The following is a 114,498-nucleotide window of genomic DNA, read 5'->3' as shown; positions in this document are numbered from 1 at the left end:
CCTGTTCGAGCCGGGCGGCTCGGTACACACCTTCTACACCCCCAAGGAAAACACCGAGGACACCATCACCATCGCCTGGATCGAAGGCGCGCAGGTCAGCTTCAACTACGACGGCACCTTCCACTCGATGAATGACGCGGCTTCGATCCAGTACGCGATCGAGACTATCGCTGCAGCGCACGGCCTCGGACCAGTGCCTTACATCCGTGGCAACAGCGCCGACATAGCCGGTTCCTGACCGCAAAGAGGAGCACGGACCGAATGAATAACAACTCAAGCCAGGGTGGGCCGCTCGCCGGCCTGCGCATTATCGACATCACCGAAGTCGTCATGGGACCTTCAGCCACGCAGATGCTGGCTGACCTTGGCGCCGACGTGATCAAGGTGGAGCCGCCCGGTGGCGACATGCTGCGCGCCACCGGGCCCGGTGGCCGAGCTGGCGCCGGTCCGCTGTTCCTCAACCTGAACCGCAACAAGCGCAGTATCGTGCTGGACCTCAAGAATCCTGTCGGCAAGGAGGCGCTGTTGAAACTGGCGCAGACGGCCGACGCGCTGATCTACAACGTGCGGCCGCAGGCCATGCAGCGGCTCGGGCTGGATTACGAAGCGGTACGGCAGGTGAACCCGCGCATTATCTATGTCGGCACCTTCGGTTTCAGCCAGCGTGGCCGCTATGCGGCCTCGCGCGCCTTCGACGATCTGATCCAGGCCGCCGTCGCGATCCCCGAGGCCAGCGTGCGGGCGGGGTCCGAAATACCGCGCTATGCGCCGCTCAACCTCTCGGACCGGGCGACGGGCCTGTACGCGTTCGGTGTGATCTGCGCGGCGCTGTTGGCGCGCGAACGCACGGGACGCGGCCAGTCGGTCGATGTGCCGATGTTCGAGACGACCGCGCAGATGATGCTGGGCGATCACCTCTACGGCCACACGTTCATCCCGCCGCGCGGTGACTTCGGCTATCCGCGGCTGCTCAACCCGCATCGGCGGCCATACGCCACGCAGGACGGTCTTGTCTGCCTGGTCGTCTACACCGACGAGCAATGGAAGGCCTTCATGCGCGTGGTCGGCGAGGCCGAGCGGTTCGAGAACGACCCGCGTTTTGCCGATGGCGAATCACGCACGCAGCATGTCGAGGTGCTGTACGAAATTCTCTCCGACAAGCTGAAAACCAAGACCACGAAAGAATGGGAAGAGCTGCTGGGGCCGCTCGGCATTCCGGTGCTCCCGGCGCATACCTTCGAGACCCTGCTGGAGGATCCGCACCTGAAGGACATCGGCTTCTTCCAACAATTCGAGCACCCCACCGAGGGTGTGTTGCGGACCATGGCGGTGCCGAGCGAATGGCCGCAATCGCCGCTGCCGCCGTTGCGCCCGCCGCCGCTGTTGGGTGAGCACAGCGAGGAAGTGCTCGCGGAGGCTGGCTACTCGCCCGAGCAGATCCGCGAAATGGTACTGGCCAGCGTGACCCAAGTGACGACGGTACCCAAGGAAACGGAGATCAAGACATGACGACGGTCCTTCAAGAAAACCGGCAGGACGGTCGGCTGATTCTCACCATCGACCGCCCGGAGCGCCGCAATGCGCTCAACGCGGACGTCATCGCGGCGCTGCAGCAAGCCCTGCAGCGCGCCCGGGTGGACGACTCGATCCGCGCTGTCGTGCTCACCGGCGCGGGCGACGAGGCGTTCTGCGCCGGTGCCGACCTGGGCGCGGACGCCTTCGCGTTCGATTACGCCACACCGACCATCGCCTATGCCGATCTGCTGCGCACCGCCCGCATGCTCGACGTGCCGCTCATCGCGCGGGTCAACGGTGCCTGCATGGCCGGCGGCATGGGCCTGCTCGCGATGTGTGACCTCGCCATCGCTGCCCCCCACGCGATCTTCGGCCTGCCAGAGGCGAAGGTCGGCGTGTTCCCGATGCAGGTGCTCGCCGTGCTGCAGGCCCAGGTGCCGCAGCGCAACCTGGTGCAACTGTGCCTGACAGGCGACCCGATCGATGCCGCGAGAGCGCGCGAGATTGGCCTCATTAATGATGTGGCCGATGACCTCGACGGTGCGCTCGAGCGCCTGCTGTCGCGTCTGCTCGGCAACTCGCCCACTGCGCTACGCCGTGGCCTGTATGCGATGAAGGCGATGCGCTCGATGTCGTTCGAAGAGGCGATCGCGTTCGGCGAAGGCCAGATTGGCCTGCTGGCCATGACGCCGGATGCGCGCGAGGGCATCGCTGCATTCAAGGACAAAAGGAAACCGCAATGGACCAACAAATGAATTCGCAAGCCGCGCACAAGCTCGTGCGCATCGGCGGCGCCTCGGGCTTTTGGGGCGACAGTAGCCTCGGACCGATTCAACTGGTACGCCAGGGCGAGATCGACTACCTGGTGTTCGACTATCTCGCTGAGCTGACGATGTCGATCCTTGCCGGCGCACGCATGAAGCGTGCCGAGGAAGGCTACGCCATCGACTTCGTCACCGTGGCACTGCGCTCGGTGCTGAAGCAGGCCGTCGAGAAGGGCATTCGCATCGTCAGCAACGCGGGCGGCGTGAACCCGAAAGGCTGCGCCGCGGCGGTGCAGGCTCTGGCCGACGAACTGGGCGTGGTGGTGCGCATCGCGATCGTCGAAGGCGATGACGTGCTGCCACTCGCGGCCGCCATGCGGGCGGCCGGCACGGTCGGAATGTCCAACGGCGAACCGATGCCGGAACGGTTGGTGACGGCCAATGCTTACCTTGGCGCGCTGCCGGTCGCACAGGCGCTGGACGCGGGCGCCGACATCGTCATCACCGGCCGCTGCGTCGACAGTGCGGTCACGCTCGGCGTGCTGATGCACGAATTCGGCTGGGCGCCTGACGACTTCGACCGGCTTGCCGCGGGCAGCCTCGCCGGCCACATCATCGAATGCGGATGTCAGGCCACCGGCGGCTTGCACACCGACTGGGCCGCGGTGCCCGACTGGGCCAACATCGGTTACCCAATCGTGGAGTGCCGCGACGACGGCAGCTTCGTCGTCACCAAACCCGTGGACACCGGCGGGCTCGTCTCGACCGGGACGGTCGGCGAGCAACTCTTGTACGAGATCGGCGACCCGGCCCGCTATCTGCTACCGGATGTGATCTGCGACTTCCGCCAGGTGCGCCTGGAGCAAGTCGGGCCGCATTGCGTGCGGGTGACCGGTGCGCGCGGCCTGCCGCCGACCACTACCTACAAGGTCAGCGCCACTGCGCCGGCGGGCTTCAAGGTGTCCGGGCAGCTCACCATCGTCGGGATCGATGCCGCCGCTAAAGCCAAGCGCACCGGCGAAGCGCTGCTCGAGCGTGGCCACCGGTTGCTGGGCGAGAACGGTTTCGCGGACTTCCTGGCGACGCGTATCGAGCTGCTCGGCACCGAGTCGGCCTACGGCCCGCACGCCCGGCCGTTGCCGACGCGCGAAGTCGTGCTGCGCCTGACTGTGACGCATGCCGACAGGCGTGCGCTGGAGACGTACAGCCGCGAGTTCGCCGCCCCCGGCACGTCATGGTCACCGGGCACAACCGGTTCAGGTGGGCGTCCCTCCGTGTCGCCGGTCTTGCGGCAGTTCGCCTGGCTCATTGCGAAGGCGCAGGTGACGCCGACGGTCACGTTCGGCGAGACGACGTTCACCGTGACGCTGCCGCCATCAACACCGGAGGTGTTGCCGGAACGGCTGGTGCCCATCGAGGGTGCGGTGCCCGCCGGTCCACGCCAGACCGTGCCGCTGGTGAGAATCGCGCTCGGGCGAAGCGGCGACAAGGGCGACACGTCCAATATCGGCCTAATCGCCCGCCATCCCGCGCTGTTGCCGGTGCTGATCGAGCAGGTGACACCCGAACGCGTGAAGAATTACCTCGGCCACCTGGTGCAGGGGCCGGTGCACCGCTACGAACTGCCCGGCATTCACGCCATCAACCTCCTGTGCGAGCAAGCACTGGGCGGCGGCGGCATGGCGTCGCTGCGCAATGACCCACTCGGCAAAGGTATGGGGCAGCTGCTGCTCGACATGCCGGTCGAGGTGCCCGAAAGCCTGCTGCAGGAACTGTCCGCATGAATTTCGATTTATCGGACGACCAGCTCGCGATCCGCGACGCCATCGAGGCGATCTGCGCCGACTTCGGTGCCGATTACTGGCTTGAGCGCGAGCGAGACGGGCGCTGGCCGAGTGAGTTCTGCGACACCGTCGCCCGCGGCGGCTGGTTTGGCGTGACCATGCCCAAAGAGTATGGCGGCGCCGGCCTGGGCATCTCGGAAGCCGCAATGGTGATGCACACCATCGGCAAGCTCGGCTCGGCGGCGGTGTCGTCGGTGCACTTGAACCTGTTCGGCCCGCAGCCCGTGGTCGTATTCGGCAGCGAGGCGCAGAAGCGGCGTTTTCTGCCGCCATTGATCGAAGGCACGGATCGCGCCTGCTTCGGCGTGACCGAGCCGAACATCGGCTCTGATACCACCCGCATCAGAACCTTCGCGCGCCGCGCGGGCGACCGCTACATCGTCAACGGCCAGAAGGTCTGGACCTCGACCGCGCAGCACGCCAACAAGATCCTGCTGGTGGCCCGGACGACGCCGATCGAGAAATGCGCGAGGCCGATGGACGGCGTCACGCTGTTTTATACGAACCTGGACCGCGAGCATGTGCACATCTGCGAGATCGAGAAGATGGCGCGCAAGGCCGTGGACTCGAACGAACTGTTCATCGACGGGCTGGAAATCCCGGTCGAGGATCGCATCGGCGAGGAAGGCCAGGGGTTCAGGTACCTGCTGCACGGCCTGAACCCGGAGCGCATCCTCGTCGCGGCTTCTGCGCTCGGTGCCGCGCAGACGGCGCTGACGAGTGCGACGGACTATGCCAGGGAACGCGTCGTGTTCGGGCGGCCGATCGGCATGAACCAGGCGATCCAGCATCCGCTGGCCGAATGCTGGATGCGCCTGCAAGCGGCCGAGCTGCTGATGTGGAAGGCAGCGGCGCTCTACGACGCCGGCAAGCCCTGCGGCGTCGAAGCCACGGCGGCGAAGTACCTGGCGGCCGAGGCCAGCTTCGAGACGTCATTGCGTGCGGTGCGCACCCACGGCGGATTCGGCTATGCCACGGAGTACCACGTCGAGCGCGGCTTGCGCGAAAGCGTGCTGTCACTGCTCGCGCCGGTGACGCAGGAGCTCGCGCTGTGCTACGTCGCCGAGCAGGCGCTCGGCCTGCCGAAGTCGTATTGACCTGCGCAACGAGCCAACACGCGTTGCTCATTGGCATTCAACCTGATCGGGCTCAGGGCAGCTAGAGCTGCGAGACTTGCGTGATCGACTCAGAGCGCTGTTACGTCATGCTCGGGGCTGCAAATTGGCGCACTTCATCGAGTGGATAAACCTGTGCTGCGCGGGTGGACTGGCTACTTCAAACTGAGCCAGAGCAAGCGGCCGCTGGAGAGCGAGATGGCGGGGTGCGTCACTTCGCTTGTCGTATCGCGTCAATGGAAATGGCCCTCAACGAGGGCACGCAACTTGATACGTCATCGATTTCCGGCATCCAGATCGCGTTCCGACGACTTTTTGGTCGTCCTCATACGCAGAGAGACCGACGGATCCCTCGGTATCAACTACAACGGCGCCAAGTTTTGTCATCCTTGGCCACGGTGCCGAGCCGGGCCTTGAGGCTGGCGAACTGTTCAAACAGTCGCAGCACGCGCCCTCAGCGTTTGTATCGGCCGGTCTCTGTCGTTACTGACGCTGATCCTTTTGAAGAGGAAGAGATACTGGACGCAGCAGAGGGCGAGCGGACAGATGCTGAGATCGAGGAGGATCTGCTCGCTGAGGCTGCCTATCTAGAAGAAGCGGGTGCGCCCGACGACGAGGAGGCCGCCGATGGTGCCAAAAAGAAGAAAAAGGATAAACGAAAAGAGGTCTATCCATCGCTTGGCGAAGACGTGAGGTTGTCGAGCAACACGGTCAATATGAAGGGTTTGGAAGACGACTACGTGAGGGTTTTTCACGGGGTGAAGACTTTGGAATACGACTTGGTCCTGCTTGAGGCTAACCGTGGGCCGATGCTGACCGCCTTGGCCGCCCCTCACCCACGAATCTCAAAAGCGCTGCGTAAGATCGTTGACGAGGCACCAGACAACACCGCGAAAGCCAAAGCGCTGTTTTGCGGGATGTTCGAGCGCAAGGATAGTAGTAGTAATGTGCAAAAGGGCCGTTTCAGTCAGGCACTCGCCGAGCAGATTGCTAAAACGCCAGATTGCAAAGTGCCTGAGTATCTCCAGCAAACGATCCGGCATGTTTGCCAAGGAGCGGCCAAACCATGAGGCTCTCCGATGAGCAGAAGGACGTAATCAATGCGCCTTTGGGGGCTATCGCTGTGACGGCTTGCGCCGGTAGCGGCAAGACGGCTACCTGCGTGCAATCAACAAAAACAATAAACAAGAGGTGGAAAATGCAGCTGAATAACCGTGCGATCCCGTGTCTCTCCGCTCAGCGTAAGTGCGCTGTCTGGATTAAATTCACCAGTGCCACGGCACTCCTCAGCGCCTCTACAATGGCAGGCGCCAATGGTATTGCCCTTAACGAACAAAGTGCCAGCAGTGCGGGGACTGCGTATGCGGGAAGGTCGTCATCCGCGCTGGACGCCAGCACCATCTTTGGAAATCCTGCAGGCTTGACCAAGTTGAAACGTAGTGAGATTTCTGGCGGCGCCGGGATCATCTCCGTGAGCGACGATATCAGTGATGCGCAGAGCAGTGCCCCAGGAACGAATGAAGGGGACTCGGTCCCTTTGGGGGTTGTGCCCTTCGCCTATATGTCGACGCCCCTTGACGATCGTTTTTCGATTGGTCTGGGCCTCTATGCGCCGAGTGGTCTGATCAATGATTACGAGAGCACTTTTCAGGGGCGCTACCATGGCTCCTATAGCACGACCAAGGAAGTAACCCTTCAGCCCACCATTGCCTATCGGATCAATGATTACGTGTCCATTGGTGGCGGACCGACCATAAACCGTTTCGATGCCAAGCTTCAGAATTACCTGGCCACCGGCGCCCTGAACAACGGCCAGGACACACTGGTCACCATCAAAGGCGATGACACGGCACTTGGCTACAACGTCGGCATCCTGGTTGACTTTACTGACGCAACCAGTTGGGGGATTAACTATCACTCGAAGGTGAGCTATCACCTCAAAGGGCATACTGAAATGTCCGGCTCCCCGAGCGTTGTCCCGCTGGACGGAAATTATGACAACAAGATAGACGTCACCATGCCCGAATCCGTGGACACGTCCATCACCCATCATTTCAATAGTCGCTGGACGGGATACCTGGGGACCACCTGGAAACGTTGGAGCCGGATCCAAAAGGTCGAGGCAGTCAACAGCGGTCTTTCCCCCGTGGGCCAGGCCGCTGGCCTGGGAAGTGTGACCGAACAAATGAACTGGCACGACACTTGGAGCACCGCGGTTGGCGCCTCCTATCAAGTGAACCAACAATGGCTGCTGCGCGCAGGCTACGCCTATGATCCCTCGCCCATCAGGAATGCCGATCGCAGCGTGCGCGTTCCGGTTGGCAATCGCCAAGCCGTGACCTTGGGCGGTGCTTATTCGCCGAATGCCGATCTGACAATAGACTTTGCTTATGGCTATCTCTGGGACTCCAAAGTCTCGGTAAAACAGTCGAACGACTCCGGTCTGCAACCGGAATACAGTGCCAACTACGAAAATAGTGCGAATGGAGTTTCAGTACAGGCAACTTATCGGTACTAATCGACAGGACTTCATTTTTAATGGAGTCCACTTTCGCAAGCCTTCCTGCGCACCAACTGCCGCGAACACTTTCAAGGTAGGGATCTACAAAATCGTGGAAAGCATCATTCCATCAACACAGATCGTTGAGAAAACAGTATCTGGAACCAGTGGTTTCGGACTTTCAAGCGGTAATTCAGCCGGCTGCCGGAGGCGCAAAACCGGCTCTTTGCAACTGAAACACTGGCGAAACATTCGGGCCGTATGATCCGCATCACTGAAACCGAAGGTGTTAGAGATGAATCGGCCATCACGAAGCATGCGCAAGTTGCTCGACTCAGTCGCCACCAACAACGAGGCCGCGGCGCTGGATGTAATGCGCGCAGCTGAGCAGCTCGAGGACGAGTAGTTGCGCTAGCGGTTGCTCAACCTGATTCACCGGCTCAATCAGGACGCCAATGACTTGCGATTGGCGCGCGACGACATCCAGGGCGGCGCCATCAAATTCGCGTGGACCGGCCGCCGGCGGGCCCAACGCAGCCGATCCCGAAAATAGCCGATTGCTGCACTTTGTCGTCATAGAGCCCGATTACGATTCGACTCAAAAAAAATTCAGTCCTACATCACTGCCATGACATCCACCCCATGGAACTCAGAACCATGTCATTGCAATGTCCTCTGTGTAACTCCCCCAAGATCGCATCGTTACAAACAGCCATGAAGATTGGCGCAGCTGTTGGAACCGTCGGCGGAGCCGCTCGTGGTGCGAGCGCCGCTCTGGCAGCAGGCCAGATGGGGGCTGCTGTCGGCGCTATTGCCGGCCCGCTTAGCATCACCCTAGGCACAGTCTCTGGTGCCATCCTCGGCGGACTTGCTGGAGGCGTGGGAGGCTGCGCCCTCGGTGCTCAGCTCGGAGAAAAACTCGATCGTCATGTGTTCGCCAACAACCTCTGCCTCGCCTGCAATCATCGCTTCAACCTACCAGCCTAATTCTCTTACAAAATTCTTCGGCCAGTGCTGCGCGAGCGCAGCATTTATGCCGGCACGCACCCAAAGGAATCACATCCATGGCTCATCTCGTCGAACAAATGGCATACGTTGGCGCTACCCCTTGGCATGGTTTGGGTACCAGATCGACCCGACCAAGGTACATGCCAAGGCCACAGCGCAGCAGATCGTCGTCACCAACCTGGATGAGCTGCAGCCGTGGCTGTATCACTGAGCAAAGGTAAACACATGGCCACACACCCCCAGCTCTACACCCTGCATATCCAGTTGGAGCCGCTGCAACTCGATCCGCCGATCTGGCGGCGCATCCGCGTCAGCGGCGACTGCACCCTGCGTAAACTGCACCACTTCATCCAGGCGGCCATGGGCTGGCACAGCAGTCATCTGCATGAGTTCAGCGATGGGCTCAACCGGTACATGCCACTGGATGCGGAGTTTATGGATGAAGACGAAGCACTGGATGATCGCAAGTTCAAGCTACGCCGCTTGCTGAAAGAGGGCGACCGATTGCGCTACCTGTACGACTTCGGCGATAGCTGGCAGCACGTGATCGCCGTAGAGGTCGTTGAACCCTGCGACGTCACTGGAAGCTGGTGTGAAGTGCTAGACGGCGCCCAAGCCTGCCCACCGGAGGATGTCGGCGGCGTGCCGGGGTACCTGCATTTTCTGGAGAGCCTGAAGCACCCTGCCAGTGAGGACGGCCAGAGTGCGCTGGCCTGGGCCGGCGGTTGCTTCGATCCAGAGCGCTTCGATCGTCGAGCCGCCAATGCGGCCGTGCAGCGAATCTGCAACAACCTGTGGGGCTGAGTCAGCGGGATACCAGCAGCAGCCCATGCCTTTGGCGGCGCCCCAACGAATCCAGCAAACGCAGCCCGCCAGACTGACCAAGATGAAGCCCTGTGACTAGTAGGGTCGATACTGTGACCGGCGCTGAGCTTCGAACGCTCACTGGACTGCACCGCCATAGGCCAGCCTGGCCAGTCCGAGCAAGGCCGCGCCCTGACAGACAAGGATCAGGACATCATGAGGCGAGATCAGCAAAGTGAACATGGCGAACCTCCGGGTAGGTGATGGCTCGACCATAGCGAGGCATCCTTGCCATTGCGACCTGTCCACTTTTCGCATGTAAACAAAGCGGACAGATCCCCCTCCAAACGATGGATGCGGCACTTAGGCATGCTATCCATGTCCATGTCATGCTCGACTATCGACGCATTCCCATCCGTACGCTTCGAGCCCCCTCGGGTCTCAACCGGAGCTGTTGAGCGTCCTTGACCAGGTAACGCATCGCCTTATGAACACTGGACCGGATCGCTCGATCGTTCCGCTGAATGATGCCGATACCACACTCGTCTTCGTACTTCTCCTTTTCGTGATTACAGCTATTGAAGTGGCCCTGTCCCCGAGTGATGCGTTCCCACAGCTCACCAATCTGTTGGGCCTTGTAGACGTCTCCACGCACCTCGTTGCCATTGAAGAAGTAGGCCGCATGGATGTGGTAGCCCCGATCCTCACCCTGCTCAACCACGCAGATGTAACCAGTGAGGCGGTCGAAGATCGGGTTGCGCTTATGTTCGGCAATCAGCTGATCCAAGTCATCGAACACGTGCTCGACACGTAACCTGACCTGAGCTTCAGAACGATAGTAGAGATCGATCCTGATAATGTTGGTGCGCGAGTAGCGTTCAACCACAGCATCGGAATAATCACAAACACGGTCCTCCTGCTGCCTAGCCTGACGACGACGGTCACCCTTCTTACGGCGATACCATAGTTCACGCGTCAACTGACGGATCCGTGCTACCAGCACGTTCATGCTGTGCTGATGGTCTAGCCAGGCCGTACCCTCTTCATTCAAGCAGACAGGACCGGTAGGACGACGTTCCAATCCGATGTCCTGACAGGCCTCCCTAAACGCTTGCAGGTGCTCGCTGTAGCGGTATTCAACCCGGTCATCGAACAAGTCCATCATCTGCCGGATGTGAGTGAAATACCTGGAGAGCCTGGTCTCCTCAACTCGTTCATAACCTGCACGGGTTTGCCTGAACCGAAAGGCTGGGCTGTCATGCTGCTCGATGGCCTGGACTAGCCGTTCGATTTGGATGGCGATGTCTGACTGGGAAAGGTAGGTGTAGGTATTGCGCTTGGTCATGGTGGTGTACCTGATTGGTTGTTCGCATATCAGGTACGGGCTGTGTACTTTTTAACCGATGACGTATCGCTAGCCTGAGCTGTAGATGATGTGTAGCTGAGTTAGATAACCTATTGAAGAATTATTGATTGATAGTCAATAGCTATATAACTAGAAGCACCTCAGCCCACGGTGGACGATCCCGGTCAGGCAGGGCAATGGGGAGCAACATTGCCAAGCCTACCGAGAGATTGACCCATTTGGATCCTGGGGGAGTTAGCTGAGAATGCAGCCCCCCAAGCGGCATAAACGCCATGACCAGCTACCAACCGGTCATGGCGCAAATGGTGGTTTCTAGCGGGCCATACTCAGGCGGCCAGGTCGGGCTGAAGCGCTCTCAGCCAGATCTCGCTCCTCGATCCTTGCCAGGATCCGTTCATGCACCTCGCTTTCAACCCAACCAACGCAGCGGTCACCTAATGAGAACGGCTTCGGGAAGGTCTCCTCCCCGATCCAGTTGAGCAAGGGCATCGTGTGTCCTTTGTAATTTACGAGCAAGGCGAAGCAGGGACCACATGATACATGGGACCGGCGTTTAGGCTGAGGCTGAAGATTAAGGTGTTTAGGGCTAACGAGGCATCAGTACCCTTTTTCATTTTGGTGCCGAAATACCGCCAAGATTAATCAGTTTTGGCAAATCTCAGCACGATGAGCTGGCATACAGAGGGTTCCCAGCTTTTCGTTAACGGTGACCCAACGGTGACCAAAACGATCGAATCTCAGAAACAACAAAGCCCGGACCTTTCGGAACCGGGCTAAGTCATTGAAAAATATGGTCGGGACGGAGTGATTCGAACACTCGACCCCTAGCACCCCATGCTAGTGCGCTACCGGACTGCGCTACGCCCCGACTAGGCGTGTTACTTGTTCCTCATCTCGAGGAACGCTCAAGAATATAGCGCAAGCTTTTGAAAACTGGAAGTATTTAAAAGCGAGAATTTATTTCTTGAGGACAACCAGTACATCTTCGAGCTCGGCAATCATCTGTCGAATCATCTGTTTGTACTGGGTGGTGTCATCTTTGGCTTCATCCCCGGACAGACGCAGGCGTGCGCCGCCGATGGTGAACCCCTGATCGTACAGCAGCGCGCGGATCTGCCGGATCATCAGCACGTCCTGGCGCTGATAATACCGGCGGTTTCCGCGGCGTTTGACGGGGTTGAGTTGAGGAAACTCCTGCTCCCAGTAGCGCAGCACGTGTGGTTTTACCGCACACAGCTCGCTGACTTCACCAATGGTGAAGTAGCGTTTGCCCGGGATGACGGGGAGCTCGTCGTTATGACTTGGTTCCAGCATAAGCCTCAACTCGGGCCTTCAACTTCTGCCCTGGACGAAAGGTGACCACACGGCGAGCCGTGATCGGGATTTCTTCCCCCGTTTTCGGGTTGCGGCCAGGCCGCTGGCGTTTGTCCCGAAGGTCGAAATTGCCGAAACCAGACAATTTGACCTGCTCGTTATCTTCAAGAGCGTGCCTGATTTCTTCGAAAAACAGTTCGACCAATTCCTTGGCTTCCCGCTTGTTCAGGCCCAGCTCTTCATACAGACGTTCCGCCATCTCAGCTTTCGTCAAAGCCCCCATACGTCACTTCCTTAACGTGGCGTCCAACCTTTGTTCGAGCGAGGTGAGGATGTTTTGCGTCGTGGAATTCACCTCATCGTCATTAAGAGTGCGCGATGGATGCTGCCAGGTCAAGCCAACTGCAAGGCTTTTTCTATCAGGATCAATGCCTTTACCCTGATACACGTCAAATAGCCTGAGGTCTGTCAGCCATTCGCCTGCATTTTCACGGATTACGTCCAGTACGGCCGCGGCGGCAACGTCTTTGTGCGCAATCAGTGCAAGGTCACGACGCACTTCAGGAAAACGCGACAACTCGTGGAATTTAGGCATTTTGCCCGATGCCACTTCCGCCAGGACCAGCTCGAAAACGAAGACTGGACGATCAAGACCCAGAGTTTTCGACAACTCAGGGTGGATGGCGCCAACGAAACCGACCAGACGACCTTCTCGCTCGATGCGCGCGGTTTGACCCGGGTGCAACGCGGGGTGTTTGCCCGGCACAAAAGTGAACGCGTCCAGCGCACCGGCAAAGCCCAACACCGCTTCCACGTCAGCCTTGACGTCGAAGAAGTCGACCGTATCGCGACCCTGCGCCCAGCCTTCCGGCAGGCGGCTGCCGCACACGACACCGGCCAGCATCGGCTCTTGCTTCAGGCCTTCGAGCTGGCCGACGAAACGCAGGCCGCTTTCGAACAGACGAACGCGATCCTGCTGACGGTTCAGGTTGTGCGAAAGCGCCTTGACCAGGCCTGGCCACAAGGACGAGCGCATGGCAGCCATGTCGTTCGAGATCGGGTTGGCCAGCAACAACGGCTCGACACCTGGATTGAACAGCTCGAACTGTTTCGGATCGATGAAACTGTAGGTGATCGCTTCCTGGTAACCACGGGCGACCAGCAGTCGACGCAGCTCAGGCAGGTCGCTACGGGCTTCAGCCTTGGCTTGCGGCGCCAGACGCGCTTGCGGGTAACGAACCGGCAGGCGGTTGTAGCCATACAGGCGAGCCAGCTCTTCGATCAGGTCGACTTCCAGGCTGATATCGAAGCGATGGCTTGGCACTTCTACGCGCCACTGCCCTGCCCCATCGGCAGAAACGGTCAGGCCCAAAGCGTTGAGCAGACGCTCGACTTCGGCCGAATCCATTTCCATGCCCAGCATCTGGGTGATGCGTTGGGCACGCAGGGTGACCGGTGCAATCTTCGGCAGGTGCTGTTCGCTGACGGTCTCGATGATCGGGCCGGCTTCGCCACCGGTGATTTCCAGCAGCAGGCCAGTGGCGCGCTCCATGGCTTCACGGGCCAGTTGCCAGTCCACACCGCGCTCGTAGCGGTGCGATGCGTCGGTGTGCAGGCCATAGGAACGGGCCTTGCCAGCGACAGCGATCTGATCGAAGAACGCGCTTTCCAGGAAGATATCGCGAGTGGTCGCGGTGTTGACGCCGCTGTGCTCGCCGCCCATGACGCCAGCGATTGCCAGGGCACGGGTGTGGTCGGCGATCACCAGCGTATCGCTACGCAGGCTGACTTCCTGACCGTCGAGCAGTACCAGCTTCTCGCCTTCTTCGGCCATGCGCACGCGGATGCCGCCATTGATTTCGGCGAGATCGAAGGCGTGCAGCGGCTGACCCAGCTCCAGCATCACGTAGTTGGTGATGTCGACGGCGGCGTCGATGCTGCGCACGTCGGCACGACGCAGGCGCTCGACCATCCACAGCGGCGTTGCCTTGGACAGGTCGACGTTACGGATCACGCGACCCAGGTAACGCGGGCAGGCGGCAGGGGCCAGCACTTCAACCGAACGCACTTCATCGTGCACGGCTGGAACGGTAGCAACGACCGGGCGGGTGACTTCGGTGGCATACAGCGCACCGACTTCACGGGCCAGGCCGGCCAGGGACAGGCAGTCACCGCGGTTCGGCGTCAGGTCGACTTCGATGCTGGCATCGTCCAGGCTCAGGTATTCACGAATGTCCAGACCTACCGGCGCATCAGCCGGCAATTCCATCAGGCCATCGTTGCCTTCGCCCACTTGCAGCTCGGCTTGCGAGCACAGCATGCCGTTGGACTCGACGCCACGCAGCTTGGCTTTCTTGATCTTGAAGTCGCCCGGCAGCTCGGCACCGAGGGTGGCGAACGGGATCTTCAGGCCCGGGCGCACGTTTGGCGCGCCGCAGACAACCTGGAAAGTCTCCGAGCCATTGCTGACCTGGCAAACGCGTAGCTTGTCGGCGTCCGGGTGCTGCTCGGTGCTCAACACCTCGCCGACGATCACGCCGGTGAATTCGCCGGCGGCCGGCGTAACGCTATCGACCTCAAGACCGGCCATCGACAGACGGGCAACCAGCTCGTCGCGACTTACCTGCGGGCTTACCCAGCCACGCAGCCATTGTTCACTGAATTTCATCCTGCTCTCCTAAGAATTCGTTACGACTAGCGAAATTGCGCGAGGAACCGCAAGTCGTTGTCGAAGAACAGACGCAAGTCGTTCACGCCGTAACGCAGCATGGCCAGGCGCTCGACGCCCATGCCGAAGGCGAAGCCCGAAAACTCTTCCGGGTCGATCCCGGACATGCGCAGCACGTTCGGGTGAACCATGCCGCAGCCCATCACTTCCAGCCAGCCGGTCTGCTTGCAGACGCGGCAGCCTTTACCGCTGCACATCACGCATTCCATGTCGACTTCGGCCGATGGCTCGGTGAACGGGAAGTAGGAAGGACGGAAACGCACGGCCAGTTCTTTTTCGAAGAACACCCGCAGGAACTCTTCGATGGTGCCCTTGAGGTCGGCGAAATTGATGTCGCGATCGACCAGCAGGCCTTCGACCTGGTGGAACATCGGCGAGTGAGTGATATCCGAGTCGCTACGGTACACACGGCCTGGGCAGACGATGCGGATCGGCGGCTGTTTTGACTCCATGGTGCGAACCTGTACCGGCGAGGTATGGGTGCGCAGCAACATGTTGGCATTGAAATAGAAGGTGTCATGCATCGACCGGGCCGGGTGATGGCCTGGGATGTTGAGCGCTTCGAAGTTGTGGTAGTCGTCTTCGACCTCAGGGCCCTCGGCAATGCCGTAGCCGATATGGGTGAAGAACTGTTCGATACGTTCCAGAGTGCGAGTAACCGGATGCAGACCACCCGAGGTCTGGCCGCGGCCAGGCAGGGTCACGTCAATGGACTCGGCAGACAGTTTGGCGGCCAGGTCGGCCTCTTCAAACAGTGCCTTGCGGGCATTGAGAACCTCTGTGACACGCTCCTTGGCAACGTTGATCAGGGCGCCGACTTGCGGACGCTCTTCTGCCGGCAAATTCCCCAGGGTCTTCATCACCTGAGTCAATTCGCCCTTCTTGCCAAGGTAGTGAACCCGGATTTGCTCCAGGGCATTGATATCTTCAGCGCTTTGCACAGCCTCTAGTGCTTGAGAGACGAGCGCATCCAGGTTTTCCATGTACAGACTCCAGATACAAAATAGGGGAAGAGCTTGAAGGCTCTTCCCCTATTTATGACGTTTAACACCTGGCCCCACAGAGGTGAGGCCGGGTGACTGTCGGGGGTACTTAAGCCAAGGTGGCTTTAGCTTTCTCGACAATCGCAGCAAACGCCGCTTTTTCGTTCACTGCCAGATCAGCCAGAACCTTACGGTCGATCTCGATGGACGCTTTTTTCAGGCCGGCGATGAAACGGCTGTAGGACAGACCGTTGATACGAGCACCAGCGTTGATACGAGCGATCCACAGAGCGCGGAACTGACGTTTTTTCTGACGACGGTCACGGTAGGCGTATTGGCCTGCCTTGATTACCGCTTGCTTGGCAACACGGAATACGCGCGAGCGAGCGCCGTAGTAGCCTTTAGCAAGTTTCAGAATTTTTTTGTGACGTTTACGGGCAATGACGCCACGCTTTACACGAGCCATGAGTTACTTCCTCTATTCTTGACTAAAATTAACGAAGGCGCAGCATGCGCTCGACTTTTGCCACGTCAGACGGATGCAGCAAGCTGCTACCGCGCAGTTGACGCTTACGCTTGGTCGACATTTTAGTCAGGATGTGGCTCTTGAAAGCGTGCTTGTGCTTGATACCGTTAGCAGTTTTCAGAAACCGCTTAGCAGCACCACTTTTGGTCTTCATTTTTGGCATGTTCGGATACTCCGCATTCAGTTGATAAACATAATCAGAAGGCCTGCCGTGCCCTGTTGATTACTTCTTCTTTTTCGGGGCGATGACCATGATCAGCTGGCGTCCTTCCATCTTAGGATGCTGTTCGACCGAACCGTACTCGAGCAAGTCACCTTCAACTCGCTTGAGGAGTTCCATCCCCAGCTCCTGGTGGGCCATCTCACGGCCGCGGAATCGCAAGGATACCTTGGCCCTGTCCCCATCACTCAGGAAACGTACCAGGTTGCGCAGTTTTACCTGGTAATCCCCTTCCTCCGTCCCTGGACGAAACTTGATTTCTTTAACCTGAATCTGCTTCTGGTTTTTCTTGGCCGCGGCAACCTGCTTCTTCTTCTCGAAGATCGATTTGCCGTAGTCCATCAGTTTGCAAACAGGGGGTACTGCATCGGCGGAAATCTCCACCAGATCCAGCTTGGCCTCTTCAGCCTTAAGAAGCGCGTCTTCAATTGACACAATCCCAAGCTGTTCACCTTCAGCCCCAATTAACCGAACCTCGCGTGCCGAGATATTCTCGTTGATCGGGGCTTTCGGTGCAGCTCGTTTATCTTGTCTCATTTCACGCTTAATAGTAATTACTCCGAATCTGGGCGACCACGCCGGGAAACCGCTTGCGCGAGAAACTCAGCGAACTGGGCGACGGGCATCGAGCCCAGGTCAGCACCTTCACGAGTACGCACAGCGACAGTCTGCATCTCGACTTCCCGATCTCCGATAACCAAGAGATAAGGAACCTTGAGCAACGTATGCTCGCGGATTTTAAAGCCGATCTTTTCATTTCTCAAGTCAGACTTGGCACGAAACCCGCTTTCGTTGAGAGTTTTTTCCACTTCGGCGGCAAAATCTGCCTGCTTGTCAGTGATATTCATGATCACTGCCTGGGTCGGGGCCAGCCACGCAGGGAATGCACCCTCGTAGTGCTCGATCAGGATTCCGACGAAACGTTCGAAGGAGCCCAGGATCGCCCGGTGCAACATCACCGGATGCTTGCGGCTGTTGTCTTCGGAGACGAATTCGGCACCCAGACGGACAGGCAGGTTAAAATCGAGCTGCAGGGTACCACACTGCCAGACACGGCCAAGGCAATCTTTCAGCGAGAATTCGATCTTCGGACCGTAGAACGCTCCCTCACCCGGTTGCAGATCGTACGGCAGGCCAGCACTATCAAGGGCTGCAGCCAAGGCGGCTTCGGCGCGATCCCACAGCTCGTCGGAACCCACGCGTTTTTCCGGACGAGTGGACAGCTTCATTTCGACGTCTTTAAAGCCGAAATCGGCGTAGACGTCCATGGTCAGCTTGATGAATGCCGCGGACTCGGCCTGCATCTGCTCTTCGGTGCAGAAGATGTGGGCGTCGTCCTGAGTGAACGCGCGCACGCGCATGATGCCGTGCAGTGCACCCGACGGCTCGTTACGGTGGCAGGCACCGAATTCGGCCAGGCGCATCGGCAGTTCGCGGTAGCTTTTCAGGCCCTGGTTGAACACCTGCACGTGGCAAGGGCAGTTCATCGGCTTGATGGCGTAGTCGCGGTTTTCCGACTGGGTGGTGAACATATTGTCGGCGTAGTTGGCCCAGTGCCCGGATTTCTCCCACAGGCTGCGGTCAACGACCTGAGGCGTCTTGATCTCCAGGTAACCATTGTCGCGCTGAACCTTGCGCATGTACTGTTCGAGCACCTGGTACAGGGTCCAGCCGTTCGGGTGCCAGAACACCATGCCCGGCGACTCTTCCTGGGTGTGGAACAGGCCCAGGCGCTTGCCGATCTTGCGGTGATCGCGCTTTTCGGCTTCTTCGATGCGCTGGATGTAGGCCGCCAGCTGTTTCTTGTCGGCCCATGCGGTGCCGTAGACGCGCTGCAATTGCTCGTTCTTGGCATCGCCACGCCAGTAGGCGCCGGACAACTTGGTCAGCTTGAAGGATTTTAGGAAACGCGTGTTCGGCACGTGCGGACCGCGGCACATGTCGACGTATTCTTCGTGATAGTACAGGCCCATGGCCTGCTCGTTCGGCATGTCCTCGACCAGGCGCAACTTGTAGTCTTCGCCGCGAGCCTTGAACACTTCGATCACTTCGGCGCGCGGAGTGACTTTCTTGATCACGTCGTAATCTTTTTCGATCAGCTGCTGCATGCGCTGTTCGATGGCGGCCAGGTCGTCCGGGGTGAAAGGACGCTCGAAGGCGATGTCGTAATAGAAGCCTTCGTCAATGACCGGACCGATGACCATCTTGGCCGTCGGGTACAGTTGCTTGACCGCGTGACCGACCAGGTGGGCGCAAGAGTGGCGAATGATCTCCAGCCCCTCTTCATCCTTTGGCGTGATGATTTGCAGCGTGGCGTCGCTGCTGATGGTGTCGCTGGCGTCGACCAGCTTGCCATCGACCTTGCCCGCTACAGTGGCCTTGGCCAGGCCGGCACCAATGGATGCGGCGACCTCGGCTACGGAAACCGGGTGATCGAATGAACGTTGACTGCCGTCGGGAAGAGTAATAGTTGGCATGGCGCCTCCTCTCCTAGTGGTGACCCCTACCAAAGGTCACGTGGGTTGGGATGAGCCAGTACAAGATCCGATCCAAGCCATTCAATGACGAACGCCTGCCTTACAGCGGCAGGAGCCTTGCGGCCAACCGGAAAATCGAACCAGAGTGACTGGGATTCAAATCAGGGTTATTCGGGCATCTGCCGCGGCCGGGACTGAAGGTCGACCGGCGCCCGCGAACGCCCGAGCCAGGCATGCTAGCACAGATGAACGGTCGTGGCGGCGTGGAGACTTTCTGCCGGGGCGAATCTGGCGTTTTTGTGCCAGAGTGCTGAACTTGAACCGCGTTTTACCCCTCAGATAACAAGACATTCCCCATAAGGAGCATCCCGGCATGCGTCTGAATCGTTTATTCGCTGTAGTCGCACCCATCGTCCTGCTGATTCCGCTGGCCGCCCACGCCGATTGGCCGAAGGGTGAACGCGAGAAGTACATGGCGCAGTGCACCCAGGCCGCCACGCCACAGATCGGCGCCAACGCGGCAAAATCCCACTGCGCGTGCGGGGCCGACGCGATCAAATCGTACCCGGCCAAGGATCTGCAGGCGCTGATGGACAACCAGGCCAGCGATGCCCTGAAACAACAGGCACTGGGCCAGATAGCCAAGTGCAAGGCCCCTCCGGCAAAAAAATAAGCCGGTAAACGCGCTGCAAAAGCGTTTTCGGCCGGTGAAAAACCTCTGAAAAACGCTTTTTCCTACAAATTACGCAGGTTTTACAGGTTTTTTTCTCACCTTTACTTTGGACTGAAAGCCTTTGAAACCGGGGCTTTCAGCCCCACCAGCCAACAAAGAATGTGCGACTGTAGGGCAAACAACCGCTGTGGGGGGCTCCCAAAGCGAACATTTCGACTATGATACTCGGGTGTGCCCAGTTGGCCTGAGCAACACAGTACTACTGAAAATATATGTTTCTTGGAGATACACCATGTCTAATCGCCAAACCGGCACCGTTAAATGGTTCAACGATGAAAAAGGCTTCGGCTTCATCACTCCTCAAGGTGGCGGTGACGACCTGTTCGTACACTTCAAAGCTATCGAAAGCGACGGTTTCAAAAGCCTGAAAGAAGGCCAGACTGTTTCCTTCGTGGCTGAGAAAGGCCAAAAGGGTATGCAAGCTGCTCAAGTTCGCCCAGAGTAATTTCCAGGCGCACTAAAAAAACCCCGTCCATGTGACGGGGTTTTTTATGGCCGATACAAAAGCCTGATTGATCAGCCGCAGTTGACGCGGGTGACGACCCGATTGGCATCGGTATTGAGATTCAGGCGGTCCGAGCGGTACTCCAGCGTCACCATGTCGTTAGGCTGCAGGAACCGTGCGTTTTGTGCGCCTGCACGCGTGCGAGCCTGCTCCAGCAGTTGCGGCGACGCCTGCTTGCCGATGGTAAATTCGGCCGCTTTGGCCTCGCAACGGCTATGACCTGACTCAGTGGTAGTGGCTGGGTCAGTCGGCTCGGTGGTGGCCGTGCTGCAACCGGCCAGCATGGCAGCAGCCAGCACAGTACCCAATGACGCGAGCTTCCAAGGCATGACGCCTCCTTATTTCGATGATTTAGCTGAATTCTTGCGACCGCCAATCCGGCGCTTGGTTTCACAGGGGACCCAGGCACCCTCGCCCTTCACGACGGACAAACGGCAAGTTTGCCTGAGCAGCGCCCTGCCCTTCATCTTTCAATCGTGACTGAATATGAACGGCACTCAGTAGACGTCGATGTAGTCAAAAGCCGGTCTTGGCCAGTTCTGCTTCAACGCATTGTAGATCTGCATGACCCAGACTTCGTCACTGGCCGCCACCCGCCCGACATAACCGGAGCCCTTGGCCCAGGTTTCCAGGCGAAACAGCAAGCCGTCGATATCGGTGCCACCCACGACCCCCGATGAAATATAGGCGATGCCGCCCTTGGTCACCCGCAATTGCGTGTGTTCATCGTCGCTGGCTGCAGCCAACAACTGACGCACCGCTTCAAGGGTCAAGCCGTCGGGAGTATTCAAATCGATCTGCACAGCGCGGTCCTTGAAATAGCCATCAAAGACCAAGTGTCGCATAGCCCTGCGCTCATGCCTAAGTCGCAGTGCCAAAAGCGCTGTAAAGTGATTAACTCGACACTCACAATTTTCCCTGACTCCCGAGCCCTGACATGACCACCGTGAGCATCGACGCCGACATCAAGATCAAGTGGCCAGATGGCCATATTTCTTACAGCCCCGGCAGCCCGGAAGAGCTGGCCATCATCGGCATTGACCTGCTGGTCAAGGATCTGGGTACAGAAGCGGCACGCTCTTTCATCGACCAGATTTTCGAAAAGCACTCGCGAGCCGGGCATTCGCAGTGAGAGATTCTATGGCTGGGTGGAAAAGCCTCAGGGCGTGAAGGCAGCCTGGTTTCGCGGATGTACTCGCTTCCCTGTAGGAGCGAGCATGCTCGCGATGAATGTCCAGACAACGTGTTCATCCAGACAGGGCGCGTTATCGTTGACGTCCATCGCGAGCATGCTCGCTCCTACAGACGCGCCAGGCGCTCGGTCAACAGATCGAAGAATCCCTGGGCGTCACCGCTATCAATCCAAAAGACATTCTTCGGTGCCTTGAGACAGTCATACCAGTCGACGATGGTCTGGCCAAACGTCGGACCTTCGCGGCTGTCGACCATCACATTGACCGAGCGGCCACTGAACAGCGTCGGCTTGAGCAGGTAGGCGATGACCGTGGCGTCATGCACCGGGCCACCGGGAATGCCGTACCGCTGCATATCACCGCCGATGCACTCTTGCAGGATATCGACCACCAGCTTGCCGGCATTGTTATTCAACGCCGCAATCCGCTCGAGGCGCGCGTCACTGGTGAGGATCTTGTGGGTCACGTCCAGCGGCAGGTAGACCAGGTCCGCGCCACTCTTGAGCACCACTTCGGCAGCGTGCGGATCGGCGAACAGGTTGAATTCCGCCACCGGCGTAATGTTGCCGCCATTGAAGTGCGCACCGCCCATGATCACCACCTCCTTGATGCCCCGAACGATTTCCGGCTCGCGCATCAGCGCCAGGGCAAGGTTGGTCTGCGGCCCCAGCATGGCGATGGTCACGCTATGGGGCCTGGCGGCCAGCAACGTGTCGATCAGGAAGTCGATCGCACTGCCCTCGACCAGGCCTTTCTTCGGCTCATGCACCGCGACACCCGGCAAACCTTCCTCGCCGTGGACGTGCTCGGCATAGATGGGCGTGCGCATCAGCGGCTTCGGCGCCCCGGCGTACACCGGCACCTCCTCGCACCCGGCCCACTCAAGGGCAAGACGTGCATTGCGCGAGGTTTTGTCCAGGCGCACGTTGCCGGCGACGGTGGTCAATGCGCGCACGTTCAACTCTTGCGGCGACGCCAGGGCAAACAGCAAGGCAATCACGTCGTCGGCACCAGGATCGGTATCGATGATCAAGTCGATCGGTTGTGGCGATTGGGCGCCCATCAGAACGTTACCCCGGCCACCAGCACGATATTGCAATAAGGCTGACATTCGCCGGTTCGCACGATCGCCCGGGCCTGTCGACTGAGGAGCTTGAACTGCTCATGGCTGAGCAGTTCGCGCCGCCCCAGGGCACTCTCGGCATCCAACGCGTCCAGCGCCGCCAATGCCGGTGGCCGCTTATCCAGGATCTCCTGCGCCAACACATGGCTTTCGACCTGCATTTCGCTGAGCACGACTTTCAGGGTACTGACGAAATCCGGAATGCCCTGGGTCAGGGCCAGGTCGATCAATTCGACACCTGGCGGCACCGGAAGCCCCGCATCGCCGATCACTACTTTGTCGCCATGGCCCAGGGAGGCAATCAGCCGCGACAGCGCGACATTGAGCAAAGGGGTCTTTTTCATGGTGATTTAAACGCCTGCACATCGGCCAAGGTGGGAATCGAGGGTTGCGCGCCAGCCCGGGTGACCGACAACGCCGCGGCGACCTGGCCGAAACGTATCGCTTGCGCTTCGCTCTCACCGCCCCCTAGCGCTGCGGCGAAGCCGCCAACGAAGGTATCGCCGGCCGCCGTGGTGTCGAGCGCCTTCACGCTCGGCGCCGGGAAATGTTCAAAACCTTTGCCATCGGCAAACAACGATCCCTGGGCGCCGAGGGTGATGATCACCTTGCCAGCCCCCATCCCGATCAGTCGAGTGGCCGCGATCTGCGCCGTTTGCAGAGAGTCCACCGGCAAACCGCTGAGCGTCGCCGCTTCACTTTCGTTGGGGATCAGGTAGTCGATGGACGCATACCAGTCCGCCGGCAACGGTCGACTGGCCGGCGCGGGGTTGAGGATCACGATCTTGCCCAGTTCACGAGCGCGCTTGAGCGCATGGCCGACCGTGGCATCCGGCATTTCCAGCTGACAGATGATCACATCCGCCTCCTGCAGCACCGCATCGAAACAGCCGAGCACCGCCGGCGTCAATGCGCCGTTGGCCCCGGCGACAATCACGATGGCGTTCTGGCTGTTATCGTCGACCACGATCAACGCCACGCCACTGGTACCCTCCACGGCGCTGACCGCCCGACAATCGATGCCCTCGTCCAGCAACGCCTGGCGCAACACCTGGCCGTAGGCATCGCTGCCCACGCAGCCCACCATCGACACCTGCGCGCCGAGGCGCGCGGCCGCCACGGCCTGGTTCGCGCCCTTGCCGCCACAGACTGTCGCAAACGACTGGCCGATCAGGGTTTCTCCACCACGTGGCAAACGCGGCGCCCGGGTCACCAGGTCCATGTTCAAGCTGCCGACTACCACTACTTTTGCTGACATTACATGGCTACTCATCAAGACGGTTTCTGCGGTGCTTTTGGTTTAGCGATGCTTTTGGTTTAGCGATACTTTTGGTTTAACGATACTGGGCAAACACCCCGGTCAACGGCGCGGTCGATTCGCGCATGACGATGCTGGGGGTGACGATCCGTTGTTCGGTCGCCAGGTCCGGCGTGGCAATCCGGCGCAGCAGCACCTCGGCCGCCATTTCGCCCAGCTGCAGGATTGACTGGCCCACGGTGGTCAATGCCGGATAGACATAGCGGCTCATCTGGATGTCGTCGAAGCCGATCACCGACAGGTCCGTCGGCACGCGGATATTGCGCTCGGCGGCGGCACGCAGCACGCCGATGCCGATCATGTCGTTGGCGGCAAAAATCGCGCTGGGCGGATTCTTTTCCAGCAGCTTGGCGGCGGCGCTGTAGCCGCCGGTGCTGGTGAAATCGCTTTCCAGCATGCGCCCGCGCGCAACACTGGTGCCCGCCTCTTCAAGGGCCCGGCAAAACCCGGCCAGACGCATCTGCGCCACGCTGGTGGTCGCCGGGCCGCTGATGGTGGCGATATCCCGATGCCCCAACTCCAGCAGATGCCGGGTCGCCAGGTAGGCGCCATATTCGTGATCGATGCGCACCAGGTCCACATCGACGCCTTCGAGCCCGCGGTCGACGATCACCATCGGCGTGCGCACGCCCGCCAGGCCCTGGGCCAGCCCGCTGTCTCCACCGGCCGAGGCGACGATCAGCCCGTCGATGCGTTTCTCCAGCAGTACCCGCAGGTAGCTGCGCTGCTTGTCCGGGTTGTCATCGGAATTGCACAGGATCACGCAGTAGCCATTGCGCTCACAGTAATCCTCGATGCCCCGCGCCAGCTCGGCGAAGTACGGGTTGAGGCTGTTGGGCACCAGCAGGCCGATGGTTGCCGTGGTCTTGGCCTTGAGGGACCGGGCCACGGCACTGGGCACGTAGTCGAGGGTCTTGATCGCCGCCTCGACCTTGACCCGCACTTCTTCACTGACCGGCCGGGTCTTGTTGACCACGTGGGAAACCGTGGTGTAGGAAATTCCCGCCAGTGCTGCTACATCCTTGATCGTTGCCATGACTCAGGTCCGCCGGCTTGCGCGCTGACTGCGATAAGTATCAAGCACCACCGCCACCACGATCACGGCGCCAGTGATGATGCGTTTGGTCGGCTCGGTGGCGCCAATCTGCGCCAGACCGGCCGCCAATACGGAAATGATCAGCACGCCGAAGAAGGTGCTGATGACCGAGCCGCGCCCTCCCATCAGACTGGTGCCGCCAATCACCACGGCAGCGATCACTTGCAGCTCCAGCCCGGAGCCGGCATTGGGGTCCGCCGCTTCCAGGCGGGAAATCTGGAACAGTGCGGCAATACCGGCCAGCAACCCCATAAGGCTGAACACCAGGATCTTGTAGGGCTTGGGGTTGATCCCCGCCAGGCGCACCGCTTCCTCGTTGGTGCCGATGCCGATCAGGTAGCGACCGAACACGGTACGGGTCAACACGGCCTGGGCGATGAAAATGATCAGCAAGGCAATGATGAACGATGGCGAAATCCCGAAGGCGATCGGGTTGGACAACCAGGCAAAGGCATCACCGATGTAGGCCGTGCGCGAACCGGTCATCTGGTACGCCACGCCGCGGGCCATTTCCAGCACGCCCAGGGACACGATGAACGATGGAATCCGCCAGGCCACGGTGATCGAGCCAGTGACGGTTCCCGCGAGCGCGGCAGCCGCCATGCCGAGCAATGCCGCGGGCAGTACGCTCCAGCCCCAGCCGAGAATCGCCACGCTGACCGTCGACGCGGCCAGCGCCAGCACCGAACCCACCGACAGATCGATGCCGCCGATGATCAGCACGAAGGTCATCCCGACCGCCAGCACCATCAAGTCCGGAATCTGGTTGGCCAGGGTGCTGAAGGTGTTGTAGGAGAGGAAATGACTGCTCAACACCGAGAACAGCACGACCATGGCCAGCAAGGCACCGGCCAGCCCCAGGTAAGTGCCCAGCCCGTAGAAATTGCCGCTGCGTTGGCCGGCCGAAGATGCGGTTTTCATTGAAGATTCCTAGGCGCCGCTTCATTGAGCAGCGCATCACGTTTTTGGTAGCCGGCGAACGCGGCGGCAAGCAAATCATCCTGGGTCCAGCTGTCGCGCTCGAAGGTGTCGATCAGACGCCCCGCCGAGAGCACGCCGATGCGGTCGCAGATCAACATCAATTCGCGCAGGTCGCTGGACACCACCACCAACGCCTTGCCCTGGCGAGTCAGATCACCGAGCAGCGCGTAAATGTCGAACTTGGCGCCGACATCGATGCCCCGGGTCGGCTCGTCGAACAGCAGCACCGAGCAATCACGCTCCAGCCAGCGACCGATGACCACCTTCTGCTGGTTGCCACCGGACAACTCGGACACCAGCTGCGCCGGTCCGGAACTGCGGATGCGCATGGCATCGATCTGCCGCTGGGCCAATCCCGCCTCGTCGCCAGGGTTGACCAGGCCGCCGCTGGAAATACCGGGCATGTTACCCAGCGCAATGTTCGCACTGATCGATTGCGTCAACAGCAGGCCCTCGCCCTTGCGGTCTTCGGTGATCAGGGCGATACCATGCCCGACCGCGTCCACCGGCGAACGGATACTCACGACCTGCGCCGGTGATCCCAGCGCCACCGTGCCGCTGTCCGCGGTGTCGGCGCCGAAGATCAACCGCAGCAATTCGGTGCGCCCTGCCCCGATCAATCCGGAAATGCCGAAGATCTCGCCAGCCCGCACTTCGAAGGACACGTCACGCACCTTGTCGGCGCGGCTCAGCCCCTTGACCGTCAATGCCGCCGCGCCGATGTCGCGCGACCCCATGTCAATGTGTTCGCCCAGTTCGCGGCCGACCATCAGCGTAACCAGTTGCTCACTGTTGTAGTTGGCCATCGGCTCGACGCACACCAGGTTGCCGTCACGCAGTACCGCAATGCGCTGGGCTACCCGTGCCAGTTCTTCGAGGCGGTGGGAAATATAGATGATCGACACGCCACGGGCCTGCAGGCGCGTGATCTGCTCAAAGAGCATTTCGACTTCACGGGCGGTCAGCATCGCGGTCGGCTCATCGAGGATCAGCACGTGGCAATCACCGATCAGGTTGCGCGCGATCTCGACCATTTGCTGATGGCCGATGCCCAGTTCGCCCACCAGCGTGTCCGGGTCGATCGCGTCGAGCCCGACCTGAGCCATGGCCTCGATCGCAGCCAGGCGCAGTTGCTTGCGGTTGATCCAGCCAGCGGTGCTGGGCAGCTTGTGCAGAAACAGGTTTTCCGCCACCGACAGGGTCGGCAACAGATTGAGCTCCTGCATGACCATGCGGATTCCCAGGTCTTCGGCATGGGTGCGGCTGCCGGGGCGGTAATCCTGCCCCTGAAACTGCATCTGGCCGGTGGTCGGCGTGACCAGCCCGCCGATGATCTTCGACAGCGTGCTTTTGCCGGCGCCATTCTCGCCGGTCAGTGCCAGCACCTCACCGCGCATGAGCGTGAGGTTGATGCCGGCCAGGACCGGCTGGGCGTAAGTCTTGCCAATGCCGCTGACCGAGAGGACAGCGTGCGGGGCGCTAACAGACATAAAACTCTCCATGCGCTCGCCGGGACGGGCGAGCGTCATTGTGTCGCCGGAAAATTACTGTGTAACCAGCTCTACCGGAGTTTCGATCACGCCGTTGGTGCCGCTGTCGACTTTCTCGCCCTTGATGATCTTCAACGCGGTCTCGATGCCGAATACCGCCTGCTTGGCGGCAAACTGATCGGCGGTGGCCAGGACTCGGCCATCCTTGAGCATCGGCTTGATGGCATTGATGTTGTCGTAACCGACCACCTGGACCTGACCGGCCTTGCCCGCGGCACGCACGGCAGACACCGCGCCAACCGCCATGCTGTCGTTGCCGGCCAGAAGGGCCTTGATGTTCGGGTATTCGCTGAGCATCGAGGAGGCCACCTGGTTGCCCTTGTTGATTTCCCAGTCGCCCGATTGCACGGACACGACCTTGATCTGCGCAGCCTCCATCGCATCCTTGAAGCCTGCGGTGCGGGCCTGGGCGTTGGTGGTGGTGGAGACCCCTTCGATGATGCCGACTTCATCACCGGCCTTGAGCTGCTTGGCCAGGTACTCACCCACCAGGCGCGCGCCCTTGCGGTTATCCGGGCCTACGAACGGCACGCTGATGTTCTTGCTCTTGACCACGGCCGGGTCGAGCTGATTGTCGATGTTGATCACGGTGATGCCGGCGTCGACGGCTTTTTTGATCACCGGCACCATGGCCTTGGAATCAGCCGGCGCGATCACCAGCGCATTGACCTTGGAAACGATCATTTGCTCGACGATGCGGATCTGGTTGGCGGTGTCGGTCTCGTCCTTGATGCCGTTGGAGATAAGCTCGAACTCGCCGGAGTGGTCTTTTTGGTAGGCCTTGGCGCCGTCTTCCATGGTCAGGAAGAATTCGTTGGCCAGGGATTTCATCACCAGCGCGACTCTAGGCTTTTCAGGCGTCTGGGCGAACGCCGAAGAAACAGGCAGCGCGGCAGTTGCGCCAGCCAGTATTGCGACAGCAAGAAGACGTCCAGCGAATGGCAGCTTCATGGGTTCACTCCGATCTTATGATTATTGTGAGCAACGTCGCAGCGGCAACAAGAGGCCTCGCAAACGTTTGCGAACCTTGACTATGCGAATCTTGCCGGAATTTGTCAACGACCGTAATACCCCGTTCGCAGGTTGCGCGCAAACCCATCAACAACCCGGTCACGCCGTGGTGCTGACAATACTGCCGGAACCGGACAACTCTTTCGCCAGGCTGGCGGCCACCTGCATCAATGCCGCTGACGTATCGGCAATCTGTGCCTGGATCGACATCACGGCCGTGGCCTTGGCCTCGTCAGACTGAAAAGACGCGGCCTGGGTAGCGGCCAATTGTTGCTGTTGCTCACGCAGCTGTTCCTGCAGTTCCTGCATGCGCTTGAGCAACATTTGCACCGCAACGCTTTGCTGGCTACCCGCGCCTTCGGCTTTTTCACCCGCCTGCGCGCCCTGCCCCAGGCTCACGGGCTTTTCACCCTGCACTGGCGCATCCGGCCCTTGCGCCGAGGTTGCGGATGTCGCGTCGCTCAAGGCACCGACTGCAGCCGCTGGCTTCCCGCCGATATTGATAACCGCTGAATTTGGCAAACCGACCGTTATCGACATATGAACTCCCTGAACATGATTCTGCCTGGAAACATCGACCTGCCGGCGGGTTTCTTTAACGCCGGTATTTAACTTGGGGTCGTAATCCTTTTCGGAAAGCCGAATGAAACATCCATGGATAGTCGGAAAGCCGGACAAGACCCGGAGACCGCTGCTCAACACTACGTTTAAATAGCTAAACAAATCAGTTGGTTAAGCGTTTTTTCTGATTCAAGGTGTAACTGGTACGGGTCGTGCTCTTTCTCCAGTACCCCAAAGGTTCAGATCCGTTTGGGGCGCATCTAGATGAACCTGCATCGGCACCGTCACTACTAGAGAGAAAAATAATGACATCTGCTTTGAAAAACCTTCTCCCGGGCACCTTGGCCCTCCTGCTGCTCCTGCCCGCTGCCCTTCAGGCAAAAGAAGTCGAAACCCAACAGAAGCTGGCGAATGTCGTGGTCTTGGCTACCGGCGGCACCATCGCCGGTGCTGGCGCCAGCGCAGCCAACAGCGCCACTTATCAAGCGGCGAAAGTCGGCATCGAACAATTGATCGCCGCGGTTCCGCAGCTCAGCCAATTGGCCAATGTTCGCGGCGAACAGGTCATGCAGATCGCCTCCGAAAGCATCACCAACGACAACCTGTTGCAGCTGGGCCGTCGCGTCGCCGAACTGGCGGACAGCAAGGACGTCGATGGCATCGTGATCACCCACGGCACCGACACCCTGGAAGAAACTGCCTATTTCCTCAACCTGGTGGAAAAAACCGACAAACCCATCATAGTCGTGGGCTCTATGCGCCCGGGCACCGCAATGTCGGCCGACGGCATGTTGAACCTGTACAACGCCGTCGCCGTCGCCAGCAGCCAAGACGCGCGTGGCAAAGGCGTGCTGGTGACCATGAACGATGAAATCCAGTCGGGTCGCGATGTCAGCAAAATGATCAACATCAAGACCGAGGCGTTTAAAAGCGCCTGGGGCCCCCTCGGGATGGTGGTTGAAGGAAAATCCTACTGGTTCCGCCTGCCGGCCAAGCGCCACACCATGGACTCGGAGTTCGACATCAAGACCATCGAGAGCCTGCCTGACGTCGAAATCGCCTACTCCTACGGCAACGTCAGCGACACCGCCTACAAGGCACTGGCTCAGTCCGGCGCCAAGGCCATCATCCATGCCGGTACCGGCAATGGCTCGGTCTCTTCCCGGGTCGTGCCTGCCTTGCAAGCCCTGCGCAAGGATGGGGTGCAGATCATCCGCTCTTCCCACGTCAATGCCGGTGGTTTTGTCCTGCGTAACGCCGAACAGCCTGACGACAAATACGACTGGGTGGTGGCGAACGACCTGAACCCGCAGAAAGCCCGGATCCTGGCGATGGTCGCGCTGACCAGGACCAATGACAGCAAAGAGCTGCAACGGATGTTCTGGGAATATTGATTCGCCCCTCGCCCGACCGACTCCGGTCGGGCACCGCTTCGGCCACTCACCCTCCCGGGTGAGCGGCTCGCAGACTTGCCTGACAAAAAAACTCTCACCCCCTACACCAATCGGCAAAAAACACTGTCAGAGGATTCTCTTGAATTTTAAGCAGTTGCGAAATTGCCTACAGTTAAATACTGTATGCACGTACAGCTTAATAAGGATAATCCCGTGGACACCACCTCTGCCTCACCAGACACCTATGTACGCATGGGCCTGCGCGTTCAGAAAATCATCAACGGCCCTACCGCTCAAAAAGCCAGGGCCGCCTTGATCTTCCGCCTTCCAGACGAGCCCGTGGACGAGTGGGAACGCCTGCTCGAAGAAATCGACGAGAACGACAACGTCACCCTCGCCTACCGCGACGATGGCGGTGTGCAGATTTTCTGGGTAGTGCCGAAGGAAGACTGAGTCGATGAGTGTCCGTTGTTTTGCTTTGCTGTTCCTGTTGTTTGCCATGGGTGCCCAGGCGGATGCGCCACGCACTTTCAACGAAGCCAAGAAAGTTGCCTGGAAGCTGTATGCACCGCAATCCACCGAGTTTTATTGCGGCTGCAAATACACCGGTAACAAGGTGAACCTCGCGGCGTGCGGTTATGTGCCGCGCAAAAACGCCAAGCGCGCCGAGCGCATCGAGTGGGAACACATTGTTCCGGCCTGGCAAATCGGGCATCTGCGTCAGTGTTGGCAGGAGGGCGGGCGTAAAAACTGTACGCGATACGACCCGACCTACCAGAAGGCCGAAGCCGATCTGCACAACCTGGTGCCCAGCATCGGCGAGGTCAATGGTGACCGCAGCAATTTCAGTTTCGGCTGGCTGCCGGAGCAATCGGGCCAATACGGTTCGTGCCTGACCCAGGTCGACTTCAAGGCGAAAAAAGTCATGCCCCGCCCTTCCATTCGCGGCATGATCGCCCGGACCTATTTCTACATGAGCAAGCAATATGGCTTGCGACTGTCGAAACAGGACCAGCAGCTATACCAGGCCTGGGACAAGACCTACCCGGTGCAAGCCTGGGAACGCCAACGCAACCAGAGCGTGGCGTGTGTCATGGGGCGCGGCAACGAGTTCGTCGGCCCGGTCGACATGAATGCCTGCGGCTAATGCCCGCTGAACGAATAAAGGCCTGGGGCTGTACACCCCAGGCCTTCTTTTTTTCAGCCACCCGCTTCAGCCTTTACTGAACCGTCGGGCGCTCCAGCACCAGCACTTCAATGTTCTGCTTCTTCGCCTTGATGAGCGCGGCATTCACCTGCGCCTGCTTGGCCTCGGCTTCTGCCTTGGAACTGTATGGCCCCATCAGGATGCGGGTCTTGCCATTTTCCCTGACCACGTTGGACATGAAGCTGTGCTCGATCAGCCAGCCGGTGAGATCGCTGACGGCCTGAGGTGTTTCACCCCGCACTTCGAGATCCCACTGTGGCCCCGCTACCTGCGCCGACGTTGCCACCGCTGCAGGCTGCGGCTTTGGTGCCTCCTCGCGCTTGCCCTCACCACATCCCGCCAGCGCCAATACCGCGATTGCCAAGACCAATTTGCGCACAGCGTTTCCCTCTGAATGCTTAAAGCGGGGGATTTTAGCATTCATGAATACATCGCGAGTGCCGCAAAATGGGCGCAAAACAACGAGAATGATAGTGGCGGCCTCTGTATAGTTACGCCTTGGGAATTAATGCTGTAGCTGCGCGTCAGAAAGAGGCACCCAAACCGTGAGACTTCGCACTAATCTATACATACCACCGACCTCTGCACTGTCCGAATCAGGTGCCCCACAAAGCAATCAAGGAGAAGACCATGCTGATACTCACCCGCAAAGTCGGTGAAAGCATAAATATTGGTGATGACATTACGATCACCATCCTGGGCGTAAGCGGCCAGCAAGTCCGGATTGGCATCAACGCCCCCAAAGACGTCGCAGTGCATCGCGAAGAAATCTATCAGCGCATTCAGGCCGGCCTGACCGCCCCGGAAAAGCCACAAACCTGAATCCTGTCGCAGTCAGTAGCCAGCCCGTTCGCCCCGCAACGACGGCTGGCTAAAGATTCCAGCACTATATTGCCTGCGCTTTCCCCGAACACCCCCAATCAGCCGAACGTGATACCCCGCGCCATCCCGCTGGCCGCCACCATCATCAGCAACACCAGCACGGCCTCGATATGACTGATTCGTGCAAACAGCGTCGCGCGCCAGGTATCGATAGCCGCGCCACGCGACCGTGCAACCCGCCATTTGATCAACGTCACCATCGGCGCAATTTCCAGTAGCAGGATGAGGACGAACAACGTCATCTTGAGATGGAACAACGGCTGGTGCAGGTAATAATCCGTGCCTTTTTCGAAACCGCCAAAGGCCCGCATGCCGCCGGTAACCAGCAGGACAACTGCAGAAATGCCCCATATGTTGTCTGCCAGCAATACATCGCGAGCCTCCCCTGCGCCGACAGCCAGGCGCCGAAAAGCCGTGCCACGCACCAGGACAGCCCAGAATCCAAGCGCAAACGCCAAAAGATGAATCGCTGCAAGCAACCAGTGAGTCAGCATCGGAAAACTCCTGTAAGGATGAAGTCGGATCAGCCTGTCAGTAGTAGTCCATGAACCAATGGTTTGCACCTGCCAGATGATTTGCTTTTGCCCGCAAACTGCTCGGTCGTCCACCTCTAGAGGCCGCGTAAAACATAACGTTACAGGCCTACTAGACTCCACCACTCCAGTGCCGAAGCTCTTCAGGCACTATCCCCATCAGCAGTCATTCCTCCTAATTGACCTGAGTACACAACATCATGTGTGAATCACGTGATTCAAACTCCACAGCAACTACCAATGAGCGTCGTCGTTTCCTTCGCCTTGTCGGATTGGGAGCAGGTGCCCTGCTATTGGCCGGCGCCCTGCCGAGTCGAATAGTTCAGGCAGCCGAGAAAACCTCCGCCCCTCCAAAACCAAAAAACGTCATCAGCCCGGATGAAGCCCTGAAAAGGTTGATGGCGGGCAACGAACGGTATGTCAGCGGTAACTCAGAAACGCACGACTTCAAGGATGAACGAGAAGCATTGGTTTCCGGGCAAAATCCTTTCGTGGCAGTGCTCAGTTGCTCTGACTCGCGCATCGCACCGGAATACGCTTTCGATACCGCACGGGGCGATCTTTTCGCCGTGCGCCTCGCCGGTAACTTCGTCACGGACGAAGGTCTTGCAAGCCTTGAATACGGCGTGGCCGTGCTCGGTGCTCCGCTCATTCTGGTATTGGGCCATGAGCGCTGCGGTGCCATCGAGGCTGGCGTGAAAGCCGTCAAGGATCACACGGTATTCCCCGGGAAGATCCCTACACTGACGGATGCACTCAAATCCGCTATCGAGCAGGTAAGCAGTCATCCAGGCGACCTGGTGGAAAACGCGACCGTGCAAAACATCAAGAACTCGATCGACAACCTCAAGAAAGCCACTCCCTTGCTGACTGACGCGCTCAGCAAGGGTCAGTTGAAAATAGTCGGGGGCATTTATCGCCTGGCGACAGGTAAAGTCGAGCTGATTGCCTGAATCGTTCAGCTACGATTGCCACGCCACCGATGTGAAGAGCCCAGCGCGAAGGCTGGGCTCTGGTTATTTCCTGCTTTCCATCATTTTGTCCGCGAGCGCCTTGGCCCTTTCAATCAACAGATTCTGCCGGTCTTCATGCGTGGCCCCGCCTACGACGGGTGCCGTCAGATTGCTTTCGGCAATCAACGCGGCGCAGAAATATTGATCCCACACAGCCTTGTGATCGGATGCCTGACTGTTCATTTGGTCGGAGATCATATGCGACTCCTTCAGATGAGATAACACTGCCTATTTTACGCCTGAATTGCCGTATCGAAGCACCGGGCCCGCGCAGCTACAGAATCCAGCGCAGCAGCACATGGCTGGCAATCCAGGGAGACGCCTCGACCATCGTCCACTCAAGCAAAAGGCAAATGGACAGGTAAGCCGCAAGGAACTTGATCATCGCCCGCCTCCCCATCATCACACTCCCGCCTCAATGCACCCACGTAACGCCCGGTTGCCTGTCCTGCTTTGATGCAATTGGCTGCTTGCAGTTCAACGAGAGGCGAAGTGATTTTCATTCGGCCAAAATTAGCCCAGGTGAGCCGGAAGTGTTGTTTGGTGAACGCTCTACAAAAATCCAAGACAACAAAAAAGGGCCCACCTTTCGGTGGGCCCTTCCAGACCGCCCAGCAGAGCGGATTTTGTTTGGTAGGCGCGATTGGACTCGAACCAACGACCCCCACCATGTCAAGGTCTGCTTGAGCAAGCTGCAAGCCCTTGGTGCTGATAGTTTCCACAGAACGCCCATTCACAACATGAGGCGTCAACAATGGCCAATTTCCGCTTACTTCCGTCCGGCAACTGGAACGTCCAGGTACGGTTTAAAGGTAAATCTCCCCAGTCGAAAACCTTCCCTACGAAAGCCGAAGCAGAGTCATGGGCGAATCAGATCGAAGCCGTGACGAAGGATCGCAAGCACCACACTGTATATACGCTGGGCATGATCTACTGCGAAACCATGCTCAAGGGAAAAGGCAGCTACGACCACGCACTGAAAATCGTGGAGCATCTGGGCAGGCATTTCACTCAGCCGATTCACGAAATCACGCCGAAGATGATCAACGACTTCAAGATTATGCGACTGAAGACTGTGAAGCCGTCCACATGCAGAACGCAGCTCGCGTTTATGTCGCGGTTCTACAGATTCGCCAAACGCGGCCTGCTGATCGACATTCATAACCCGGTCAGTGACATCGCCCTGCCCAAGCCCGATAAGTCTTCAGACAAAGTAATTCGCGCGAACGAGCTTGAGCGACTGCTGGCGAAGCTGTCTCCGACAATGAGACTGATAGTCGAACTGGCCTACGAGACTGCGATGCGGCGATCTGAAATCCTGAAGCTGACAAAAGACTGCCTACACCTCAAGGATCGCATTGCCGACGTGATCGACGGGAAAAACGGGACAAGGTCCGTCCCCCTCACCCACCGCGCAGTGGAAATACTTCAGCTTGCTCAACTCTGGGCCACTGTGGCGGGACATGCAAACGGCCAAGTATTCACCGTCACGCCACATGCAGTATCACAGGCTGTGCGATTGGCGCGAGTGAAGGCGGGCTTAGACAGCAGTGTTCGATTGCACCAGCTCAGGCACACAAGAATAACGAATGTCGCCAAGAAGGGATTCAACAACGCCCAGATCATGATCGTGTCAGGACACCGGGATACACGCTCCGTCGCGCGGTACTCACATCTGAATGTCAGGGACGTTCTTCACCTCATTGACTGATTGAGTTGCCTAGACTGCCTAGCCAGAATGCATCAGGTTTGGTTGGGCAGTTCATTAGCAACTCAGCTACTCGACGTTGCATCGTGAATATGTTTCTTCAGTTTCTTCCAGTACGGGCGAATGTGGTAGATCGCTGGCATGAATTGGCGGTTGAGGCCCCAGCCCCGAAGTCGACACCGGTAGCTGTTTCCACGCAGACGCCTCGACTTTCTCAGCCAGTGCTTACCCTGGCCCTTGTTACTGAGGTGGCCAAGCCGATCACTCAGGGCGAAGACCTGGACATGAGCAGCCTGGAGATATGCTCGGGGATCTGGGTGGTAAAGTAGACAGCAGTTTTGCTGCCTTATACAAAGCTGCGAATGGCTAGCAGAGCCCGTGCTTCAACTTTCCACGCCGGGAAGTAGACATCCTGCTTACGGGCTACAGCACGCAATGCGTACCGCAGTCGTTGATCGGTGGCGTGAGTTGGAAGTTAAAGTGGCGAAGCCTCAGTTCCAAGTACCACCCACGCTCCAAGGCACCCAGTGCCACTTGGCCAAGGAAGTAAAGAAGTAACCGACGATAAAGTTTAATAGCCGATGAAAGACACCTGCTACTCAAGCCCCTACAAGCCCCCTATAAGCCCACTAGAGGCTGAGAATGACTAAACCAACCCCATATGCACGGAGTAACAACAAGAACGCCATAGCAAGCCCCACACGCTATTCTGAGAGCGCGATGAGTTAAGTTTAAATTTCGCCGATAGTTAGCCCATAACTATTTTCTTGACGCACCATTACCACCATGTATCATCCGCATACCCAGCCACAGAGGTTGGCACCCGCAATACCTCTCCCTATCTGATCACTACTCGCCATGTTCAAGCCAATAGGCCGCTGAGCAGAGCGGGCTTCGTGCTGTCTGCAATATGGGTTTATGCGTTCCCAACTTACAATAGCCGGAACACACCGAGGGTTTGCCTATGAAATGAACTATTAGGAATAACTATATGAAGACGAGCACTACCACAGCGGCAACCATCGATTGCCCCATTCAGAAACTGCGCGAAACGATGGCAACAGCACGCACCGCAACCATCGGGGACGCTATCTACGATAAAGTCACTAAAGAGTATTATGGCGACTATATAAGGACGCCATACTTACCAGAGCCCGCCACGAAAAAGCCTGTAGAGGCTAACCCCGTTAAGGACTACTGGTACGTCGATGAAGATGGCAGCCCCCTGCTCGTGGAATGCAAAAAAACGCCATCCAAGCATCTCGCTCCAGTTGTTGAACTGATCCCGAAGCAAGCTATTGAGCAGACCGAGGCAAAGTCTAAGGCAGGAAGAAAAGCTCCGGTCATTAACAATCTGCTGGCCACCGCATTAAACGCACTCAAGTTCGAAGGACATTCTATGGCTTGGCTGGACGACTTTGCTTTCGGGGCAATCTGCACCGGACCTGGTGTAATAAATGGTAAACACAGCGTTGCTCTCGCAGATGTGAAACGGTTGCTGCGCCTGCCCGAACTTTCAGTGGCAACAGCAGCAGAGCACCTTCTCAACCATGACAGCCAGCCGATGGGTCCGCGACAGCTACAAAGAGTGGTTGAAGCGGCAAGAACCGCTCTGCGTGGCATTGCACTGCACCTGGAACGCAACCCACAAATTCTTCGAACCGTTGATGTGGATATCGACTTCGACAAGTTCTGGACATCCAACGTCGACCAGACTAAGCCAGCCGCCACCGCTCAGCACCCTAAGAAGCAGCAGGCGCAGGAGATGATAAAGGCGGGGGTTCCAACCAAGACCATCGAAAGGGAACTGGGTATATCCAAGAATACGGTCAAGAAGTGGGATCGCGAGGCACAAGCAGCGGGGGTAGTGGCAAGGGGGGGGGGTCAATGATCGTTGATTAGCGACAGATATATAGACAGATATATAGAGTGAAACTCGCCATGCACTGCATGGTGAGTGAACGAATCGCCAAAGCGTAGCTTTGAGATTAACTACCTCTCTAGTATATTTACCTTGTTACGGTAACATCACCGATTATAACCTGTGCCCTGAGGCACACCAGTTAAAACTCTATTCAGCCAAGGGGAAGAGGGCAGAAAGCCCTCCCTGCTTTTGGCTCTTGATCTTGATGTTAACTGTGCAAATCAGTGTAAAAGTTATCGTACCGTGGCGTATACGCCACAACACATTCATGCACAATTAAGATCAAAAGCTTTGTGGGGCTTTGCCCTGCCCCACTTCTATATGGTATAGCCGCAAGGCAAGATAACAATCCTTTATAGAGCCAACTGGTGACGCTCCGTCACAGCACATTAGCCTTTGCCGTAAGGCAAGTTATTAACTCTATCCAGTGGGTGGATAGGGGCTCAGCCACCACCCTGCTTCTAGCTGCTGATCTTGATCTGGACCATGCCGTGAGGCATAAGAGAAACAACCTCTTGACGTTACCGTCACGGAATGCAGATATAGAGTTGAAGTCAAAGGCTTGCGGGGCTTTGCCCTGCCCCACTTCATTACCAACTCGCCGGTAGGCAGTATTACTATTTATAGGCATGCATCATGCCGATAGGCATTGGATAACAACTCTAACAAACTGGATAGAAATGATTTCTTTGGCGCTGATCTTCTAGGGTGCGGAATTGACGCAGTCAAGCAAGTAAGCCCCACTCACAAAGTTAAGAGAAATGCAACTATTTATCCATGAATGTATTGACAGAAAGCACTATCAATGATACTATTTACAAGTAAATCGAGATATCCATCAAGCCCCCCTCGCAATACTACAAGCATCCCCGACTGCTACGACTTTGTTAGGACCCTTCCTTTCCCGACTTAGTTGTTTTGCTCTGTTTCCGATCCAGACGCAGATGATCGGAAGTTGCATTGGAACAGCTGTACCGGATAGTCGGCTTCGATTGGTTTAGCCAACTTCAAGGTAATCCCTGGCCAGGGGTGCAGCGTAAACTGGCCACTAATCCACAGATTTGCTTCGCAATGGAGCAATGCCGCACTGGCCCCATAACAGTGCAACTAGGCAGTACCACTACCCCGCAATCTCATCCCGAGCACAGGGTTTATTTTCCCGCATTAAACTTTATCAAAATTACCAGAGGTAACTAACATGGCACAACGCCGACCACTTCGTCTGCGGACTTGCGAGTCTTGCAGTCGTAACTTCTACAGCCGTTCCACCCTTAGTCGTTTCTGCTCAGTGCAGTGTCAGGTCCGTACCTGGAGAGCTAACAACAAAATCACTCAACAGGAGCTTGAGCAGCAGTTCATCGCCCAGGAACTTGAGAAAACCAGCCCCCCAGAGCAAGGAGCCGCCTGATGGATAACAAGACTTTGTGGCTTGAGGTCGACAAGACCAACCAAGCAATTCTCTCGTACTACCTGGAACAACCAACTACGCCGACCGACAAGGCATATTATGTCCAAGTGACCAAGGACGAATTGACGTACTTGTCAGCCTTGGAAGATGCCGTGTTCGCTCCTGGCATGGTGGCAACTCTGAGTGATCTACAAGAGCATAGAGCCCGTGTAGTTGCGGCCAAGAAGGCCAAGGCAACACAACCTACCAAACCCGCTTCCAAGGCCCCGCAGCAGCAATCTAAGATCGATAGCAAGCCTAGCAGCACCAACCCAAAAACAGAAACCGAAAATGCCAAGGCAAGCCTAATAAGTGCCCTACGCAAGCACCGCTCACGCAAGTAATCCAAGGAAACCCGATATGACTATTACACAGCAATATAACTATGGCACCGACGTTGTCGAGTTCTTCAAGCACGATGACAAAGCTTTACAAAACCTAATCGCACAGCGAGAAGTGGATTACTTTCGCCGCAGCGAATCCTTGCTCCACCCACAGACTGGGGTCCACGTAAGTTGGTCTAGTGATCAGCCAATGGGGGTGGCTCTTAAGGACCTAACAGAGTTATTGTTGAAAGGCTATAAAGTAGTAACAGCCTTCTCCAAGCCTCTTGACTTCAACGTGCAACTTCGAAAACCAGATTCTGTAGTTGATTCTGACCTGATCAACATTGCAGAGCGGGCCAGAGCTGACTACACCGAAGAGCGGTACGCCCGGAACGTGGAAGAAACAAAGCGTCAGATTGCTTTTACTGTGGCCCGTGAGATGCGGGAAGCAGAGGCAGCAGCAGCCAAAGCCGCAGCAGATCGGTTGGCTTCTATCCAGGATGCCGCATTGGCTGACCTGCTACAGGCGTACGCGAAACCAACCGAGCGTCTGACAAAGAAGACCGATGAGGCAGTAGCGTGAGCCAAGAGACACCAACAAGATTGCTGGGAGTGAACTTCACGGACGATGAGTTTCACCTACTTAACTGCCACGCTCGCAAGCACAAGATGCCGCTTCGTGCCTTCGTAGAATACATGATCCGCTTCTACATCAACTCAATGCAAAAGCAACAACCGATCAAGGCGAAGTAATCGAGTATCTATTCCTCCTAGTTGGCCCAGCAACATCTAATGGCACTTTGTGGCACGTCAAAGCCCCTGTTTTCGGGCGCTCAGCCATGACAGGATCAAGCAACGCCCCTTCGACACACAGTTTTCCCGCAGTCTTGGCAGATTTCCCCACACCAGCCTGAGTACAGCATCACGAATTACCAGACCTCCACTACACCGGGGGCTGCATCGCCGGATCGGCCTGAACCACACCCACCGGCCTACACGCCACACAAGGTCAGCCCAGGCATCTCAGCGGTCTTTGCACACGCCTGCATCGGCTCTTACGGCCACAGTGGGCGGTAGCGGCTGGAACAAGGCACCAGCTATGAACCGGGGGAGTCGCCAGGCACCAGAGCGGCAGTAAACGAACCTGCTCGCTTGTTCGGATGCAGCAGCAAGGGCATAAGGAACGGCCTCTAATTAACAGAATGCAATTGTGTAAATAAGCCGACCAGTGAAAACGCTGGACTCCTTCCGAAGCAGTGTGCTCTAATTAACATATCATCTTAATTCAACATGGAACGTAAACTAGAATGAACACCGTCGAAGCAGTCAAGACCGAAGGCGAAGCGGAAATCATCAGCCGCAAACTGGTCCTCAATGCCAAGGGCAACACCCTGTACGCGGATATCTGGAGGTTCGGGGTCAACACTGCCCTTCGCATCAGCGACTTGCTCACCCTGACCTTCGAGGATGTTCAAGGCGACAAGCTGGTGATCAAGGAAGGTAAGACCGGCAAGACCCGCGACATTGACCTGAACAGCTCAGCCAAGGCCATCATCGGGCGCCGTAGGGCTGCTCACCCCACGCACACGTACCTGTTCGAGGTGGACAGCAACCGGGCCAAGGGCAAGGCGGTAAGCCGCATCGCCGTAGCGAACGCCTTCAAGGCCGTAGGTGATGAGATGGGCTTGCAACTGGGCACCCACTCGATGCGGAAGACTCGCGGCTGGATGCTGTACAACGGTGGGGAGTCCATCGAACAGATTTGCAAGGTGCTCAATCACTCAAGTCCCGCTGTGACCATGGCGTACATCGGCATCACTCGGGCTGAAACGGCATCCACCTACCACAAGTACGTTTTCTAGCCCTGCAAGCTCGTAGGAAGCGATTACAGCCGCGTTCTACGGGTGGCCCGTGTCACCCCGACGATATTCGGTACGGAGCTTTTTATGGCTGTACCGGCGGGCTTACACGGGCTTGATGCTGCCCCCCATTTGGCCGCAACTGACCGATTAGCCGGGGGGTGCCCCCACGATATTATTTGCCAGCCGAACACGCCGATATTGCCCAAGGGCAAGTGTAAAAATTGAAAATTTTCGGTATCAGAGGATTCCAAAAAGTAGCTTACGACCGGCAGAGAACGGCCGATTCTGTTGAAAAAGTCGGTTTGCCCAAACTGCTCGAATATTGATGGGTGAAATCCCCTTTTTTGCACGCTGCTACGTGAAATCGACTCAGGGCAGCCTCTGCTGAAGGTAAGGATTTCAATCTCAGACGCGTACTTTTCTGCGATAGAAACCGAAACCGACTTTTTCAACAGAATCGGCCAAATGCGGACATCGGGACAGGCAAAGAGGTCATTAAAATAGGTAAAAACTCAATAATGAATCAGCTTGAGGCTTTGGAAAGACGCTCACAATGTTTCTAGCTGGATCTGAGCTTGAGGACCGTCGGCGGCAGGGAATATGTACTTTTCAGCGGTTTTTTCTTCCTCGGAAAATTTTTCCATCAGTAAATGACTACACGTCAGTTACGAAAAAAATGCAGGATTACTACCCAAAAAAATAACTCTATAAAAACCGCAGCTCAAATATCAAAGTAAGCAATTTAAATAAATTTGGCTTGGCAGGGTAATATTAAACGTCGCATCAAGTGTGTTTCACCGTTGGTCGCCAGTAGCTGCGCCTTAAGTCCAATTGAATTCATGGCGTACATAAGAGGGGTGTGGTGAGAGAATAATTAATTTACATATAAATTATTCAAAATAATGAGTCTTATCAGTCAGTTATTATTAGATGTAATGAATGCCATACAAAATTGTCTAAAATTTCAACATTGATTTAATTTTTCATTTAAGCTTAAGCTTTGGTAGATATTGCCAAAAGAATGGACGCATTCACGTCTACCTGAGGTAGCGCATGAGCAATTTACCGCCAGCAGGTTCGCAGGATCCAGAAGCCCATGTGCTAGTGAGTGCCACGCCTAATTTCCTGCGTTGGAGTAAATCAATTCCCAGTAGGTGGGCGCGCTATGGTCTGGTCGTCGTATTGCTGACGATCAGCGGCTTTGCGGTATGGTCGTCCATAGTCACTGGCCGCCTGGGGCAGGAGGCGATCGCCTCAAGCATTCTGTCTGACCACTATTCAGCAGCGGCATTTGCCGTGATAGCCGCCGAGTCTTTGGAGCATAAGTATCGGCTGGACCCCAGCCCTAAAATACTTCGTGATTTCAAAAGCGCCGTAGCGCAACTGAGCACGGCGCTCGAGCGTATTCACCACTCCGGATCGCGTGCCGATCGTTTGCTTGTCGAGGATGTTCGTACTTCACTGGTTTCTTATCTGGAGAGCATCTACAAGATCTTCGACGCCGTAGAGCGTAGAGATTCCACGCTGGCGCGCCGAATTGATGAAGAGGAGGCCGATCCGCTATTCGAAAAGATTGAAAATGCCGTCCTGCAAACAGCGGCCGCTCACCATCAGGAGTCGATCGCGGCGCTGGAAAAGCTGCGCACACGGGAGTCGTTTAACTCCAATACCACTCCCATCGTTTTTTTGGCCGGGCTGCTTCTCGCCGGCTTGTTCGCCCAGGTGCTACGGGGCACGCGTATCGAACTCGACAGTCAGCGCAAGGATGCCCTGCACGCGTCGTTGCATGACAAACTTACCGGGCTGGCCAATCGAACACTGCTGGCCGACCGTTTCGAACAGGCGCTACGCCTAGGCCGTCGCCTGGGAACTACAACAGGCCTGTTGCTGATTGACCTTGATCGGTTCAAGGAAGTCAACGATACCCTGGGGCATCACTACGGGGACCGCATGCTTGTCCAGATGGGCAAGCGCCTGCTCAGTGAAGCACGGGAAATTGACACAGTCGCCCGGCTGGGAGGTGATGAATTTGCGATTCTGCTCCCCTCCGTTGAAGGCCTGGATGGGGCCTTGAAAGCAGCGCGGCGGTTGCGTGCGGCGATTACCGCATCATTCGAAATCGATGGGGTCGAATTGGATGTCGAGGCCAGCTTTGGGGTAGTGGTTTCCGGGCTGCACGGTGACGATCCTTCAACGCTCATGCTGCGCGCCGACATCGCCATGTATGCAGCCAAGAAGCAGGGCAAGGGCATACTCGCCTACGATCCGGGAGCGGATCGGCGCTCTCCGGCACGACTGGCAATGCTCGGCGAACTGCGGCGAGGTCTGGAGCGCGGCGAATTGTTCCTGGAGTATCAGCCTAAGGTCAGCCTGAGCACAGGAAACGTCACCGGAGTCGAAGCGTTGGTGCGCTGGCAGCATCCCGTACGAGGCTTGGTGAGTCCAGATGAGTTCATTCCGTTTGCCGAACTGACGGGAATCATCGGCTCCTTGACGCGATACGTGCTGAACCTCGCGCTGTCTCAAGTGCGAGACTGGGCTGACATCGGGATATGCATACCGGTTGCCGTGAACATTTCTGCACGCAACCTGCTGGACGACAAGTTGGTGTTTCAGATCGTCGACCTACTTGAACACTATAATTTGACCCCGAACATGCTCATGCTCGAAGTCACTGAGTCCGCGATCATGCTCGATTCCTATGCAGCTCGAACCATCTTGAGGCAGTTACATTCCATGGGTATCCATATCGCCATCGATGATTTCGGCGTCGGCTATACGAGTCTGGCTCAGTTGAAGGATTTGCCCATCAGCGAGCTCAAGATCGACAAATCCTTTGTACTGGCCATGCAGAGCGACCAGGCGAACGAACTCATAGTACGAAGCATCGTCGATCTGGGTCATAACCTTTGCATGGAGGTCATCGCCGAAGGTGTAGAAACAGCCGACGTGTTCAATGCGCTGGGTGACTACAACTGCGATATGGCTCAGGGCTTTCACGTCTGCCGACCGGTAAGCGCGGAAGCGTTCATACAATGGTATGAACAGCGAGAGTGCAATTAGTTGATCAACCTTTACCGGATGGGTAGGTTGGAAGAGCTACATTCACTGGTTGCATTTGGCCGATTTCTGCCTGTCGCGATGGGCTCAAAACGACCCATAGCTGCCGGCGGCAAAAGGCAGAAAACGGCCAGAAGGTGCATGTCATCAGGCGGTCGCGCAAGAAGTGACCGGTTAAGCCCTTAATACGGCTGGCGTCATTGTGGCCCAATGCAGTGTCATTTCTGATGCGATTCAGCGCAGCTAAGGCCATTTCAGCGGAGCTTTTGACTGAAATCAATCCCGACCATTATCGAATAGTATAGAAAAACAGACGTTGTGTTTTTTCCAGCGGCTACACTTGTAAATCAAGTAATTAAATGAATTTTGATATCTAGATGTTATTTCCCTTGAAAACAGCGTCCTCCCTTTGATCCTGCTAGCGGACTCTACATGAAGATTGAAATTCTTAAGCAAGCGGTTATGGACTCACGAGACGGCATTACCATCTCCGACAATTGCATCGACGACAATCCGTTGATTTTTGTAAATCCTGCTTTTGAGCGCATGACTGGCTACTCATTCGAAGAAATTACTAACATCAACTGTCGATACCTACAAGGAAGCGATCGAAAACAGCCTGAGCTGGAAGTTGTTCACAATGCGGTTAAAAAAGGTGAGTACTGCCTCGTAATCTTGCGGAACTACCGCAAGGATGGAACTATGTTTTGGAACGAGTTAAGCATATCGCCAATTTATGATGAGAATGGAACTGTAACCAACTTTATTGGAATCCAAAAGGATGTAACACCTAGAATGATAATACAGCAACAACTTCGCGACGAGCATCAGTCTCTCGAGGAAATGAAAACACACTTCGAGCAACTATCCATAAAAGATGGACTCACAGGCATTTACAATCGTCGCTTTTTTGATACGCAATTAGAAATTCAATGTAAAATTGCATGCCGCAATGGCGATTCATTGACCCTTGCCATGATTGATGTCGATCACTTCAAATCATATAATGATATTTATGGACATCAAGCTGGCGATGAAGCGTTAATACGTGTCGCAGATAGTTTGAATAAGTCCTTCCAGCGAGGCTCTGATTTTGCAGCCAGGTATGGCGGCGAAGAATTTGTAATTCTGTCCAACGGCATGGCGAAAGACCAGGCAGCTTTGTATGTCAAGTCGCTATGCCAACGCGTGCGAGATTTGAGAATACCGCACTCCGCTTCCAGCACAGGCTACTTGACCATTAGCATCGGTTTTTCAGTTCACACATTTGGTCCCCTGCACCCGTCTAACTTACTGCTGGTGCAAGCGGATAAAGCTCTCTATTTAGCTAAAGAACGGGGAAGAGATCAATCTTTTAGTCTTTAGGTTCTGTATGAAAATCTGGAGAAAATGGCGTTTGTATCACCATCATGTCGCCCCCTAATGGCCAATTGTCGCCTGTCGCGACGGGCAGCAATGGATTGCGCCCTGCCGGTCATGAGCGCGAACTGTGCTGGTCAAATCCAGTCCAAATGACTGGTAAGGTCGCACGCAAACAATTGGGCAAACCTAAGCAATTACCCAGCCAGCGGCAAGATGAACTAGGATTCCCGCATCACCACTCAAGGACGGTAACCATGCCAGGTAGCTCAGAAGCTAACATCGCCACAGCGGACGCTCTCACATTGCTTCTGCATAACCAGCACGCCCTAGGTGCTGCCATAGAAGAGGTGACCAAGTGGCTCTCTGAGAATGGATTCGGGAGTGTTGCCGCTAACGCAACAGGAGCTATGGAAACCTTGGACACGAATGCTCAAGCGATCACAGATGCAATCATGCGACTACGGCAGTCATAGGAATGAACAAACACTCCTCGCTCTACTTCATGAGTGAGTCCCAATTTAATGCGGGAAAAATGGGATTCGATAGAGAGTTGGAAATTGCATCCCACTCGGATACCGGATGGCATTGCCACTGACCAGCCAATTGCATCCGTACTGACACCCGCTGCATTCGATCTAACTAACCGCCCCGGCGCCGTAGTGAGACCGACAGAGAACGGCCAAAAGCAGAAGCTGGCAACAGGCGTCCAGCCTTCCTTGTACCGTCCTTTTCAAGAGCCCAATGACGGACTACAGTCTGAGCAAGCGTGCCGGGGCGCGTCTCGACCTTCACGGATTCGTAAAGCGCCGAAGATTTCGAGTAAGTCTGATGGGGCGAGGAACAATGAAGAAACGAGCAATCGCCGGTTTACTGGGGTTCTTCGGGGCGTGGACTGTGACGCAACCTATGGCCGACGAGAACATTTTCTTCGCATGCGTCCCTCTACGCGTCGATAACTACATCGCTCTGGTCAAGGACGAGAAGATTGATTGCAGAAAGAATGAGAAACACGAGGACTGCAAGCCCTTCAGGGTAGATATGTCCGACCTCAAGGCATCAGGAGGGTCGTACGACTATACAGACCGCTCCAAAGACGAGGACAGCGACGTCACCACGACAATGCTGACCATATCTCGCGTTGACGGTTCCTACAGTGAAATGACCGAGATGACTGACATGTTGTTCACAAAGACCGGGAAATGCTCACTGGAGAAAGAGACACTTAAGTACTAGTCATCGCCGGCAGTCGGCCTCAACCCGGCATTCAAAGTTGCACTGCTCTTGCGTCACGGGGCATGGATTCTGCGGAAAGCGGTCCTTTTCGCCTAGAAGTGCTCACACCAACCTAGGAACGCTTCGGCGTCTCGAAGGAAGATGAAGGGCTTTCTGGGGGTGTCATGATACTCCATGATTGTCAGGGCATAGATGGCTGAACCAGCGCCTGCACCTTGGTCTTTCCGCATAGTCGTCACCACCTTGAAACTGTTTTCAGCTGATCCTTGATCGATGACAACCGGATCAGTGAAGAATGAGTTCTTCAGGGCGCCCGCCATCAACCCGCCCTGCCTTTCAACAGTGAATTGCTTCCCGATGTACATTCGGTTGTACTTCGAGTGGGAATCGGATTCCACTGCGGACACTGCCCGCTCAATTGTGCATTTGTAGTCTTCAGACGCCCATGCGTTCGCCGCAACCATTGCAATCACCCCAATCCATGCCTTCATGTCGAATTCCTTCTGAGTGAGCGGGCATGTTACCGGGTGCATTATCTTGAGGGAATGGAGCATGGGACTCTATGGAGAGTGACCTCCACCCCTATCAGGATATGGACATGACCGCACCCTACACATGGAAGCAAGGCTGGGCTGACGCCTACGCGACCAGCAATGGTTCAGACATAGAGGAATACTTGACGTGGGTGGTCAAACCCTCCCTTTCAGCGTTGGAGATACGGCGGCAAGAGTTGGAACGTGCCGCTGAAGATGAGGTGGTATTTCGCTTTGTCCTGGCTGATCACGAACGGCTGATCAAGCGTACGCACATGACATTCGCCCTCGCCATTCAGTCGATGTGGGAGCAACAGCTCCGCTCCTACATGACTACGTGTGCCAGAGGCTGCACCATCGAGGGAGTTACCCTCAAGGATCTGGAGAAAGCTGCGTGGGGTGATTGGTTAAACCGAGTGTTCTACAAGGTCCGAGGCATCGAGCTGGACGGATTTGATTCTTACGCCACGCTCACACAGTTGCAGATGCTGGGGAATGCTTGCCGTCACGGTGAGGGTGACTCGGCAAGGAACCTGCACAGGTGTCACCCCGAGTTGTGGCCCGCCCCGCTACAGTTCCCTTGGTACGGGGGCGAGAAGATTGCACCACCGCCCGCTGTTCAAGAACTGCAAATCACGCTGGATCTGCTGACTCGATACGTGGCTGCTATCTTTTTGTTTTGGTTGGATATGAAGCGTTATAGCTTGGAGAGCCTCGTGGAGAGGCAGCCCGCTTTACATGTTCAAATTGCGGAGCTTCTGGAGCAGCGAATCCCGCTGCTTGCAGTCGTCACACCTTCGCCCAAGAGCTAAACCTTAGGCTTTCCCGTGTGATCGCCATAGGAGTACCCCATCCGTGACGATTCACGCTCACGCTCCCTGCTGTACATCTCACTAAGCGTCCACGTCAGGCGTTCATGTTCAACCTTCAGCGTTGCCAGCTCGGTCGAGCTATCTCTGTGCATGACGATCAGCTTGGCGATGTCCCGGTGGGCCTTCCGCAAGTCGAGGCGTGTCGTCTCCAGCTCAGCACACAGCAAATCACACTGATGCTTCAGCATCTCTTCTCGGGTGGGCATCCCTAGTTCAAACCCGCCGTCATCGATCAAATCGTCTTCCATTGCACCGCACACCAAATACTGTATATACAAACAGTATAGTTTGAAGGACGGGCGCTCAAGAGCGAGAAGACGGATGGTGAAAAGGACTGAGATGTAGAGGAAGGATTCCATCCCAGGAACGGACGCTTACGGCGTTCACATTGCCCAGTGTGAACGAACCCGTTATTTTGTGAACGTTCTGCATGAAATTTGAAGCACAAAAAAGGGCCCACCTTTCGGTGAGCCCTTCCAGACCGCCCAGCAGAGCGGATTTTGTTTGGTAGGCGCGATTGGACTCGAACCAACGACCCCCACCATGTCAAGGTGGTGCTCTAACCAACTGAGCTACGTGCCTGCTGTGAGGCGGCATTCTACGGAATTCCGGGAGGGTGTCAACACCTTTTTTCGAGCTAACCCTATGAATATGCAAAATATTTAATTTTGCTGCTGGGAAGAAGATTTTCCGGTGGCTGGCGGCGGTTTTTCAACTCAGGTAGGATCGACGCACTCGTTAAATTTATTAAACAGAGGCTGCAGGATGGCGAACACCCCTTACCCAGAGTCCTATTACGCCGCATCGGCCAATGCGGTGCCGCCGCGTCCGTCTTTGCAAGGTGAGGTCGAGACTGATGTCTGCGTGATCGGTGCCGGTTATACCGGGCTGTCCTCGGCCCTGTTCTTGCTGGAGCACGGTTTTCGGGTGACGGTGCTGGAAGCGGCCAGGGTAGGTTTCGGTGCGTCGGGACGCAATGGTGGGCAGATCGTCAACAGCTACAGCCGCGATATCGATGTGATCGAGCGCAGTGTCGGTCCACGGCAGGCTCAGTTACTGGGGCAGATGGCGTTCGAGGGCGGGCAGATCATTCGTGATCGGGTGGCCAGGTACAACATTCAATGCGACTTGAAGGACGGCGGTGTGTTTGCTGCCGTCACCACCAAACAGATGGGCCATCTGGAATCCCAGAAGCGTTTGTGGGAGCGTTTCGGGCATACGCAGCTGGAGTTGATGGATCAGCGCCGCATCCGCGAGGTCGTGGCTTGCGATCAATATGTCGGTGGCATGCTCGATATGAGTGGCGGGCATATTCATCCGCTCAACCTGGCGCTGGGCGAAGCGGCGGCCGTGGAGTCGTTGGGTGGCACCATTCATGAGCAGTCGCCGGCGGTGCGCATCGAGCGGGGCGCCAGCCCGGTCGTCCACACGCCACAGGGCAAGGTCAGGGCCAAGTTCATTATCGTGGCGGGCAACGCCTACCTGGGCAATCTGGTGCCGGAGCTGGCGGCCAAATCGATGCCTTGCGGCACGCAGGTGATCACCACCGAGCCCTTGGGCGATGAGTTGGCGAAAAGCCTGCTGCCCCAGGACTACTGCGTCGAAGACTGCAACTACCTGCTCGACTACTACCGTCTGAGCGGCGACAAGCGCCTGATTTTTGGCGGCGGCGTGGTGTATGGCGCACGGGACCCGGCGAACATCGAAGCGATCATACGTCCGAAGCTGCTCAAGGCTTTCCCGCAGCTCAAGGATGTGAAAATCGACTACGCCTGGACCGGCAATTTCCTGCTGACCCTGTCGCGTCTTCCTCAGGTCGGGCGACTGGGCGACAACATTTATTACTCTCAGGGCTGCAGTGGCCACGGCGTCACCTACACGCACTTGGCAGGCAAGGTCCTGGCCGAGGCATTGCGCGGTCAGGCCGAACGTTTCGACGCCTTTGCCGACCTGCCCCACTACCCGTTCCCGGGTGGACAACTGCTGCGCACCCCCTTTGCTGCGCTGGGTGCGTGGTACTACGGATTGCGCGACAAACTCGGGTTCTGATGCGCCAAAAAAAATGCCCGTATCTGGCGATACGGGCATTTTTTTATCTGCTCACAAAGCCGTCACCCGGCGATGGCGCGGTCCGCCGACAGCTTGCCGGCCCCTTCGATCAGCACCGCGATGCTGCCACCGAGCAACGCCAGGGCGAATTCATAGCCGTTGTTGGCCATGAACAGGCCATTGCTGATATGAACGGTAAAAATCGCCACCAGTGACAGGAAGGTCAGGCCCAGCGCCGCTGGACGTACCAGCAAGCCGATGATCAATGCCAGGCCGCCAAAGAACTCGGTGCCGCCTGCCAACGTCGCCATCAGGTAGCCGGGTGCCAGACCAATGCTTTCCATGTACTGCGCGGTGCCCGCCAGGCCATAGCCGCCGAATGCCCCGAAGAGTTTTTGCGCACCGTGGGCAGCGAAGATGATGCCGACGAAAATCCGCAAAACAGTCAGGCCGTAGCCAGCGCGAGTAAACAATACCTTGTTGATCATTGAGCTCATGCTGTGTCATCCCTTGAGAGTGTGTGTTGGTTGGCCGCTATATTAATCAGTAAATCTCATGTTAGAAGCGCAAAAACCCCGCCATAACAATCAGTTTATTCGATCATTTACGAAGGGCAACTTTTTGTCCCTGGGGCTCCAACGACTCCCGCTCCCGATCGAACGCCAAGTAATACTTGTTCACGCTATTAACATAGCTGACAGGTCCCATTCCCACCTGCTCCATGGCGATGCGCTCAACCTGGAAAAACCACTGGTTGGGGTTCAACCCGCGTCGCCTGGCTTCCGCGCGCATCCCCTGGACACGCTCCGGGCCGATGTTGTAGGCCGCCAGCACAAAGGCCATGCGCTCGCGCTCATTGAGCTTGGGGCTGGCAAAGAATTTGCGGCGAATCATCGCCAGGTACTTGGCCCCGGCCTGCACATTGGCATCCAGCTCATGAATGTTACTCACGCCCACACGCTGAGCCGCTGAAGGCGTGATCTGCATCAGGCCGGTCGGCGCACCGCCACTGCGCGCCGCGGGTCGCAGGCCGGACTCCTTGAACGCCAGCGCCGCCAGGTTCAGCCAGTCCATGTCTTGGGCGGTCGCATGTTTTTGCAGCACCGGCCGCAGCTTTTCCAAGCGCTGCCGGTCAGCCTTGGCCAGGGGATAGTGCACCTGGTACTGGCGTCGATAGATCCGCAGAAACGCGGCATCCTGGTCCGAAGGTTTTTTATAGCCCGCCAGGAAACGATCGATGCTGGCCCGCAGCATCGCCGCGTCGCGGCGCACGAACCAGAACTCTTCGCCTGGCTCGCTGATGATCACCTGGCGATCGACTCGCAATTTCGGCAGGATCTTGCCCCAGCGTTCGGCAATCGATTGTTCGACGATGGTCAGATGAAAGATCCCGCCCTGGACCATCTCCAGCACGTCCTCGACCGCCAGGCTCGGGTCGACCCACTCGATCTTGACTGGGGGCAGTTTATGCAGCGCCAGCTTTTGATTGATCTGGCTGATGGCGTCACCGGCGGCGCTGCCGTTGGGCAACGCCAGGGTTTTACCCGACAGTTGTTCGAGACGGGTGTACCGACGTTCGCCCTTGATCCCCACCAGCACCAACGGGATGTTAGTGGCAACCGGTTCACTGCTGCTGACGGCGAAGCCCGGCTGCAGGTCCAGCAGCTCGCCGGGGGCCACCAGGTCGCCCTCCCCGCGCTGCAACGCACTGAGCAGTTGATCCTTGGCTTTGGGAATGATCTTGAGGGTGATTTCCTGGCCGTCGCGGGCGTGGCCGTTGAGGTATTGCTCGAAAGCGCGCAAGCGATGGTATTCAACGCCGATAGCCTGGCCCTGGACTTCGCCGGAGCTGTTGCGGCTCTGGTTGACCAGCACGCGCAGCACGCGCGTGCTGCGGATATCCGTCAGGTCACGAACCTTGGTCGCCGGTACGGCTTGCAGCGGCCCGGGCAGACGCGCAACCGCCGACATCGGCAGCAGCAGCGAACAACACAGCAGTAGCAAAACCGAGGGACGAATCATCCACTCTCCGCAAAGAATTCAGGTCAACCACATGAATGACTTCATGCAATCAAGCGACAGAAACAGAGCGCCGGAAGCGCTGGCAACGCGCGAAAGACTGGCACAATGATGGCATTGTCACCACCCAGACTTGTTCGCGACATTAAGAGACAGCGATAACCCGTTGTAGTTCTTGGCTTTTCTTATAAATCCAGAGCTCTGATATGCTTTGCGGCCCTGGGCCCGAGGTAGCACCATGCAACTCATCGATATTGGCGTCAACCTGACCAACCCCAGTTTTGCCGACAAGCACCAGGCTGTACTGGACCGCGCCTATGCCGCCGGGGTCTGCCAATTGGTGCTCACCGGCACCAATGTCGAGGGCAGCGAACAGGCGCTGGAGTTGTGCCAGCAACTGGACGCAACAGCGCAACGGCTGTTCGCCACCGCCGGTGTTCATCCCCACGCGGCCAGCGACTGGAATGCCGACAGCGCGCGTCGCTTGCGCAGTCTGCTGAAGGAACCGAATATCGTGGCGGTCGGTGAATGCGGCCTGGATTTCAACCGCGATTTTTCACCGCGTGCGCAACAAGAGAAAGTCCTCGAGGAACACCTGGCGCTGGCGGTCGAACTGCAAATGCCGGTGTTTCTGCACGAACGCGATGCCAGCCAGCGCCTGCTGGAAATCCTCCGCGACTACCGCGATCAATTGCCGGCCGCCGTGGTGCACTGCTTCACCGGCGAAAGGAAAGCCCTGTTCAGCTACCTGGACCTGGATTTGCACATCGGCATTACCGGCTGGATTTGCGATGAGCGCCGGGGCACGCATTTGCACCCCTTGGTCAAGGAGATCAAGCGCGGGCGGTTGATGCTGGAGAGTGATGCGCCGTATCTGCTTCCGCGCAGCCTTCGCCCCAAACCGAAAAACGGTCGCAACGAGCCGGCGTATCTGACGGAAGTGTTACGTGAGGTGGCCTTGCACCGCGGGGAAAGCCAGGAAGACCTGGCCGCCCACAGTACGGCTTGCGCGCGGGCGTTCTACGGGCTGCCCACGGTGGATTGAACGCGGGCCCGGATCGGGCCCGCGATACAGCTGTCACCCTAGTGACTGCTGCGCAACATTTCTTTAGGCACGTACTTGCCGATCTCGAACTTGCCGATTGCCGCGCGGTGCACTTCATCCGGGCCGTCAGCCAGGCGCAGGGTGCGTTGCATGGCATACATGTAGGCCAGCGGGAAATCGTTGGACACCCCTGCCCCGCCATGGATCTGGATCGCCCGGTCGATCACGCGCAAGGCCACGTTTGGCGCCACTACCTTGATCTGCGCAATTTCACTCTTCGCGACTTTGTTGCCGACGGTGTCCATCATGTACGCCGCCTTGAGTGTCAGCAGGCGGGCCATGTCGATTTCCATCCGCGAATCGGCGATCTTGTCGATGTTGCCGCCCAAGCGTGCCAAGGGCTTGCCGAACGCGGTGCGGTTCACCGAGCGTTTGCACATCAGTTCCAGCGCACGCTCAGCCATGCCGATCGAACGCATGCAGTGGTGAATCCGCCCCGGGCCAAGACGACCTTGAGCAATTTCGAAGCCGCGTCCTTCACCCAACAGGACGTTTTCGTACGGCACCCGAACATTTTCAAACAGCACTTCGGCGTGACCGTGGGGCGCGTCGTCATAGCCGAACACTGGCAACGGACGCAGGATTTTCACGCCAGGGGTGTCCACCGGAACCAGAATCATCGAGTGCTGCGCATGGCGCGGTGCGTCGGGATTGCTCAGGCCCATGAAGATCAGGATCTTGCAGCGCGGATCGCACGCACCGGAGGTCCACCATTTCTTGCCGTTGATCACCCACTCGTCACCGTCGCGCACGGCACGGGCGGCCATGTTGGTGGCGTCGGAGGACGCAACGTCCGGTTCAGTCATGGCGAACGCCGAGCGAATCTCGCCGCGCAGCAAGGGTTCGAGCCAGCGTTGTTTCTGTTCTTCGTTGGCGTAGCGCACCAGTACTTCCATGTTGCCAGTGTCCGGCGCCGAGCAGTTGAACGGTTCAGGCCCCAGCAATGAACGCCCCATGATTTCCGCCAGCGGCGCGTATTCAAGATTGGTCAGGCCGGCGCCGAGCTCGGACTCAGGGAGAAACAAATTCCACAGGCCTTCAGCCTTGGCCTTGAGCTTGAGTTCTTCCATGATCGCGGTCGGCTGCCAGCGGTCGCCCTCGGCGACCTGGCGCTCGAATACCGCTTCGGCGGGATAGACGTAGGTGTCCATGAACGCGGTCACGCGCTCACGCAGTTCTTGCACCTTGGGCGAATAAGCGAAATCCATGGGCAGCTACCTTCTTGGGGGAGGTTGTTTAGGTCATGTATCGATGCTAGAACAGCGTTGATAATTTACCTAGCCTATTCTCGGCGTGTATAAACATTCATCACCGATATATGATCGACTGATCGAGCCCACCTAAAACAAGAGAGACGCGTAATGAATCTGAGCAAGGTCGACCTCAACCTTTTCATCGTCTTCGACGCGATCTACACCGAGGCCAACCTGACCCGCGCCGGGCAGATTGTCGGTATTACCCAACCTGCGGTGTCCAACGCACTGGCCCGACTGCGCGAGACCTTCAACGACCCGCTGTTCGTGCGCACCGCCCAGGGCATGGTGCCAACGCCCATGGCGCAGAACATTATCGGCCCGGTGCGCAACGCGCTTTCGTTGCTGCGCGTTTCGGTGCAGGAAAGCCGCATCTTCAATCCACTGCAGGCGGTCAAGACCTACCGCATCAGCATGACCGACCTCACTGAAGCTGTGATCCTGCCGCCGCTGTTCCAGCGCCTGCGCCGCCTTGCGCCGACAGTGATCATCGAAAGCTTTTTGTCCAAGCGCCGCGAGACCACCAAGGAACTGGCCGCCGGCCGACTCGACTTCGCCGTGGACGCACCGCTCAACACCGATCCGCAGGTGCGCCACGTCAAGTTGATGGAAGACCGTTACGTGTGCGCCATGCGCAAGGGGCACCCGCTGGCGGGCAAGGAAAAATTCACCCTCGATGATTACCTGGGCCTGACCCACATCCACATTTCGAGCCGTCGCAGCGGCCTGGGCCATGTCGACCTGGCCTTGGGCAAAATGGGCATCCAGCGCAAGATCGCCCTGCGCTCCCAGCATTACCTGATGGCCTCGCAAGTGTTGCAGCAGACCGACATGGTCATGACCGTGCCGGAACGCTTCGCGCGTCGAAACGATTTGCACGCCTTTTATCTGCCGGTCAACGATGTGCCGCCGGTGGAGACCCACCTTTACTGGCACGAAAGCACTGACCAAGACCCGGCGAACCGCTGGATGCGCGAGCAGATGATCGAGTTGTGCCAGCAGGTGACGGCGCAGGAGAAGAAGCTGGAGAAGGTGTAAGCAGGCTCTACACCGCGTCATCGTTCATCGCGAGCAAGCTTTGCTCCTACAGATTTGGTGCTGAACCTGTAGGAGCAATGCTTGCTCGCGATGGGGCCAGTGATAATGCTGAAAAAACCCGCCCCTTGACGTAAACGTCAACCTGCCATTAGCTTAGCGCCATGACCTTTTGCGAGCGCGCCCATGAGCAGCCAGACCTACAGCATTTCCGATCTCGCCCGCGAGCTCGACATCACCACCCGGGCCATTCGCTTCTATGAAGAACAAGGCCTGCTCAGCCCCGAGCGGCGTGGCCAGGAACGCGTCTACTCACCCCGCGACAAGGTCAGCCTGAAGCTGATCCTGCGGGGCAAGCGCATCGGCTTTTCCCTGGCCGAATGTCGCGAGCTGATCGAGCTCTACGATCCCTCCAGCGGTAACACCAAGCAGCTGCACAGCATGCTGGCGAAAATCAGCGAGCGCCGGGAACAGCTGGAACAGCAGCTGCTGGACATCGAACAGATGAAACTGGAGCTCGATACCGCTGAAGAGCGCTGTGTTCAGGCGCTGGAACAAACGCTCAAGAGTCAGGAATCGGTTACACCATGATCGTTCCCACGCTCCGCGTGGGAATGCAGCCCGTGACGCTCTGCGTCACCAATCAAGAGCGGACGCAGAGCGTCCAGTGAGGCATTCCCACGCAGAGCATGGGAACGATCTCCTCAAGACAGGTAAATCTCCCATGTCTCTTCCAACTCACGTACGCATTGTCGAAGTCGGCCCCCGCGACGGTCTGCAAAACGAAGTCCAACCCATCAGCGTTGCCGACAAGGTGCAACTGGTCGATGCGCTGACGGCTGCGGGCCTCGGTTATATAGAAGTCGGCAGTTTCGTCTCGCCCAAGTGGGTGCCGCAGATGGCGGGTTCCGCCGAGGTGTTCGCGCAGATCCAGCGCAAGCCGGGCGTGACCTACGGCGCTCTCGCCCCCAACCTGCGCGGCTTTGAAGATGCCATTGCCTGCGGGGTCAAGGAAGTCGCAGTGTTCGCCGCGGCGTCGGAAGCGTTTTCCCAGCGCAACATCAATTGCTCGATCAGCGAAAGCCTGGAGCGGTTCGTTCCCATCATGGATGCCGCCAAACAGCATGGCGTCAGCGTGCGCGGTTACGTGTCCTGTGTGCTGGGCTGTCCCTATGAAGGTAACGTCGCACCCGAGCAAGTTGCCCGGGTCGCACGGGAGCTTTATGCCATGGGCTGCTACGAGGTGTCGCTGGGCGACACCATCGGCACCGGCACCGCTGGCGCCACGCGCAAGATGTTCGACGTGGTGTCTGCCGATGTGCCGCGGGACAAACTGGCCGGGCACTTCCACGACACCTACGGCCAGGCCATGGCCAACATCTACGCCAGCCTGCTGGAAGGCATCTCGGTGTTCGACAGCTCCATCGCCGGTCTCGGTGGCTGCCCTTATGCCAAGGGCGCCAGCGGTAACGTCGCCACCGAGGACGTGGTTTACCTGCTCAACGGCCTCGGGATCGAAACCGGAATCGACCTGGATGCGCTGATCCTGGCCGGCCAGCAAATTTGTACCGTGCTGGGGCGCCCCACCGGCTCCCGTGTGGCGAAGGCGCGTAGCGCACAGTGAGTGCGCGGGTGTGTCGGGGTGTTACCGCAGCCGCGGAAACGTGGGCGTAAGCGAGTAACACGGAAACAGAATCCAGGGTTTTCCGTGAAGCCGAAAACCCTACAAAAACATAAGTGACTGTTTTTAAAAGGTTTTTAGAAGTTGGCACGGCTTCTGCTATATCTATCGCACAACAAGAATGAAAAAATTGCGGCAAACCCCAATAAGAATAAGACGTAACGACTCTGACATAACAAAAACAACACGGCAGAGACGCAGCTAACAGATTTTTTTGGAGAGGATGTGCTTTTCAGGGTGCTTTTCGGAGTTACCCGCAACCGGGCTGAGAACAATAAAACTACCTTCAGGTAGCTCCCGAACTGGTTGGATCGCTAAGCGAAAAAGTAGATCAGCGCTCAAAAAAATACGTTTGCTCTTGATCCCGGATGGGGATCGACAAAAAAACAGCGGTAAAGGGCCACGGTCGCCAAAAACAACAACAGACCGCCCCTTAATAATAAAAAAAGAGCACGCGCAACGAAAATTAAAGGGGAGCTTCGGCTCCCCTTTGTGCTGTCTGGCATTCACGTTTTCACCGCCCCTCGTAGGAGCGAGCATGCTCGCGAAGAACTCAAGGGCACCGCATGAATCCAGAATGCACGCGTTATCGTTGACGTCCTTCGCGAGCATGCTCGCTCCTACAGTTATTGGTCAGCCCTGCTTGCCACGCAACTCCTCGATGCTGGTCTCGCGCATCCTGAATTTCTGGATCTTGCCGGTCACGGTCATCGGAAACTCCTCGACGAACTTGAAGTAACGCGGTGTCTTGAAGTGCGCGATGCGCTCCTTGCACCAGGCTTGCAGCTCCTGCTCGGTGGCACTATGGCCGGGGTGGAACTTGATCCAGGCAACAATCTCTTCGCCATAACGCGAGCAAGGAATACCGATCACCTGCACATCGGCCACCGCCGGGTGGGTGAAGAAGAATTCTTCCAGTTCGCGCGGATAAATGTTCTCGCCGCCGCGGATGATCATGTCCTTGTTACGCCCGGCAATACACACATACCCTTCGTCATTCATGCTCGCCAGGTCACCGGTGTGCATCCAGCCGGCCTGGTCGATGGCTTCCGCCGTGCCTTGCGGGTTATTCCAGTAACCGAGCATCACGCTGTAACCGCGAGTACACAGCTCACCGATGGTGCCACGGGGCACCGGATTGCCCGCTTCGTCGATGATCTTGCTTTCCAGCTGTGGCTGGGTACGGCCGACGGTGGTCACGCGCAACTCCAGGTCGTCCGACGGACCCGTCTGCAACGACACCGGACTGGTTTCCGTCATGCCGTAGGCAATCTGCACTTCGCTCATGTGCATTTCGCTGATCACCCGGCGCATCACCTCGATAGGGCAAGTCGCTCCGGCCATGATTCCGGTGCGCAGACTCGACAGGTCGAACTCGGCGCGTTGCGGCTGATCGAGCATGGCGATGAACATGGTCGGCACACCGTAGAGCGCGGTGGCTTTTTCTTCGGCGACGGTGCTCAGGGTCAGCAGCGGATCGAACGCGTCGCTTGGGTAAATCATGGTGCTGCCGTGGGTGATGCAACCGAGGTTGCCCATGACCATGCCGAAGCAGTGGTACAACGGCACCGGGATCACCAGCCGGTCGACGGCGGTCAGGCCCAGGCTTTCGCCGACCATGTAGCCATTATTGAGAATGTTGTAATGGCTGAGGGTCGCGCCCTTGGGGAAGCCGGTCGTGCCGGAGGTGTACTGGATGTTCACCGCCTGATCGAAGTGCAGGCTGTTTTGGCGCTCATGCAATTGCTCGACCGATACACTGCCCGCCAGCTCGGTCAGTTGCGACCATGGCAGGAAACCCGTCGGCGGCTGCGTGTCGAGGCTGATGACTCCACGCAAATCCGGCAGGCGCTCGCTGTGCAATTTGCCAATGGATTGCTCCGCCAGTTCCGGCACCAGGCCCTGCAGCATGGCGTGATAGTTGGAGGTCTTGAAAGCTCCGGCGCTGACCAGCCATTGGCAGCCGGATTGCTTCAACACGAATTCGAGTTCGGAACTGCGATAGGCCGGGTTGATGTTGACCAGGATCACGCCGATTTTCGCCGTGGCAATCTGCGTAATGCACCACTGGGCGCAGTTCGGAGCCCAGATGCCGAGACGGTCGCCGGCCTGCAGGCCCAGCGCCAGCAGCGCCCTGGCATGCAGGTCTGCCGCATCCGCCAGTTGCCGCCAGGTGTAGCGCAGCTGTTGATGGCGCACCACCAGCGCCTCCCCGGCCGGGTACTGCGCGACCGTAGTGTCGAACGCCTGGCCGATGGTCATCGCCAGCAAGGCTTTGTCCTGGGATCCACGGATGTAACTGCGTTGCGGGCTTGCACTGGGCTGATCCATGACGACCCCTATTGTCTTTATTAATGGGCGCGGTCACCTGTTGGAGCGACTGTGGCGAGGGGATTTATCCCCGTTCGACTGCGGAGCAGTCGCAAATCCGGCGAATGCGGTTTATCTGATGCACCGTAATCACAGGCTTAGGGCCGCTTCGCGACCCAACGGGGCGGTGCGACGTTTCGCTAAATCCCCTCACCACAGTCCGCTCCCACAAAGTGGTTCCGCGTTCTATCTTGAACTGTCTCTACTCTCGCCCAAGTTGACGTTAACGTAAAGGGCGATTGACAGCCATTCGTCACAGGTTTACGTTAACGTAAAGGTGAGAGCCGATTGACAGTCTCACCAACCGACAAAAAAGCCAAAAGGTGACCCATGAGCTACCCATCCCTGAATTTTGCCCTCGGTGAAACCATCGACATGCTGCGCGATCAGGTTCAGTCTTTCGTCGCCAAAGAGATCGCCCCGCGCGCCGCTCAGATCGACATCGACAACCTGTTCCCCGCCGACCTGTGGCGCAAATTCGGCGACATGGGCCTGCTGGGCATTACCGTGCCGGAAGAGTACGGCGGTGCCGGCCTGGGTTACCTGGCGCACGTGGTCGCGATGGAAGAAATCAGTCGTGGCTCGGCCTCTGTGGCCCTGTCCTATGGCGCGCACTCCAATCTCTGCGTCAACCAGATCAACCGCAATGGCAACCACGAACAGAAATCCAAATACCTGCCGAAGCTGATCAGCGGCGAGCACATTGGCGCCCTGGCCATGAGTGAGCCGAACGCCGGCTCCGACGTGGTCTCGATGAAGCTACGTGCCGACAAGCGCGGCGATCACTACGTGCTCAACGGCAGCAAAACCTGGATCACCAACGGTCCGGACGCCAACACCTACGTGATCTACGCCAAGACCGACCTGGAAAAAGGCCCCCACGGCATCACCGCCTTCATCGTCGAGCGCGACTGGAAAGGCTTCAGCCGCAGCAACAAATTCGACAAGCTCGGCATGCGCGGTTCGAACACCTGCGAGCTGTTCTTCGATGACGTCGAAGTCCCGGAAGAAAACATTCTCGGCGTGCTCAACGGCGGCGTGAAGGTGCTGATGAGCGGCCTCGACTACGAACGTGTTGTGCTTTCAGGCGGCCCGACCGGGATCATGCAGGCCTGCATGGACCTGATCGTGCCGTACATCCACGACCGCAAGCAGTTCGGCCAGAGCATCGGCGAGTTCCAGCTGATCCAGGGCAAAGTCGCCGACATGTACACCCAGCTCAACGCCAGCCGCGCTTACCTGTACGCGGTGGCCCAGGCCTGCGAGCGCGGCGAAACCACCCGCAAGGATGCCGCCGGCGTGATCCTCTACAGCGCCGAGCGCGCCACGCAAATGGCCCTCGACGCGATCCAGATTCTCGGCGGCAACGGCTACATCAACGAATTTCCGGCCGGTCGTCTGCTGCGTGACGCCAAGCTGTACGAAATCGGCGCGGGCACCAGTGAGATCCGTCGCATGCTGATCGGGCGTGAACTGTTCAACGAAACCCGCTAAACGGAGCTGTCCATGGCTATCCTGCATACCCAGCTCAACCCCCGTTCGGCGGAGTTCGCGACCAACAGCGCGGCGATGCTCAAACAGGTCGACGCCCTGCACACCCTGCTTGCCCAAGTGGCGCAAGGTGGCGGCCCGAAAGCGCAAGAACGCCACACCTCCCGGGGCAAACTGCTGCCCCGCGAGCGCATCAACCGCCTGCTCGACCCGGGTTCGCCGTTTCTGGAAATCAGCCAACTGGCGGCCTACGAGGTGTACGGCGAAGACGTTCCCGCCGCTGGCGTGATTGCCGGGATCGGCCGGGTGGAAGGCGTCGAATGCATGATCGTTGCCAACGATGCCACGGTGAAAGGTGGTTCGTACTACCCGCTGACGGTGAAAAAGCACCTGCGCGCCCAGACCATTGCCCAGCAGAACCGCCTGCCGTGCATCTATCTGGTGGATTCCGGCGGCGCCAACCTGCCGCGCCAGGATGAAGTGTTTCCGGACCGTGAACACTTCGGCCGGATCTTCTTCAACCAGGCCAACATGAGCGCACAGGGCATCCCGCAGATTGCCGTGGTCATGGGCTCCTGCACCGCGGGCGGCGCCTACGTGCCGGCCATGGCGGATGAGGCAATCATGGTGCGCGAGCAAGCGACGATCTTCCTCGCCGGCCCACCGCTGGTGAAAGCCGCGACGGGCGAAGTGGTCAGCGCCGAAGATCTGGGTGGGGCCGATGTGCACTGCAAGATTTCCGGTGTGGCCGACCATTACGCCGAAAGCGATGAACACGCCCTCGCCCTGGCGCGTCGCAGCGTCGCCAATCTCAACTGGCGCAAGCTGGGTGAAGTGCAGCAACGCACACCGATCGCCCCGCTCTATGGCAGCGACGAGTTGTACGGTGTCGTGCCGGCCGATGCCAAGCAACCGTTCGACGTGCGCGAAGTCATCGCGCGGCTGGTGGACGGTTCGGTGTTCGACGAGTTCAAAGCCTTGTTCGGGACCACATTGGTGTGCGGATTTGCCTACCTGCACGGCTATCCGATCGCCATCCTCGCCAACAACGGCATCCTGTTCGCCGAAGCGGCACAGAAAGGTGCGCACTTCATCGAGCTGGCGTGTCAGCGCGGCATCCCGTTGCTGTTCCTGCAAAACATCACGGGTTTCATGGTCGGCCAGAAATACGAAGCCGGCGGCATCGCCAAGCACGGCGCGAAACTGGTGACCGCAGTGGCCTGCGCCAAGGTGCCGAAGTTCACCGTGATCATCGGCGGCAGTTTCGGTGCCGGTAACTACGGCATGTGCGGCCGGGCCTACGATCCGCGCTTTTTATGGATGTGGCCGAATGCGCGCATCGGCGTGATGGGTGCCGAACAGGCGGCCGGCGTACTGGTGCAGGTCAAGCGCGAGCAGGCCGAGCGCGCCGGCCAGGGCTTCAGCGCCGAACAGGAAGCCGAGATCAAGCAGCCGATCCTCGACCAGTATGAAGAACAGGGCCACCCCTACTACTCCAGCGCGCGCTTGTGGGATGACGGCGTCATCGACCCGGCCCAGACCCGCGACGTACTGGCACTGGCCTTGTCCGCGTCGTTGAACGCGCCAATCGAACCGAGCCGCTTCGGCGTGTTCCGGATGTGATTTTCTGTGGGAACGGGATTTTGTGGCGAGGGGATTTATCCCCGTCGATTGCGCAGCAATCGTCAGCAAGCCAATTCCCGCAAGGACCGTGGAGACGGATGAATATGAGCGACTTCAACACCCTCGAACTGCTGACCGACCCTCGAGGCTTTGCCACGCTGTGGCTCAGCCGTGAAGAAAAGAACAACGCTTTCAACGCCCAGATGATCCGCGAACTGATCCTCGCCCTGGACAAGGTATCCAGCGATACCAACCTGCGTTTCCTGCTGGTGCGTGGCCGCGGCAAACACTTCAGCGCGGGTGCCGATCTGGCCTGGATGCAGCAATCGGCCGAGCTCGATTACGCAACCAACCTCGACGACGCCCGAGAGCTGGCGGAGCTGATGTACAACCTCGCCAAGCTGAAAATCCCGACCCTGGCCGTGGTGCAAGGCGCGGCGTTTGGTGGCGCCCTGGGCTTGATCAGTTGCTGTGACATGGCCATCGGCACCGATGACGCGCAGTTCTGCCTGTCGGAAGTGCGTATCGGCCTGGCACCGGCAGTGATCAGTCCGTTCGTGGTGCAAGCCATCGGCGAGCGCGCCGCGCGACGCTATGCCTTGACGGCCGAGCGTTTCGGCGGGCAACGGGCACGGGAGATCGGCCTGTTGTCGGAGAGTTACCCGGCAGCCGAGTTGGAACAGAAAATCGAACAGTGGATCGACAACCTGCTGCTCAACAGCCCGGCCGCCATGCGCGCCAGCAAGGACTTGCTGCGTGAAGTCGGCGACGGCACGCTGACCCCGTCCCTGCGTCGCTACACCGAGAACGCCATCGCCCGCATCCGCGTCAGTCCCGAAGGCCAGGAAGGCCTGCGCGCCTTTCTGCAAAAACGTCCGCCGAGCTGGCAAGCCGCAACCACCACCAAGGAGCCGCGTTGATGAGCGCACCTGTCCTCACTACCCTGCTGGTGGCCAACCGCGGCGAAATCGCCTGCCGGGTGATGCGCACCGCCAAGGCCCTGGGCCTGACCACCGTGGCCATACACAGCGCCACCGACCGCGATGCCCGGCACAGCCGTGAAGCCGATATCCGTGTCGACCTCGGCGGTAGCAAGGCCGCCGACAGTTACCTGCAAATCGACAAGCTGATCGCTGCCGCCAAGGCCAGCGGTGCCCAGGCGATCCATCCCGGTTACGGTTTCCTGTCCGAGAATGCCGGTTTCGCCCGCGCCATCGAAGCCGCAGGCCTGATCTTCCTCGGTCCGCCCGCCTCGGCCATCGACGCCATGGGCAGCAAATCCGCAGCCAAGGCCTTGATGGAAACCGCCGGCGTGCCGTTGGTACCGGGCTATCACGGTGAAGCCCAGGACCTCGAGACCTTCCGCGATGCCTGCGAACGCATCGGCTACCCCGTACTGCTCAAGGCCACCGCGGGTGGCGGCGGCAAGGGCATGAAAGTCGTCGAGGACGTCAGCCAGCTGGCCGAAGCCCTGGCCTCGGCGCAGCGTGAGGCACAATCGTCGTTCGGCGATTCGCGGATGCTGGTGGAGAAGTACCTGCTCAAACCCCGTCACGTGGAGATCCAGGTGTTCGCCGATCAACACGGCAACTGCCTGTACCTCAACGAACGCGACTGCTCGATTCAGCGTCGGCACCAGAAAGTCGTCGAAGAAGCGCCGGCGCCTGGCCTGAGCCCTGAACTGCGCCGCGCCATGGGCGAAGCGGCCGTGCGCTCAGCGCAGGCCATCGGTTACGTCGGTGCGGGCACCGTGGAATTCCTGCTGGATGCGCGCGGCGAGTTCTTCTTCATGGAGATGAACACGCGTCTGCAGGTCGAACACCCGGTGACCGAAGCCATCACCGGCCTCGACCTGGTGGCTTGGCAGATCCGTGTGGCCCGCGGCGAAGCCTTGCCAATGACCCAGGATCAGGTGCCGCTGATCGGGCACGCGATTGAAGTCCGCTTGTATGCCGAAGATCCGGGCAACGACTTCTTGCCCGCTACCGGCCGCCTGGAACTGTATCGCGAATCCGCGCCGGGCGCGGGTCGCCGGGTGGACAGCGGCGTTGAAGAAGGCGATGAAATTTCACCGTTCTACGACCCGATGCTCGGCAAGCTGATTGCCTGGGGCGAGGACCGTGAACAGGCGCGCTTGCGCCTGCTGAGCATGCTCGATGAATTCGCCATTGGCGGGCTCAAGACCAACATCAATTTCCTGCGGCGAATCATCGGCCACCCGGCGTTTGCCCAGGCCGAACTCGATACCGGGTTCATTGCGCGTTACCAGGAACAGCTGCTGCCACAGCCTGCGGCACTCAGCGACGAGTTCTGGCAAGCCGCCGCCCAGGCATTTGCGCAGAGCCTGCACAGCCCGTCGCGTAGCGATGACCCGAGCTCGCCATGGGCTATCGGCAACGGCCTGCGCGCCGGCTTGCCCGCGCAAATCACCCTGCACCTGAGTTGCGAGGGCCAGGACCGCGCGTTGACGCTGGGCAACCCCCAGCCCCACAGCGCACGACTCACAGGCGAGCACTTGTTGACCGAGCACGAAGGCGTGCGCCGCCAGCACCGGGCGATCCGCCGTGGCGACTTTGTCTACCTGCAATGGGAAGGCGAACTGCGCCGCATCGAGACCTACGACCCGATCACCGCCGTCGAAGCCAGTCACGCCCATCACGGCGGACTCACCGCCCCCATGAACGGCAGCATCGTGCGCGTGCTGGTGGAGGCCGGGCAAACGGTCGAGGCCGGGGCGCAACTGGTGGTGCTGGAGGCCATGAAGATGGAGCACAGCATCCGCGCACCCCACGCCGGTGTGATCAAGGCGCTGTATTGCCAGGAAGGCGAGATGGTCAGCGAAGGCAGTGCGCTGGTCGAACTGGAAGAAGCCTGACTAGAACTTCACGGTCGCCTGGACCACTACGCCGATGATTCGGCATTCTTCGGTGAAAAGGCTTTTCGGATAGGTCGGATTGAGCGGGACCAGGTAACGCTGCCCGCCCTCTTCGCTCAACTTGCGGAAAATCGCCTCGCTGCTGTTGGGCCATTGCGCGATCACCAGCTTGCCTGGCACCGCGTCCACGTCCGGGTCCACCAGGATCAACATGCCCTCGGCCACACTGGGGCCGCTGGGTGCGGTCATGGCATCGCCAACCACCGTCAGCCAGAACGCCGCGCCTCGGGCATGGTAGTCGGACAATTCGAAACGGTACGGCGCCCGCTCTCCATCGCGCACCTGCGCGGTGTCCCGCCAGTCACTGACCGGGTAGCGAAAGTACGGGTTGTACTTTTGCGTCAGGCAAACCTCGTCGTCCTGTTCGTGCGCAGGCTCGCGAATCACCAGCGCCACTTCGAGAAAATCCAGGCCCAGCGCCTGCAGGACACGATTCATGTCGTCGATGCCGGGCTGACGGCGTTTCGTCAACCAATGCCCGATGCCACCCTGGGACATCCCGAGGCGGTCGGCGAGTATTTCCTGAGTGATCTTGAGCTCACTCATCTTGGCCTTGACCAATTCTATCCATTTATCCATGTGCGGCACGATACGTGGCGGACCCCGCCCAACAAAACACAAAATGTAGTATTAACACTATTGTCACAAATACGTAACGTATTAGGATGGATTCACGGATCTGAATTTATCACGGAGCTCGCCTTGACCATGAATCCACCCAGCAACGACTTGCCCGACATGCAAATCGATACGTCCCTCAAAACACCCGAAGGTTCTGCCGCCGCACAGCGAGCGCTGGATTACTACTTGAAACCAGCTGTTGCAGAAGAAGTGGTGCCGGAGCATCTCTTTGACGTAAACCGTAACGTCAGCATCGAAGACGCCCTGGTGCATGCTTCGGGGCTGCTGCGTTGCGCCGCCGCCACCGCCTACGAGTCAGCCAGCCACCTGCACGGTTCGCATCGGGACCTGGCGCTCTCCACCGTGCATATGATCGACATGGCAAAGGCAATGGTGAACCGCTCCCTGGAGGGCGGCAAGAAAGGCTAAGTGGAAGGTGCTGGACAGAAGGACAAGAAAGAATTTTCCTGACGCGCGGACAAAATCGTTTGACTTGCAAACGAGAATGATTATTATTGCATCAGCTGGTCGCGAGATCAGTCGATGGGCCAGGTGACCTTAGGTCGGTCTCCTGGACTATCTCCTCATCAGGCTAATCACGGTTTTTGACCCGGCTTTTTGCCGGGTCTTTTTTTTGCCAGTTTTCTGGCTTATGGCTTCAGGCTAATGAAGTCTTGATGTGTCGCAAATTCGATGGCGCGGATCATATCAAAACAATGTTAGTTGGCAAGAGAAGCCTTATGTCATTGGGGCAATCTAATGGTAAATAGCACTTGAGAGTCAATCGCACAATCTCTAAGCTGCGACGGCGTCAAGGAGGACGCCCCCCCCGCCCCCACAGTTATCACCACGCCGGAAACCGAAACCGAGATGCTTCGTCGAACAGCATCGCCTTGAGTTTCATGGCAACCGGTGAAACGTTTTATCTGACTGCCAGCCCTCTACGCTTGCGTGTAAAGTAGCCGCCATAAAAATCTTAATCAGGAACCCTGACCGTGGCTAAAACTCTCGACATCAGTGCCAACTTCGACAGCGGCAACATCCAGGTCATCGATGTCAGCGACCCGCTCAAACCCCTGCTGGCCATCCGCCCTGATACCAAAAGCAACCATTTCCAATGGTTCCACTTCAAGGCCAGCGGCCTGCATGTCGGCCAGGACCATTGGTTTCGCCTGAACAATGCCAGCCAGTCCTCCTACAACAAGGCCTGGACCGGTTATCAAGCGGTGGCGTCTTACGACCACGTCAACTGGTTCCGTGTGCCGACCATTTTCGAGGGCGACTGCCTGCGTTTCAGCCTCGAAGCTGAACAGACCCACGCCTGGTTCGCCTACTTCGAACCCTACAGCCGAGGCCGCCACGACTGGCTGATAGAGCAAGCGCTGAGCAAGGCCGGCACCGAACTGCTGGCCACCGGCAAGAGTGTCGAAGGTCGCGACATCCAGCTGCTGCGCAAAGGTACCGGCGCCGAAGGCCAGCGCAAGGTGTGGATCATTGCCCAGCAACATCCCGGCGAACACATGGCAGAGTGGTTCATGGAGGGTGTGATCGAGCGCCTGGAAAAACACGACGACCCGGTGTTGAACAAATTGCTGGCCAGCGCCGATCTGTACCTGGTGCCGAACATGAACCCGGACGGTGCCTTCCACGGCCACCTGCGCACCAATGCAATGGGCCAGGACCTGAACCGCGCCTGGCAGAGCGCCAGCCCGGAGATCAGCCCGGAAGTCTTTTTCGTCCAGGAGCAGATGGAAAAGTACGGCGTCGACCTGTTCCTCGACGTCCATGGTGACGAGGAAATCCCTCACGTGTTCACCGCCGGCTGCGAAGGCAATCCAGGCTACACGCCGCGAATCGAAAAACTCGAAGAACACTTCCGCAGCCATCTGAAACACACCACCAAGGACTTCCAGACCAAGCACGGTTACACCCGTGATGAACCGGGCCAGGCGAACATGACCCTGGCGTGCAACAGTGTTGGTCAGAAGTACGACTGCCTGTCGCTGACCCTGGAAATGCCGTTCAAGGATCATGATGATCATCCGAACCCTTTGACCGGCTGGTCGGGCAAGCGGTCGAAGCAGTTGGGCAAGGATGTGTTGACCACGGTGGCTGATATGGTCGGCTCGTTGCGCTGATTTATCCCGGATGGCTGCATGCCTGGTGTGCAGCCATCCGCCATAGTTTCAGCGGACACCACACAACATGTGGGAGCGAGCTTGCTCGCGATGACGGCGTGACATTCACCATCACCACTGACTGATACACCGCTATCGCGAGCAAGCTCGCTCCCACAGGTTTTGCGTTCTAATGGCGCACCACGATCGATGTGCCACACACCCCCGGTCACCCGCGGTCTTTACCCCGCAACATACTGTCCAGCACGTCATCGCGCCGCACCCATCCATGAAACAACGCCGCGGCCAGATGCAACAGCACGGTCAGGAACAGCAAATACGCCAGATACCCATGCGCCTTACGCAGAAACGCAAACACTTGCGCGTTCGCCGGCACGATCGAGGGCAATTGCAACGAGCTGCTAAGCATCACCGGTTCGCCCGACGCCGAAATCATCGTCCAGCCCAGCAACGGCAGAATCAGCATCAAGGCGTACAACAACACATGCGAAGCCTTGGCGGCCAGCGCTTGCCAACCGGGCAAGTCGGCCGGCAGTGGTGGCTGCCGAGTCGAAAAGCGCACAACAATGCGCACTATCACTAATAGCAGAATCGCAACACCCAAGGGCTTGTGCAGGTGAATCAGCCATTCATGACGCTCGGACACCGAGGCGACCATGCCCGCGCCGATAAACAGCATGGCGATGATCATCAGCGCCATCAGCCAGTGCAGCAGGCGTGCCAGGGGAGCGAAGTGGTTGGGTTGAGTGCTCATTGTTGGGCCTCCTTCGTGGTGGCGGGCAACTGGCTGACTTCGCTGGTGCGACGCAGGTAGGAATTAGCGTAACCGGCTGAGCGAGCGGCGAGCAACGGGTCGTCGGAACCTTCGATGCCGGCGGGCAATACCAGCGGGTCGTAGTTGATATCCCGGCACTCGCCATTGAGTTGCGGCTGAGTGCTTTCAAGGACCAAGGTGCCAGCGTTCAACACTTTGCGCCCCTCTGGCCAGGCCTTGCTGGCGTCGTTGACCGGGTCGTCGGGGTTGGCCAGGATGATGTTCAACTGCCAACGTAATGGCCCAGCAGCAATGCGCTGCACCAGGTCTTTTTCCAAAAAGTCGCCGCCCTCCGGTGCCGTGGCGCCCGGCGCGTCCTGAGCCACCGGCACCATGCTCCAGCGCACCGCTTGCCGTTGTCCTGCGGCGTTCACCAGGTAAAACGCGTTGACGCTGTTGTAGGTTTCAGTGACGTAGCTGGCAGAGGGTTTGGCCGTCTTGATCCAGGCCAGGAACGGTGCAGCTTCCGGATGCGAACCGAAGAACGCGGGCACGGCTGCGGGGTCGGGTTTACCGGTCGCCGGAACCGGCGACTGGGCTTGCTGCAATTGATAGAACGCCTCGGGCGTACCCACCGGGAACACTGGCATGCTGTTCATCCCGGTGCGCCATTGCTGGCCGTTGGCCTGGGTGAAACGCAGTGCCATGCTGCGGATCGGCACCGCGCTGTCCGGTGCATAAGGATTGCCCGCGGGCAAGGCAAAACGACCGACCACTGGCGTGCGTGCCTCATTGAACACCTGCGCGGTGGAATAGCTGCGCGCATCAAAGCTGCTCTCGAAATGGCCGATCACACACACGCCTTTGGAGTGATTGCGGCGAAATCCCGGATGCACGCCGTTGTTGGTTTCCAGCACATTGATCAGCTTTTTCGGGGTCAGGCGCTGTGGGTCAAAGGTGCCGTTGACGTAGGCAAACGCCCCAGCCACTGCGGCGACGACCACGGCAATGCCAGTCAGGCGCAGCATCAGGCTTGCGCCACTCAACGGTGGCCGGGTTGGCGGTGATGATCGATCTACCATGAAAGACTCCAGGGCCATCGGCCACAAGTGAGAAGAATCAAGCAGACGAACCGCACACCGGTTTATTCCCGGGTGCGGTGTTTATTTTTTCAAGCGTGGAATAACCTGCAATGCCGGGCGTCTTCCTAGTCCACAGCGTAGTGACTAGTCAGAACTTCATGAACGATATCGACGAACAGCTCAGAGAAATCATTCCCAGGTTGCGGCGATTTGCCGTGTCGTTGACGCGCAATCCCAGCAGCGCCGACGACCTGGTGCAGTCCTGCCTTGAGCGTGCGCTGTCGAGTTGGGGCGACAAGCGCGTCGATGGCGACTTGCGCGCCTGGTTGTTCTCGATTCTGTATCGACAGTTTCTCGATGCTCACCGCCGTACCCGACGCTATGCGCGAATGCTCGAATTCTTTACCGGGCGCGATGATGCGCAGCCTTCCGTGGAGCGTACCGTGATCGCTCAATCGACCCTCAACGCCTTCGATCAACTGCCCACCGAACAGCGCGCGCTGCTGCTGTGGGTGTCGGTGGAAGGCCTGAGTTACAAAGAGGTCGCCGAGATTCTCGACGTGCCCACCGGCACCGTGATGTCTCGCCTGTCCCGGGCCCGCCAGGCCCTGCGCCAACTCAGCGATGGCGAAATCAACCGCCCTTCCCTGCGGAGACTCAAATGATCAGCATGCCCCCCAGCGAGCGCGACCTGCACGCTTACGTCGACCATCAGCTCGGCGAGGACGACCGACGTCTGGTGGAGACCTTTCTGGCGAGCAACACACAGGTGGCCTCGCAGGTTCGCGGTTGGCAGCAGGACGCCCAGCACCTGCGCGCGGCCCTCGGCGCCGCCTTGCAGCAGCCGGCCAACCCCGACCTTGATCCGGTAGTCATTCGCCAACGCCTCAAGCGCCAGTCCCGTCGCCACCTGGCTAGCGCCGCGGTGTTGCTGATCGCGGTCAGCGTCGGCGGGTTCAGCGGCTGGCAGGCTCGGGAAATGACCCTCGCCAGCGCCCCGCTGCCGATGACCGACGCCTTGCAGGCCTATCGCCTGATTGCCCAGCAAGGCATCCTGCCGGCCGACTACAGGGACGGCGACGACGGTGACATGCAGGGCTGGCTCGACCGTTATTTCACCCAGGCCAATCGCCTGCCTGACTTGTCGGGCGCAGGATTCAAACCGGCCAGCGGGCGCTTGCTCAGCACTGAGCAAGGACCGGCGGCGATGGTGGTCTACGAAGATCAGGGCGGGCACAAGATCAGCTTCTATGTGCGACCGCCGGGGCCGAAAAACTTCCTGCTACCGAGGGGCAGCCGCAGTGATGGAGGCTTGCAGGCCGAGTACTGGTCGGGGGGCGGCTACAACTATGCGATGGTCAGCCCCGCCGACACACCGGCGGCGCAGATGCTCAGGCAAACCACCCAATTCTGACAACATCATCCCCTGTAGGAGCGAGCATGCTCGCGATGGATGTAAACGATGACGTGGGCTTTCTGAATGCCCGCGGTGTCCCGGCGTTTTTCGCGAGCATGCTCGCTCCTACAGAGGTACGCCGCCGGGTTCAAAAATCCCGCTTGTAAAAGATATCCAACGAACTGGCCACGCCACCGGCCGCTTCAAGGTAAACCTTTTTACTCAACTTGTAGCGCAAGGCAATGGTATTGGCCGGTTCGAACACACCGACGCCATAACGCAGGCTGAGCTTCTCGGAAAGATTGCCGCTGGCGACCACGCTGGTGGCGTTGCCACTGCCCTGGGTGTCGAGCTGGAAATCCTCGATGCCCAGGTTCTTCGCCAGGCCGCCGGCCACCCCGGAGCTGCCCATCAGGCCCAGACCGAGCGCGGCCTGGGCGAGCATGTTGTTGTCTTCACCGTTGGTACTCAGCGGACGCCCCAGCACCAGATAGGACAACGCCTGTTCCTGGCTCAGGGCCGGTTCCGAGAAAATTTGCGTGGTCGGTTGCTCAGCGCTGCCGCTCAGGCGGATTCCGGCGATCACATCGTCGGTCTGGCGGATCGCCTCGATGTCCAGGTACGGCTGGTCGATAGGACCTGCAAACAGCAACCGCGCCCGGCGCACCGAAAGCCGCTGGCCGTAGGCGCGATACCGGCCGTCGTTGAGCCATAGCTCGCCACGGGTGTCCATGTTGTCGCCGATGTGCACATGCCCCTGTACATTGGCGGTCAGGCCAAACCCGGCAAAGCTCAGTTTTTCTTCGCCGACCACCACATCGATGTCCATTTTCATCGCCAAGGGTGGTTTGCCCTCTTCAGTCTGCTGCCCGATGATCACCGTGTCATCGGACAGCTTGACCGTCGATGGCGGCAACTCTCGAATGGTGATGTCACCCTTGGGCACCCGCACTTTGCCGGCGATGGCCAGTTCATCACCCTTCATCGAGATTTTCAGGTCCGGGGCCACTTCGACCTTTGCGTACGGTTCGACGCTGACCGGCAACTGCGAGCCCTTGAGCGCCAGGTCGACCACCAGCGCCTGACCCCAGGCGATGTTGCCGTTCAGGCTACCCTGCCCGGTCTTGCCGCTTTTCCAGCCGCCGTTGAGCTGCACGGTTTCGCCGGCGATCACCGCCTGCATTTGCAACGCTTGAATCTCCATCGGCAACTCGGCGCCAGAAACCTCGCCGTCGCTGAGCAACAGATTGCCATTGACCTGCGGAGCCAGCAGGCCACCGGAAATCGTGCCGCTGCCATTCAAGCGGCCGGACAGTTTCTCGACCATGGGCACAAACGGCCGAGCCACCGACAAGTCCAGGCCATTCAAGCGGAACGTACCGGTCAGCGGTTTGTTCTTCGGCAACGGGTTGATTTGTGCCTGCACCATCAATTCCCCGAGCTTGCCGCCGACGAAATTCAGCTCGGTATCGATGCGCTTGGGCGTCAGCTGGCTGGTGAGTTTCAGGGTCTGATACGGGAAGTCCAGCCACTGATCTTTCTCGCGCACGCGCAATGTGCCGCCGCTGGCATCGATGCTGATCACGCCGTTCGGGCCGCTGGCCGGCACGTCAAGTTGCACGTCGGCGTTGAGCCGGCCTTGCCAGGCGAAATCCTTCGGCAGCCACTGTGCAAGGCTGTCGATGGGGAATTGCTTGAGGTGATAACGCAGCTTCGGCTCGGGCATCAGACGCTGGTCTTCACCGCACAAACTGGCCGGGCCAGACGCCCAGCAATGGGCGCCGAAATTGATTTTGCCATCCGCCAGCCGTGCAAGTGGAGCCGGACCCTGCAGTTTCCAGTCCTGGCCACCGGCCTGGATATCGCCGTTGGCCAGGCGTCCGCGCCAGTTGCCTTTGTCCAGCGCACCGTCGAGGCCGAGCGCGAGTTTGAGCTTGGGCCCTTGCAGGTCGAGGCTCAGTTTCTGGTTCTTGATGTCGCCCTGCCCGCTGGCGGTCAACGTGCCCAGCGAGGTATCGCCCGCCTGGATACCGCTGCCCTTGAGATCGATTTTCGCCCGCTGTGCGCTGTCGAGTGTCGCGTCCAAATTCAGGCTTTGCAGGCGATTGTCCTGGAAAGCCAATTGCGTGCCTTGCAGCCCGAGCTTGCCTTGCGGTGCCTTGAGCGTGCCGGCGACATCGATCCGGCCATTGATCTGGCCGCGCAATTGCGGCCAGAGCTGGGCCAGGCGCAGCAGCTTGATGTCGATCTGCCCGGTAAGTTTCTGTTGCAGGCTGCCCTTGCCGTTGATGCTGTTGTCGCCGAGGCGAATTTGCAGGGCGTTCAGATTCCATTGCTCGCCACTGCCATCGGCCTTGGCTTGCAGGACGGCCGGCTGGCCACGCAGCTTGCCCTTCAGATCGAGGTCGGCGCTCAGGCTGAGTGTTTCATTCTTCATCTCGCCTTTGCTGCGCAACGGTCCGGCCAGGGTGCCCGGCAGTTCCGCGACCCAGTACGCCGGGTCGATCGCGGAAAGATCCAGCGCGGTGTCCCAGGCGATGCCGTCGGCGAATTGCAGGTTCAGGTGCCCTTCGGCCTTGCCTTGCCCTGCGACGAGTTGGATCTGTTGCAGGTAGATTTTCGTCAGGTCGCCGGCGAACGGGCTGGTCAGGCTGAACGCCCCGGCCGGACCATCCAGCGCGGCGTCGAAGTGACCCAGGTATTTGCCGTCGGTGTAGGAGACGTCACCGTTGAAGCTGCGCAGGGCCACTTGGGGTTCGTCAATCAGCGGATAGAGACGATGCCACGGGAAGTCCAGCCAGGCGACTTTGGCATCAGCGCTCAGGCCCTTGCTCCAGTCCAGTTGTCCCGTGAGCTTGAGGCTTTGCTTGTCATTGGCGGTCAGGTCCAGCGCGGCGATCTGCGCGCCGTTGGCGTCGACCTTGCCTTGCAGCGCCAGCTCGACCGGGCCTTGTTCGGCAGGCAGCGTGGCCTTGCCGATCAACTGGTAACCGTTTTTCAGGTCACCGGCGCCAGTCAGTTCAAGCTGATTGAGTTGCAGGGTGTCCGGCAAATCGGCGCTGGGTTTGAAGCCGTCAGCGGTGATGCGCACCGTGGCCGGCAGGTTTTCCACCAACGGTTGCAGTTTGCCGCTCAGTTGCCCATTGAGATAGCCGCTGCTGTCGGCTTTCACGTTCAGGGTTTTCAGCAGGTCGCCGTCGACCTTCAGGGCCAGCGCCCAAGACTCGGTGCCGGGTGCGGGCAGGGTCAGTTTGCCTTCAGCCTTGAGCGGCCAGTTGCCGGTCGGTTGCAGCAAGCCAGACAGGTGCAGGCTCAGCTCATCGCGCTGCAATTGCACCGAGTCGACCTGCAAGCCGTTGACCGTCCAGTGCGCCGCCAGTTGCAAACCCTTGAGTTGTTCGCTGCCGTTGAACAGCAGTTTGCCGACCTGGATATCCCCCAGTTCGAGCGCCAAGGGTAGCTTCAAATCAGGAAGACTGATCGGCCCACTGCTCTGTTCTTGTTCGCCGGGCGGCAATTGCAGGCTGACCTGATCAGCCTTTAATTGCTCGATGCACAAAGTCATGCGCGTCAGGCACAGCGGCGACCAGGCGAAGATGACTTGATCGAGCTCGACCCGGCTGGCGTCTTGCTGCCACACCACATGGTCCGCGCTCCACTGTCCGCCCAGGCGACCCTGGAAATTGTCCAGGCTCAAACCCGGCACAAGCCCGAGCGCCCAGCGACTGCCCGTCGCCGTGCCCAGCACCGTGGTCAGTGTCAGGGCCACCAGCATCAACAGCGCCAGGAACGCCAGCAGCGTTACTTTTAAGCCACGCTTCACAAAAACAGGCTTCACAGCTCGGGCCCCATGGAAAAGTGCAATCGAATGCCGCCATCGTCGTCCAGCGCATGGGCCAGGTCGAGGCGGATCGGCCCCACCGGAGAGATCCAGCGCACGCCGATACCGACCCCGGTCTTGAGGTTCGGCAGCTCAAGTGTATTAAAGGAATTACCCTGGTCGACGAAGGTCGCCACGCGCCATTTTTCCGCAACGGAATACTGGTATTCGGCGCTGGCGGCGACCATGTAGCGACCACCAATGCGGTCACCCTGGCTGTTTTCCGGGGACAGGCTCTGATACTCGTAACCGCGCACACTCTGGTCGCCACCGGCGAAGAAGCGCAACGACGGCGGTATTGACTTGTAGCCGTTGGTCGCGCTGCCGCCGACCTGCACCCGACCGAGCAAGCGGTGCTTGTCGAACACCGTGGTCAGACCTTTGACCAGCGCGGTGCCGTACAGCAAGTTGTTATCGGAACCCAGGCCTTCCTTGGCGACCTTGCTTTCGAATTGCAGGCGATAACCGTTGTGCGGGTCAATGCGGTTGTCGCTTTTGAGGTACGAATAGCTCACACCGGGCATCAGCAAAGTACTGAGGCCGGAATCGTCGCCGAGTCGGTATTCCTCGCGCTGCCACTTGAGCGAAACCACCCGTTGCCAGCCGCTGGGCAGCTTGCTGTGCCACTCCGGGCCGACGGTCAGCAGCTTGCTGAGGCTGTCCTTGTCAGCGATTTCTTCTTTCTGATAACCACCGGCGAAGCGCAGTTTGTCGGTCAGCGGCGGGTCCAGGGGAATGTCGTAGAACAACCCGACGTTTTGCCGTGGCGCGGAGACTTCGGTCTCCCAGCCATAACTGTGACCCTGGGGGTTGACCCAGTGCCGGGTCCAGTTGGCCTTGACCCGCGGGCCGACGTCGGTGGAATAGCCAAGGCCAAGGCCCATGGTTCGTGGCTTGCGGGTTTCGAGCTTGACGTCCACCGGAATCACATCGTCCTTGGACGCCGTCGGTGCCGCGTCGACCCGCACGCCTTCGAAATAGCCGCTTGATTGCAGCGCCTGGTTGAGTTCGGCGATCAGTTCGGAGTCATACGGCGTACCGGCCTTGAATGGCACCATGCGTTGCAGCAGGTCTTCGTCGAACGGCGTGTCGCCTTCGAAACTGACCTTGCCCAGCGAGTAGCGCGGACCACTGTCGTAGATCAGCTCGATATCGGCCACGCCGGCACGCGGATCGACCGACAACTTCTGACGGGTAAAGTGGCCACTGAAGAAGCCATAGCGCGAGGCCTGGTTCTGGATCAGGCGCTTGGCGTCCTCGTATTGACCGTGGTTGAGTACCGCACCGGTTTGCAGTGCCTTGCTTTTGGGCACACGAAAAGATTTGAGGGAGGCAGCCGGGCCGTCGACGCGGATCGTGACTTTGCGCAAATGCACCGGCTCGCCGGGCTCGATGGTCAGCACCAGGCGCGGCGTCTTGCCGCCCTTGACCTCGCTGTCGATTTGCGGTTGGTAGTAACCCAAGGCCTGGGCGGCCTTGCGCGCCTGTTCCTCGGCGCCACGACTGAAGCGCAGCAAGGCCTCTTCGTCACGATCGCCGAGACTGCCGATATAGCCTTCTATATTGGCCTTCAGTGCATCGTTGGACGGTTTGATCCGCACATCCAATTCACTTTGCGCCAGCGCCGCGCAGCTGGTAATCAGCATCAGCACGCCACCGGTAATTCTTCCTGGAAACTTCATAGGCGCGGATGCTATCACGAGCGTGGAGCGTGATAGAGCCTGGCCTGCACAGAAAGTTCTACCTCAAGCTGTTGCCGAATGTAATACCTGCGGATTGGCGTGGAAAAACACGTGTTCGCGAATCGGTCCCACCGCCACCTCGCCGATTTCTTCATAGCCCTGGCGCTTATAGAAGTCGAGATAACGAGGATTGCCGGTGTCGAGAATCACACCCTGGGAGTTTTCGTCCACCGCACACCAGTTATGCACTGCCTGCAGCAGTTGCTCGCCAAAATGCTTGCCCTGGAATTGTGGGTGAACCCCCAGCAACGGCAGCACGTGTACCGAGTCGTTCGGCACGCAGGCAGCGACGGCGTCGTGATATTCAAGGTAGCGGCGGGTGCAGCGAAAACCGGTACTGAGCACCATGCGCAGGCGCCAGGCCCAACTTTCAGTCACACCCAGGCGCCGTTGCGGCGGTGCGATCAGAGCAATGCCGATCAGCCGGTCGTTGACCAGCAAGCCGATGGCCGGCAACTCCTGGAAAAAGTGCTGCTTGACCAACTCGCGCACGGTGGCGCGCACTCGTTGTTCATAGCCGGGACGCTCGGCTTCGAACAGGTAGCTGAACGTCGGCTCGTGCCGGTAGGCCTGATACAACAGGGAACGCGCTTCGCGGGAATAGCCGCTGTCGAGCATGTGGATATCGGCAATGGCGGTCGAGGTTTCGGGCATAACGGAAAATCTCCCCGGCGCGCCGCTCAAAAGGGTGGCGCTCTTGTTGGTACGAGCCTCTGGGTGCGGGCACAGTTCCTTGTTGGTTTCAAAACAGCGGTTTTGCTGGGTCTACCAAGGTATAGACCAACTGCAACAGGTCTGTGCGCCGGGATGCGAAAGCGCTGACTTGGCACCCACCGCACTAGCAGTTCTGATAGTAGGCAGAACCTGAAATTTAGCCGATGCTCAAATTACAGCTTTTTAAGTCTTGCTCGGAGATCAGGCAATGACAACACCACCTCTTCAATCAGTATTGTGTCACTACCGCTACGATGCGCTGGATCGCTCCATCACCTGGACCCCAGACCGGCAGGCCGGACACCAGCGCTTTTTCTGCAAAGACCGCCTGGCCACGGAAATCCAGAACGCCGCGCAGCACAGCATCTTCCAGCATGACGACCAGGTGTTGGCGCAACAGAATCGTTGGGGCGATAAGGTGGACACCACGCTGCTGGCAACCGATCACCAACGTTCAGTGCTGAACGCGGTGGACTCGATCCAGGCTCATCGTATTGCCTACACGCCGTTTGGACATCGACCGCTCGAGAGCGGTTTGTTGAGCCTGCTCGGGTTTAACGGTGAACAGCCGGATTTGGTGACCGGGCATTATCATTTGGGTAATGGGTATCGGCAGTTCAACCCGGTGTTGATGCGATTTAACAGTGCGGATAAGTTGAGTCCGTTTGGGAAAGGTGGGGTTAATGCTTATGCGTATTGTGGGAATGATCCGCTGAACTGGACAGACCCGAATGGCACCTCGAAAATCTTTCGGTTGATCTTCGGGCGAGGGAAAAATATTTCAACTGATGACGCATACAATATGGCGTCAACCTTCATAAACGAAAACATCAGCGCAAGTGCGAAAACTCGTATGCTCTATACGGCCTCAGACTCTACAAAAACAATCGACATTGGAAAATACAACAAACATAGCCAAAAAAAAATATGGAGAGAACTGCAAAAAAGAGAAGAAACACTTGTTGAGACTGTGAAAAAATCAAAACTCTCGCTTACGGAAACTTACTTAAAGTCAGTAGCTGCAAGTGATAACTTAGGCGGCATCACAGAGCGTTTAATTTTTCACCCCCATACGACCACTGTACAAAAATTTAATTTTTTTGATAATGCAAGACTTACAACGAAAACCAGGGAAAATGCAATTGGATATGCAATCGAAAATACAAAATCGATAAACTCCCTTAATAACGATATAAAAACTCATACAATCGATTTACTATACGAGCGCCTCCGGATACTTCGTGAAAAGATATAAAGAAGAAAAAACACTATTGAAAATAGAGCTCAGTTACTTTTTGAGGCACTTGATCTTCAAGCTCACGCTTCGCCGATTTGACAATTCGCTTGCCTGCACTTGCTATGATTACCTCTGGCAGGAGCAACGGGCTAGCCCCACACCGGCATGTCAGCTAGCATCGCCCTTTTGCCAGGACTGCCGAGCATGAAGATCGTCTCCTTCAACATCAACGGGCTGCGCGCTCGCCCGCATCAGCTGGCGGCGCTGATCGAAAAGCATCAGCCCGATGTGATCGGGTTGCAGGAAACCAAGGTCCACGACGATCAGTTTCCACTCGATGAAGTCAAAGCCCTGGGCTACCACGTGTATTTCCATGGGCAAAAAGGACATTACGGTGTCGCCCTGCTTTCTCGCCAGGAGCCGCTGGCCCTGCACAAAGGCTTTGCCACCGATGAAGACGATGCTCAGCGACGCTTTATCTGGGGCACTTTTGCCGACGCCAACGGCGTGCCCGTGACCATCATGAACGGTTACTTCCCACAAGGCGAAAGCCGCGACCACCCGACCAAGTTCCCGGCCAAGCAGCGCTTCTACAGCGACCTGCAGGCGCTGCTGGAAAGCCAGTTCAAGAACGAGCAGCCGCTGGTGGTGATGGGCGACGTGAACATTTCCCCGGAAGACTGCGACATCGGCATCGGCCCGGACAACATGAAACGCTGGCTAAAGACCGGTAAGTGCAGCTTCCTGCCGGAAGAGCGCGAGTGGATGGTCCGGCTGAAGAACTGGGGCCTGGTGGACAGTTTCCGCCACCTCAATCCGGATGTCGCCGATCGCTTCAGCTGGTTCGACTACCGCAGCCGCGGATTTGAAGACGAGCCCAAGCGCGGGCTGCGGATCGATCTGATCCTCGCGTCCCACGGGCTGCTGCCACGGATCAAGGACGCGGGCGTGGACTACGAACTGCGCGGCATGGAGAAGCCGTCGGATCATGCGCCGATCTGGCTAGAGTTGAGTTAAAAAGGTTCGCAGCGCGTAGGAGCTTGCTCGCGAAAAATGTCCAGACAACGCGATCATCCAGACAGGGCGCGTTATCGTTGACGTCCATCGCGAGCAAGCATCGCTCCTACAGGGAACGTGTTTACTTGAAATCAGGTCGGCTGTCAGGCCGCCTCGCTTTGGCTTTTTGATTTTCTTGCCCCCTCACGCCCTGAGCCTGTCCGTCAACCTGTGACTACCTCCATCGGCGCCTCTACCAACGTTGATCCGCGCCGCGTTAAAGCCTGCAAGTAAGCCATTTCGTCATAGACGGTGCCGTTTTTCCAGCAGCGATAGACGATTCTGATCCACTTGAAAGCAAGTGCTCTCAGGGTCGCCTGGTATGAGCAGCCTTTAGCCCGCTGCTGCCGATAATAAGCCTCGGCCCACGTTGATTGAGTGATGCTGTGAGCGGCCCATTCGACAAAGGTCTGACGCAAGAAGGTTGAGCATTGGTAGCGCCAATACACGACTTTCTTCTTTCCGCTACGCTCGGTAACGGGTGCGATTCCGGCATATCGCTGCATCGCATTGGCGTCGCTAAATCGATCACGCTGTTCACCAAAAGCCACCATCAGGCGCGGCGCAAGATGTTGGCCGGCGCCAGGGAGTGCCTTAAAGATCGGGTAATCGGCCAAGGTGCTGGCCGTTTCTTCGATCTCGCGATCAAAATCCTTGATGGTGGAAAGGAGCCCTTTAAGTTGCGACGCCAAGGCTGTTGCGTACAACTGCGAAGGACGTATTACCCCCGGGTCCTGTGTCAAAGGCATCGCTTGGGTGATGATTTCCCAGCGCGTTTGATTGAGTTGAGCGTGACGAGCGTTGTGCTCATTAAAGAACTTGAGAAAAGTACTCTGGCGAGAACGCTTGATGTGCTCAAGCGTGGGCCAGCGCATCAGAAAGTCACAGAACACCACGGTGTCATGACTGCTAAACAGCTCCAGGGCCAATGGATAATACTGTTTGAGCGTACAGATCAAGCGGTTGCTGACCTTCACTCGCTCATCAACCAGTGCACGTCGATGTTCTGTCAGGCTGGCCAAAATACGCATGGCCGGGCTTTGCGGCATCAGCTGCGCAAACCGTTGGGGATAGGTGAGCAACAACTCAAGCGCCCATTGAGCATCGGTCGGATCATCCTTGGCACCGCTGCGGACAAAGGTTTTACGGTGTTTGGCCAAGGTGCTCGGATTGATTGGAAACAGGCAAAAGAACTCGTACTTTTGCAGGGCCGCCACCAACGGGCCCTTGTTGAGCTCAAGAGCAATCGCGATCGGAGCGCCGTAGCGCTCAAACAACGATTTCGCCCAACGATCAATCGATTGGGGTGTGTGGTCGATGACAGAGAAGTGCCGCCGGGTTTCCCCCGCGACCTGCAAACACACGTCATGCTTGGTATCTGCCCAATCTATTCCGACATAAGCAGTGAATTTCTGAGACAGGAGCGTTTGCATCAACAACCTCCACAGGCGCTAAAGTACATGCAGGAACATGCATGCTTACGTCCAGCGAAAGCGATATAGAGAGCCGTGTCGGGCTTTCCCTGAGTATTCGTTAGAGGGCGCAAGCGCACCTGTGGGCTCGAAGGTGAGGAGGTAATCATCGCGTGCTTGAGAGGCATATTCGTAGCCCACGGGTGCATGCTCCTTCCCTTGATTAAAACTGACTTCCAGACACCGAAGTATGGAAGAGGAAAGGAACGGACAACCTATATCGAGAGGCCGAGTGGAGGTTCTGCGCAGTGGGCAAACCGGCATGGATACCGGTTTAGCCGCGCTGGGCCAAGGATGGCCCATCGCGGCGGGCCCTGTAGGAGCGAGCCTGCTCGCGAAAAACCTGAGAGCACCGCGGGGTGTCAGGCTCCCCGCGTCATCGTTGACCTCCATCGCGAGCAGGCTCGCTCCTACAGGCTCTTCCAAGTGACTCGCTGTAAAAGCCATCCCTTTCAAGGTCTTTTGACTTTTGCGGCCTTGAGCACCCGATCCGTCGACACATGGGCATGCACTGCCTTACCTTCAAGCCACTCCTTGGGCTTGGGCACCTTTGGGCCACGTATGCTTTTGGCGACCTGTTTGGGTTTGATATTCCTGGCCAGCGCCAACAGGCGCTGTGCCGGAGTTTCTGAGGTCGATTGAAGTGATAAGTAATCTGAAGGCAACGCGATCTGCATGCCCTCATAACCGCTACGCACTTGCACGGTCAGGTGGAAGATCGAAGCCTCCCATCCCTCTGGCTGCGTTTGGCGATGAGCCTGCTCAACGCTGCGCTTAAGCACTGACAACACGTTGTAGGCCAACACCGCCGAAGCAAACCCGAGCAGGGCCGCCTTGGGGTTGCTCAAGGTTGCGATTTCACTGTCCAGCACCGATTCCAGGCGTTGGAACATCCCTTCGATACTCCAGCGACGACGGTACAAGTCGGCTATTTGCTCAGCGCTGATGGTCTCAGGCAAGTTGCTCCAGAACAACAACGTGGTGTCGCCTGATTCGGTAGCTTTTTGCAGGTTCAGCTCGACACGCCGCCACTGACGTCCACCTTTCACTTCGATGATTTGCTCACGCACGCTTCCCGTCGCGACCGCGACAGGTTCCTGCCAGTCGCCTTCCTGAAGCAGGCGCGGATGCTTACTCGGCTCACGAACAATGAATGCAGCCCCGGCGTCTTCACAGGCCTCCATGACCGGGAGCGTGCAGTAGAGTCGATCCGCCATCCACAACTGGCCCGCACTGGCGTTTTCCAGCAACGGCAGCACACCGACGCGCTCACTGGCATAAGCATCTTCACAGGGTTGGAGATCGACGACCTGGTCCAGATCAGGGTCGTAAACCACGACCGAAAAACCAGGCCGGGCGGCACCTCGTTCACGGCGCAAAGCACCCAGACGTTTTTCACTGGAAGGCAGGTGGTTGCCGTCAACGACCCGCAGTTGCCAGCCGGGCAAAATGGCAGAACAGCCCAACTCCTCAATCGTCGGAGTCAGGCGCTGCGCACTGCCGCTCACCAAGGCGCGCAGCAGCGCGGGCTCTGTGCGGCTGACCTTGTCGTAAAGCGCCGCCAAGCTGACGGGCAGATCATCCATCTGCCGTGCAGCGGCATGCAGCGAAGGCCGCAACCCCAGTGAAACAAGGGACATCAGCTCAACGATGGTCGAAAACAAAAGCTCACGCGGGTACTGGCGTTGACGGTGTTCTTCGAACACCTGATCGACCCACTCAGCTGCAATGGCCTGCTCCAACACCAATTTGGCCATGACACTGGCCGGTGCTTTTTTCTCGAACCGCGCTAAAACCTCTGCCCACATCGTCTCGTCTTCCTGACCGGAGTTTTTGGAGGATTTTAACAAAGACCTTGAAAGGGATGGCTGTAAAAGCGAAACCATAGGTGGCCGTTACCGCAGGAATGGATATGTACTCCGCCGACAAATAATAGGTCGGCTGTCAGGCCGCCATCGCGAGCAAGCTCGCTCCCACAGTAGATTGGGTACAGCCGCGAGCAACTGGTCGACTGATAGACCGCCATCGCGGGCAAGTCGGATCGCCGCACCGCTCGCTCCTACAAAAGCATGGGCGGCATACAGGGCTGTCATCTTTCGGAAATCTTTCTGACTTATTCTCCCGGCATCCCTTGGTCTTGAAAGGTGCCGGCATGTTGCTGCGCGCGTTGTTCCTGTTGATCCTGTGCATCTGGCTGCCGCTGTCGGTAGCGGCCAGCGCCTTGCCGATCCCCGGGCAAGGTCCGGTGCTGCGTATCCAGGGCTCCAACACCATTGGCGCAGCACTGGGGCCGGCGCTGGTTGAGGGCCTGATGAAAAAGCAGGGCCTGCTCAAGGTGCACAGCGAAGCGACGGACAAGCCCAACGAATCACGTATCGTCGGTGAAACCGAACAAGGCCGTCGGGTCGAAGTGGAACTGGCGGCCCACGGCTCCAGTACCGGCTTCACCGCACTGAAAACCGCCAGTGCCGATCTCGCCGCCTCTTCCAGGCCGATCAAGGACAGCGAACTGGTCAGCCTCCAAGCATTGGGCGACCTGAAAAGCGCTGCCGCCGAACAGGTCATCGCCATCGACGGTGTGGCAATCATCCTGCATCCGCAAAACCCGTTGAACACACTCGACACCGTGCAACTGGCGCGCATTTTCAGCGGCGAGGTGAAAACCTGGGAAGAACTCGGTGGCAACGGCGGGACCATTCATCTTTATGCGCGCGATGATCAGTCCGGCACCTACGATACGTTCAGGGAATTGGTCCTCAGTGGTCATGGCAAAACCCTGAGCGGCAGCGCAAAACGTTTCGAATCCAGCGAACAATTGTCCGACGCCGTGAGCCAGGATCCGCACGGCATCGGCTTTATCGGCCTGCCCTACGTGCGCTCAGCCAAGGCCGTGGCGATTGCCGACGGCCAGTCCATGGCCATGCTGCCGCTCAACAATCTGATTGCCACGGAAGATTACCCACTGTCCCGGCGCTTGTTTTTTTACCTGCCACCCAAGCGCAACAACCCTTGGGCCGAAGCGCTGGTGGCCTTCGCGCAAAGTCAGCAGGGCCAGGCGATCGTCGCGGCCAACGGCTTCATCGCCCAGACGATCCAGGCCATGAGCGTCACGCCGAATGCGTTGATGCCCGAGGGCTACCAGGCACTGAGCCGCCACGCCATGCGCCTGACGGTGAACTTTCGCTTCGAAGAAGGCAGCGCCAGTCTGGACAACAAGGCGCGACAGGACCTGTCACGGGTCCTCGACTATGTGCAGCAGCACGACAAGACCGTTCGGCAGGTAACGCTGGTAGGGTTCGGCGATGCCAAGCTCGATCCGGCACGCGCCGACCTGCTCTCGAAACTGCGGGCCATGGCGGTGCGCCGCGAACTGGTGAAAAGTGGCGTGGTGCTGCGTGACATTCGCGGTTTCGGCGCCGAGATGCCGGTGGCGGCCAACAGCGAGGATGAGGGGCGGATCAGGAATCGGCGGGTCGAGGTCTGGGTTTACTGAGCCTGTCAGGCCAGGTCCTTGCGCAAAGCGGCTGATCGAACCTGGCCCGAAACGACATCAGCCGAGCAATTTTTCCAGTTGCGCAAGGGTATCGACGGCACCCATGGTTTTGGCGGCATCCAGCGCGGTAATGCCGTTGGCGTCCTTGGCTCGCGGGTCGGCACCTTTGCTGATCAGGTAGTCGACGACTTCGACGCGGTTGAACATCGCGGCCATCATCAACGCGGTTCGGCCGTCGAATGACGACCCCTCAACCTGCGCGCCCCCTTCGACCAGGGCCTTGATCACGGCCAGGTCGCCCTTGAAGGCCGCGCCGGCAATCGGGCTCTGGCCATTGTCGTTGCGGATCTCCGGATCAGCCTTGTGTTCGAGCAAGACTTTTACCGTGTCCACGTGGCCGTGGTAAGCGGCCAGCATCAGCAAGGTGTCGCCCTTGTGATTGCGCAGGTTCGGCGGCAGGCCCTTGCTCAGCAGCGCAGCCATCATGGCCGCATCGCCCTCGCGCGCCTTGTTGAAGACCTGTTCGGCAAACTCGGCAGCTTCTTCGGGGGTCATCTGGCGGCTGTTGTCTGACATTGAACGCTCCACTTTCAGTTTTTCGCAAAGCCGACAGTTTCCCGAGGGTGCGCGTCACTGTCACTTGTTTTTTCTGATGCGCGGCCATAGCCCTGGTCAAAATAGCCACATTCAATAGCATCACTACTAATAACGATGCTTGCCATCCTGGATGTCCGCCAGCACCTGCCCGGTGACCTGCACGTAGGTTTCGGTTCCCGGCAACCAGGCATAGATCGGGTCATCACCGGTCCTGCCAGGGTCGAACGCTTCGTCCTTGAGCCGGGTCTTCTGGTATTTGAAGGTCCCGGTGGTTTCCATTTTCACTTTCACCCGCAGGAACAGCGGTACCGCGTAGGCCGGCATGTGTTGCCGGGCGAATGCCAACAACTCGCGGAAGTCCAGGGTCGCCAGTGATTCCGCGGGGGTGATCGCGGCCATCCCGGCTCGGCCGTTGGTGTTGTGCACTTCCACGCCATAGGCCACGGCCTCGGAAATGTTTGGATGCCGCAGAAGGATGTTCTCGACCTCGGTGGTCGACACGTTTTCCCCCTTCCAGCGGAAGGTATCGCCCAGGCGATCGACAAATCGTGCATGACCGAAACCGATGTTGCGCAACAGGTCGCCGGTGTTGAAGTAGCGGTCGCCCTTGACGAACACATCGTGCAGCACGACTTTTTCGGTCGTGTGCGGATCGGTGTAACCATCTAGCGGAGCCTTGTCGTCGATCCTGGCCAGCAGAAGCCCCTGCTCGCCCTTGCCAACTTTGCGCATGAAACCATTGGCGCCACGGGTCGGCGCACCGCTGTCGTGGTCATACGCCGCCAACTCCCAGGACATCAGGGAAAAGCCCACGGTATTGTCGAAATTGAGGATGTTGCTGAAGCCGATATTGCCGTCACTGGCAGCATACAGCTCGCAAATATGCTCGACCGCGAAGCGTGTCTTGAATTCACCCCATGCGCCGGGACGCAAACCGTTGCCGATCATCTTGGTCACGCCGTGCTTGCTGTCGTCGGCACTGGGAGGCTGGTCGACCAGGTAGCGGCACAGCTCACCGACGTAGCCCAGGGTGGTGGCCCGGTATTTGCGCACATCGCTCCAGAATTGGCTGGCGCTGAACTTGCGGCGGATGGCGAACCCCGAGGCCCCGCTGATGGCCGAGCCCCAGCACACGCACAAGCCGGTGGCGTGATACAGCGGCAACGTGCAGTAGACGATGTCCTCGGGCCGCATATCCAGTGCGATCATGCCAAAGCTTGCGCAACTGCGCATCCAGCGCCCGTGCTTGAAAACCCCGGCCTTGGGCAGCCCGGTGGTGCCCGAGGTATAGATGTAGAAACAAGGATCGTCGAAAAAGACCTGCTGACTGCTGGCGGGGTTGTCGCTACAGGATCGATGCTGGCCGTCATCAGGTTGACGAACCCGTCGGGCGCGATGCCCGGGTGGCTGTAGGTGTCCTGATCGGCGACAAACCAGGTGCGCGCCCTGTCGATCGACACCCGCTCGTGCACCGCCAGGTAGGCCGGGACCAGTTCCGCACCGACGACAATGGCCGCGGGCGTCACCAGGTTCAGGCTATGAGCCAGGGTATCGCGGGTTTGCGAGGTATTGAGCAACGCACTGATGGCGCCGACCTTGGCCACCGCCAGGATGGTCACCAGCAGTTCCGGGCGATTCTCGATGAAGACCGCCACTACGTCGCCCTTGCCGATGCCTTGGGCAATCAAGTGATGGGCGATGCGATTGGCCCAACGGTTGACCTGGGCGTAAGTCAGCTGCACCTCACCGTACAGCAAGGCCGGGCCTTCGGGGTTACGCAGAGTGGCCTGCTCGAAACTCCAGCCCAGGCCACACGCTTGAGTCGGATCCTTGACGTTGGCGACCTTCATGCCCTTGACCACACGAGGAATGGCTTTGGCAATGGAAGGCAGCTTGCGGAGCATCATGCCCCAGGTAATCGTGTCGTGCTGCGTGCGGCTCATGGCTGTTCCCGGTGGATTTTTTTATTGTCGGGCGGCGTTGATCGACCCCGAAAATACGTCAACGGTTCTTCAGCTGTACACGCGGTTTTTGAAATGTTTTGTATCCGCGACAACGACGTTTGAAATCGTGAGCGCGTGCACGCCGAATGGTTCCATCGAAGTGCCGACGACCACGCAAAATGCAGGATGCACGATTGCCAATCATGCAGATTGCACGAAGGCAAAAATCGTCAAAATTTATATGTCATTGTTTTATATGATTATTTTAGAGAGCGAAATACTGGCACAATCACTGCAACAGTCTTCTCATGCTTGCCATTCACGAGCTAACGGAGCTGATAGACATGAGCCTGATCCAAGAAAAATTTTCCTCCTTGTTCTCCCACTTCGACGTGACCACCCAGGATCGACCTGACGGCGGGATCCTGCTCACCCTGCGCAGCGAGGGCAAGGAATTCAAACGCTCGATTTCCTACCAACAGCTGCACAATGGCGATCAACTGTCGTGGGTCATCAGCGCCATTCGCCGCGATCTGGCGGAACAGGCCAGTGAGTTGCCGCAAATCTCCATGCTGCAAAGCCAGCAGCGCTTTGCCTTGCCGACCTATCATTCGCTGTAAGGGTCGCGCTGCGGTAAACCATCAGGCCGTGCAAGCTTTCGCTTCACGGCCTGAATTGTGTGGGGTGCCAACAGCTTTCAGTCATCCATTCGCGGGAATCGGCCAGCGCTGTCGTCGCCGGTGAAATTGGCCACCCAAGGCTGGTTCCTGGACAGACGGATCGCAACCACATAGGGCTGCTCGCCGATGTCCAGCCACTGCCGGGTGCCCGCCGGCAGCGCCATCAGGTCGTTTTTCTCGCACAGCACGGCGTAGACGTAATCGTCGATGTGTACAGACAACAATGCACTGCCCGCGGCGACCATCATGACTTCGTCTTCGGCTTGGCGGTGCTCGGCAACGAAGCTCGCGCGTATCGGCTCTTTTTGCGGGTGATCACGGTCGAGGCTGATCACATCGACCGCGCGCAACCCACGCTCGGTCATCAGTGTGTCGATGGACGCCTGGCAGGCGCTGATGACGTCTTCGTGGCTGGCACCGGGGCGGATCTTCGCCGTGGCTTGCCAGCGGTCGAAGCGTACGCCCTGCTCGGCAAGGGTCGAGGCAATGTCTTCGAAATGAGTCAGCACCTTGTTGGGTACGTCGGGACTGGAAACGTGATAAACGGACAGGCTGCTCATCAGGACAACTCCTTAAGGGTTCAAGAGGGAGCGCGTGTCCTCTTGCATTCGTGTGGCAATGATAACGGCTGCCGCCAGCGCTGCGAGGCTGGCAATACTAAAGGTTAAGGGTGCGCCAAGGGCATTCCAGCTGTAACCGGAATACAACGCGCCCAATGCGCCACCGGTGCCGGCCAGTGCAGCGTACAACGCCTGGCCCTGCCCTTGCTGGCGTGGGCCGAAGCTGCGCTGCACGAACTGAATAGCCGCCGCGTGAAAGCTGCCGAACGTCGCCGCGTGCAGCACTTGGGCAAACAACAACACCCAGAGAAATTCGGCCAACGAACCGAGCAGCAGCCAACGCAACGCCGCCAGCAGAAAACTCGCCAGCAGCACGCGCCGTACCGAGAAACGCGCGAGGATCCGGCTCATGGCCATGAACATCAGGACCTCGGCCACCACGCCGACGGCCCAGAGCATGCCGATCACGCCCCGGCTGTAGCCCAGTCGCTCAAGGTGCAGCGTGAGAAAGGTGTAATAGGGCCCGTGGCTCATCTGCATCAGCGCCACGCAGGCGTAAAACGCCAACACCCCGGGGCTGCGCAGTTGCGCGAGAAAACCTTCGCCGGTCAATCGCTCGCCCTGGACGGGTTGGGCATTCGGTACCCACAGGCTGCTGAGCACGATCCCGGCCAAGATCAGAACCAGCGCCGCGGGGTAAATGTCCAGGCTGAGCCATTCGAACAAGCGCCCGAGCGCGACCACCGTGATGATGAAACCGATCGAGCCCCACAGGCGAATCTGGCTGTAGCGCGATGCCTGGCCTTGCAGATGCGCCAGGGTAATGACTTCGAACTGCGGCAGCACCGCGTGCCAGAAAAACGCATGCAAGGCCATGACCATCGCCAGCCAGGCATAGGTCTGGCTGACGAAAATCAGCGAAAACGTCAGCAACGTGCACACCGCGCCGAAGCGCACGATGGCCAGCCGCTGCCCGGTGTAGTCGCCGAGCCAACCCCAGAGGTTCGGCGCCACGCAACGCATCAGCATCGGGATAGCCACCAGCTCGCCGATGCGCGCCGCGGAGAATCCCAAGTGATCGAAGTACAGCGCCAGAAAAGGCGCTGTCGAACCAAGCAAGGCGAAATAGAACAAATAAAAGCTGGACAGCCGCCAGTACGGGAGCGCCGTCACCGTTATCTTAAATCTGGCCCAACACCGGCGTGCTCACACGCACATCGGCGTTCTGGCCACGGTGACGCAGCAGGTGGTCCATCAGCACGATGGCCATCATCGCTTCGGCAATCGGCGTGGCGCGGATGCCGACGCATGGGTCGTGTCGGCCCTTGGTGATGACTTCCACCGGGTTGCCATGGATATCGATCGAACGGCCCGGTGTGGTGATACTGGACGTTGGCTTCAACGCCAGGTGTGCCACGATCGGCTGGCCGGACGAGATGCCGCCGAGAATGCCGCCCGCGTTATTGCTGATGAAACCTTGCGGGGTCATTTCATCGCGGTGCTCGGTGCCACGCTGGGCGACGCTGGCGAAACCGGCGCCGATTTCCACGCCCTTGACCGCGTTGATGCTCATCAGCGCGTGGGCCAGCTCCGCATCGAGACGGTCGAAAATCGGCTCGCCCAAGCCCGGCATCACGCCTTCGGCGACCACGGTGATCTTCGCGCCAACCGAATCCTGGTCGCGGCGCAACTGGTCCATATAGGCTTCCAACTCGGGAACTTTGTCCGGATCGGGACTGAAAAACGCATTCTGCTCCACCGAGTCCCAGGTCTTGAACGGAATTTCAATCGGACCGAGCTGGCTCATGTAGCCGCGAATGACGATGCCCTGGGTCGCCAGGTACTTCTTGGCAATCGCGCCGGCGGCCACGCGCATCGCGGTTTCCCGGGCCGAGCTGCGGCCGCCGCCGCGATAATCGCGCTCGCCGTATTTGTGGTGGTAGGTGTAGTCGGCATGGGCCGGACGGAACAAGTCCTTGATCGCCGAGTAGTCCTTGGACTTCTGGTCGGTGTTGCGGATCAGCAGGCCGATGGAGCAGCCGGTGGTGCGACCTTCGAACACCCCCGAGAGGATTTCGACTTCGTCGGCTTCCTGGCGCTGGGTGGTGTGGCGGCTGGTGCCGGGCTTGCGGCGATCCAGGTCGCGCTGCAGATCCTCCAGGGAAATCTCCAGGCCCGGCGGGCAGCCATCGACAATGGCGACCAACGCCGGACCATGGCTTTCGCCAGCGGTGGTGACAGTGAACAGCTTGCCGTAGGTATTGCCGGACATGCAGGACGCTCCGTGAAATGAACCTGAATACGTAATGCGCGCCAGTATACGCAGGCTATCCAAGTAGTTCATCCTCGAACCTTATGGGTGACTGTGAGTCCAACCGGCACCTTGATGATGATGGCGTGACAATGCTGCGAGTTCTAGCCTTGAGCCTTACCCTGATTTCCGGCTTCGCCCAGGCCACTGTCCTGCAGCGGCCGATCACCCTGGACACCGACACCGGCGAGCTTTTCGGCTCGTTGCTGCTGCCTAAATCCGACACGCCGGTGCCGGTTGTCCTGATCATTTCCGGCTCCGGCCCTACGGATCGTGACGGGAACAACCCCGAGGGAGGGCGCAATGACAGCCTCAAACGCCTGGCCTGGGTGCTGGCCAAACACAACATTGCCAGCGTGCGCTACGACAAGCGCGGCGTGGCGGCGAGCCTGGCGGCCACCCCTGACGAACGCAATCTGTCGGTGGAGGCCTATGTGGCCGACACCGAAGCCTGGGGCCGAAAACTCAAGACCGATCCGCGCTTCAGCCAGCTGATCCTGCTGGGCCACAGCGAAGGTGCCTTGATCGCCAGCCTCGCGGCGCCGAACGTCGATGCGGCGGCGGTGATTTCCATGTCCGGCAGCGCCCGGCCGATCGATCAGGTCCTGCGCCAGCAACTGGGCAATCGCCTGCCTCCCCCGCTGATGCTGCGCAGCAATGAGCTGCTCGACAGCCTCAAGGCCGGAAAAACCGACGACAACGTGCCGCCCCAATTGCAGGTGATTTTCCGTCCGAGTGTGCAGCCGTACCTGATTTCGCTGTTTCGCCAGGACCCTGCCGCGGCGTTCGCAAAGTTGAAAATGCCGGCGCTGATCATCCAGGGCAGCAACGATATCCAGGTAGGGGTCAATGACGCCCGGTTGCTCAAGGCAGCCAAACCGGACGCCGAACTGGCGCTGATCGAAGGCATGAACCACGTCATGCGTATCGTGCCTAACGACGTTAAACGCCAGCTGGCCTCCTATAAAGATCCGAATTTGCCACTGGCGGCGGAACTGGGTGCGCGCATCCTCGGATTTATTGACGGACTTCGCTCCAGTTAATTTGCTCTCCAGTCTTATGGAAAACGGCCGATAAGCCTTTGTCGCCAGCGCACTGGCTGGCGGCAAGTAGAGCTTGGACAGGATCTCGCCGTTATGACCGATACCCCGACTTCACCCGACACCACCGCTGAAGTAGACGCACCGCCAGCGGTCGAGCTGCCATGGGCGGACGTCGACGTCGAGCACCCCAGAATGCTCCGTCTGGCGCCGCAGCAGACCGATCGCAGTACCGGTGGTCGGCCCCTGCGCTTTGTCGAGTTTGGTTATGCCGAGCGCAACGACAAGGTTCGCAGCCTGATGCGCATGCGCATCACCCTGCCCGGCCAGCGGGTGCGCAAGGAACAGAATCATCTGGACGTGTGGGTCGATCACGCCGAAAAACGCGTACATTTCGGACCCGACAGCGGCCTGCAAATCGAACCGATGAACCGCGGCATCGGCCGCTTCATGGCTGCCCAGGGTATCAACTGGGCGAAGAAGAGATGGCCTGGCTACACCGTCGACGGCACCGACCTCAACAACAAGGATGCGCTGAAGGAAGACACGCGCCTGCGCCGCGATCACTTTTTGCGGGTGCACGGCTTCGACGTGGTCTATGCAGATGCCCAGCATTTGAAAGGCAGCGTCAAAGAGGTCAGGGTCAGCGACTTGGCGGGTGACTGGAACACCGAGAAAGTACAGGTCGTGGAGATTATTGAGGCGGCGCAGATGCTCCAGCAAGCCGAGCAGAATCTGGCCGAGCAGGAAGTCAAACTCAAGAAACACGAAGAGAAGGTCAGCAAATACAAGCGTGAAGACGCCGGTTTGCGGTTCACCATTACGTGTCTGGTGGCGTTTGCGGTGTTTCAGGCGGGGTTGTTGATCTGGATTGCGACGCACCGCTGAGGGCTTTTTGTGGCGAGGGGATTTATCCCCGCTGGGCTGCGAAGCGGCCCCAAAAAGAAGGACTGCTGCGCAGTCCAACGGGGCGGTGCGACGTTTCGCTAAATCCCCTCGCCACAGTAGTCACCTCAGTCAGACGCGGGACGCGAAGAGTGCCTGATGATCGCGGCACTGCTCGGCCGTCAACATGAACACGCCATGTCCGCCGCGCTCGAAGTCCAGCCAGGCGAAATCGACTTGCGGATACAACGCCTCGACGTGAACTTGACTGTTACCCACCTCGACAATCAGCAGGCCCTTCTCGGTCAGGTGATCCGCTGCCTCGGCAAGCATGCGTCGCACCAGGTTCAAGCCGTCATCGCCGCAGGCCAGGCCCAGTTCCGGCTCGTGCTGGTATTCGTCCGGCATGTCGGCGAAATCCTCGGCATCAACGTACGGCGGGTTCGACACGATCAAATCGAAACGCTGCCCAGGCAACCCATCAAAACCATCGCCCTGCACCGTGTAGACACGCTCGTCGACGCCGTGGCGCTCGATGTTCTGGTTCGCCACCTCCAGCGCTTCGAACGACAGGTCGGCCAGCACCACTTCAGCGTTCTGGAACTCGTAGGCGCAGGCGATACCGATGCAGCCGGAGCCGGTGCACAGGTCGAGAATCCGCGCAGGCTCGGTGCCCAGCCATGGCGTGAAACGGTTTTCGATCAGTTCGCCAATTGGTGAGCGCGGGATCAGCACGCGCTCATCGACGATGAACGACATGCCACAGAACCAGGCTTCACCCAGCAGGTAAGCGGTCGGCACGCGTTCTTCGATCCGGCGCTTGAGCAGGTGTTGCAGGTGGGCCAGTTCGTCTTCTTCCAGATTGCAGTCCAGATAACTGTCGGCGATTTCCCACGGCAAGTGCAGCGCACCCAACACCAGTTGACGGGCTTCGTCCCAGGCGTTGTCGGTCCCATGGCCGAAAAACAGATCCTCCCCATGGAAGCGGCTGACGGCCCAACGGATATGGTCACGCAGGGTACGAAGGCGGGAAGTGATCACGACGGTAAACTCCAGAAAAATCGACTGGTGATTCTACCAGTCAAACGGTGTCACGACGACGCAGGAAAAATACCGGGGCAAATGTAGGAATCTTCTGGTTTTTTCACTGGCCATTGAACAAAACACCATACTTGACAACGCTACACGCCAATAACGACGGTGCCTACGATGGTAGCGATTCACAGAAGCGCTCAGCCAGAGGACAATGTCGCAAAAGCCCCACTCGAAGGAGCCCCAGAATGTCCGTTCCACAAACGATGTTTCAACTCAGCGGCCGCGGTTATGCGGCGGCCAAACTGAGTCATGCGACCCTGATCATCATCGATGCCCAGAAAGAGTACCTCAGCGGTCCCCTGGCCCTGAGCGGCATGGATGCGGCGGTCGCGAACATCAAGCAATTGGTGACTGCTGCCCGTGCGGCCGGCCGGCCGATCGTGCATGTCAGCCATCTCGGCACCGTCGGTGGGCTGTTCGACCCACGCGGCGAGCGCGGCCAGTTCATTCCAGGGCTGGAGCCGCTGGCCGGCGAAATCAAGATCGAGAAAATCCTGCCAAGTGCATTCCATGGCACGGACCTGAAAAAGCGTCTGGAAGAGCTGGGCTCGGTGGATCTGGTGGTGTGCGGTTTCATGAGCCATTCCAGTGTCAGTACCACCGTGCGCGCGGCAAAGAACCTGGGTTTCCGCTGCACCCTCGTGGAAGACGCCTGCGCTACCCGTGATCTGCCGTACAAAGGCGGCGTCCTGAGCGCCGAGCATGTCCAGCAGACCGAAATGGCGATCATGGCAGACAACTTTGCCGCCCTCGCCCTGACCAACGACCTGGTCTGATCGGCGGTTCATGAGCGGTGCATGTCGCCGCTCATCCGCAAAAGCCTCTCATATGCCGTAAATGTCTTAGCCTCAGGAACATCCCGGTCAACTTCCGGTCGAAGGGCCGATACCCATTGAGGAAGGTCGGAATGAAGTTATCCGATGGTTTTGACGCTCGCCGTTTGCGGCCAAAAGGCCAAAGCAACTGGCGTTTTCGAATCGGCGCAGCGTTCGCTGCCTTGCTGGCGACCTGCGGCGTGCTGCTGGCGATGGCCGGTGCCGCCAGCCTGTTCGGCCACGCTCCCGCCCTGGGCGAGTTGAACACCAACCGGGCGGGTGCGGCAGTGATCCTGGTCATAGGCCTGTTCGTGCTATACCTCGGCATATGGCTGTGGCGCCGCTGTCGCCGCCGCTCGCGCCAGTCGAACGCGCTGAACATATCCCCACACTTGATGAAAAAACACGACTAAGCGCAAGTCGCAGCCCAATGCCGCGCGTTTTCTCGCGCCCGATTCGCTTCGAGTTGGGTAAACTGGCCGCCCTTCGCGGAGGCTGACATGCAAGACGACGATTTTTCCCTGTTCAAAAGTGCGATCCAAGGCGTCAAGCCGATAAAGCACGATCGCGCCGAAACCGGCAAACCCAAGGCTGACCGCGCGCACATCGCCAAGTTGCGCCAGGCCGCCACCGTGCGCACCGATGCCACCACTGTTGACGGGCTGTCCGATCAGTTCGTCATCGACGTCGGCCCGGAAGACGAACTGATGTGGGCGCGCGACGGCGTGCAGGAAAGCCAGATGCGCAAGCTCAAGATCGGACAGATTCCGTTCGAAGGCAGCCTTGACCTGCACGGCATGAACGTGGAAAAAGCCCGGGAAACCCTCTGGGCATTCCTGGCTGAAGCGACCAAATTCGAAATCCGCTGCGTACGCGTCACACACGGCAAGGCCGTGCGCCTGGACGGCAAGCGGCCGATGATCAAAAGCCACGTCAACACCTGGCTGCGCCAGCATCCGCAGGTACTTGGCTTCACCTCGTGCCAGGCGAAACATGGCGGTGCCGGAGCCGTTTATGTGATGCTCAAACGAATCATGATGGAAGGCCGCGACGAGTAAACCTGATGCGCCGCGCTTGCAGCGTCGTGTCCGCCACCGTACCCTTGCCCTTTGCGTAAAATCCCACAGGTAGTTTCATGTCCCTGGAACAGAATTACACCGCGATTCTAAAGGGGTAAGGCAAAGTACTCAGGGCCAATGAAACCGGGCTCTTCCTTACTTTGGAGTACCCGGTTTTAACCTGCTTTACACGGTCAGTGGTACAAAAATTGGTACAGGAACACGTCCGTTTTTTCCTGCCAACCTGCTTGCATTGCGGGGGAAATCTAGGCATCCTCCGCACGTCATTTTGACAGCATCAGCATTTACTGTTGCTGCCTTAGTACTGGTTGGGCTGCTGACCCTTTGTGTCCAGTGAACACAAAAGAAACAGCAACAGTCTGAACCTCTCCTAGCCGGCCACATTAAGAGACTCGGAGAACAGCAAGGGAGGATTACCTTTGGGTATATCTAATCAAGCTGGTTCAGCAGTTTTGCACAAGCGCATTCGTGCGTTCGGTAGCATGGCCATCGGCTTCGGCTTGATGGGCATGGATCCAGTGTCCGCTGTTGCACTGGCTCTTTTGGCTACCGTCGTCTTGGCGGTGTTGTAAGACTAGGGAGGCCATGTGCACGGACGTGGCCGCCCAGACCCAATCTCCTCGTCGCACTAACTCGCCCTCTTTCAGAATTCTCACACTGCTCCGCCCTACCCCGAAAAAATTGGCCCAGTCATCGACGGCGTCCAGCCAAGCGACAATCCAACACCGCACCCCACTGATGCAGCAGTACTTACGGAAATAGCCTAGAGGGCTTGTGTTTCAAGGATATGCATTGTTGATTGTCTAAAACTCTAGTCTGACTTAGGCGCCTTTCGGACCAATGAAACCGAGCAAGTCCGAGGTAGTTTTAGACAGCTTTTTACCCCTCTCCCGGCGTTCTGCCGATCGAATACCATCACCTTAGCAATCGCTCGTCGCCTGCCTCTCGCAGAAATATCACGCCTCGCTTACTGTATATAAACACAGTATAAGTAAGGCGCGGCCGTGGACCCCTACGAAATCGAAGACACCAGCGAATGGCTCGGCAGCCCGACCAGGCTGGAAACCGTCAAGCATTACGCAAGCATGCTCGAGGAAGACGTCCAGGATCTAAAGCGTCAGCTGCAGGCAGCAAAGGAAAATATTTCCACCTTGGTGGAAATGAACGACCAGCTGTCGACCGAACTCCAAAAGAAGCGGGCATGGATGGCGAACCTGGAAGCGGAAACTACCGACCAGCTTTCCCAGATCCGAAGCCTGACGTTGGTCCTGGATCAAAAAGAAAGGATCATTCGCGAGTTGCAAGCGGGCAATCAGAGGAGGTGAACATGTGCGGACGACTTTCCCAATACGATGGCATCCACGACTTCGTCGCGGCACTCAGCATCCCCAACCCACTGGTTAATAGCACCGGTGACCAACCGTTCGAGCGGTACAACGCCGCCCCGACAACCCAGCTCGCCATCTTTCACCAGGAAGGTGAATACCTGCACGCCGACATGGTGCGCTGGGGATGGCGCCCGCATTGGGCCAAGGACCGCGCAGCACCGATCAATGCCAGGGTGGAGAAAGTCGCCCACGGCCCCTTCTTCCGCGCGATCTGGCCGCACCGGGCCATCATCGCTATCAACAACTGGTTTGAATGGGTAGACGAAGGCGGACCGAAGAAGCAGCCGTACCTAATCCGCCGTCGAGACCGGTCGCAAATCCTGTGCGCAGCGATCGGCCAATATCCGAACGCCAAGCATGAGCCCAGCGAGCACGACGGGTTTGTGATCATCACCGCCGACAGCGCTGGCGGAATGGTCGATATTCACGACCGCCGGCCAGTGACGCTATCACCACAACTGGCCCGAGAATGGCTCGACCCGGCCACGCCAAAGGAGCGCGCCGAACAGATGGCGATGCACCAAGGCGAGCACACCGAGGCGTTCGAGTGGTTCAAGGTGGACCGGGCAATAGGCAATGTGCGCAATCAGGGGCCTGATTTAATCAAGCCAGCCGAGGAAACCGGTTTGTTCTAAGTTGCGGACAGCGATCTCAACCGCTCTTCAGTCGCGGCATCGAAGATGACATAGAGCCGATCAATGGTCGCTTCACTCAACGCTCGAGCCGACTCCAAGCCAAGAACGAACCCCTCAGCTCGTGCACCTGCTTTCGCCGCAACAATCATTGAATCCGCCTGGGCGATCTGAGCAAGAAGCTTGTCGGCTTCGCGCTCAATCTTTGGGCTCAGCTCTACGCCTTCCATTCCACCACCTTTAGTTGAACGATCGACTACAGGATAGCGGCATATGTCCATCGTAGAACTTCCTTGAAGAAGTCGTGATGGCGCGCAGTTGCTTGATCATCCGGAGGCGGCTGGAGGGGATGGCCACTCCATTCTCGCGGTGGTGAACGAGGAGGAAGTACATGGAGCAACAATACTGTGTAAAAACACAGCATTGTACAGCTCGACCTGCCTGTGGGCTGCTGGCGACCAACGGCGCCTCTTATCTGGTGGTGGAGTTGGCTCTAAGGCATGCGATACACTTTAACGCTGAGATTAAAATAAATCACGGAACTGATGATGATCCTTACCCACGAAGAAGCAATTGACGCACTGGCTGAGACCTGCGCAAAGATTCGCCAGAGCCTCGTTGAAAAAGGGCATGAACTTGGCCATGCGCCCTCTCCATCCGAACTGCTAAGCGCCCTGGAAACCATGGAAGAAGACGGTAAGCGGCTTGCACTGGAAGCTAGCCGGCTGCGCTACTCCTTACGCTCGGCTGTAGATAAAGAAGCTAACGCCGGCCCTCGCCCCTGATAGCTCATCATTCCATCGGACGGCGCACTCAAAGCCTCATATTGTAGGTTGCGGCGACCCCGTCCAGCCCCACCATGCTGTTTGTATTTCGTTGAGATCAAAATGAACAAAACTGTCTACACCTTCTGGGAATCTAAGGGACAAGCCCCTGCATACCTGCAACTGTGCATGGAAACCTGGAAAAAGAACGTTCCTGGCATCGAGATCGTGGTCATCAATCACTCCAACTGGGATGAGTTTGTTGGCGATATTTACGACCTGAACAAACTAAAAACTTTCTCGCTTCCGATGCAGTCCGACGCGGTTTCAGCTGCAGTTCTGGCAACTAGGGGTGGAATGTTCATCGACATGGACTCCATCGTAACCAAAGACTTCTTCGAAGACTTCGGCACGCTCGCTCCTCGAAAGTTTGTTGCGTTTGGCAAACCGAATTTGAAAGGCTTGCACGTTGCAGTGATCAAATGCCAATCCCCAGGCAATGCAATCGCTACGGCCTGGATGAACGCCTGCAAGGAGCGCATTGCGAATATCGTTGAGGGCTACAACTGGGCGTACCTTGGCAACGGCATACTTGAGCCATTGATGAACGACAAGCGCTACTTTGACGACTACTTGATCGTTGATCGTTCAGATTACGGAAATATTCTCGAAGCATCGCTAATGAAGGAAGGGCAAGCTAAAGCGGATTACTACAATTTATACTTCAGTGAACACATGAACATCGATACCAACAAAGCAATTGAAGCAGCCAGGTATGGGATTATTTCCCTGCACAATTCTTGGACACCTCCAGACTACAAACAGATGACGAAAGCAGAAGAGGTTTACAACCATAAAGGACTTCTTTCTAGGATGCTGAAAGCCATCCTTGTCGAAGAGTAACTCATATATCGCCCTTGCCTGCCTGGGGAGTCAAGCAACAAGAGCATAACTGTTTATTGCTATGCTCTTTCTGCCGACTGCAAACCCAAACTATGCAAGAACCGTCAGCGCTCGCTGATAGATCGACAGCCGGTCAGCTGCGCCATTTTGGCCGCCGTTGATTCGCTGAGTGATCGCCTCGAACTTCCCGGCGTCCGCCAATTCATTCAACCCATTGCTCGACCAGTACCAGGCAGCGGACAACGCGGCATACACGGGCTGCTCAAGCAGTTCAGGCTTATTCAGCAGGTCCAAGCCCAGGGCTGAGCCGCACGCCTGATAGTTGACCCAGCCCGTGATTTGCACCAGGCCGCGCCCGCGGTACTTCCAGCCGTCACCGGTGACGGCTGGCCCATTGCCCATGCGCGAGGCGTAGACGATGTTCGCGATTTGTTCCGGCTTGCGGGCTGCATCGGTGGCCGTCAGCACGGTGAACCGCTTCGGCCAGGTCCGGATTAAGCCATCGGCGCTGTAGTTTAGGTTTTCGACCAGCGTGCGCAGTTGGCTGGACTCATGCCCGACTTGCGCCAGAAACGCCGCTACGCGCAACAGACCATCGATCTTGAAGCGCGCCATCGCTTCATTCAGCGCAGACCCAAAAACGCCGGCAACTTGGCCGGCGTTCGGGAGGATCTGCAGCAATTGCTGATGTGTAAGGAGCATACTTTTCTCCAGACCTAAAAAAGCCCGCACTTGGCGGGCTATCAAAAAGTTAACGATTATGATTAGCGGGTGCTGGAGGCAACTACTAATGCAGTGTAATCAGTTCAAATAAACCCTACTCCGAATCATCGGCCGTAAGATTCCAATAGTTTGTCAGAGGTATGGCATCAGGATCATCTTTATAAAACGGGCGTGTCAGCGTTAGGTGCGGCCTTTCCCAAGCAATATTTTTACGTACAACTTTTGCCGGAGAGCCAGCAACCACACAATTATTAGGAAACTTCCCTTTTACGATGCTGCCTATTCCGACAACACTTCCTTCCTTAAGTACTGTCCCACCTAGAACTATTGCGGTCGCACCGAGCCAAACATGATCATGGATAACTATATCTTTTGGCATATTTATTCTTTTGCGACTGACAACATCAAACATAGGATGTCCGTCATCCGATCGAATTTCAACCGTGCTCGCTATCATCACATCATTGCCAATTATTACAGAGGACCCTTCAGCGGTTGATATGTACCCAGGCGAGGTAGATGTAACATCAGAGCCTATTTTCACCGTGCAATCTTGCCCTACTCTAATAGTTCCACTGTAACTATTTCGGCCAATATCACACGACCCATTATCGCAATCAAAAGCTATTACAACATTTTTAAGCTTGCACTCTGGATGAAGAACCAATTTATTGTTTTTACCGGAAAATACAACTTTTATTCCAGAGCTAAAAGTAGTGGCCGAGGAGATCTCATTCCCATTATCATCTTTATAATTCTCAACCTTTGTTAAAACTACTTTCAAGGCCCACCCCAAAACTCAAATTACTGGAATTTAATACGCTCGAGCTAGCAGTATAATCAGAACGAAATCCTACTGCCAGTGCATTGGAAGCGTCAGAAAGGGTGACCCGCCGAGTCATGCCATAGCTTATGACGCCAAGATAGCTGCAGAGAAAACACCCCCTCCTAAGCAATTAATAAGACCCTTAGCACTTTTGCGGCTTTCCGAGAAGATCAGCACAATATTGCGCATAGAAAATCACCGAAATTCGTCGACAGGAACTCCGACTATATACACGCATGAAGATGCTATCGCCGACCTGGCAGAAGCCCGCACTGAGGTGCAACAGATGCTGGCAGACAATGGATATGAGGTTTCGGCAGAAGACTTGCGCGCCCCAATAGCTGCCATGGAAGCTGATGGCAAACGCCTACTTACTCTGTCTGGGTTGATGTCCGGCCGCCTGAGAGCCGCCGAAGATCGAGAAGAAAATACAGGCCCTCGATAATAATAAGCATTCCCAGCCTCACTGGCGCCTGCGGGCGCCGCATCTCGGCGCTGTGCCAGCTAAACACTGAAACCAACACTTCCAGCATACGACCGCAGGACAGAAGCTACTGCTGCTGTGTAATTCCGGCCATAGTTTCTCTAGGGCGCGGACGGTTCAGAGCGGGCTTCAGGTCAGACCGAGATACCCAGGCGCAGCATGCGTTTGCGCATGGCGCCAGCCACCAGGTTGATCTCATCGTCAGTCAGGTATGCCGAATAAATCGCGGCGGCCGATATGTCCGCCTCGCCCGAATAGTCAGTCGTGGCGCTGCCGATCCTGAACAGCTTGTCGTTGACTACGCGAGTCGTCAGGTCGGTGCCAAGCTTGCTGACGTTGTACGTCATGTCGCGCGCCTCGGAGGCGGAACCTGACTTGCCGCGCACGCAGAGCAGGCGCCAGGCCGTAGGAGCGCCGCCGACAATGTTCACCAGCTCCAGCTGGTAAACGCCGCCAGGCGATCGAGCGATGCCGGCAGACACCACCGAGCTACCACGCAGCAGGATGCTGGAGCCACCAGACGAGCCCGGAACTGCCGGCGTAACCGAGGTGCCGTTGTAAGTCGAGATTGCCGCGACACCGTCGGCGTTCGAGGTCGGCGTGACCAGGGCTTTGACCACCGCGAACATCGTAATCTCGTCCGAATCCTTGATCGCAGTCTGGATGAAGTTCGTGCTCCCCTTGAAGCGGCCGTGCGTGGCGTAGGCGACCGGGGTACCAATTACGGACCCATTTTGTTTGCCGATCGCCCGGTTCAGGCCGAACCGGCTGATGTCGGTGTCAAAGGTAAACCACCCTTCCAGGCCGCGCGTTACAGGCGGGACAACCTTGGAGTACCAAGGCGCGAGAGTGTCGTTAGAAGTAATGCGAGTGCCCATTGAATAATCCTCTGATCAAATGATGTTAAGGCTGGCGGCGGCGACATAAGGCGCCATCGACTGGAATAGTTCGACGCGGCTAGAGCCGATCGGATGTACTGCGTCCGCCCAGTTGGCGGTGTAAAAGCCGTCTGCATCCAGCGTTGCCTGGCTGTAGGCATACCCGACTTCCGGGTTTGTCATGGCCCAAAGCGGCGCGACAGACAGCTTGGGGTTGGCTGCGACAGGCGCTGCTTTGATCATGGCGTTGATGACCACGGATCGGCCCGTCTCCCAAATCAGGTTGGCGTCAGTGCTGAACGCCGAGGCTGGAAGGGTCCGAATGATCTTCGCGTTCGGCCATGCCGCTTTGATCTGCTTGTGCATCAGCAGGTCGTTTTCGTAGACCTCGGCATAAAGGCTGCCGTCGGTAATGCCCAGGGCGTCGTTGGTGCCCAGGGCATTGATGACTATGTCGGGGGTCTGCAGGCCGAACCGCGACTGGTAGAACGCCGGATCGAACACGTAGCCGTTGCGAATCACGCTCGCGTCATCGCCGCCCGTGGCCGCCCGCAGAAACGGGTTTCGCTCTCTGCGGGCTGCCTTGGTCAAGGCCATATAGGCCGCCTCGCCACCTGGCGACACGACAAACGCCCGATCGTTTTTGCTGTAGGTGAAATCCCCGGTCTTCCATCCGGCGTGGCACTCGCCCAGCGGGCCAGTGATATCCCACACGTCGGTAGTGGATGCCGACGTTTCGATGGTGCCGATGAACTGCGGAGTAAAGCCCAGCTCTTCCAGGAACTGTTTCAGGTACATCGCGCCCTGTCGATCGCCGATGCTGTCGCCGATGAAAAGGATCTTCGGGCTGCTCGGCAGCGTCTGCACCGGAATATTCTTCAGTATCAATGGCATGAACTTTCGGATATTCGGGTTGGCAGCCAGTCGAACGTTTAGGGTCGCTGCCGGCCCATATCCGGCGGCAGAAATACCCACGTAATCGCCGGTTTCATTGGCTGCTGTTGTGTCACTGCTGACCGAGAGCACCGCCTCAGTGGCGCGGGCGCGGCGCCGGTACAGGCCCTGGGAGTAAATGCGGCTTTTGTGCAGGTCGCTGGTCACGATCAGCGGCGAGAAGAGCAAGCCGCCCTGGAATGGCGAGGACAGATCCGGCTCGACGACACTGGAATCCAGAATCCCGCCTTCTTGGTCGGTAATGAAAATGCCGGAGGTTGAGATCCGCTGAAGCTCGAGCTCGCCAACGACGGCTACATCATCTGCAGCAAAAAACGAGACCGCGCCCTCGCTGTCACCAATCCCCGCCTGACCAGCCTCCGAGACGATTTCGATGGAGGGAGTCACGATGCGTTTGGTGGTGATGCCGCCAAGCTTGCCGCCCTCCGGATCGGTGATCAGCAGAATGTCGACCTCTGCTGCGGTGCTCGGGAAGTCCTGGACCAGTCTGTTCAGGCTCGCCACCGCAGCTGCGTTGGCTTGAGCGATCGAATTGACCGCTTCTACCGCATCTTTGTTCGGGTAGGAGTCAACAAAGACCGCAACCCCGGCCTCATTTCGATACAGGTCGACATACAAGTTGCTAGCCGCGCTTAATACCGAGAAGTTGGTGCCAGTTACCGTCCCAACAAGTCCAAGGGCCACACTGGTGTAAGGCATAGAGCCGCCTAGCTGGGTCGCCAGGTTCGCCATAACCATGGCATTGGTTGGGCGCATAACCCCGTCGCCCACATCCATGATCTTGATTTGATCGGACAGCAGCAGTTCGTTGGCTTTATCAATGGTGTCGCTCAGCCGGGCGAGATCCGAAGGTCCGCTCATATTTTCTCCAGGATCGAGTAGGAGGCGGTTTCACAACCGCCGTCCTCTCACGCCACCGTACGTACGGTTCCGTATACGGCGGCTCAAGTTATGCGGCTAAGCCGGTTTATCGTATCCAGTATCGAGACCAGCCCTAGCTGATCCCACAGCTTCTTCGGTAACGCCTGATTCATATGTGACGCCCCCGAGTTCCACCATGGTCCGCGACCATTGAAGGCTGATTTGCAGGCGCGCGCTTCGCTAAGCCCCAAGCGCATCAAGTTGCGCGCCCTCGTAGAGGGCTGCTTCCATTGGCGCCAGATGACGCAGCGAAGTTTATGCCGCACCCACCCGTCCAGCTCCTCAAGGGGGCGCTTGCTCTGACTGAGCTTGAAGTAGCCCGCCCAACCGCGCAGTACGGGGTTAATCCGCTCGATGACGTTCGCCATCTTGTGGCCCCGTGCGCCGCGCAGCAGGTTTCTGAGTCGGTCGCGTAAGCGACCCAGACTCATCGTCGCTACTCTTAACCTCGGTTGTTGATGCCAGCTCATCCCGTAGCCCAAGTAATCACACATCCACGACCCGGCTACTCGGCTCTTTTCCCGATTCAGCGTCAGTTTCAGACGCTGATTCAGGAAACGCTCAACACCAGCCATCACTCGCGCGCCAGCACGAGGACTGCGCACATAAATGTTCGCATCGTCGGCATAGCGCACGAAGCGATGGCCCCGCCGTGTCAGCTCTTGGTCGAGTTCGTTGAGCAGGATGTTCGACAGCAACGGCGAGAGCGGGCCGCCTTGCGGCGTCCCTTCCTGCCGTCGGCTGGCGATCCCGCCCGACATCACGCCGGCCTCTAGATAACGACGGATCAGCCTGAGCACCCGCTTGTCTTCAACCTGACGCTGCACATGGGCCATCAATACATCGTGGTTGACCCGATCGAAGAACTTCTCCAGATCGAGTTCCACACACCAGCGGTGGCCCGCCGCCACATGGGCACGGGCTGTTTCGATGGCTTGGTGGGCGCTTCTGCCCGGACGGAAGCCGTAGCTATAGTCCGAGAACAGCGGGTCAAAGATCGGCGTGAGCTGTTGCAGCAGTGCCTGTTGGATCAGGCGATCCACGACGCTGGGGATACCCAGCTGTCTTGTCCCGCCTTTGGGTTTGGGGATTTCGACGGCGCGTACACCTTGCGGGTGATACTCACCGGCCAGCAACCTGGCCTTGAGGGTTGGCCAATACTGTTCCACGTAGCCCGCCAATTCGTCGACCGTCATGCCATCGGCACCCGGCGCCCCCTCGTTGCTGACCACGCGGTGATACGCACGCTTGAGGTTGGCCGATGCAAGCACCCGCGCCATCAGCGTGTCCGGCTCCGCGTTCGTCCACATCACAGACGTCGCCGATGCCTGCGCACTGCCAGCCGTCGCCCGCGGATTCTGTCCGGAACTAGGGGTCACAGTTCTCCCTCGGAGAAATTTCTGCTTTTCGACATTCGACGAGACTCTGACGCCTACTGGCGGCATAACCTGTTCGGCCCTTGGTGGCAGGGTTATTTGCCACTTACTACGGCCTCGGCTGACTTCTGCACGTTCATCCCGTCGCCTCTCGACGCTCGGTAGCACAGTGGCAAACGTGCAGATCTCCCAGGGTAATTCGCGCGACCTTCCTGCTTATGCCTGTCGGATCTACGTCACAGCGTTCCGTGCAAGTATTGGGCTTTGGCAATTATGGCTACCTTACCCCGCTGCACCGCCTAATCCGCTTCCTGTTCGTCAGGCCGGCATTTTGCCCCGGGCTTCCTTCAGATTCGCAGTCGCCTGCGACACCCTTGCCTTCGGCTAACACTTCCCCTTGCCGGGTGTGTAGAGGACTTTCACCTCCAAGTCACCAGCGTGACCACCACAGCCAAACTGGTTGCGCTTGCGCGCAACGCGCCATGCCTGGCGCACCACAAAAAAGCCCGCACAGCGGCGGGCTATAAAATTAAAAGGCGATCAGCGTGTTCCGTTTCTACGTCGCCCCAGGCCATGACTTCGTGTACCAGCTTTTAAGCTCGCCACGCAGCCTGGAGTTCATGACGCTGAGATCCATCCCCGCCATCATGTCGGTCAGCTCGGCCTCGGAAATAACCGGCATTTCAAAGAGCGACAGGACGGCGGTATATCGCCAGAGGTTGACGCCAACCAGCGTTGGGCCGTCGTAAATGTCCGTGAACTGAGCCTGCGTTGGCATCAGGCCGAGCGGGCTCTTTATAGGGCACATGAACCAGTCGGCCCATCCGATACCCCACTTGCACCAGCCCTCAAACATCCGGGCTTGCTCGGCATTGCACAGCCATGTCACCGAAACTTCAGTTGGCACGCTTCGGTAGCGGCGCCGGTTTCTAGCCAGACCGCTTACAAAGGGCGTGCGCACGATCGGGCTGGTGGGTTTGAAGCCGTAACCGTCGCGCAACGGTAGCGGAATACCGTCAGGCATTATCAGCATGTTTCGCGATCCTTAGTTGTCGGCGAAGTTATCGTCATCCGCATAAACACGCGGGTCGTAGTTGACCGCCTCGACATCCGCCGAGTGATCGCCAGGGTCGATCGACGTGATCAAGACCGGGTAACACCAGCGAGTCGATTCGCCGAACAGCAAGTGCGGAGGATCTATGCCCCATGAGGTGTCGGGTTCAAAGTCCAGCGAGGGGACAGATAGCCGATAGTCGTCCACGCGCGTTGCTGGCCATGGCCCGCTAACGGTGCCATCCGGCCGGCGCAGGCCGACCACATGGGAGACGCCCGACTTCCATGTCAGGACTTCTGGGCTTTCGAGGATCACCGAGCCGCTGCCGGTGGTTACATCCAGCAGAATCGAGCTTTGCCCGTAACCTGGAATGTCGTCAGCCACCGCGTCATAACTGAGGTATCCGCTGTTCAAGGCATCAAACTCCGTGCTGAAGCTGTAGCTTTTATTGCGGTAGACCTGAGCCCGCCGCATACGCCTCCCGATTCGCCAAGCCTTATCGCGGTTGGTGACCCCCTTCAGTTCGACCGTCTGAACACGCAACCCAAGGTCGCCAGGCAGCCTGCACCGAACCGTTTCCGTCGCATGGGTCACCTCGTCGATGTACTTGATGTCAACGCCGTCGTAATCATCGGGCGCAGGCAAGGTGAAGCCTCGTTTGAGTTGTTCGGTCATGTTTTGCGGCGTGTACATATGGCCGATCTGCGTGCGCAGCTCATCACGAACCGGTGTCACCATGCCGCGCTCAAGTGTGAACTCGGCAAAGCCAGCCAGCAGCGCGTCATTGATGCATTCCTTGACGGTGCTGTCATCTTCGACTGCGTAGTCGAAGTGGTCGCCGCGAGCGCTCCAGATGGCGCCATAACGCGCCAGCTCGTCGATATCCATGTCGTCATCGGTGCCGCCTGCCGACTTCATGACGTAGTTCACCCAGGGCACGATGTCGCGTGTCGCTACGGGCTCGCTCCATTCGCCATCCACCAGAACCGGCAGCTTTCTGGTGGCGATAACCGACACCTGGCTCTGCGACTGGGCCGACAGCTTGTCGCCGCCGCGCACATACAGCGCCATCACGGTGCAGTCGTCGTACTTGGTCGGCGCCTTGTCGATCCGCCCGCGCAGCCCGTACCACTGCACACGGTTGAATTTGAAGCTCTCGGTGGATTCCTCGCCGATTCGCCGCACCCGAACCTCGGGCCGCATATAGGTCGGAATGGTGATCCAGTCCGTGTATCCCTGCTGGTCAGGGCTCATCGCCTCGTAAGTAAAGGTGCGGCTCGTCCAGACGCCGGCAGTGGCAATGTCGCGGTACTGGACCTCAACCTTCGCCCAGTGCGAGCGGATGTTGCCGTTTTTCTCGGTGTATCGGACCAGGCCCTGCGGAAAGAAGAAGTCAAATTCGATGCGCCGAACTACTTCACCGGGCGGGCAAGCTGCGAACGGGCCGGCCCAGTCACCCTCGGTGGTCGAGCCATCGAGAACGATGGTGGCCGTGTTGGTTTCAATGTCGTCGAAGCCGAGCCAGTCGGCGTCCTCGGCGCCGGTATCATCCAGGCGAATCACAGTGATCGTCGACGGGCCATGTGCCTCGTTCTCAGGCGTGCCCTCGTCGTCCTCTACCGCGTCACCGGATACCGAGGCGATTCGATACCGCAGATCCCGGTAGCCGATGCACGACCACAGCGTGCCCGTCTGCAGACCTACGACCGGCACGCCGCCGTCGTAAGCCAGGGTGACTTTGGCAGGCACGGCGTCAGTAGCTGTGACCGTCTTAACTCCAGTGACAAACACCGGTGACGAACCAAACACGGTTGACGACGAGCCGCCCAGGCCAAGGGCGACACCGCTGTACGGCGATGCCGCCTCGGCGATCCGCAAGAAGCTGCCGGAGGCGCTGGCAACAAGGCTGGTACTGACCAGGGCAGTGTTTACCGCCGTGACCAGGCCTGCGAGGTTGGTTGTCGCCGTGTTTAGCGTCACCGAATAGGTGCTCGCGCCGCGACTTACCGTGAATGTCAGCGGCGTGACATCGAAGTCGTACCGCGTCGGGGCGGCACTACCGGTGACCCTGGAGGCGCTGCCGGTAACCGCGGGCACGGCCGGAACATAGGGGTCATAGCTCGCGACCACGTAATCTCCGGCATTGGCACCGGTGATCTCGATCTTCATGCCCACGAATGGATTTAGCATCGGGACATGGTCGCCGCTGATGATGGTGGCCGATCCGTCCGCAGGCGCCGTGAACAGGTATGGATACAGAACCTCGATCCGCGCGATCAGGCCGGAATCCCAGCCAACCGGAAACCACCCCGCACCAACGGGTACGGACACCACGTATTCACTGAACTGCACGGTTGCCGCATTCAGCTGCTGTTCGATGTTGGTGGTGGTCGTCAGGGTCAGGCCTGCGCTGCCGGTGGAGGTCGAACCGACCTCGTCCGAGTTGTGCCACCACAAATGCGCGGCCTCGGCCGACACCGATTGGCCTGGGCCGTAGATGGCATAGCTGGCCGTGCTGCCGAGTGACGCGATCGGAGTCCCGCCGATACGAACCTGCCCAGGCGGAATGTAGAACTCGCCCACGCCGATGCAGAGCAGCATTTCCACCCACTGAACCTTGGGGTCATCGCCGAAGTAACGCCGCGTAGGGGTCAGGTAGTCAGGAAAAATCTCGTTCGTGCCCGAACACTCGCGGATCACGTCGCCCAGCTTGACCTGGTTGGCGGTGGTTTTCGCCAGGCCCAGGCCTTTGCCTGCACCTACACCCGACGCGCCCGGAGTGGCGAGCGGCTTCTGCGTCAGCATGATCGCGCCGACCGCCACGATCGCAGCGACGACGGCCCATGCGGCGATCTCCAAGCCCGTTCCTTTCGGCTCAGGATAGATCCGCACAGTGTCGACCGGCCCGAATTCAACCTTCGTCCAGTGCGCCGGATCAATAAATAGACCGTTGACCTCGATGCTGATCGGTGGCGACTCGCGCACCTGGTAGCTCGGCACCTTGGCCACCAACCAGCTTTCGAGGGTCATCACGCGATCGGTCTTGTGGCGCTCCAGCGGCTGGCCCTCAAGTTTGCTCGGATACAGTTCGATCACGGTGATAACTCACTGTCAGGTATTGGTCATGGAATTTGCGCAGCGGTTTGATAGTGGCGCCGGACGGCTTCATCTCCATTCCGTGAAGCCGGCCGTCAACCTCGACGATCACAGCGACATGAATGCACCGCCAGCCACGCCACACGCAGGCGATCGCGCCGACTTCTGGCTCACACCGCTCCATGGCTGCCGCACCCTCGTTCACCGCCTCGGTGAACTCCTTCGGCATGGTGTTGCGGACATAGCCCCAGCTGGGAAGCAGGGGCAGGCCGTAGACCTCATGGCGGACCAGGCGCGCCAGACCCCAGCAATCCAGTCGCGCAGGGCCGCGCCCGCCGTCCTCATAGGAAGCGTTCAGGTATTTCTCGAACATTTAGATGTACCTAAGGCAGGGTGCGAAGGCCAAGGTGTACTTGCGGCGCGGCCAGCCGAGGTTTATCAGGTCGAAGTAGCCAGCATTGAGCTGGACGCTCGGACCTTGCATGAATCCGCTCAGCACTTTCATGCGGTACGGGCGCTCGGCCGGTGTAGTCAGGTCGCTCGATATGAAGATCCGAAAAACCAGCCCTATACTCGCCCGAGCCTCAAGCGCCTGATCGATCATCTGCTGAGCCACGCCCGTCACGTTGTCGATGGCGAAGGTCAGCGTCTGGTTGCCGCTGTTGTCCCGCTTGGGCAGTGCCGCGGCGAACCCCGAGGCGGTGAACTTTGCAGTCACACCGGCCTCGGTCTTGGCTGTGATGTCTTCGAACCCCTGGCAGATGTAGATCGGCGCCGCCCACGGAATGCAGAACAGTTCGAGCGTCGGGATGATCGGATCATTACCGCCAGAGGCATACAGCGTCTCAAGAGCTGTCATCGCCCCACTCTCTTCAGTCCATAGGTTTGTTCAAGTGTTTTGGCCATTTGGCCCTGGGCGCGGATGTTGGAAACCCACATATCGGTGATCTGCTTACCGTCCGGACCAATACTGTTCTGCACTTGGCCGGCGCGGCTGGCGTCTTCATGGATGTTGACTTCGGTTTTCCCCCCGCCGCCTCCGTCCTTGGATACACGCTCAAGGGTTCGGTCAAGTTTCGCGCTTGTTTCTGCGGTGGTTACCCGCTCGCCCTTCTTCAGATTCCAGGTGCCGTCCGCCGGAACGTAATCGATACCGTCGTGCGCCTGCCCATCGATAGAGGCGCCAACCGCAGTCATCAGTACGCCGGCCGCAGCAGTCGCCGCGATTGCAGCACCCGGCGCCACTGCCGGGCCAACGAATGGGATACCTACCATCGCGGTAAATGCGCTCAAGCCTGCCATTGCCACCTGCGCCGCGGCGTAGGAAAGCAGCGCATGACCCATAGACTGGATAAAGCTTGTGGCCAAGTCCTTCGCATCAAGCTTTCCGGTTTCGGCGAATTCGGTCATAGCATCAGTAAGGCTGTTGAATGTGTCCCCGCCTACCTGCTGCATATTCCCGTAAAGGTCCATGCTGGCCTCCGCTTGAGTCGCAAAGCCACTGATGAAACCGGCTGTTCCGTTTTGCTGGAGTTCGTCTAGCTTTTGGTAATACTTCTCCTGCTTTTCCAAACGAGTCTTTAGCGCCGCTTCAAGCATTTCGGTCTCACGATCGTAAACCGAGTCGGAAATATCATTGCTTTCGTGCCGCTGACGCAGTTCTTCCAGCTGATCCTGATAATCCTGCTCGATGCCAAGCATCTCCTGCGCTCGACGCTTGACCTCGTCGGTGTCATACGCATTAAGAAACGTGGAATCGAGCCCGCGCTGATCAATTGTTAGCTGCTGATCTACGTTGTATTTGAACGCCTTGACGTCCTGGTCATCCTTGTTGGCCTGCTGTAACTGGATACGTTTGTCGAGTTCCTCGGCCAGCCCCTTAAGTCGCTCCTTCTGCAGGTCATTCAGGTCGGAAAGTTTTCCGGACTCGAACTCAAACTGAAGCTGTGCAGCCTCAGTTGCGTTGTTCCTTGCATCCGTGGAGGTGTTGATCAACTCAATCTGTCTCTTCAGATCCGTCTCGGTTGCGTCGAACGAGTCTTGAATCTTTTTGGCAGCAGCGGCAGCGTCCGAAGCTGCTTTTTTGGAGGCTGCAGCGGCGGCTGCGATAGCAGCAGGATCGACATTGCTTCCAGTTCCGGGGGTGATGGCCTGTGTAGTTTTAGCGACCTCAGCTGCCGCCTTCTTGGCATTGGCTACATATTCCCTAAACTTGTCACCCGCAAGAGGAGCTGATAACGCCTCATTGATACCGCCCGCAGCTTGAGCTGCTATCGAGAAATTTAAGGAGGCCTCATCCCTAAGCCGAACCGAGTCTGCAATGAATTGGTCTGAGGTCTCCCCAAATGTGATTGTGCTTATGCCTTTTGCTACGTCGCTCATCAGCGATGACATGTGCGCGACGGCAGTGGCATACATGCCAACCAGGGTGTTGGCTGTGATATCGAAGACCCTGACGATACCGTCACCAGCGCTGACGATAAACGCCGTTGCCTCCACCAACTTGTCACCGAGCTCTCCAACTTGCCCCTTGAGCCCACCTGCATCTTTGGCGCTCTGGTTCACGTCTTTTGAAAACTGAGCCAATACCGGCAGAAACTCGGCGGCGAGCATTGTCTTAGCCGATGTCAGGTATTGCCCCAGCCCGGAAAGCTCTACGCCGAACTGCTTTGCCGCGGCGATGGTTGTTTCATCCATCACCACACCAGCATCCAACGCTGCCTGGCCGAGCTCATCAAAAGCTTTTCCGTTATTCCGAAGCAGTGGCACCAGCGCCGTAGAATCGTTGGCAATGGCCTCCATATAGAAGGTCATCTCCTGCTGGTTGACGTTCGCCTTTTCCAAGCTGGTGACGTACAGAGCCAAAGCATCTTTGCTGTTCAGCTTCTTGAACTGCTCAGCTGTTACGCCGACCTTGGGCGCAATATTGGTGAAGAAGTCCTGCAGTTCACCGCCACCTGTGGAGAGGAAGTCACCAACCTTGTCGTTGACGTCCTTGAAGATGTCGGAAAGCTTGTCCTGTTCGACTCCTACACTGCGTGCGCCAGCGGCGTATTTCTGAAACTCCGTTGTTCCTAAACCTGCCAAGGCTGCTTGATTGGATATTTCTTTGGCAGCACTGGCAGAAGACACGACCATTGCGGTCAACACTGCCGGGATGCTGCCGATTGCAACACCAACCCCTTTTGCCAGGTTGTTGAACGACTTTCCAATCTCAGCGTTGCGCTTCTTCGCCGCCTGGCTTGCCTTGTCCAAAGGACCTGTGAAAGCACCAATTTTAGCGACCAGGTCGAGCGTAAGTGTGCCCAGTGATTTCGAGGCCATTCATTTTCTCCGGGCATGTAAACGTTAAACCCACGACTCCATGGCCTGCTCCAAGCTGATAGGCGCCTCAACCTCGTGAGGCATGAAGTCATAGATTTTGTAACCACCGTCCTTGGTATGCGTGTTGGCATGCAGAGTGGCGAGCAACGCCCCGGCCCTTTCCACCCTCATGCCGACATTGAGGGATCCGCGGAGATTTCGGTATTTGACCCACTGCCGGAATTCGACAAGGCTCAGCCTTTCCTTGGCTTCCGCGATCGTGGAGCCGAGCGTGATGGCGAGTTCGTGCCAGAGCTCGTCGGTGAAGGTGAGCTCATCGTCTTTCCCATGTTGTTGACCTCAGCGATCACCATCATGAGGGCAACTGTCAGGCTCCCATCAAGCGCGCCCAGTCGCTTGGTCGAGCCCGGATCCTTGGCAAGTTCGGCGGGGT

At 58.2% G+C, this 114,498-nt stretch carries 109 protein-coding genes, 2 tRNA genes and 3 pseudogenes (2 of these 114 running past the window's edge); 55 read left to right on the top strand and 59 right to left on the bottom strand.

What is annotated here, in order from left to right; genetic code table 11:
• The 11 genes and pseudogenes from ACA058_RS10600 to ACA058_RS10550 all read left to right on the top strand — a co-directional run.
• Positions 1-238 carry the end of a 2,4'-dihydroxyacetophenone dioxygenase family protein gene (locus tag ACA058_RS10600; RefSeq protein WP_497639027.1) on the top strand. The gene continues 311 nt to the left of window position 1, outside the view, so the window shows 238 of its 549 coding nt (coding positions 312-549); its start codon lies beyond the left edge, outside the window; it ends in the stop codon at positions 236-238.
• A gap of 23 nt (positions 239-261) precedes the next feature.
• Complete coding sequence (locus ACA058_RS10595) at positions 262-1,509, top strand: CaiB/BaiF CoA transferase family protein (protein WP_497639026.1); 1,248 nt, start codon at positions 262-264, stop codon at positions 1,507-1,509.
• Positions 1,506-2,270, top strand: a complete 765-nt coding sequence (locus ACA058_RS10590) for an enoyl-CoA hydratase-related protein (protein WP_497639025.1) — start codon at positions 1,506-1,508, stop codon at positions 2,268-2,270. Before ACA058_RS10595 ends, ACA058_RS10590 begins: the two co-directional genes overlap by 4 nt.
• Entirely contained in the window at positions 2,255-4,063 is a 1,809-nt protein-coding gene (locus ACA058_RS10585; RefSeq protein ID WP_497639024.1) for an acyclic terpene utilization AtuA family protein, read from the top strand. The genes ACA058_RS10590 and ACA058_RS10585 overlap by 16 nt, the downstream gene beginning before the upstream one ends.
• On the top strand, positions 4,060-5,220 hold the full coding sequence (locus ACA058_RS10580; protein WP_497639023.1) for an acyl-CoA dehydrogenase family protein: 1,161 nt from the start codon (positions 4,060-4,062) through the stop codon (positions 5,218-5,220). Before ACA058_RS10585 ends, ACA058_RS10580 begins: the two co-directional genes overlap by 4 nt.
• A 141-nt stretch (positions 5,221-5,361) precedes the next feature.
• Positions 5,362-5,436 (top strand): annotated as a pseudogene (locus tag ACA058_RS10575) (group II intron maturase-specific domain-containing protein); the annotation flags it as partial.
• Positions 5,437-5,474: 38 nt separating this feature from the next.
• Positions 5,475-6,308, top strand: a complete 834-nt coding sequence (locus ACA058_RS10570; RefSeq protein WP_497640039.1) for a hypothetical protein — start codon at positions 5,475-5,477, stop codon at positions 6,306-6,308.
• A gap of 128 nt (positions 6,309-6,436) precedes the next feature.
• Positions 6,437-7,756: an outer membrane protein transport protein gene (locus ACA058_RS10565; RefSeq protein ID WP_497639911.1), complete on the top strand. Its 1,320-nt coding sequence runs from the start codon at positions 6,437-6,439 to the stop codon at positions 7,754-7,756.
• 277 nt (positions 7,757-8,033) lie between these two features.
• A pseudogene (locus ACA058_RS10560) lies at positions 8,034-8,291 on the top strand (hypothetical protein).
• A 104-nt stretch (positions 8,292-8,395) separates the two neighbouring features.
• Positions 8,396-8,725 (top strand): hypothetical protein, encoded by a 330-nt coding sequence (locus tag ACA058_RS10555; protein WP_497639910.1) that lies wholly within the window; start codon positions 8,396-8,398, stop codon positions 8,723-8,725.
• A 246-nt stretch (positions 8,726-8,971) separates the two neighbouring features.
• Positions 8,972-9,550 (top strand): plasmid pRiA4b ORF-3 family protein, encoded by a 579-nt coding sequence (locus tag ACA058_RS10550; RefSeq protein ID WP_497639022.1) that lies wholly within the window; start codon positions 8,972-8,974, stop codon positions 9,548-9,550.
• Between the two features lie 397 nt (positions 9,551-9,947).
• Here the strand turns inward: ACA058_RS10550 and ACA058_RS10545 are convergent, their stop codons facing one another.
• The 11 genes from ACA058_RS10545 to thrS all read right to left on the bottom strand — a co-directional run bounded on the left by ACA058_RS10545 (position 9,948) and on the right by thrS (position 19,164).
• A complete protein-coding gene (locus tag ACA058_RS10545; protein WP_497639021.1) occupies positions 9,948-10,895 on the bottom strand; it encodes a YagK/YfjJ domain-containing protein in 948 nt (315 codons plus the stop codon).
• Between the two features lie 333 nt (positions 10,896-11,228).
• Positions 11,229-11,405, bottom strand: a complete 177-nt coding sequence (locus ACA058_RS10540) for a helix-turn-helix transcriptional regulator (protein WP_497639019.1) — start codon at positions 11,403-11,405, stop codon at positions 11,229-11,231.
• Positions 11,406-11,707: 302 nt separating this feature from the next.
• Positions 11,708-11,784 (bottom strand) — tRNA-Pro (locus ACA058_RS10535).
• Between the two features lie 89 nt (positions 11,785-11,873).
• The gene (locus ACA058_RS10530; protein ID WP_003179985.1) at positions 11,874-12,230 is read right to left on the bottom strand and encodes a MerR family transcriptional regulator; all 357 of its coding nucleotides are present in this window, start codon (positions 12,228-12,230) and stop codon (positions 11,874-11,876) included.
• Positions 12,211-12,513 carry an integration host factor subunit alpha gene (gene ihfA / locus ACA058_RS10525; RefSeq protein WP_002553164.1) on the bottom strand — a complete coding sequence of 101 codons (303 nt, stop codon included), beginning with the start codon at positions 12,511-12,513 and terminating at the stop codon, positions 12,211-12,213. The genes ACA058_RS10530 and ihfA overlap by 20 nt, the downstream gene beginning before the upstream one ends.
• 3 nt (positions 12,514-12,516) lie before the next feature.
• Positions 12,517-14,898 carry a phenylalanine--tRNA ligase subunit beta gene (gene pheT / locus ACA058_RS10520; protein WP_497639018.1) on the bottom strand — a complete coding sequence of 794 codons (2,382 nt, stop codon included), beginning with the start codon at positions 14,896-14,898 and terminating at the stop codon, positions 12,517-12,519.
• A 26-nt stretch (positions 14,899-14,924) separates the two neighbouring features.
• Entirely contained in the window at positions 14,925-15,941 is a 1,017-nt protein-coding gene (gene pheS, locus ACA058_RS10515; protein ID WP_007905876.1) for a phenylalanine--tRNA ligase subunit alpha, read from the bottom strand.
• Between the two features lie 109 nt (positions 15,942-16,050).
• Positions 16,051-16,407, bottom strand: a complete 357-nt coding sequence (rplT, locus tag ACA058_RS10510) for a 50S ribosomal protein L20 (protein WP_007905879.1) — start codon at positions 16,405-16,407, stop codon at positions 16,051-16,053.
• A 28-nt stretch (positions 16,408-16,435) separates the two neighbouring features.
• Positions 16,436-16,630, bottom strand: coding sequence for a 50S ribosomal protein L35 (gene rpmI / locus ACA058_RS10505; protein ID WP_002553160.1), 195 nt, complete (start codon positions 16,628-16,630; stop codon positions 16,436-16,438).
• 60 nt (positions 16,631-16,690) lie between these two features.
• Positions 16,691-17,242 (bottom strand): translation initiation factor IF-3, encoded by a 552-nt coding sequence (infC, locus tag ACA058_RS10500; protein ID WP_176469887.1) that lies wholly within the window; start codon positions 17,240-17,242, stop codon positions 16,691-16,693.
• Complete coding sequence (thrS, locus tag ACA058_RS10495) at positions 17,242-19,164, bottom strand: threonine--tRNA ligase (protein WP_459730048.1); 1,923 nt, start codon at positions 19,162-19,164, stop codon at positions 17,242-17,244. Before thrS ends, infC begins: the two co-directional genes overlap by 1 nt.
• A gap of 373 nt (positions 19,165-19,537) precedes the next feature.
• Here thrS and ACA058_RS10490 point away from each other — a divergent pair, with 373 nt between their 5' ends.
• Both ACA058_RS10490 and ACA058_RS10485 read left to right on the top strand, forming a co-directional pair.
• Positions 19,538-19,837, top strand: a complete 300-nt coding sequence (locus ACA058_RS10490; protein WP_497639017.1) for a hypothetical protein — start codon at positions 19,538-19,540, stop codon at positions 19,835-19,837.
• Positions 19,838-20,129: 292 nt separating this feature from the next.
• Positions 20,130-20,342, top strand: coding sequence for a cold-shock protein (locus ACA058_RS10485; RefSeq protein ID WP_003179963.1), 213 nt, complete (start codon positions 20,130-20,132; stop codon positions 20,340-20,342).
• 71 nt (positions 20,343-20,413) lie between these two features.
• Here the strand turns inward: ACA058_RS10485 and ACA058_RS10480 are convergent, their stop codons facing one another.
• Positions 20,414-20,731, bottom strand: a complete 318-nt coding sequence (locus tag ACA058_RS10480; protein WP_497639016.1) for an I78 family peptidase inhibitor — start codon at positions 20,729-20,731, stop codon at positions 20,414-20,416.
• A 168-nt stretch (positions 20,732-20,899) separates the two neighbouring features.
• Entirely contained in the window at positions 20,900-21,205 is a 306-nt protein-coding gene (locus ACA058_RS10475; RefSeq protein ID WP_497639909.1) for a hypothetical protein, read from the bottom strand.
• 134 nt (positions 21,206-21,339) lie between these two features.
• Here ACA058_RS10475 and ACA058_RS10470 point away from each other — a divergent pair, with 134 nt between their 5' ends.
• Complete coding sequence (locus ACA058_RS10470; protein ID WP_497639015.1) at positions 21,340-21,534, top strand: hypothetical protein; 195 nt, start codon at positions 21,340-21,342, stop codon at positions 21,532-21,534.
• 167 nt (positions 21,535-21,701) lie between these two features.
• On the opposite strand, the gene ACA058_RS10465 is transcribed toward ACA058_RS10470, so the two are convergent.
• The 8 genes from ACA058_RS10465 to ACA058_RS10430 all read right to left on the bottom strand — a co-directional run bounded on the left by ACA058_RS10465 (position 21,702) and on the right by ACA058_RS10430 (position 29,214).
• Positions 21,702-22,658, bottom strand: coding sequence for a nucleoside hydrolase (locus tag ACA058_RS10465; RefSeq protein ID WP_497639014.1), 957 nt, complete (start codon positions 22,656-22,658; stop codon positions 21,702-21,704).
• Positions 22,658-23,062: a D-ribose pyranase gene (rbsD, locus tag ACA058_RS10460; RefSeq protein ID WP_497639013.1), complete on the bottom strand. Its 405-nt coding sequence runs from the start codon at positions 23,060-23,062 to the stop codon at positions 22,658-22,660. Before rbsD ends, ACA058_RS10465 begins: the two co-directional genes overlap by 1 nt.
• Entirely contained in the window at positions 23,059-23,976 is a 918-nt protein-coding gene (gene rbsK, locus ACA058_RS10455) for a ribokinase (RefSeq protein WP_497639011.1), read from the bottom strand. Before rbsK ends, rbsD begins: the two co-directional genes overlap by 4 nt.
• A gap of 76 nt (positions 23,977-24,052) precedes the next feature.
• Entirely contained in the window at positions 24,053-25,072 is a 1,020-nt protein-coding gene (locus ACA058_RS10450; protein ID WP_497639010.1) for a LacI family DNA-binding transcriptional regulator, read from the bottom strand.
• A gap of 3 nt (positions 25,073-25,075) precedes the next feature.
• The gene (locus ACA058_RS10445) at positions 25,076-26,053 is read right to left on the bottom strand and encodes an ABC transporter permease (RefSeq protein WP_497639009.1); all 978 of its coding nucleotides are present in this window, start codon (positions 26,051-26,053) and stop codon (positions 25,076-25,078) included.
• Positions 26,050-27,603, bottom strand: coding sequence for a sugar ABC transporter ATP-binding protein (locus ACA058_RS10440; protein WP_497639008.1), 1,554 nt, complete (start codon positions 27,601-27,603; stop codon positions 26,050-26,052). Before ACA058_RS10440 ends, ACA058_RS10445 begins: the two co-directional genes overlap by 4 nt.
• 54 nt (positions 27,604-27,657) lie before the next feature.
• Positions 27,658-28,614 (bottom strand): sugar ABC transporter substrate-binding protein, encoded by a 957-nt coding sequence (locus ACA058_RS10435; RefSeq protein ID WP_497639007.1) that lies wholly within the window; start codon positions 28,612-28,614, stop codon positions 27,658-27,660.
• A gap of 159 nt (positions 28,615-28,773) precedes the next feature.
• On the bottom strand, positions 28,774-29,214 hold the full coding sequence (locus ACA058_RS10430) for a hypothetical protein (protein WP_497639006.1): 441 nt from the start codon (positions 29,212-29,214) through the stop codon (positions 28,774-28,776).
• A 326-nt stretch (positions 29,215-29,540) separates the two neighbouring features.
• Between ACA058_RS10430 and ACA058_RS10425 the strand changes: the two genes are divergently transcribed.
• From ACA058_RS10425 to ACA058_RS10415, 3 genes are all read left to right on the top strand, one after another.
• Complete coding sequence (locus tag ACA058_RS10425) at positions 29,541-30,629, top strand: asparaginase (protein ID WP_497639005.1); 1,089 nt, start codon at positions 29,541-29,543, stop codon at positions 30,627-30,629.
• 183 nt (positions 30,630-30,812) lie between these two features.
• Entirely contained in the window at positions 30,813-31,082 is a 270-nt protein-coding gene (locus ACA058_RS10420) for a DUF1654 domain-containing protein (protein WP_497639003.1), read from the top strand.
• Positions 31,083-31,086: 4 nt separating this feature from the next.
• On the top strand, positions 31,087-31,776 hold the full coding sequence (locus ACA058_RS10415) for an endonuclease (protein WP_497639002.1): 690 nt from the start codon (positions 31,087-31,089) through the stop codon (positions 31,774-31,776).
• A gap of 73 nt (positions 31,777-31,849) precedes the next feature.
• On the opposite strand, the gene ACA058_RS10410 is transcribed toward ACA058_RS10415, so the two are convergent.
• Positions 31,850-32,215, bottom strand: a complete 366-nt coding sequence (locus ACA058_RS10410) for an SPOR domain-containing protein (protein WP_497639907.1) — start codon at positions 32,213-32,215, stop codon at positions 31,850-31,852.
• 251 nt (positions 32,216-32,466) lie between these two features.
• Here ACA058_RS10410 and csrA point away from each other — a divergent pair, with 251 nt between their 5' ends.
• Positions 32,467-32,658, top strand: coding sequence for a carbon storage regulator CsrA (gene csrA / locus ACA058_RS10405; RefSeq protein WP_008057174.1), 192 nt, complete (start codon positions 32,467-32,469; stop codon positions 32,656-32,658).
• A 98-nt stretch (positions 32,659-32,756) separates the two neighbouring features.
• Here csrA and ACA058_RS10400 read toward each other — a convergent pair whose 3' ends face one another.
• A complete protein-coding gene (locus ACA058_RS10400) occupies positions 32,757-33,212 on the bottom strand; it encodes a DUF2214 family protein (protein WP_497639001.1) in 456 nt (151 codons plus the stop codon).
• Positions 33,213-33,451: 239 nt separating this feature from the next.
• Here ACA058_RS10400 and ACA058_RS10395 point away from each other — a divergent pair, with 239 nt between their 5' ends.
• Positions 33,452-34,204, top strand: a complete 753-nt coding sequence (locus ACA058_RS10395; RefSeq protein WP_497639000.1) for a carbonic anhydrase — start codon at positions 33,452-33,454, stop codon at positions 34,202-34,204.
• Between the two features lie 63 nt (positions 34,205-34,267).
• Here the strand turns inward: ACA058_RS10395 and ACA058_RS10390 are convergent, their stop codons facing one another.
• Positions 34,268-34,462 (bottom strand): hypothetical protein, encoded by a 195-nt coding sequence (locus ACA058_RS10390; protein WP_497638999.1) that lies wholly within the window; start codon positions 34,460-34,462, stop codon positions 34,268-34,270.
• A 556-nt stretch (positions 34,463-35,018) separates the two neighbouring features.
• On the opposite strand from ACA058_RS10390, the gene ACA058_RS10385 reads away from it, so the two are divergent.
• The 9 genes from ACA058_RS10385 to ACA058_RS10345 all read left to right on the top strand — a co-directional run bounded on the left by ACA058_RS10385 (position 35,019) and on the right by ACA058_RS10345 (position 47,186).
• The gene (locus ACA058_RS10385) at positions 35,019-35,975 is read left to right on the top strand and encodes a tyrosine-type recombinase/integrase (RefSeq protein ID WP_497638998.1); all 957 of its coding nucleotides are present in this window, start codon (positions 35,019-35,021) and stop codon (positions 35,973-35,975) included.
• Between the two features lie 988 nt (positions 35,976-36,963).
• Positions 36,964-37,863 (top strand): hypothetical protein, encoded by a 900-nt coding sequence (locus ACA058_RS10380; protein WP_497638997.1) that lies wholly within the window; start codon positions 36,964-36,966, stop codon positions 37,861-37,863.
• A 1,440-nt stretch (positions 37,864-39,303) separates the two neighbouring features.
• Positions 39,304-39,687, top strand: coding sequence for a hypothetical protein (locus ACA058_RS10375; protein WP_497638995.1), 384 nt, complete (start codon positions 39,304-39,306; stop codon positions 39,685-39,687).
• Between the two features lie 16 nt (positions 39,688-39,703).
• On the top strand, positions 39,704-40,252 hold the full coding sequence (locus ACA058_RS10370) for a hypothetical protein (protein WP_497638994.1): 549 nt from the start codon (positions 39,704-39,706) through the stop codon (positions 40,250-40,252).
• A gap of 724 nt (positions 40,253-40,976) precedes the next feature.
• Positions 40,977-41,531 carry a tyrosine-type recombinase/integrase gene (locus tag ACA058_RS10365; protein WP_497638993.1) on the top strand — a complete coding sequence of 185 codons (555 nt, stop codon included), beginning with the start codon at positions 40,977-40,979 and terminating at the stop codon, positions 41,529-41,531.
• A 1,053-nt stretch (positions 41,532-42,584) separates the two neighbouring features.
• Positions 42,585-44,594, top strand: a complete 2,010-nt coding sequence (locus ACA058_RS10360; RefSeq protein WP_497638992.1) for a putative bifunctional diguanylate cyclase/phosphodiesterase — start codon at positions 42,585-42,587, stop codon at positions 44,592-44,594.
• A gap of 429 nt (positions 44,595-45,023) precedes the next feature.
• Entirely contained in the window at positions 45,024-45,956 is a 933-nt protein-coding gene (locus tag ACA058_RS10355) for a GGDEF domain-containing protein (RefSeq protein WP_497638991.1), read from the top strand.
• Between the two features lie 251 nt (positions 45,957-46,207).
• Entirely contained in the window at positions 46,208-46,426 is a 219-nt protein-coding gene (locus tag ACA058_RS10350; protein ID WP_497639906.1) for a hypothetical protein, read from the top strand.
• A gap of 370 nt (positions 46,427-46,796) precedes the next feature.
• Complete coding sequence (locus tag ACA058_RS10345; protein ID WP_497638990.1) at positions 46,797-47,186, top strand: hypothetical protein; 390 nt, start codon at positions 46,797-46,799, stop codon at positions 47,184-47,186.
• Positions 47,187-47,278: 92 nt separating this feature from the next.
• Here ACA058_RS10345 and ACA058_RS10340 read toward each other — a convergent pair whose 3' ends face one another.
• On the bottom strand, positions 47,279-47,677 hold the full coding sequence (locus tag ACA058_RS10340; RefSeq protein WP_497638988.1) for a hypothetical protein: 399 nt from the start codon (positions 47,675-47,677) through the stop codon (positions 47,279-47,281).
• A gap of 107 nt (positions 47,678-47,784) precedes the next feature.
• Between ACA058_RS10340 and ACA058_RS10335 the strand changes: the two genes are divergently transcribed.
• Complete coding sequence (locus ACA058_RS10335) at positions 47,785-48,531, top strand: hypothetical protein (RefSeq protein WP_497638986.1); 747 nt, start codon at positions 47,785-47,787, stop codon at positions 48,529-48,531.
• Here the strand turns inward: ACA058_RS10335 and ACA058_RS10330 are convergent.
• Positions 48,528-48,839 (bottom strand): hypothetical protein, encoded by a 312-nt coding sequence (locus ACA058_RS10330; protein ID WP_497638985.1) that lies wholly within the window; start codon positions 48,837-48,839, stop codon positions 48,528-48,530. The two genes, ACA058_RS10335 and ACA058_RS10330, sit on opposite strands and share 4 nt — an antisense overlap.
• 257 nt (positions 48,840-49,096) lie before the next feature.
• Positions 49,097-49,173, bottom strand: a tRNA-Val gene (locus ACA058_RS10325).
• A gap of 183 nt (positions 49,174-49,356) precedes the next feature.
• On the opposite strand from ACA058_RS10325, the gene ACA058_RS10320 reads away from it, so the two are divergent.
• Positions 49,357-50,640 (top strand): NAD(P)/FAD-dependent oxidoreductase, encoded by a 1,284-nt coding sequence (locus ACA058_RS10320; RefSeq protein WP_497638984.1) that lies wholly within the window; start codon positions 49,357-49,359, stop codon positions 50,638-50,640.
• 62 nt (positions 50,641-50,702) lie between these two features.
• Here the strand turns inward: ACA058_RS10320 and ACA058_RS10315 are convergent, their stop codons facing one another.
• Positions 50,703-51,137 carry a DoxX family protein gene (locus ACA058_RS10315; protein WP_497638983.1) on the bottom strand — a complete coding sequence of 145 codons (435 nt, stop codon included), beginning with the start codon at positions 51,135-51,137 and terminating at the stop codon, positions 50,703-50,705.
• 103 nt (positions 51,138-51,240) lie between these two features.
• Positions 51,241-52,662, bottom strand: coding sequence for an MltF family protein (locus ACA058_RS10310; protein ID WP_497638981.1), 1,422 nt, complete (start codon positions 52,660-52,662; stop codon positions 51,241-51,243).
• A gap of 235 nt (positions 52,663-52,897) precedes the next feature.
• Here ACA058_RS10310 and ACA058_RS10305 point away from each other — a divergent pair, with 235 nt between their 5' ends.
• Positions 52,898-53,704, top strand: a complete 807-nt coding sequence (locus ACA058_RS10305; protein WP_497638980.1) for a TatD family hydrolase — start codon at positions 52,898-52,900, stop codon at positions 53,702-53,704.
• A 38-nt stretch (positions 53,705-53,742) separates the two neighbouring features.
• Here ACA058_RS10305 and ACA058_RS10300 read toward each other — a convergent pair whose 3' ends face one another.
• Positions 53,743-54,972 (bottom strand): acyl-CoA dehydrogenase, encoded by a 1,230-nt coding sequence (locus tag ACA058_RS10300; protein WP_008057192.1) that lies wholly within the window; start codon positions 54,970-54,972, stop codon positions 53,743-53,745.
• Positions 54,973-55,125: 153 nt separating this feature from the next.
• Between ACA058_RS10300 and ACA058_RS10295 the strand changes: the two genes are divergently transcribed.
• The 3 genes from ACA058_RS10295 (at position 55,126) to ACA058_RS10285 (ending at position 57,676) form a co-directional block, all read left to right on the top strand.
• Entirely contained in the window at positions 55,126-56,055 is a 930-nt protein-coding gene (locus ACA058_RS10295; RefSeq protein WP_497638979.1) for a LysR family transcriptional regulator, read from the top strand.
• A 183-nt stretch (positions 56,056-56,238) separates the two neighbouring features.
• Positions 56,239-56,643 carry a MerR family transcriptional regulator gene (locus tag ACA058_RS10290; protein WP_497638978.1) on the top strand — a complete coding sequence of 135 codons (405 nt, stop codon included), beginning with the start codon at positions 56,239-56,241 and terminating at the stop codon, positions 56,641-56,643.
• A 133-nt stretch (positions 56,644-56,776) separates the two neighbouring features.
• On the top strand, positions 56,777-57,676 hold the full coding sequence (locus ACA058_RS10285; protein WP_497638977.1) for a hydroxymethylglutaryl-CoA lyase: 900 nt from the start codon (positions 56,777-56,779) through the stop codon (positions 57,674-57,676).
• A 258-nt stretch (positions 57,677-57,934) separates the two neighbouring features.
• On the opposite strand, the gene ACA058_RS10280 is transcribed toward ACA058_RS10285, so the two are convergent.
• Complete coding sequence (locus ACA058_RS10280) at positions 57,935-58,345, bottom strand: hypothetical protein (protein ID WP_497638976.1); 411 nt, start codon at positions 58,343-58,345, stop codon at positions 57,935-57,937.
• Positions 58,346-58,366: 21 nt separating this feature from the next.
• Positions 58,367-60,064, bottom strand: coding sequence for an AMP-binding protein (locus ACA058_RS10275; protein WP_497638975.1), 1,698 nt, complete (start codon positions 60,062-60,064; stop codon positions 58,367-58,369).
• Positions 60,065-60,433: 369 nt separating this feature from the next.
• Here ACA058_RS10275 and ACA058_RS10270 point away from each other — a divergent pair, with 369 nt between their 5' ends.
• The 4 genes from ACA058_RS10270 to ACA058_RS10255 all read left to right on the top strand — a co-directional run bounded on the left by ACA058_RS10270 (position 60,434) and on the right by ACA058_RS10255 (position 66,092).
• Positions 60,434-61,597, top strand: a complete 1,164-nt coding sequence (locus ACA058_RS10270) for an isovaleryl-CoA dehydrogenase (RefSeq protein ID WP_008031893.1) — start codon at positions 60,434-60,436, stop codon at positions 61,595-61,597.
• Positions 61,598-61,609: 12 nt separating this feature from the next.
• Complete coding sequence (locus ACA058_RS10265; protein WP_497638974.1) at positions 61,610-63,217, top strand: carboxyl transferase domain-containing protein; 1,608 nt, start codon at positions 61,610-61,612, stop codon at positions 63,215-63,217.
• Positions 63,218-63,321: 104 nt separating this feature from the next.
• On the top strand, positions 63,322-64,137 hold the full coding sequence (locus ACA058_RS10260; protein ID WP_497638973.1) for a gamma-carboxygeranoyl-CoA hydratase: 816 nt from the start codon (positions 63,322-63,324) through the stop codon (positions 64,135-64,137).
• Complete coding sequence (locus ACA058_RS10255) at positions 64,137-66,092, top strand: acetyl/propionyl/methylcrotonyl-CoA carboxylase subunit alpha (RefSeq protein WP_497638972.1); 1,956 nt, start codon at positions 64,137-64,139, stop codon at positions 66,090-66,092. The genes ACA058_RS10260 and ACA058_RS10255 overlap by 1 nt, the downstream gene beginning before the upstream one ends.
• Here the strand turns inward: ACA058_RS10255 and ACA058_RS10250 are convergent, their stop codons facing one another.
• A complete protein-coding gene (locus tag ACA058_RS10250) occupies positions 66,093-66,731 on the bottom strand; it encodes a LexA family protein (RefSeq protein ID WP_497638971.1) in 639 nt (212 codons plus the stop codon). It lies immediately after the preceding gene.
• A gap of 129 nt (positions 66,732-66,860) precedes the next feature.
• On the opposite strand from ACA058_RS10250, the gene ACA058_RS10245 reads away from it, so the two are divergent.
• Positions 66,861-67,202 (top strand): DUF6124 family protein, encoded by a 342-nt coding sequence (locus ACA058_RS10245; protein ID WP_497638970.1) that lies wholly within the window; start codon positions 66,861-66,863, stop codon positions 67,200-67,202.
• A 560-nt stretch (positions 67,203-67,762) separates the two neighbouring features.
• On the top strand, positions 67,763-68,911 hold the full coding sequence (locus ACA058_RS10240) for a M14 family metallopeptidase (RefSeq protein WP_497639905.1): 1,149 nt from the start codon (positions 67,763-67,765) through the stop codon (positions 68,909-68,911).
• A gap of 208 nt (positions 68,912-69,119) precedes the next feature.
• Here the strand turns inward: ACA058_RS10240 and ACA058_RS10235 are convergent, their stop codons facing one another.
• Together ACA058_RS10235 and ACA058_RS10230 are read right to left on the bottom strand one after the other, a co-directional pair.
• Positions 69,120-69,665 (bottom strand): cytochrome b, encoded by a 546-nt coding sequence (locus ACA058_RS10235; RefSeq protein WP_497638969.1) that lies wholly within the window; start codon positions 69,663-69,665, stop codon positions 69,120-69,122.
• Positions 69,662-70,747 carry a catalase family peroxidase gene (locus ACA058_RS10230; protein ID WP_497638967.1) on the bottom strand — a complete coding sequence of 362 codons (1,086 nt, stop codon included), beginning with the start codon at positions 70,745-70,747 and terminating at the stop codon, positions 69,662-69,664. The genes ACA058_RS10235 and ACA058_RS10230 overlap by 4 nt, the downstream gene beginning before the upstream one ends.
• 158 nt (positions 70,748-70,905) lie before the next feature.
• Between ACA058_RS10230 and ACA058_RS10225 the strand changes: the two genes are divergently transcribed.
• Both ACA058_RS10225 and ACA058_RS10220 read left to right on the top strand, forming a co-directional pair.
• On the top strand, positions 70,906-71,412 hold the full coding sequence (locus ACA058_RS10225) for a sigma-70 family RNA polymerase sigma factor (RefSeq protein WP_497638966.1): 507 nt from the start codon (positions 70,906-70,908) through the stop codon (positions 71,410-71,412).
• On the top strand, positions 71,409-72,161 hold the full coding sequence (locus ACA058_RS10220; protein WP_497638965.1) for an anti-sigma factor family protein: 753 nt from the start codon (positions 71,409-71,411) through the stop codon (positions 72,159-72,161). Before ACA058_RS10225 ends, ACA058_RS10220 begins: the two co-directional genes overlap by 4 nt.
• A 130-nt stretch (positions 72,162-72,291) precedes the next feature.
• On the opposite strand, the gene ACA058_RS10215 is transcribed toward ACA058_RS10220, so the two are convergent.
• The 3 genes from ACA058_RS10215 to ACA058_RS10205 all read right to left on the bottom strand — a co-directional run bounded on the left by ACA058_RS10215 (position 72,292) and on the right by ACA058_RS10205 (position 78,419).
• Positions 72,292-75,966: a translocation/assembly module TamB domain-containing protein gene (locus ACA058_RS10215; protein WP_497638964.1), complete on the bottom strand. Its 3,675-nt coding sequence runs from the start codon at positions 75,964-75,966 to the stop codon at positions 72,292-72,294.
• A gap of 11 nt (positions 75,967-75,977) precedes the next feature.
• Positions 75,978-77,705 carry an autotransporter assembly complex protein TamA gene (locus tag ACA058_RS10210; protein ID WP_497638963.1) on the bottom strand — a complete coding sequence of 576 codons (1,728 nt, stop codon included), beginning with the start codon at positions 77,703-77,705 and terminating at the stop codon, positions 75,978-75,980.
• Positions 77,706-77,768: 63 nt separating this feature from the next.
• Positions 77,769-78,419 carry a GNAT family N-acetyltransferase gene (locus ACA058_RS10205; protein WP_020800047.1) on the bottom strand — a complete coding sequence of 217 codons (651 nt, stop codon included), beginning with the start codon at positions 78,417-78,419 and terminating at the stop codon, positions 77,769-77,771.
• Between the two features lie 268 nt (positions 78,420-78,687).
• Between ACA058_RS10205 and ACA058_RS10200 the strand changes: the two genes are divergently transcribed.
• Positions 78,688-79,734 (top strand): RHS repeat-associated core domain-containing protein, encoded by a 1,047-nt coding sequence (locus ACA058_RS10200; protein ID WP_497638962.1) that lies wholly within the window; start codon positions 78,688-78,690, stop codon positions 79,732-79,734.
• A 186-nt stretch (positions 79,735-79,920) separates the two neighbouring features.
• Positions 79,921-80,733 carry an exodeoxyribonuclease III gene (xthA, locus tag ACA058_RS10195; RefSeq protein WP_497638961.1) on the top strand — a complete coding sequence of 271 codons (813 nt, stop codon included), beginning with the start codon at positions 79,921-79,923 and terminating at the stop codon, positions 80,731-80,733.
• Between the two features lie 203 nt (positions 80,734-80,936).
• Here the strand turns inward: xthA and ACA058_RS10190 are convergent, their stop codons facing one another.
• Both ACA058_RS10190 and ACA058_RS10185 read right to left on the bottom strand, forming a co-directional pair.
• Positions 80,937-82,205, bottom strand: coding sequence for an IS110 family RNA-guided transposase (locus tag ACA058_RS10190; protein ID WP_497635127.1), 1,269 nt, complete (start codon positions 82,203-82,205; stop codon positions 80,937-80,939).
• 491 nt (positions 82,206-82,696) lie between these two features.
• On the bottom strand, positions 82,697-84,001 hold the full coding sequence (locus ACA058_RS10185; RefSeq protein WP_497639904.1) for an IS4 family transposase: 1,305 nt from the start codon (positions 83,999-84,001) through the stop codon (positions 82,697-82,699).
• Between the two features lie 395 nt (positions 84,002-84,396).
• Here ACA058_RS10185 and ACA058_RS10180 point away from each other — a divergent pair, with 395 nt between their 5' ends.
• Complete coding sequence (locus ACA058_RS10180) at positions 84,397-85,737, top strand: substrate-binding domain-containing protein (RefSeq protein ID WP_497638960.1); 1,341 nt, start codon at positions 84,397-84,399, stop codon at positions 85,735-85,737.
• 57 nt (positions 85,738-85,794) lie between these two features.
• Here ACA058_RS10180 and ACA058_RS10175 read toward each other — a convergent pair whose 3' ends face one another.
• Both ACA058_RS10175 and ACA058_RS10170 read right to left on the bottom strand, forming a co-directional pair.
• Positions 85,795-86,313 carry an ankyrin repeat domain-containing protein gene (locus tag ACA058_RS10175; RefSeq protein ID WP_497638959.1) on the bottom strand — a complete coding sequence of 173 codons (519 nt, stop codon included), beginning with the start codon at positions 86,311-86,313 and terminating at the stop codon, positions 85,795-85,797.
• Positions 86,314-86,439: 126 nt separating this feature from the next.
• Positions 86,440-88,277: pseudogene (locus ACA058_RS10170) on the bottom strand (long-chain-acyl-CoA synthetase).
• Positions 88,278-88,621: 344 nt separating this feature from the next.
• Between ACA058_RS10170 and ACA058_RS10165 the strand changes: the two are divergent.
• Complete coding sequence (locus ACA058_RS10165) at positions 88,622-88,897, top strand: DUF3509 domain-containing protein (protein WP_497638958.1); 276 nt, start codon at positions 88,622-88,624, stop codon at positions 88,895-88,897.
• Positions 88,898-88,974: 77 nt separating this feature from the next.
• On the opposite strand, the gene ACA058_RS10160 is transcribed toward ACA058_RS10165, so the two are convergent.
• From ACA058_RS10160 to aroC, 3 genes are read right to left on the bottom strand one after another with little or no spacing between them, the layout of a single operon-like run.
• Entirely contained in the window at positions 88,975-89,517 is a 543-nt protein-coding gene (locus ACA058_RS10160; protein WP_497638957.1) for a 1,2-dihydroxy-3-keto-5-methylthiopentene dioxygenase, read from the bottom strand.
• A gap of 12 nt (positions 89,518-89,529) precedes the next feature.
• Positions 89,530-90,696, bottom strand: coding sequence for an MFS transporter (locus tag ACA058_RS10155; protein WP_497639903.1), 1,167 nt, complete (start codon positions 90,694-90,696; stop codon positions 89,530-89,532).
• Between the two features lies 1 nt (position 90,697).
• The gene (gene aroC / locus ACA058_RS10150) at positions 90,698-91,789 is read right to left on the bottom strand and encodes a chorismate synthase (protein ID WP_497638956.1); all 1,092 of its coding nucleotides are present in this window, start codon (positions 91,787-91,789) and stop codon (positions 90,698-90,700) included.
• Between the two features lie 83 nt (positions 91,790-91,872).
• Here aroC and ACA058_RS10145 point away from each other — a divergent pair, with 83 nt between their 5' ends.
• Together ACA058_RS10145 and ACA058_RS10140 are read left to right on the top strand one after the other, a co-directional pair.
• Positions 91,873-92,871 (top strand): alpha/beta hydrolase, encoded by a 999-nt coding sequence (locus ACA058_RS10145; RefSeq protein WP_497638954.1) that lies wholly within the window; start codon positions 91,873-91,875, stop codon positions 92,869-92,871.
• A gap of 93 nt (positions 92,872-92,964) precedes the next feature.
• Positions 92,965-93,756, top strand: a complete 792-nt coding sequence (locus ACA058_RS10140; protein WP_497638953.1) for a hypothetical protein — start codon at positions 92,965-92,967, stop codon at positions 93,754-93,756.
• A 129-nt stretch (positions 93,757-93,885) separates the two neighbouring features.
• On the opposite strand, the gene prmB is transcribed toward ACA058_RS10140, so the two are convergent.
• Positions 93,886-94,794: a 50S ribosomal protein L3 N(5)-glutamine methyltransferase gene (gene prmB / locus ACA058_RS10135; protein WP_497638951.1), complete on the bottom strand. Its 909-nt coding sequence runs from the start codon at positions 94,792-94,794 to the stop codon at positions 93,886-93,888.
• A 239-nt stretch (positions 94,795-95,033) separates the two neighbouring features.
• Here prmB and ACA058_RS10130 point away from each other — a divergent pair, with 239 nt between their 5' ends.
• The 5 genes from ACA058_RS10130 (at position 95,034) to ACA058_RS10110 (ending at position 98,765) form a co-directional block, all read left to right on the top strand.
• Positions 95,034-95,624 (top strand): cysteine hydrolase family protein, encoded by a 591-nt coding sequence (locus tag ACA058_RS10130; protein WP_274077669.1) that lies wholly within the window; start codon positions 95,034-95,036, stop codon positions 95,622-95,624.
• Between the two features lie 131 nt (positions 95,625-95,755).
• A complete protein-coding gene (locus ACA058_RS10125; protein WP_492642412.1) occupies positions 95,756-96,076 on the top strand; it encodes a hypothetical protein in 321 nt (106 codons plus the stop codon).
• A gap of 87 nt (positions 96,077-96,163) precedes the next feature.
• Complete coding sequence (locus ACA058_RS10120; RefSeq protein ID WP_497638950.1) at positions 96,164-96,721, top strand: Smr/MutS family protein; 558 nt, start codon at positions 96,164-96,166, stop codon at positions 96,719-96,721.
• A 1,025-nt stretch (positions 96,722-97,746) separates the two neighbouring features.
• Positions 97,747-98,067, top strand: a complete 321-nt coding sequence (locus ACA058_RS10115; RefSeq protein ID WP_497638949.1) for a hypothetical protein — start codon at positions 97,747-97,749, stop codon at positions 98,065-98,067.
• 2 nt (positions 98,068-98,069) lie between these two features.
• Positions 98,070-98,765, top strand: coding sequence for an SOS response-associated peptidase family protein (locus ACA058_RS10110; protein ID WP_497638948.1), 696 nt, complete (start codon positions 98,070-98,072; stop codon positions 98,763-98,765).
• On the opposite strand, the gene ACA058_RS10105 is transcribed toward ACA058_RS10110, so the two are convergent.
• Entirely contained in the window at positions 98,762-98,992 is a 231-nt protein-coding gene (locus ACA058_RS10105; RefSeq protein ID WP_497639902.1) for a hypothetical protein, read from the bottom strand. The two genes, ACA058_RS10110 and ACA058_RS10105, sit on opposite strands and share 4 nt — an antisense overlap.
• Positions 98,993-99,310: 318 nt before the next feature.
• Here ACA058_RS10105 and ACA058_RS10100 point away from each other — a divergent pair, with 318 nt between their 5' ends.
• Together ACA058_RS10100 and ACA058_RS10095 are read left to right on the top strand one after the other, a co-directional pair.
• On the top strand, positions 99,311-99,547 hold the full coding sequence (locus tag ACA058_RS10100; RefSeq protein ID WP_497638947.1) for a hypothetical protein: 237 nt from the start codon (positions 99,311-99,313) through the stop codon (positions 99,545-99,547).
• Positions 99,548-99,649: 102 nt separating this feature from the next.
• Complete coding sequence (locus ACA058_RS10095) at positions 99,650-100,429, top strand: capsular polysaccharide synthesis protein (protein ID WP_497638946.1); 780 nt, start codon at positions 99,650-99,652, stop codon at positions 100,427-100,429.
• Between the two features lie 90 nt (positions 100,430-100,519).
• On the opposite strand, the gene ACA058_RS10090 is transcribed toward ACA058_RS10095, so the two are convergent.
• The 12 genes from ACA058_RS10090 to ACA058_RS10035 form a co-directional block, all read right to left on the bottom strand.
• Positions 100,520-101,131: a glycoside hydrolase family 19 protein gene (locus ACA058_RS10090; protein ID WP_497638945.1), complete on the bottom strand. Its 612-nt coding sequence runs from the start codon at positions 101,129-101,131 to the stop codon at positions 100,520-100,522.
• Positions 101,132-101,246: 115 nt separating this feature from the next.
• The gene (locus ACA058_RS10085) at positions 101,247-101,936 is read right to left on the bottom strand and encodes an acyltransferase (protein ID WP_497638944.1); all 690 of its coding nucleotides are present in this window, start codon (positions 101,934-101,936) and stop codon (positions 101,247-101,249) included.
• A 660-nt stretch (positions 101,937-102,596) separates the two neighbouring features.
• On the bottom strand, positions 102,597-103,340 hold the full coding sequence (locus tag ACA058_RS10080) for a hypothetical protein (RefSeq protein WP_497638943.1): 744 nt from the start codon (positions 103,338-103,340) through the stop codon (positions 102,597-102,599).
• Between the two features lie 15 nt (positions 103,341-103,355).
• Positions 103,356-105,155: an SGNH/GDSL hydrolase family protein gene (locus tag ACA058_RS10075; RefSeq protein WP_497638942.1), complete on the bottom strand. Its 1,800-nt coding sequence runs from the start codon at positions 105,153-105,155 to the stop codon at positions 103,356-103,358.
• An 83-nt stretch (positions 105,156-105,238) separates the two neighbouring features.
• Positions 105,239-106,660, bottom strand: a complete 1,422-nt coding sequence (gene ltrA, locus ACA058_RS10070) for a group II intron reverse transcriptase/maturase (RefSeq protein WP_497635123.1) — start codon at positions 106,658-106,660, stop codon at positions 105,239-105,241.
• 487 nt (positions 106,661-107,147) lie between these two features.
• Positions 107,148-107,624, bottom strand: a complete 477-nt coding sequence (locus ACA058_RS10065) for a hypothetical protein (protein ID WP_497638941.1) — start codon at positions 107,622-107,624, stop codon at positions 107,148-107,150.
• Positions 107,625-107,636: 12 nt separating this feature from the next.
• The gene (locus ACA058_RS10060) at positions 107,637-110,741 is read right to left on the bottom strand and encodes a host specificity factor TipJ family phage tail protein (RefSeq protein ID WP_497638940.1); all 3,105 of its coding nucleotides are present in this window, start codon (positions 110,739-110,741) and stop codon (positions 107,637-107,639) included.
• The gene (locus ACA058_RS10055; RefSeq protein WP_497638938.1) at positions 110,713-111,114 is read right to left on the bottom strand and encodes a hypothetical protein; all 402 of its coding nucleotides are present in this window, start codon (positions 111,112-111,114) and stop codon (positions 110,713-110,715) included. The genes ACA058_RS10060 and ACA058_RS10055 overlap by 29 nt, the downstream gene beginning before the upstream one ends.
• Positions 111,115-111,600 carry a DUF1833 family protein gene (locus ACA058_RS10050; RefSeq protein ID WP_497638937.1) on the bottom strand — a complete coding sequence of 162 codons (486 nt, stop codon included), beginning with the start codon at positions 111,598-111,600 and terminating at the stop codon, positions 111,115-111,117.
• Positions 111,597-114,065, bottom strand: a complete 2,469-nt coding sequence (locus ACA058_RS10045; RefSeq protein WP_497638936.1) for a phage tail tape measure C-terminal domain-containing protein — start codon at positions 114,063-114,065, stop codon at positions 111,597-111,599. The genes ACA058_RS10050 and ACA058_RS10045 overlap by 4 nt, the downstream gene beginning before the upstream one ends.
• Before the next feature lie 24 nt (positions 114,066-114,089).
• Complete coding sequence (locus ACA058_RS10040) at positions 114,090-114,302, bottom strand: phage tail assembly protein T (RefSeq protein WP_497639901.1); 213 nt, start codon at positions 114,300-114,302, stop codon at positions 114,090-114,092.
• A protein-coding gene (locus ACA058_RS10035; RefSeq protein ID WP_497638935.1) for a phage tail assembly chaperone family protein, TAC crosses the window boundary here: on the bottom strand, positions 114,299-114,498 show its end. It continues 262 nt past the right edge of the window; only the last 200 of its 462 coding nucleotides appear in the window; its start codon lies off the right edge, out of view; its stop codon occupies positions 114,299-114,301. Before ACA058_RS10035 ends, ACA058_RS10040 begins: the two co-directional genes overlap by 4 nt.

It is taken from the genome of Pseudomonas sp. LBUM1649 (assembly GCF_059716155.1).
The sequence above is the reverse complement of the archived record's forward strand: the minus strand, read 5'-3'. Positions and strand labels throughout refer to the sequence as shown.

Bases quoted from the DNA above. Each gene is read 5' to 3' on its own strand.
- aroC (WP_497638956.1), bottom strand. From the start codon at position 91,789: ATGTCCGGCAATACCTACGGCAAGCTGTTCACTGTCACCACCGCTGGC.
- rpmI (WP_002553160.1), bottom strand. From the start codon at position 16,630: ATGCCAAAAATGAAGACCAAAAGTGGTGCTGCTAAGCGGTTTCTGAAA.
- ACA058_RS10045 (WP_497638936.1), bottom strand. From the start codon at position 114,065: ATGGCCTCGAAATCACTGGGCACACTTACGCTCGACCTGGTCGCTAAA.
- ACA058_RS10345 (WP_497638990.1), top strand. From the start codon at position 46,797: ATGAAGAAACGAGCAATCGCCGGTTTACTGGGGTTCTTCGGGGCGTGG.
- ACA058_RS10280 (WP_497638976.1), bottom strand. From the start codon at position 58,345: ATGCTCGCGAAGGACGTCAACGATAACGCGTGCATTCTGGATTCATGC.
- ACA058_RS10140 (WP_497638953.1), top strand. From the start codon at position 92,965: ATGACCGATACCCCGACTTCACCCGACACCACCGCTGAAGTAGACGCA.
- ACA058_RS10450 (WP_497639010.1), bottom strand. From the start codon at position 25,072: ATGGCAACGATCAAGGATGTAGCAGCACTGGCGGGAATTTCCTACACC.
- ACA058_RS10220 (WP_497638965.1), top strand. From the start codon at position 71,409: ATGATCAGCATGCCCCCCAGCGAGCGCGACCTGCACGCTTACGTCGAC.
- ACA058_RS10290 (WP_497638978.1), top strand. From the start codon at position 56,239: ATGAGCAGCCAGACCTACAGCATTTCCGATCTCGCCCGCGAGCTCGAC.
- ACA058_RS10550 (WP_497639022.1), top strand. From the start codon at position 8,972: ATGGCCACACACCCCCAGCTCTACACCCTGCATATCCAGTTGGAGCCG.
- ACA058_RS10090 (WP_497638945.1), bottom strand. From the start codon at position 101,131: ATGCTCCTTACACATCAGCAATTGCTGCAGATCCTCCCGAACGCCGGC.
- pheS (WP_007905876.1), bottom strand. From the start codon at position 15,941: ATGGAAAACCTGGATGCGCTCGTCTCTCAAGCACTAGAGGCTGTGCAA.
- csrA (WP_008057174.1), top strand. From the start codon at position 32,467: ATGCTGATACTCACCCGCAAAGTCGGTGAAAGCATAAATATTGGTGAT.
- ACA058_RS10400 (WP_497639001.1), bottom strand. From the start codon at position 33,212: ATGCTGACTCACTGGTTGCTTGCAGCGATTCATCTTTTGGCGTTTGCG.
- ACA058_RS10595 (WP_497639026.1), top strand. From the start codon at position 262: ATGAATAACAACTCAAGCCAGGGTGGGCCGCTCGCCGGCCTGCGCATT.
- ACA058_RS10355 (WP_497638991.1), top strand. From the start codon at position 45,024: ATGAAGATTGAAATTCTTAAGCAAGCGGTTATGGACTCACGAGACGGC.
- ACA058_RS10080 (WP_497638943.1), bottom strand. From the start codon at position 103,340: ATGGGCACTCGCATTACTTCTAACGACACTCTCGCGCCTTGGTACTCC.
- ACA058_RS10435 (WP_497639007.1), bottom strand. From the start codon at position 28,614: ATGAAGCTGCCATTCGCTGGACGTCTTCTTGCTGTCGCAATACTGGCT.
- rbsK (WP_497639011.1), bottom strand. From the start codon at position 23,976: ATGTCAGCAAAAGTAGTGGTAGTCGGCAGCTTGAACATGGACCTGGTG.
- ACA058_RS10530 (WP_003179985.1), bottom strand. From the start codon at position 12,230: ATGCTGGAACCAAGTCATAACGACGAGCTCCCCGTCATCCCGGGCAAA.
- ACA058_RS10380 (WP_497638997.1), top strand. From the start codon at position 36,964: ATGAAGACGAGCACTACCACAGCGGCAACCATCGATTGCCCCATTCAG.
- ACA058_RS10105 (WP_497639902.1), bottom strand. From the start codon at position 98,992: ATGGAAGGCGTAGAGCTGAGCCCAAAGATTGAGCGCGAAGCCGACAAG.
- ACA058_RS10225 (WP_497638966.1), top strand. From the start codon at position 70,906: ATGAACGATATCGACGAACAGCTCAGAGAAATCATTCCCAGGTTGCGG.
- ACA058_RS10245 (WP_497638970.1), top strand. From the start codon at position 66,861: ATGAATCCACCCAGCAACGACTTGCCCGACATGCAAATCGATACGTCC.
- ACA058_RS10050 (WP_497638937.1), bottom strand. From the start codon at position 111,600: ATGACAGCTCTTGAGACGCTGTATGCCTCTGGCGGTAATGATCCGATC.
- ACA058_RS10125 (WP_492642412.1), top strand. From the start codon at position 95,756: ATGAAGTTATCCGATGGTTTTGACGCTCGCCGTTTGCGGCCAAAAGGC.
- ACA058_RS10340 (WP_497638988.1), bottom strand. From the start codon at position 47,677: ATGAAGGCATGGATTGGGGTGATTGCAATGGTTGCGGCGAACGCATGG.
- ACA058_RS10360 (WP_497638992.1), top strand. From the start codon at position 42,585: ATGAGCAATTTACCGCCAGCAGGTTCGCAGGATCCAGAAGCCCATGTG.
- ACA058_RS10275 (WP_497638975.1), bottom strand. From the start codon at position 60,064: ATGGATCAGCCCAGTGCAAGCCCGCAACGCAGTTACATCCGTGGATCC.
- ACA058_RS10120 (WP_497638950.1), top strand. From the start codon at position 96,164: ATGCAAGACGACGATTTTTCCCTGTTCAAAAGTGCGATCCAAGGCGTC.
- ACA058_RS10095 (WP_497638946.1), top strand. From the start codon at position 99,650: ATGAACAAAACTGTCTACACCTTCTGGGAATCTAAGGGACAAGCCCCT.
- ACA058_RS10545 (WP_497639021.1), bottom strand. From the start codon at position 10,895: ATGACCAAGCGCAATACCTACACCTACCTTTCCCAGTCAGACATCGCC.
- ACA058_RS10445 (WP_497639009.1), bottom strand. From the start codon at position 26,053: ATGAAAACCGCATCTTCGGCCGGCCAACGCAGCGGCAATTTCTACGGG.
- ACA058_RS10065 (WP_497638941.1), bottom strand. From the start codon at position 107,624: ATGCTGATAATGCCTGACGGTATTCCGCTACCGTTGCGCGACGGTTAC.
- ACA058_RS10255 (WP_497638972.1), top strand. From the start codon at position 64,137: ATGAGCGCACCTGTCCTCACTACCCTGCTGGTGGCCAACCGCGGCGAA.
- ACA058_RS10335 (WP_497638986.1), top strand. From the start codon at position 47,785: ATGACCGCACCCTACACATGGAAGCAAGGCTGGGCTGACGCCTACGCG.
- ACA058_RS10395 (WP_497639000.1), top strand. From the start codon at position 33,452: ATGTGTGAATCACGTGATTCAAACTCCACAGCAACTACCAATGAGCGT.
- ACA058_RS10540 (WP_497639019.1), bottom strand. From the start codon at position 11,405: ATGCCCTTGCTCAACTGGATCGGGGAGGAGACCTTCCCGAAGCCGTTC.
- ACA058_RS10165 (WP_497638958.1), top strand. From the start codon at position 88,622: ATGAGCCTGATCCAAGAAAAATTTTCCTCCTTGTTCTCCCACTTCGAC.
- rplT (WP_007905879.1), bottom strand. From the start codon at position 16,407: ATGGCTCGTGTAAAGCGTGGCGTCATTGCCCGTAAACGTCACAAAAAA.
- ACA058_RS10375 (WP_497638995.1), top strand. From the start codon at position 39,304: ATGGATAACAAGACTTTGTGGCTTGAGGTCGACAAGACCAACCAAGCA.
- ACA058_RS10365 (WP_497638993.1), top strand. From the start codon at position 40,977: ATGAACACCGTCGAAGCAGTCAAGACCGAAGGCGAAGCGGAAATCATC.
- ltrA (WP_497635123.1), bottom strand. From the start codon at position 106,660: ATGCCGCCAGTAGGCGTCAGAGTCTCGTCGAATGTCGAAAAGCAGAAA.
- ACA058_RS10260 (WP_497638973.1), top strand. From the start codon at position 63,322: ATGAGCGACTTCAACACCCTCGAACTGCTGACCGACCCTCGAGGCTTT.
- ACA058_RS10285 (WP_497638977.1), top strand. From the start codon at position 56,777: ATGTCTCTTCCAACTCACGTACGCATTGTCGAAGTCGGCCCCCGCGAC.
- ACA058_RS10350 (WP_497639906.1), top strand. From the start codon at position 46,208: ATGCCAGGTAGCTCAGAAGCTAACATCGCCACAGCGGACGCTCTCACA.
- ihfA (WP_002553164.1), bottom strand. From the start codon at position 12,513: ATGGGGGCTTTGACGAAAGCTGAGATGGCGGAACGTCTGTATGAAGAG.
- ACA058_RS10295 (WP_497638979.1), top strand. From the start codon at position 55,126: ATGAATCTGAGCAAGGTCGACCTCAACCTTTTCATCGTCTTCGACGCG.
- ACA058_RS10175 (WP_497638959.1), bottom strand. From the start codon at position 86,313: ATGTCAGACAACAGCCGCCAGATGACCCCCGAAGAAGCTGCCGAGTTT.
- ACA058_RS10315 (WP_497638983.1), bottom strand. From the start codon at position 51,137: ATGAGCTCAATGATCAACAAGGTATTGTTTACTCGCGCTGGCTACGGC.
- rbsD (WP_497639013.1), bottom strand. From the start codon at position 23,062: ATGAAAAAGACCCCTTTGCTCAATGTCGCGCTGTCGCGGCTGATTGCC.
- ACA058_RS10110 (WP_497638948.1), top strand. From the start codon at position 98,070: ATGTGCGGACGACTTTCCCAATACGATGGCATCCACGACTTCGTCGCG.
- ACA058_RS10180 (WP_497638960.1), top strand. From the start codon at position 84,397: ATGTTGCTGCGCGCGTTGTTCCTGTTGATCCTGTGCATCTGGCTGCCG.
- ACA058_RS10470 (WP_497639015.1), top strand. From the start codon at position 21,340: ATGACCACCGTGAGCATCGACGCCGACATCAAGATCAAGTGGCCAGAT.
- ACA058_RS10425 (WP_497639005.1), top strand. From the start codon at position 29,541: ATGACATCTGCTTTGAAAAACCTTCTCCCGGGCACCTTGGCCCTCCTG.
- ACA058_RS10235 (WP_497638969.1), bottom strand. From the start codon at position 69,665: ATGAGCACTCAACCCAACCACTTCGCTCCCCTGGCACGCCTGCTGCAC.
- ACA058_RS10200 (WP_497638962.1), top strand. From the start codon at position 78,688: ATGACAACACCACCTCTTCAATCAGTATTGTGTCACTACCGCTACGAT.
- ACA058_RS10330 (WP_497638985.1), bottom strand. From the start codon at position 48,839: ATGGAAGACGATTTGATCGATGACGGCGGGTTTGAACTAGGGATGCCC.
- ACA058_RS10310 (WP_497638981.1), bottom strand. From the start codon at position 52,662: ATGATTCGTCCCTCGGTTTTGCTACTGCTGTGTTGTTCGCTGCTGCTG.
- ACA058_RS10420 (WP_497639003.1), top strand. From the start codon at position 30,813: ATGCACGTACAGCTTAATAAGGATAATCCCGTGGACACCACCTCTGCC.
- ACA058_RS10300 (WP_008057192.1), bottom strand. From the start codon at position 54,972: ATGGATTTCGCTTATTCGCCCAAGGTGCAAGAACTGCGTGAGCGCGTG.
- ACA058_RS10265 (WP_497638974.1), top strand. From the start codon at position 61,610: ATGGCTATCCTGCATACCCAGCTCAACCCCCGTTCGGCGGAGTTCGCG.
- ACA058_RS10100 (WP_497638947.1), top strand. From the start codon at position 99,311: ATGATCCTTACCCACGAAGAAGCAATTGACGCACTGGCTGAGACCTGC.
- xthA (WP_497638961.1), top strand. From the start codon at position 79,921: ATGAAGATCGTCTCCTTCAACATCAACGGGCTGCGCGCTCGCCCGCAT.
- ACA058_RS10480 (WP_497639016.1), bottom strand. From the start codon at position 20,731: ATGCCTTGGAAGCTCGCGTCATTGGGTACTGTGCTGGCTGCTGCCATG.
- ACA058_RS10190 (WP_497635127.1), bottom strand. From the start codon at position 82,205: ATGCAAACGCTCCTGTCTCAGAAATTCACTGCTTATGTCGGAATAGAT.
- ACA058_RS10415 (WP_497639002.1), top strand. From the start codon at position 31,087: ATGAGTGTCCGTTGTTTTGCTTTGCTGTTCCTGTTGTTTGCCATGGGT.
- ACA058_RS10320 (WP_497638984.1), top strand. From the start codon at position 49,357: ATGGCGAACACCCCTTACCCAGAGTCCTATTACGCCGCATCGGCCAAT.
- ACA058_RS10305 (WP_497638980.1), top strand. From the start codon at position 52,898: ATGCAACTCATCGATATTGGCGTCAACCTGACCAACCCCAGTTTTGCC.
- ACA058_RS10270 (WP_008031893.1), top strand. From the start codon at position 60,434: ATGAGCTACCCATCCCTGAATTTTGCCCTCGGTGAAACCATCGACATG.
- ACA058_RS10385 (WP_497638998.1), top strand. From the start codon at position 35,019: ATGGCCAATTTCCGCTTACTTCCGTCCGGCAACTGGAACGTCCAGGTA.
- ACA058_RS10565 (WP_497639911.1), top strand. From the start codon at position 6,437: ATGCAGCTGAATAACCGTGCGATCCCGTGTCTCTCCGCTCAGCGTAAG.
- ACA058_RS10440 (WP_497639008.1), bottom strand. From the start codon at position 27,603: ATGTCTGTTAGCGCCCCGCACGCTGTCCTCTCGGTCAGCGGCATTGGC.
- ACA058_RS10580 (WP_497639023.1), top strand. From the start codon at position 4,060: ATGAATTTCGATTTATCGGACGACCAGCTCGCGATCCGCGACGCCATC.
- ACA058_RS10590 (WP_497639025.1), top strand. From the start codon at position 1,506: ATGACGACGGTCCTTCAAGAAAACCGGCAGGACGGTCGGCTGATTCTC.
- ACA058_RS10205 (WP_020800047.1), bottom strand. From the start codon at position 78,419: ATGCCCGAAACCTCGACCGCCATTGCCGATATCCACATGCTCGACAGC.
- ACA058_RS10130 (WP_274077669.1), top strand. From the start codon at position 95,034: ATGTCCGTTCCACAAACGATGTTTCAACTCAGCGGCCGCGGTTATGCG.
- ACA058_RS10465 (WP_497639014.1), bottom strand. From the start codon at position 22,658: ATGGGCGCCCAATCGCCACAACCGATCGACTTGATCATCGATACCGAT.
- ACA058_RS10555 (WP_497639910.1), top strand. From the start codon at position 8,396: ATGTCATTGCAATGTCCTCTGTGTAACTCCCCCAAGATCGCATCGTTA.
- pheT (WP_497639018.1), bottom strand. From the start codon at position 14,898: ATGAAATTCAGTGAACAATGGCTGCGTGGCTGGGTAAGCCCGCAGGTA.
- ACA058_RS10055 (WP_497638938.1), bottom strand. From the start codon at position 111,114: ATGTTCGAGAAATACCTGAACGCTTCCTATGAGGACGGCGGGCGCGGC.
- ACA058_RS10570 (WP_497640039.1), top strand. From the start codon at position 5,475: ATGGAAATGGCCCTCAACGAGGGCACGCAACTTGATACGTCATCGATT.
- ACA058_RS10585 (WP_497639024.1), top strand. From the start codon at position 2,255: ATGGACCAACAAATGAATTCGCAAGCCGCGCACAAGCTCGTGCGCATC.
- ACA058_RS10145 (WP_497638954.1), top strand. From the start codon at position 91,873: ATGGGTGACTGTGAGTCCAACCGGCACCTTGATGATGATGGCGTGACA.
- ACA058_RS10430 (WP_497639006.1), bottom strand. From the start codon at position 29,214: ATGTCGATAACGGTCGGTTTGCCAAATTCAGCGGTTATCAATATCGGC.
- ACA058_RS10210 (WP_497638963.1), bottom strand. From the start codon at position 77,705: ATGAAGTTTCCAGGAAGAATTACCGGTGGCGTGCTGATGCTGATTACC.
- thrS (WP_459730048.1), bottom strand. From the start codon at position 19,164: ATGCCAACTATTACTCTTCCCGACGGCAGTCAACGTTCATTCGATCAC.
- ACA058_RS10370 (WP_497638994.1), top strand. From the start codon at position 39,704: ATGACTATTACACAGCAATATAACTATGGCACCGACGTTGTCGAGTTC.
- ACA058_RS10485 (WP_003179963.1), top strand. From the start codon at position 20,130: ATGTCTAATCGCCAAACCGGCACCGTTAAATGGTTCAACGATGAAAAA.
- ACA058_RS10160 (WP_497638957.1), bottom strand. From the start codon at position 89,517: ATGAGCAGCCTGTCCGTTTATCACGTTTCCAGTCCCGACGTACCCAAC.
- ACA058_RS10390 (WP_497638999.1), bottom strand. From the start codon at position 34,462: ATGATCTCCGACCAAATGAACAGTCAGGCATCCGATCACAAGGCTGTG.
- ACA058_RS10490 (WP_497639017.1), top strand. From the start codon at position 19,538: ATGCGTCTGAATCGTTTATTCGCTGTAGTCGCACCCATCGTCCTGCTG.
- ACA058_RS10250 (WP_497638971.1), bottom strand. From the start codon at position 66,731: ATGGATAAATGGATAGAATTGGTCAAGGCCAAGATGAGTGAGCTCAAG.
- ACA058_RS10230 (WP_497638967.1), bottom strand. From the start codon at position 70,747: ATGGTAGATCGATCATCACCGCCAACCCGGCCACCGTTGAGTGGCGCA.
- ACA058_RS10075 (WP_497638942.1), bottom strand. From the start codon at position 105,155: ATGAGCGGACCTTCGGATCTCGCCCGGCTGAGCGACACCATTGATAAA.
- ACA058_RS10185 (WP_497639904.1), bottom strand. From the start codon at position 84,001: ATGGCCAAATTGGTGTTGGAGCAGGCCATTGCAGCTGAGTGGGTCGAT.